93 protein-coding genes, 1 tRNA gene and 2 pseudogenes (1 of these 96 only partly in view) are annotated in these 93,706 nt (G+C 67.1%); 49 read left to right on the forward strand and 47 right to left on the reverse strand.

Annotation, left to right across the window (positions count from 1 at the left end; all coding sequences use genetic code 11):
- Positions 1-117 carry the start of a c-type cytochrome gene (locus tag V6M37_RS06195; RefSeq protein WP_332671651.1) on the reverse strand. 336 nt of this gene lie to the left of the window's left edge, so the window shows 117 of its 453 coding nt (coding positions 1-117); the start codon lies at positions 115-117; its stop codon lies beyond the left edge, outside the window.
- Positions 118-303: 186 nt separating this feature from the next.
- Between V6M37_RS06195 and lysM the strand changes: the two genes are divergently transcribed.
- Together lysM and V6M37_RS06205 are read left to right on the forward strand one after the other, a co-directional pair.
- Entirely contained in the window at positions 304-807 is a 504-nt protein-coding gene (gene lysM, locus V6M37_RS06200) for a peptidoglycan-binding protein LysM (RefSeq protein WP_332671652.1), read from the forward strand.
- Between the two features lie 134 nt (positions 808-941).
- Positions 942-1,018 (forward strand) — tRNA-Arg (locus V6M37_RS06205).
- 799 nt (positions 1,019-1,817) lie between these two features.
- Here V6M37_RS06205 and V6M37_RS06210 read toward each other — a convergent pair.
- The 3 genes from V6M37_RS06210 to V6M37_RS06220 form a co-directional block, all read right to left on the reverse strand.
- Complete coding sequence (locus V6M37_RS06210; RefSeq protein WP_332671653.1) at positions 1,818-1,952, reverse strand: hypothetical protein; 135 nt, start codon at positions 1,950-1,952, stop codon at positions 1,818-1,820.
- 44 nt (positions 1,953-1,996) lie between these two features.
- The gene (locus V6M37_RS06215; protein WP_332671654.1) at positions 1,997-2,473 is read right to left on the reverse strand and encodes a hypothetical protein; all 477 of its coding nucleotides are present in this window, start codon (positions 2,471-2,473) and stop codon (positions 1,997-1,999) included.
- Between the two features lie 185 nt (positions 2,474-2,658).
- Positions 2,659-3,135 (reverse strand): hypothetical protein, encoded by a 477-nt coding sequence (locus V6M37_RS06220; protein WP_332671655.1) that lies wholly within the window; start codon positions 3,133-3,135, stop codon positions 2,659-2,661.
- 150 nt (positions 3,136-3,285) lie between these two features.
- On the opposite strand from V6M37_RS06220, the gene V6M37_RS06225 reads away from it, so the two are divergent.
- The 5 genes from V6M37_RS06225 to V6M37_RS06245 all read left to right on the forward strand — a co-directional run bounded on the left by V6M37_RS06225 (position 3,286) and on the right by V6M37_RS06245 (position 11,511).
- The gene (locus V6M37_RS06225) at positions 3,286-5,121 is read left to right on the forward strand and encodes a type I restriction-modification system subunit M (protein WP_332671656.1); all 1,836 of its coding nucleotides are present in this window, start codon (positions 3,286-3,288) and stop codon (positions 5,119-5,121) included.
- Between the two features lie 160 nt (positions 5,122-5,281).
- A complete protein-coding gene (locus tag V6M37_RS06230; protein WP_332671657.1) occupies positions 5,282-6,184 on the forward strand; it encodes an Abi family protein in 903 nt (300 codons plus the stop codon).
- Entirely contained in the window at positions 6,181-7,494 is a 1,314-nt protein-coding gene (locus V6M37_RS06235) for a restriction endonuclease subunit S (protein ID WP_332671658.1), read from the forward strand. Before V6M37_RS06230 ends, V6M37_RS06235 begins: the two co-directional genes overlap by 4 nt.
- A complete protein-coding gene (locus tag V6M37_RS06240; protein ID WP_332671659.1) occupies positions 7,491-8,381 on the forward strand; it encodes a GIY-YIG nuclease family protein in 891 nt (296 codons plus the stop codon). Before V6M37_RS06235 ends, V6M37_RS06240 begins: the two co-directional genes overlap by 4 nt.
- Before the next feature lie 25 nt (positions 8,382-8,406).
- Entirely contained in the window at positions 8,407-11,511 is a 3,105-nt protein-coding gene (locus tag V6M37_RS06245) for a type I restriction endonuclease subunit R (protein WP_332671660.1), read from the forward strand.
- 237 nt (positions 11,512-11,748) lie between these two features.
- Here V6M37_RS06245 and V6M37_RS06250 read toward each other — a convergent pair whose 3' ends face one another.
- The 6 genes from V6M37_RS06250 to V6M37_RS06275 all read right to left on the reverse strand — a co-directional run bounded on the left by V6M37_RS06250 (position 11,749) and on the right by V6M37_RS06275 (position 17,564).
- Entirely contained in the window at positions 11,749-12,696 is a 948-nt protein-coding gene (locus V6M37_RS06250) for a DUF7146 domain-containing protein (protein WP_332671661.1), read from the reverse strand.
- The gene (locus V6M37_RS06255) at positions 12,689-14,317 is read right to left on the reverse strand and encodes a DEAD/DEAH box helicase (protein ID WP_332671662.1); all 1,629 of its coding nucleotides are present in this window, start codon (positions 14,315-14,317) and stop codon (positions 12,689-12,691) included. The genes V6M37_RS06250 and V6M37_RS06255 overlap by 8 nt, the downstream gene beginning before the upstream one ends.
- Positions 14,314-14,883, reverse strand: coding sequence for a YdaU family protein (locus tag V6M37_RS06260; protein WP_332671663.1), 570 nt, complete (start codon positions 14,881-14,883; stop codon positions 14,314-14,316). The genes V6M37_RS06255 and V6M37_RS06260 overlap by 4 nt, the downstream gene beginning before the upstream one ends.
- On the reverse strand, positions 14,880-15,272 hold the full coding sequence (locus V6M37_RS06265; RefSeq protein ID WP_332671664.1) for a hypothetical protein: 393 nt from the start codon (positions 15,270-15,272) through the stop codon (positions 14,880-14,882). Before V6M37_RS06265 ends, V6M37_RS06260 begins: the two co-directional genes overlap by 4 nt.
- Positions 15,273-15,381: 109 nt before the next feature.
- Positions 15,382-16,437 (reverse strand): hypothetical protein, encoded by a 1,056-nt coding sequence (locus tag V6M37_RS06270; RefSeq protein ID WP_332671665.1) that lies wholly within the window; start codon positions 16,435-16,437, stop codon positions 15,382-15,384.
- Positions 16,437-17,564 carry a tyrosine-type recombinase/integrase gene (locus V6M37_RS06275; RefSeq protein WP_332671666.1) on the reverse strand — a complete coding sequence of 376 codons (1,128 nt, stop codon included), beginning with the start codon at positions 17,562-17,564 and terminating at the stop codon, positions 16,437-16,439. The genes V6M37_RS06270 and V6M37_RS06275 overlap by 1 nt, the downstream gene beginning before the upstream one ends.
- Positions 17,565-17,988: 424 nt before the next feature.
- Between V6M37_RS06275 and V6M37_RS06280 the strand changes: the two genes are divergently transcribed.
- Positions 17,989-19,218: a Fic family protein gene (locus V6M37_RS06280; RefSeq protein WP_332671667.1), complete on the forward strand. Its 1,230-nt coding sequence runs from the start codon at positions 17,989-17,991 to the stop codon at positions 19,216-19,218.
- Between the two features lie 274 nt (positions 19,219-19,492).
- Here V6M37_RS06280 and V6M37_RS06285 read toward each other — a convergent pair whose 3' ends face one another.
- The 3 genes from V6M37_RS06285 to V6M37_RS06295 form a co-directional block, all read right to left on the reverse strand.
- Positions 19,493-20,338, reverse strand: coding sequence for a DMT family transporter (locus V6M37_RS06285; RefSeq protein ID WP_332671668.1), 846 nt, complete (start codon positions 20,336-20,338; stop codon positions 19,493-19,495).
- Positions 20,335-21,411, reverse strand: coding sequence for a LysR family transcriptional regulator (locus tag V6M37_RS06290; protein WP_332671669.1), 1,077 nt, complete (start codon positions 21,409-21,411; stop codon positions 20,335-20,337). Before V6M37_RS06290 ends, V6M37_RS06285 begins: the two co-directional genes overlap by 4 nt.
- 79 nt (positions 21,412-21,490) lie before the next feature.
- Positions 21,491-21,952, reverse strand: coding sequence for an OsmC family protein (locus V6M37_RS06295; RefSeq protein ID WP_332671670.1), 462 nt, complete (start codon positions 21,950-21,952; stop codon positions 21,491-21,493).
- 350 nt (positions 21,953-22,302) lie between these two features.
- On the opposite strand from V6M37_RS06295, the gene V6M37_RS06300 reads away from it, so the two are divergent.
- The gene (locus V6M37_RS06300; RefSeq protein ID WP_332671671.1) at positions 22,303-23,004 is read left to right on the forward strand and encodes a hypothetical protein; all 702 of its coding nucleotides are present in this window, start codon (positions 22,303-22,305) and stop codon (positions 23,002-23,004) included.
- 24 nt (positions 23,005-23,028) lie between these two features.
- On the opposite strand, the gene V6M37_RS06305 is transcribed toward V6M37_RS06300, so the two are convergent.
- The 7 genes from V6M37_RS06305 to V6M37_RS06335 form a co-directional block, all read right to left on the reverse strand.
- Positions 23,029-24,000: a hypothetical protein gene (locus tag V6M37_RS06305; RefSeq protein WP_332671672.1), complete on the reverse strand. Its 972-nt coding sequence runs from the start codon at positions 23,998-24,000 to the stop codon at positions 23,029-23,031.
- 435 nt (positions 24,001-24,435) lie between these two features.
- Complete coding sequence (gene mnhG / locus V6M37_RS06310) at positions 24,436-24,804, reverse strand: monovalent cation/H(+) antiporter subunit G (RefSeq protein ID WP_332671673.1); 369 nt, start codon at positions 24,802-24,804, stop codon at positions 24,436-24,438.
- On the reverse strand, positions 24,801-25,085 hold the full coding sequence (locus tag V6M37_RS06315; RefSeq protein WP_332671674.1) for a K+/H+ antiporter subunit F: 285 nt from the start codon (positions 25,083-25,085) through the stop codon (positions 24,801-24,803). The genes mnhG and V6M37_RS06315 overlap by 4 nt, the downstream gene beginning before the upstream one ends.
- Complete coding sequence (locus V6M37_RS06320; RefSeq protein WP_332671675.1) at positions 25,082-25,606, reverse strand: Na+/H+ antiporter subunit E; 525 nt, start codon at positions 25,604-25,606, stop codon at positions 25,082-25,084. Before V6M37_RS06320 ends, V6M37_RS06315 begins: the two co-directional genes overlap by 4 nt.
- Positions 25,603-27,237, reverse strand: a complete 1,635-nt coding sequence (locus V6M37_RS06325; protein ID WP_332671676.1) for a monovalent cation/H+ antiporter subunit D — start codon at positions 27,235-27,237, stop codon at positions 25,603-25,605. Before V6M37_RS06325 ends, V6M37_RS06320 begins: the two co-directional genes overlap by 4 nt.
- Positions 27,234-27,575, reverse strand: a complete 342-nt coding sequence (locus V6M37_RS06330) for a Na+/H+ antiporter subunit C (RefSeq protein WP_332671677.1) — start codon at positions 27,573-27,575, stop codon at positions 27,234-27,236. Before V6M37_RS06330 ends, V6M37_RS06325 begins: the two co-directional genes overlap by 4 nt.
- The gene (locus tag V6M37_RS06335) at positions 27,575-30,484 is read right to left on the reverse strand and encodes a monovalent cation/H+ antiporter subunit A (RefSeq protein WP_332671679.1); all 2,910 of its coding nucleotides are present in this window, start codon (positions 30,482-30,484) and stop codon (positions 27,575-27,577) included. The genes V6M37_RS06330 and V6M37_RS06335 overlap by 1 nt, the downstream gene beginning before the upstream one ends.
- Before the next feature lie 491 nt (positions 30,485-30,975).
- On the opposite strand from V6M37_RS06335, the gene V6M37_RS06340 reads away from it, so the two are divergent.
- Positions 30,976-31,854, forward strand: coding sequence for a universal stress protein (locus V6M37_RS06340; RefSeq protein ID WP_332671680.1), 879 nt, complete (start codon positions 30,976-30,978; stop codon positions 31,852-31,854).
- A 71-nt stretch (positions 31,855-31,925) separates the two neighbouring features.
- On the opposite strand, the gene V6M37_RS06345 is transcribed toward V6M37_RS06340, so the two are convergent.
- The gene (locus tag V6M37_RS06345) at positions 31,926-32,879 is read right to left on the reverse strand and encodes a LysR family transcriptional regulator (RefSeq protein WP_332671681.1); all 954 of its coding nucleotides are present in this window, start codon (positions 32,877-32,879) and stop codon (positions 31,926-31,928) included.
- 102 nt (positions 32,880-32,981) lie between these two features.
- Between V6M37_RS06345 and V6M37_RS06350 the strand changes: the two genes are divergently transcribed.
- From V6M37_RS06350 to V6M37_RS06370, 5 genes are all read left to right on the forward strand, one after another.
- A complete protein-coding gene (locus tag V6M37_RS06350; RefSeq protein WP_332671682.1) occupies positions 32,982-33,287 on the forward strand; it encodes an HPF/RaiA family ribosome-associated protein in 306 nt (101 codons plus the stop codon).
- 140 nt (positions 33,288-33,427) lie between these two features.
- Positions 33,428-34,282 (forward strand): Tim44 domain-containing protein, encoded by an 855-nt coding sequence (locus tag V6M37_RS06355; RefSeq protein WP_332671683.1) that lies wholly within the window; start codon positions 33,428-33,430, stop codon positions 34,280-34,282.
- A gap of 285 nt (positions 34,283-34,567) precedes the next feature.
- A complete protein-coding gene (locus V6M37_RS06360) occupies positions 34,568-35,011 on the forward strand; it encodes a YybH family protein (RefSeq protein ID WP_332671684.1) in 444 nt (147 codons plus the stop codon).
- A gap of 40 nt (positions 35,012-35,051) precedes the next feature.
- The gene (locus V6M37_RS06365; protein WP_332671685.1) at positions 35,052-35,465 is read left to right on the forward strand and encodes a VOC family protein; all 414 of its coding nucleotides are present in this window, start codon (positions 35,052-35,054) and stop codon (positions 35,463-35,465) included.
- Between the two features lie 10 nt (positions 35,466-35,475).
- Entirely contained in the window at positions 35,476-35,940 is a 465-nt protein-coding gene (locus V6M37_RS06370; RefSeq protein ID WP_332671686.1) for a YciI family protein, read from the forward strand.
- A gap of 148 nt (positions 35,941-36,088) precedes the next feature.
- Here V6M37_RS06370 and V6M37_RS06375 read toward each other — a convergent pair whose 3' ends face one another.
- Positions 36,089-36,550, reverse strand: coding sequence for a PAS domain S-box protein (locus V6M37_RS06375; RefSeq protein ID WP_332671687.1), 462 nt, complete (start codon positions 36,548-36,550; stop codon positions 36,089-36,091).
- Positions 36,551-36,799: 249 nt separating this feature from the next.
- Between V6M37_RS06375 and V6M37_RS06380 the strand changes: the two genes are divergently transcribed.
- The 6 genes from V6M37_RS06380 (at position 36,800) to V6M37_RS06405 (ending at position 41,976) form a co-directional block, all read left to right on the forward strand.
- Positions 36,800-38,428, forward strand: coding sequence for a cbb3-type cytochrome c oxidase subunit I (locus V6M37_RS06380; protein ID WP_332671688.1), 1,629 nt, complete (start codon positions 36,800-36,802; stop codon positions 38,426-38,428).
- Between the two features lie 3 nt (positions 38,429-38,431).
- Complete coding sequence (locus V6M37_RS06385; protein WP_332671689.1) at positions 38,432-39,037, forward strand: cbb3-type cytochrome c oxidase subunit II; 606 nt, start codon at positions 38,432-38,434, stop codon at positions 39,035-39,037.
- Between the two features lie 10 nt (positions 39,038-39,047).
- A complete protein-coding gene (locus V6M37_RS06390; RefSeq protein ID WP_332671690.1) occupies positions 39,048-39,638 on the forward strand; it encodes a c-type cytochrome in 591 nt (196 codons plus the stop codon).
- 11 nt (positions 39,639-39,649) lie between these two features.
- Positions 39,650-40,276 carry an SCO family protein gene (locus V6M37_RS06395; RefSeq protein WP_332671691.1) on the forward strand — a complete coding sequence of 209 codons (627 nt, stop codon included), beginning with the start codon at positions 39,650-39,652 and terminating at the stop codon, positions 40,274-40,276.
- Positions 40,273-40,902 carry a hypothetical protein gene (locus V6M37_RS06400; protein ID WP_332671692.1) on the forward strand — a complete coding sequence of 210 codons (630 nt, stop codon included), beginning with the start codon at positions 40,273-40,275 and terminating at the stop codon, positions 40,900-40,902. The genes V6M37_RS06395 and V6M37_RS06400 overlap by 4 nt, the downstream gene beginning before the upstream one ends.
- 270 nt (positions 40,903-41,172) lie before the next feature.
- Positions 41,173-41,976, forward strand: a complete 804-nt coding sequence (locus V6M37_RS06405; protein ID WP_332671693.1) for a proteasome-type protease — start codon at positions 41,173-41,175, stop codon at positions 41,974-41,976.
- A 181-nt stretch (positions 41,977-42,157) separates the two neighbouring features.
- Here the strand turns inward: V6M37_RS06405 and V6M37_RS06410 are convergent, their stop codons facing one another.
- The 3 genes from V6M37_RS06410 to V6M37_RS06420 form a co-directional block, all read right to left on the reverse strand.
- Positions 42,158-43,228 (reverse strand): BON domain-containing protein, encoded by a 1,071-nt coding sequence (locus tag V6M37_RS06410; protein WP_332671694.1) that lies wholly within the window; start codon positions 43,226-43,228, stop codon positions 42,158-42,160.
- A gap of 335 nt (positions 43,229-43,563) precedes the next feature.
- The gene (gene hmpA / locus V6M37_RS06415; RefSeq protein WP_332671695.1) at positions 43,564-44,769 is read right to left on the reverse strand and encodes an NO-inducible flavohemoprotein; all 1,206 of its coding nucleotides are present in this window, start codon (positions 44,767-44,769) and stop codon (positions 43,564-43,566) included.
- A 117-nt stretch (positions 44,770-44,886) separates the two neighbouring features.
- Positions 44,887-45,636 (reverse strand): SOS response-associated peptidase, encoded by a 750-nt coding sequence (locus V6M37_RS06420; RefSeq protein ID WP_332671697.1) that lies wholly within the window; start codon positions 45,634-45,636, stop codon positions 44,887-44,889.
- Positions 45,637-45,767: 131 nt separating this feature from the next.
- On the opposite strand from V6M37_RS06420, the gene V6M37_RS06425 reads away from it, so the two are divergent.
- Positions 45,768-46,304: a metallophosphoesterase family protein gene (locus V6M37_RS06425; RefSeq protein ID WP_332671698.1), complete on the forward strand. Its 537-nt coding sequence runs from the start codon at positions 45,768-45,770 to the stop codon at positions 46,302-46,304.
- On the opposite strand, the gene V6M37_RS06430 is transcribed toward V6M37_RS06425, so the two are convergent.
- A complete protein-coding gene (locus tag V6M37_RS06430) occupies positions 46,283-47,011 on the reverse strand; it encodes a glutathione S-transferase (RefSeq protein WP_332671699.1) in 729 nt (242 codons plus the stop codon). The genes V6M37_RS06425 and V6M37_RS06430 overlap by 22 nt on opposite strands.
- A gap of 236 nt (positions 47,012-47,247) precedes the next feature.
- Here V6M37_RS06430 and V6M37_RS06435 point away from each other — a divergent pair, with 236 nt between their 5' ends.
- A complete protein-coding gene (locus V6M37_RS06435) occupies positions 47,248-49,353 on the forward strand; it encodes a TonB-dependent receptor (protein WP_332671700.1) in 2,106 nt (701 codons plus the stop codon).
- Between the two features lie 142 nt (positions 49,354-49,495).
- Here the strand turns inward: V6M37_RS06435 and V6M37_RS06440 are convergent, their stop codons facing one another.
- A complete protein-coding gene (locus V6M37_RS06440; RefSeq protein WP_332671701.1) occupies positions 49,496-50,212 on the reverse strand; it encodes a methyltransferase family protein in 717 nt (238 codons plus the stop codon).
- Positions 50,213-50,338: 126 nt separating this feature from the next.
- Here V6M37_RS06440 and V6M37_RS06445 point away from each other — a divergent pair, with 126 nt between their 5' ends.
- The 4 genes from V6M37_RS06445 to V6M37_RS06460 all read left to right on the forward strand — a co-directional run bounded on the left by V6M37_RS06445 (position 50,339) and on the right by V6M37_RS06460 (position 54,320).
- Entirely contained in the window at positions 50,339-51,430 is a 1,092-nt protein-coding gene (locus V6M37_RS06445; RefSeq protein ID WP_332671702.1) for an SDR family oxidoreductase, read from the forward strand.
- Between the two features lie 183 nt (positions 51,431-51,613).
- A complete protein-coding gene (locus V6M37_RS06450) occupies positions 51,614-52,057 on the forward strand; it encodes an NfeD family protein (RefSeq protein WP_332671703.1) in 444 nt (147 codons plus the stop codon).
- A 10-nt stretch (positions 52,058-52,067) separates the two neighbouring features.
- Positions 52,068-52,931 carry an SPFH domain-containing protein gene (locus V6M37_RS06455; protein WP_332671704.1) on the forward strand — a complete coding sequence of 288 codons (864 nt, stop codon included), beginning with the start codon at positions 52,068-52,070 and terminating at the stop codon, positions 52,929-52,931.
- A 66-nt stretch (positions 52,932-52,997) separates the two neighbouring features.
- Positions 52,998-54,320 (forward strand): MFS transporter, encoded by a 1,323-nt coding sequence (locus tag V6M37_RS06460; RefSeq protein WP_332671705.1) that lies wholly within the window; start codon positions 52,998-53,000, stop codon positions 54,318-54,320.
- On the opposite strand, the gene V6M37_RS06465 is transcribed toward V6M37_RS06460, so the two are convergent.
- Positions 54,307-55,413 carry a transglutaminase-like domain-containing protein gene (locus tag V6M37_RS06465; protein ID WP_332671706.1) on the reverse strand — a complete coding sequence of 369 codons (1,107 nt, stop codon included), beginning with the start codon at positions 55,411-55,413 and terminating at the stop codon, positions 54,307-54,309. The two genes, V6M37_RS06460 and V6M37_RS06465, sit on opposite strands and share 14 nt — an antisense overlap.
- 13 nt (positions 55,414-55,426) lie before the next feature.
- Positions 55,427-55,999 carry a TlpA family protein disulfide reductase gene (locus V6M37_RS06470; protein ID WP_332671707.1) on the reverse strand — a complete coding sequence of 191 codons (573 nt, stop codon included), beginning with the start codon at positions 55,997-55,999 and terminating at the stop codon, positions 55,427-55,429.
- Between the two features lie 334 nt (positions 56,000-56,333).
- Between V6M37_RS06470 and V6M37_RS06475 the strand changes: the two are divergent.
- The 3 genes and pseudogenes from V6M37_RS06475 to V6M37_RS06485 all read left to right on the forward strand — a co-directional run.
- Positions 56,334-56,855, forward strand: a pseudogene (locus tag V6M37_RS06475) (alcohol dehydrogenase catalytic domain-containing protein); the annotation flags it as partial.
- 54 nt (positions 56,856-56,909) lie between these two features.
- Positions 56,910-57,047 (forward strand): annotated as a pseudogene (locus tag V6M37_RS06480) (S-formylglutathione hydrolase); the annotation flags it as partial.
- A gap of 133 nt (positions 57,048-57,180) precedes the next feature.
- Positions 57,181-57,888: a GW dipeptide domain-containing protein gene (locus tag V6M37_RS06485; protein WP_332671708.1), complete on the forward strand. Its 708-nt coding sequence runs from the start codon at positions 57,181-57,183 to the stop codon at positions 57,886-57,888.
- Between the two features lie 87 nt (positions 57,889-57,975).
- Here the strand turns inward: V6M37_RS06485 and V6M37_RS06490 are convergent, their stop codons facing one another.
- The 3 genes from V6M37_RS06490 to V6M37_RS06500 form a co-directional block, all read right to left on the reverse strand.
- Positions 57,976-58,485, reverse strand: coding sequence for a CreA family protein (locus tag V6M37_RS06490; protein WP_332671709.1), 510 nt, complete (start codon positions 58,483-58,485; stop codon positions 57,976-57,978).
- Positions 58,486-58,527: 42 nt separating this feature from the next.
- The gene (arfB, locus tag V6M37_RS06495) at positions 58,528-58,959 is read right to left on the reverse strand and encodes an alternative ribosome rescue aminoacyl-tRNA hydrolase ArfB (RefSeq protein ID WP_332671710.1); all 432 of its coding nucleotides are present in this window, start codon (positions 58,957-58,959) and stop codon (positions 58,528-58,530) included.
- Between the two features lie 74 nt (positions 58,960-59,033).
- Complete coding sequence (locus V6M37_RS06500; protein WP_332671711.1) at positions 59,034-61,610, reverse strand: putative bifunctional diguanylate cyclase/phosphodiesterase; 2,577 nt, start codon at positions 61,608-61,610, stop codon at positions 59,034-59,036.
- Positions 61,611-61,765: 155 nt separating this feature from the next.
- Between V6M37_RS06500 and V6M37_RS06505 the strand changes: the two genes are divergently transcribed.
- Positions 61,766-62,359 (forward strand): c(7)-type cytochrome triheme domain-containing protein, encoded by a 594-nt coding sequence (locus V6M37_RS06505; protein ID WP_332671713.1) that lies wholly within the window; start codon positions 61,766-61,768, stop codon positions 62,357-62,359.
- Between the two features lie 155 nt (positions 62,360-62,514).
- Here the strand turns inward: V6M37_RS06505 and V6M37_RS06510 are convergent, their stop codons facing one another.
- The 3 genes from V6M37_RS06510 to V6M37_RS06520 all read right to left on the reverse strand — a co-directional run bounded on the left by V6M37_RS06510 (position 62,515) and on the right by V6M37_RS06520 (position 65,550).
- Positions 62,515-63,168: a DsbA family oxidoreductase gene (locus tag V6M37_RS06510; RefSeq protein WP_332671714.1), complete on the reverse strand. Its 654-nt coding sequence runs from the start codon at positions 63,166-63,168 to the stop codon at positions 62,515-62,517.
- Between the two features lie 224 nt (positions 63,169-63,392).
- Positions 63,393-64,472, reverse strand: coding sequence for a DnaJ C-terminal domain-containing protein (locus V6M37_RS06515; RefSeq protein WP_332671715.1), 1,080 nt, complete (start codon positions 64,470-64,472; stop codon positions 63,393-63,395).
- A 4-nt stretch (positions 64,473-64,476) separates the two neighbouring features.
- A complete protein-coding gene (locus V6M37_RS06520; RefSeq protein WP_332671716.1) occupies positions 64,477-65,550 on the reverse strand; it encodes an extracellular catalytic domain type 2 short-chain-length polyhydroxyalkanoate depolymerase in 1,074 nt (357 codons plus the stop codon).
- A 302-nt stretch (positions 65,551-65,852) separates the two neighbouring features.
- On the opposite strand from V6M37_RS06520, the gene gmk reads away from it, so the two are divergent.
- From gmk to V6M37_RS06550, 6 genes are all read left to right on the forward strand, one after another.
- Positions 65,853-66,467: a guanylate kinase gene (gene gmk / locus V6M37_RS06525; RefSeq protein WP_332671717.1), complete on the forward strand. Its 615-nt coding sequence runs from the start codon at positions 65,853-65,855 to the stop codon at positions 66,465-66,467.
- Between the two features lie 3 nt (positions 66,468-66,470).
- The gene (gene rpoZ / locus V6M37_RS06530) at positions 66,471-66,686 is read left to right on the forward strand and encodes a DNA-directed RNA polymerase subunit omega (RefSeq protein ID WP_332671718.1); all 216 of its coding nucleotides are present in this window, start codon (positions 66,471-66,473) and stop codon (positions 66,684-66,686) included.
- A 77-nt stretch (positions 66,687-66,763) separates the two neighbouring features.
- On the forward strand, positions 66,764-68,914 hold the full coding sequence (locus tag V6M37_RS06535) for a RelA/SpoT family protein (RefSeq protein ID WP_442880996.1): 2,151 nt from the start codon (positions 66,764-66,766) through the stop codon (positions 68,912-68,914).
- Positions 68,914-70,071 carry a CobW family GTP-binding protein gene (locus tag V6M37_RS06540; RefSeq protein WP_332671720.1) on the forward strand — a complete coding sequence of 386 codons (1,158 nt, stop codon included), beginning with the start codon at positions 68,914-68,916 and terminating at the stop codon, positions 70,069-70,071. The genes V6M37_RS06535 and V6M37_RS06540 overlap by 1 nt, the downstream gene beginning before the upstream one ends.
- 96 nt (positions 70,072-70,167) lie before the next feature.
- On the forward strand, positions 70,168-70,356 hold the full coding sequence (locus V6M37_RS06545) for a DUF3460 family protein (RefSeq protein WP_332671721.1): 189 nt from the start codon (positions 70,168-70,170) through the stop codon (positions 70,354-70,356).
- A gap of 83 nt (positions 70,357-70,439) precedes the next feature.
- A complete protein-coding gene (locus tag V6M37_RS06550) occupies positions 70,440-71,849 on the forward strand; it encodes an exonuclease domain-containing protein (RefSeq protein ID WP_332671723.1) in 1,410 nt (469 codons plus the stop codon).
- Positions 71,850-71,912: 63 nt separating this feature from the next.
- On the opposite strand, the gene V6M37_RS06555 is transcribed toward V6M37_RS06550, so the two are convergent.
- On the reverse strand, positions 71,913-72,602 hold the full coding sequence (locus V6M37_RS06555; RefSeq protein WP_332671724.1) for a Crp/Fnr family transcriptional regulator: 690 nt from the start codon (positions 72,600-72,602) through the stop codon (positions 71,913-71,915).
- 178 nt (positions 72,603-72,780) lie between these two features.
- On the opposite strand from V6M37_RS06555, the gene V6M37_RS06560 reads away from it, so the two are divergent.
- The 11 genes from V6M37_RS06560 to ccmI all read left to right on the forward strand — a co-directional run bounded on the left by V6M37_RS06560 (position 72,781) and on the right by ccmI (position 82,552).
- Complete coding sequence (locus V6M37_RS06560) at positions 72,781-74,754, forward strand: histidine kinase (RefSeq protein ID WP_332671726.1); 1,974 nt, start codon at positions 72,781-72,783, stop codon at positions 74,752-74,754.
- Positions 74,751-75,404: a two-component system response regulator NarL gene (gene narL / locus V6M37_RS06565; protein WP_332671727.1), complete on the forward strand. Its 654-nt coding sequence runs from the start codon at positions 74,751-74,753 to the stop codon at positions 75,402-75,404. Before V6M37_RS06560 ends, narL begins: the two co-directional genes overlap by 4 nt.
- A gap of 159 nt (positions 75,405-75,563) precedes the next feature.
- The gene (gene ccmA / locus V6M37_RS06570; RefSeq protein ID WP_332671728.1) at positions 75,564-76,190 is read left to right on the forward strand and encodes a cytochrome c biogenesis heme-transporting ATPase CcmA; all 627 of its coding nucleotides are present in this window, start codon (positions 75,564-75,566) and stop codon (positions 76,188-76,190) included.
- Entirely contained in the window at positions 76,187-76,864 is a 678-nt protein-coding gene (gene ccmB / locus V6M37_RS06575; protein WP_332671729.1) for a heme exporter protein CcmB, read from the forward strand. Before ccmA ends, ccmB begins: the two co-directional genes overlap by 4 nt.
- 8 nt (positions 76,865-76,872) lie before the next feature.
- Positions 76,873-77,637, forward strand: a complete 765-nt coding sequence (ccmC, locus tag V6M37_RS06580) for a heme ABC transporter permease CcmC (protein WP_332671730.1) — start codon at positions 76,873-76,875, stop codon at positions 77,635-77,637.
- On the forward strand, positions 77,637-77,849 hold the full coding sequence (ccmD, locus tag V6M37_RS06585; RefSeq protein WP_332671731.1) for a heme exporter protein CcmD: 213 nt from the start codon (positions 77,637-77,639) through the stop codon (positions 77,847-77,849). The genes ccmC and ccmD (V6M37_RS06585) overlap by 1 nt, the downstream gene beginning before the upstream one ends.
- Positions 77,846-78,298 (forward strand): cytochrome c maturation protein CcmE, encoded by a 453-nt coding sequence (gene ccmE / locus V6M37_RS06590; RefSeq protein ID WP_332671732.1) that lies wholly within the window; start codon positions 77,846-77,848, stop codon positions 78,296-78,298. Before ccmD (V6M37_RS06585) ends, ccmE begins: the two co-directional genes overlap by 4 nt.
- Positions 78,295-80,268 carry a heme lyase CcmF/NrfE family subunit gene (locus V6M37_RS06595; RefSeq protein WP_332671733.1) on the forward strand — a complete coding sequence of 658 codons (1,974 nt, stop codon included), beginning with the start codon at positions 78,295-78,297 and terminating at the stop codon, positions 80,266-80,268. The genes ccmE and V6M37_RS06595 overlap by 4 nt, the downstream gene beginning before the upstream one ends.
- Before the next feature lie 10 nt (positions 80,269-80,278).
- On the forward strand, positions 80,279-80,812 hold the full coding sequence (locus tag V6M37_RS06600) for a DsbE family thiol:disulfide interchange protein (RefSeq protein ID WP_332671734.1): 534 nt from the start codon (positions 80,279-80,281) through the stop codon (positions 80,810-80,812).
- Positions 80,802-81,317, forward strand: coding sequence for a cytochrome c-type biogenesis protein (locus V6M37_RS06605; RefSeq protein WP_332671735.1), 516 nt, complete (start codon positions 80,802-80,804; stop codon positions 81,315-81,317). The genes V6M37_RS06600 and V6M37_RS06605 overlap by 11 nt, the downstream gene beginning before the upstream one ends.
- Positions 81,314-82,552: a c-type cytochrome biogenesis protein CcmI gene (gene ccmI / locus V6M37_RS06610; RefSeq protein ID WP_332671737.1), complete on the forward strand. Its 1,239-nt coding sequence runs from the start codon at positions 81,314-81,316 to the stop codon at positions 82,550-82,552. The genes V6M37_RS06605 and ccmI overlap by 4 nt, the downstream gene beginning before the upstream one ends.
- Positions 82,553-82,794: 242 nt before the next feature.
- On the opposite strand, the gene V6M37_RS06615 is transcribed toward ccmI, so the two are convergent.
- From V6M37_RS06615 to V6M37_RS06640, 6 genes are all read right to left on the reverse strand, one after another.
- The gene (locus V6M37_RS06615) at positions 82,795-84,009 is read right to left on the reverse strand and encodes a ligand-binding sensor domain-containing protein (RefSeq protein ID WP_332671738.1); all 1,215 of its coding nucleotides are present in this window, start codon (positions 84,007-84,009) and stop codon (positions 82,795-82,797) included.
- A 104-nt stretch (positions 84,010-84,113) separates the two neighbouring features.
- The gene (locus V6M37_RS06620) at positions 84,114-85,193 is read right to left on the reverse strand and encodes a ligand-binding sensor domain-containing protein (protein WP_332671740.1); all 1,080 of its coding nucleotides are present in this window, start codon (positions 85,191-85,193) and stop codon (positions 84,114-84,116) included.
- Positions 85,190-85,498 carry a c-type cytochrome gene (locus V6M37_RS06625; protein ID WP_332671741.1) on the reverse strand — a complete coding sequence of 103 codons (309 nt, stop codon included), beginning with the start codon at positions 85,496-85,498 and terminating at the stop codon, positions 85,190-85,192. The genes V6M37_RS06620 and V6M37_RS06625 overlap by 4 nt, the downstream gene beginning before the upstream one ends.
- Positions 85,495-86,145: a tetratricopeptide repeat protein gene (locus V6M37_RS06630; RefSeq protein WP_332671742.1), complete on the reverse strand. Its 651-nt coding sequence runs from the start codon at positions 86,143-86,145 to the stop codon at positions 85,495-85,497. The genes V6M37_RS06625 and V6M37_RS06630 overlap by 4 nt, the downstream gene beginning before the upstream one ends.
- A gap of 3 nt (positions 86,146-86,148) precedes the next feature.
- Positions 86,149-87,570 carry a sigma-54-dependent transcriptional regulator gene (locus V6M37_RS06635; RefSeq protein ID WP_332671744.1) on the reverse strand — a complete coding sequence of 474 codons (1,422 nt, stop codon included), beginning with the start codon at positions 87,568-87,570 and terminating at the stop codon, positions 86,149-86,151.
- Between the two features lie 43 nt (positions 87,571-87,613).
- The gene (locus V6M37_RS06640; protein ID WP_332671745.1) at positions 87,614-89,155 is read right to left on the reverse strand and encodes a sensor histidine kinase; all 1,542 of its coding nucleotides are present in this window, start codon (positions 89,153-89,155) and stop codon (positions 87,614-87,616) included.
- 284 nt (positions 89,156-89,439) lie between these two features.
- On the opposite strand from V6M37_RS06640, the gene V6M37_RS06645 reads away from it, so the two are divergent.
- Positions 89,440-89,943 carry a tetratricopeptide repeat protein gene (locus V6M37_RS06645; protein WP_332671746.1) on the forward strand — a complete coding sequence of 168 codons (504 nt, stop codon included), beginning with the start codon at positions 89,440-89,442 and terminating at the stop codon, positions 89,941-89,943.
- A 109-nt stretch (positions 89,944-90,052) separates the two neighbouring features.
- Here the strand turns inward: V6M37_RS06645 and V6M37_RS06650 are convergent, their stop codons facing one another.
- The 5 genes from V6M37_RS06650 to V6M37_RS06670 form a co-directional block, all read right to left on the reverse strand.
- The gene (locus V6M37_RS06650; RefSeq protein WP_332671748.1) at positions 90,053-90,595 is read right to left on the reverse strand and encodes a TlpA family protein disulfide reductase; all 543 of its coding nucleotides are present in this window, start codon (positions 90,593-90,595) and stop codon (positions 90,053-90,055) included.
- A 145-nt stretch (positions 90,596-90,740) separates the two neighbouring features.
- Entirely contained in the window at positions 90,741-91,016 is a 276-nt protein-coding gene (gene ccmD / locus V6M37_RS06655) for a heme exporter protein CcmD (RefSeq protein WP_332671749.1), read from the reverse strand.
- A complete protein-coding gene (gene ccsA / locus V6M37_RS06660) occupies positions 91,013-91,657 on the reverse strand; it encodes a cytochrome c biogenesis protein CcsA (RefSeq protein ID WP_332671750.1) in 645 nt (214 codons plus the stop codon). Before ccsA ends, ccmD (V6M37_RS06655) begins: the two co-directional genes overlap by 4 nt.
- Positions 91,658-91,987: 330 nt before the next feature.
- Positions 91,988-92,917 (reverse strand): hypothetical protein, encoded by a 930-nt coding sequence (locus tag V6M37_RS06665; RefSeq protein ID WP_332671751.1) that lies wholly within the window; start codon positions 92,915-92,917, stop codon positions 91,988-91,990.
- A gap of 25 nt (positions 92,918-92,942) precedes the next feature.
- On the reverse strand, positions 92,943-93,611 hold the full coding sequence (locus V6M37_RS06670) for a c(7)-type cytochrome triheme domain-containing protein (RefSeq protein ID WP_332671757.1): 669 nt from the start codon (positions 93,609-93,611) through the stop codon (positions 92,943-92,945).
- Positions 93,612-93,706: the final 95 nt, after the last annotated feature.

Consider the following 93,706-nt stretch of genomic DNA (forward strand, 5'->3'; position numbering starts at 1 on the left):
CGTCTCCGGATCGACAGCCTCCTTCTTGCCGCAGCCCGCGATCGACGCGACCGCGAGGACCGCGACGAGGGGCAGGATTCGCGGCCGCCGGCCCGCGCTGACGAGGTGTTTCGACATTGCCATGTCCTTTGTTGTTAAGGGGTTGAGCCGCGAGTATACCCTCGGCGGACGCTCTCCCATTTGCCGTCGCCCGTCGCCGGTGGGCGGCCGGCGTTGTAACAGTTATCCGTGTGCGACGGCACCGCGAAGCGGCTGAACTATGCTCAATGGGACTCAAATCCATTCAGGCGACAGGAGGAAGGCATGGGTATCTTTTCGTTCGTGAAGGATGCGGGGGAAAAGCTGTTCGGCGGCGGCGACGCGAAGGCGGCCGAACCGTCCTCGGCGACGGCCGGCGCCGCAGGCGGCACTGGCGATGCGAACGCGAAAGCGTCCGATGCGATCAAGAAATACATCACGAGCCTCGGCTTGGCCCCGACGGACCTCGCTGTGAGCTTCGACGGCGCATCGTCGGTCGTCACCGTCTCGGGAACCGCCCCCGACCAGGCAACGAAGGAAAAAATCCTGCTCGCCGCCGGTAACGTGCGCGGCGTCGAGCGGGTTGATGACCGGATGACCGTGACGAGCTCCGAACCCGAAGGCCGGTTTCATACCGTCGCGAGCGGCGACACGCTGTCGGCGATCGCTAAGAAGTACTACGGCGACGCGAACAAGTACAACGCGATCTTCGAAGCGAACAAGCCGATGCTCACGCACCCGGACAAGATCTACCCCGGCCAGGTACTGCGCATCCCGCCGCAAGGCTGATCGCGTTTCATCCAATCGCGGCTGATCGACACGCTGTTTCCGCTTTAGCAGCGGCCCCGACGCATGGACTTCGCACACGAACCGGTATAGACTTGCGCGCTCGATTGCGGGCTGGTCCCGGTCAATCTCGCCATGCGCCCGTAGCTCAGCTGGATAGAGTACTGCCCTCCGAAGGCAGGGGTCGGACGTTCGAATCGTCTCGGGCGCGCCAGATATTCAAGGACTTACGTTAGGTCTGGAACCGTTATACGGAAATCGTACGGAAACACGGTTCCGGTTTCGACCTAACGGAATCCTGCAAAAAACCGGCCTCGGCCGGTTTTTTTTTTGTCGCTCGATTCCGTTCCGGACGTTGACGACTTCCTTGATCCTTTCAAGCTGCGGCAGGATGTCAGGCGCCGATCGACCACTTTGCGCGGTGCGGCTCCTGACGTGGCGGAACTCGTGCGCCTTGTCGTAGACGCGCCCGAAGTCCCGATCGGCGCGCGCCTTGCCGTAGCCCGAGCCGACCGTGCGCTGCCACCAGTTGAAGGTCTTTGCCGTGTCGAAGCGGTCGGCGCTGGGCGCTCTGGCTGCTGAAGTAATCGGAAAGGGCGAACGGGCGCGAGAACATCGTCGAGTTGCCGTCGCCGTCCTCGTCGAGTATCTTGGAATCGAACCCCGCACCCAATCCGTCGCGGGTGAGCGAAGCGGCGGATTGTGTAGGCGACGCGGTAGCTCTCCCTGCCGCCCGACCATCGGGGTTTCTTTCATTTCCGGTAACGACCTATGCGTTATTGCCGGCCTGCTGCGCGAGCCATACAACAGCATCGCCGCGCTCAATGCCGACGCGAGTCGAGCGATCCACCTCGCGCGGGCTTAATTCAGGGCCTTCCGCGACCCTCGCCACGATGTCATAGAGGAATCGCGACGCACTCGCTTCGGACATCCCGTCCTTGCGCTGCCGCGCCTCGAGGATGTGCGTTAGACCCATCGCCCCCGCAGTACGGCCCGGTGACTTCAGTCGCCCCTTAGAGATCCGCTAGTTTCGCAACGAGCTCGCGCAGCACGCGACGCGCGACCGACACCAGATCGTTCTCGCGGTACCCGCTCGGCTCGATCTGCAATATCTCGGCGAGCTCGGCCAGCGCCTCATCGACAAGCACGAATGTAGCCCGGAGCCTGGCCGGCATCGCGCAACGCCCGCCCTTCAACGCCCCGCGACCCACGCTTGCGCGTGCTGGCGGATCCAAGCATCCTTGAGGAACAACTGATTCATCTGTCGCACGTACTGTTCGCGCGTCAGAAACCGCCGCAACCCCAAATGGAGCAGTGCATGCCATATGGTACGGACGACCGTAGCGTCATTCGGCCATCCCTCGCGGACGAGAGGCATACGCCCGTCCTTGCTGAAGACAGAGGAAACCCTGTCATTGGCCGGTACAGTTACCCCCGGAGCGTCGCCCTCGCGATCGAGAACCACGAGCGGAATCGTCGTCGCACATGGTTCCAGAAGTTGATCGGCCTGTTCACTGATCCGGCTGACTGACATCCAATTCGCTTCGGGCGCGCGGCCGACGGCCTGCGAGAACGCAGCGCCCTCACCGCCTGCCGCCTGCGCGCGGTTGCTGCCATTCGGGTCGGTGAGCTCGACGACCGGACCGCCCGCCGTGATGCGCTCGAACACCTGAACCGCCCGCGCGCCCGTCGGGATGAAGTAGCGTTCGCGGAACTGGATGACTCGGCACAGGAAACGAAAAACGCCGAGCTAATCGCCCTGTAAATCGGCCGGCGGCAGCGACCGTCGATGAAGGAGGCCGAATTCCGTTATTCCTTCGCCGCTGGCCAGCCGTTGCCGCTAGCCATGTCTTGCTATTCCAGGGCTTGACGGCTCCGGCTATTCTTTTGGACCCGCGCATAAAGATTCTTGCGCCACCCTTCGATGAATCGCTCAGCATGCTCCTGGACTAGCGATACAAAAACCGGGTCATCGAGGTCGTGATCGTAATCGACGTCGAGGGCGCCGCACTCGTCGATGAAGAACTCCGCCAGTTGCCCCGCGCAGTCCTGAAGCGACGAAGGCGCCCCGAAAATGGCATCGAAATACCAGTCGTCACCGAGGTACTCCTCGTTTTCGAAGTGAATATTCCAATCCCAGAGATCGGTAATCATCGTGGAAAGGGGCATGCACTCGTTGATCGAGTACTTGAACTCCTCAAGGGCCTCATCGCTCAGCGACGACGCGGGAACGGGCACTTCGAGGGACTCAACGTTCCCCGCGCCCTTTGATAACAGGTAGTAGCCTACGAGCGCGCCCCGATTACTATCAATAAATTCGTCGAATGTCATTTTCGTCCACTGATAAAGGGAGGTTCCCGTCCCCGCTACGCCCTCGGCCGACACGACAGGCGCTGAAGCACGCTCCGCACGACGTATGACCGCCCTTCGTCGCCGTCCCTGGGCGATAATCGCGAGTTCGAAGGAGTTTGAACACTATTTATGAATCAACAAGCCCTCTCCGCACTCGTCTGGTCGGTCGCTGATCTGCTTCGCGGCGACTTCAGGCAGTCCGAGTACGGACGGGTAATCTTGCCGTTCACCATCCTGCGTCGCGTCGACTGCGTGCTTGCGCCGACCAAGAAGGCGGCGCTCGCCGAGCAACGGGCTAAGGTCGACGCGGGCCTGCCGTTCGAGCCCTTCGTTCTGAAGGTCACCGGCGTGCCCTTCTACAACGTCAGCCCGCTCGACCTGCCGAAACTGATCGGCGATCAGGACAACCTGCGCGCGAACCTACACAGCTACATCCAGGGCTTCGCGGCGGACGTGCGCGACATTTTCGAGCACTTCGACTTCGCGAACACGGTCGAGCGGTTGCACAAGGTCGGGTTGCTGTATCTCGTCACGGAGAAGTTCGCCGGCATCGACCTGCATCCCGACCGCGTCGACAACGTGCAGATGGGGTTGGTCTTCGAGGAGCTGATCCGCCGCTTCGCCGAGATATCGAACGAGACCGCGGGGGAGCACTTCACGCCTCGCGAGGTGATCCGGCTGATGGTGAGCCTGCTGTTCATCGAGGACGACGAGGCGCTGACGAAGTCGCGCGCCGTGCGCACGATTTACGACCCGACGGCGGGCACGGGCGGCATGCTGTCGGTCGCCGGCGAGCACCTGACGGAAATCAACCCGGGCGCGCGTATGACGATGTTCGGCCAGGAGCTCAACCCCGAGTCCTACGCGATCTGCAAGGCCGACATGCTGATCAAGGGCCAGGACGTTCGCAACATCGTCCTCGGCAACACGCTCTCGGACGACGGCCTGCCCGGTCGCCATTTCGACTACATGCTGTCGAACCCCCCGTTCGGCGTGGAATGGAAGAAGGTCGAGAAGGAAGTCCGCCGCGAGGCCGAGGACAAGGGCTTCGCCGGCCGCTTCGGCCCGGGTCTGCCGCGCGTGTCCGACGGCTCGCTGCTGTTCCTGCTGCACCTGATCTCGAAGATGCGTCCGGCCGAGCACGGTGGCAGTCGCATTGGCATCGTGCTCAACGGCTCGCCGCTCTTTACCGGCGGCGCGGGTTCGGGCGAATCGGAGATCCGGCGCTACGTGCTGGAAAACGACCTCGTCGAAGCCATCGTCGCGCTGACGACCGACATATTCTACAACACCGGGATCTCGACCTACGTCTGGATCCTGTGCAATCACAAGGTCGACGACCGGCGCGGCTGGGTACAGCTCATCGACGCGTCGAGCTTCTGGCAGAAGATGCGCAAAAGCCTCGGTTCGAAGCGCAAGGAAGTGTCCGATGCGCACATCGCCGACATCACCCGAATCTTCGGCGACTTCCTCGAGCTCGAGCAGGCGGTCGTGACCGACGCGCAGGGCAAGGAACTCGCCCGCGTGCCGCTATTCCCCGATATGCCGGTGCCGCAGGCCCCGGAGGGCGGCAAGGTCAAGATCGTGCCGATCGCGAAGGTGCTCCGCAACGAGGAGTTCGGCTACCGAACGATCACCGTCGAGCGGCCGCTGCGCGACGAGGCCGGCAACATCGTGCTCGGCGAGCGCGGCAAACAGAAGGGCAAGCCGCAGCCCGACGCGCGCCTGCGCGACACGGAAAACGTCCCGCTCGCCGAGGACGTGGTGACCTATTTCCGGCGCGAGGTGCTGCCGCACGCGCCGGACGCATGGATCGACCATGACAAGACCCGCGTCGGCTACGAGATCCCGTTCAATCGCCATTTCTACGTTTTCGAGCCGCCCCGCTCGCTCGCCGAGATCGACGCCGACCTCAAACGCTCGACGGACCGCATCAAGGCGATGATCGAGGGCTTGGCCGGATGAACGAGCCGCGCGCGCACCGTGCCGCGTCTTTCCGACCGACCCCCAACACCTTGTATAGCGCGCTGGACACGTCCATAATTCGTCTCAACAAAACCCGCCAAGGCTATGCGCGCGAGCGTATCCTCAAACCGGCGGGTTACTTTTTTGTGCGGGGCGACGCATGAAGCGCGCCTTCACGAAGCCCGCGACGACGTACACTGAGCAGGTCGCGCTGCTGCAGGCGCGCGGCATGGTGATCGACGACCCCGAGCGCGCGGCCTTCTATCTGCAGCACCTCAACTACTACCGTCTCGGCGCCTATTGGCTGCCCTTCGAGGCTGAGCACGCCTCGCATTGCTTTCGGCCCGGCACGCGCTTCGAGACAGTCCTCGACCTCTACGTCTTCGACCGCGAGCTGCGCCTCCTCGTGCTCGACGCCGTCGAGCGCATCGAGGTCTCGATACGCAGCCAGTGGGCGTATCAGCTCGCGCACCAGCACGGGCCGCATGCGCATCTCGACGCCGGCCTCGCGTACAAGCGGCGGCACTGGGAGTCGAACCTCGCCAAGCTCAAGGCCGAGCTCGACCGCTCCGACGAGACCTTCGTGAAGCACCTCGCGCAGACCTACAGCGAGGACATGCCGCCGGTCTGGGCGGTATGCGAGATCATGTCGCTCGGGCTGTTGTCACGCTGGTACGGCAACCTCAAGCCGATGCCGACGCGCCGGGCAATCGCAGACGTGTACGGCCTCGACCAGCGCGTGCTCGAATCGTGGCTGCATCACCTGACCTTCATCCGCAACACCTGCGCGCACCACAGCCGATTGTGGAACCGCGAGCTCACGATCACGCCGGAGCTGCCGCGCAGCAAGCCCCACACCCTCGTCGCCGAGTTCGTGCCCGGCTCGCGCAAGCTCTACAACACTCTCGTCATCCTGCTGCACTTCATGGACATCATCGCCCCGCATCACCAGTGGCGCGCGCGCCTTGTCGAACTGATCGAGCGGCACGGCGTTTTCGTCGCTGCGATGGGCTTCCCGATCGGCTGGCAGGTGCGGAGGATTTGGATGGAGGGGCCGGCATGAGTTTTCCGCGGTATGAGCAGTACAAGGATTCCGGCGTCGAATGGCTCGGCGATATTCCAGCGCATTGGGATGCTGATCGGTTAAGGGGGCAAGTCCTCTTGCTCACTGAAAAGACCCAGCGCCGTACCGGTGCGATCGCACTCGAGAACATCGAGAGTTGGTCTGGAAGGTTTCTTGACACCGATTCGGAGTTTCAGGGCGACGGTGTTGCCGTGGAGGCAGGCGACATCCTTTTCGGTAAATTGCGTCCGTACCTTGCAAAGGTTTTTGTGGTCGAGCGTCCGGGCGAAGCGGTAGGCGACTTCCATGTAATGAGGACGAGATCGGGGGTGCATCCTCGATTTCTCTTCTACTCGATATTGAATCGAGACTTCATATCGATTATCGACGGCTTTACGTATGGCGCGAAGATGCCGCGGGCGAGTTGGGATTTCATGGGCTCCATGCCGGTCGTCGTGCCGACTCCTTTCGAACAGGCTGCGATTGTGGCTTTTCTCGACCGCGAGACCCCCAGGATGGACGCCCTCGTTGCCGAGCAGCAGAACCTGATCGCGCTGCTGAAGGAAAAGCGGCAGGCGCTGATCTCGCACGCCGTCACGAAGGGTCTGGACTCGACGGCGCCGATGAAGGACTCGGGCGTCGCGTGGCTGGGAGAGGTGCCGGCGCATTGGGAAAGAGTCCAACTCGGTCGTGTCTGCAACCAAATCGCCGATGGGCCGCACTTTTCACCGTCATATGTCAGTGAAGGGGTAATGTTTCTATCGGCACGAAACATCGGCGTCGAGTCCTGGTATCTAGATGACGTGAAATTCGTTTCAGAGTCCGATTATCTCGAATTCTGCAAGCGCGTAATCCCGGAGAAAGGTGACGTCCTCTACACGAAGGGGGGAACCACTGGCGTTGCGCGTGTCGTCGACCTCGACGACCGGTTTCAAGTCTGGGTTCACGTTGCAGTTCTGAAATTGAACCAGGAGCTTGTGAATCCTTCGTTTCTCGCCTACGCGCTCAATAGCGTGCCATGTTATGAGCAGTCGCAGCTTCACACGCGAGGGGCGACTAACCACGATCTTGGACTTACGCGAATGGCAAAAATATGGTTTGCTCGCCCTGATTTGGCTGAACAGGGACGCATCGTCGCCTTCCTCGACGACCAGACCATCAAGATCGACAATTTAGTGGCTGAGGCCGAAAACTCCATCGCCCTCCTGCAGGAACGCCGCACGGCGCTGATCTCCGCCGCCATCACCGGCAAGATCGACGTCCGCGGTCTGGTCCGCATCCCTGCCGAGATGGAAGCGGAAGCGGCATGACATCGAGCAGCACGCTGCGTCCGCAAACCATCCAGATCTTCCTGCCGCTCGGCGACCCGCGCAGCATCCGTGTCGCCGAGATCACGACGCGGATCGTGCAGGTCATCGAAGTGCCGCGTCCGCAACTCGACGCGTTCCTGCAGATGCCCGAAAGCGATCAGGTCGCGGTCTATTTCCTTTTCGGGCAGAGCGAAGACGGCGCCGACGCGAAGGTCTACATCGGCCAGACCGGCGACTTGCGCAAGCGGCTCGCGATCCACAACAAGGAAAAGGACTTTTGGCAGCGCGCGCTCGTCCTGATCTCGCGCACGAACACACTGACGCAGACGCACGGGCTTTTTTTGGAATGGCAGTGCATCCAGACGGCGAGACAGGCCGGCCGCTACCGGACCGAGAACGGCAACGCCGGCACGAAGCCGCATACGCCCGCGCCGCTTGAGGCCGACTGCATGGAAATCTTCGATACCGGCCGCACGCTGCTGGCGACGCTTGGCTACCCGCTCTTCGAACCCGTCGCGAATCTGCCGGGCCCGCTCGCCGAGGCGGAAGTCTTCTATTGCCGCCGCGCAGGCGCCGACGCCCGCGGCGAATACACGCCGGAGGGCTTCGTGGTGCTGAAGGGCTCGAAAGGTCGCGTGCAGATCGCGAAGGGCTTCGAGAACCATTCCTTCGCGAAGCGTCGCGACGAGCTGATCGCGCAGGGCAAGATCGTGATCGAGAACGGCGCGACCGTGTTTGCCGATGACGTGCTCTTTCTGTCGCCGAGCGGCGCATCGGCGGTTGTCTGCGCGGCCGCGTCGAACGGCTGGCTCGATTGGAAGAACGCCAGGGGCGAAACCCTGGACGACGTGAAACGCGGCAACAGCACCGCGTCCTCGAGCTGCTAGCCGCAATCGACCTATGGCCTCGACAATGTCACTTCATTCCGAAAAGGCGCTCGAAGACGAGATCTGCGCCGACCTCGCAACGCGTGGCTGGCGCTACGATCCGACCGACGCTGCCCGTTACGATCGCGCGCTGGCGCTGTTCCCCGACGATGTCGCGGGCTGGATCCAGGCGACGCAGCCTGACGTCTGGATCTCGATCGAGAAGACGCACGGCGCGAACACGCGTAAGACGGTCATGGAGCGCCTGCGCAGGACGCTCGCGGACCACGGCACGCTGCATGTGCTGCGCCATGGCTTCGAGATGCTCGGGCTGCGGAAACCGATCGCCGTCGCTCAGTTCAGGCCGGCGCTGGCGATGAACCCGGAGTTGCAGGCGAAGTACGCCGCGAACCGGCTGCGCGTGGTCCGACAGGTGCGTTACTCGCAGCACAACGAGAACTGCATCGACCTCGTGCTGTTCCTGAACGGCGTGCCGGTGGCGACCGCCGAGCTCAAGACCGACTATACGCAGGCGGTCGACAACGCGGTCTATCAGTACAAGAAGGACCGCCCGCCGAAGGTGCCGGGCCGAAACGCGGTCGAGCCGTTGCTGGCGTTCCCGCAGGGCGCGTTGGTGCATTTCGCGGTCAGCAACTCCGAAGTCCGCATGACGACGAAGCTCGCCGGCTTCGACACGGTCTTCCTGCCCTTCAACAAGGGCAACGAGGGCGGCGCGGGAAATCCGCCGAATCCTGCCGGCTTCGCGACCGACTATTTGTGGAAGGAGGTCTGGGCGCGGGATTCGTGGCTCGATATCCTCGGCCGCTACGTCGTGCCGACGAAGAACGACGCGCGGCAGCTCGTCAACGCGATCTTCCCGCGCTATCACCAGCTCGATGCGACCCGCGCGATCGTCGCCGCAGTGCGCCGCGACGGCCCCGGCGACAAGTATCTGATCCAGCACTCGGCGGGCTCCGGCAAGACGAACTCAATTGCCTGGACGGCGCACTTTCTCGCCGACCTGCACGACGACAAGAACGAGAAGGTCTTTAACGCCGTAATCGTCGTGTCCGACCGCACCGTGCTCGACGACCAGCTGCAGGAGGCGATCACGAGCTTCGAGCGCACGCAGGGCGTCGTCGCGGTCGTGCGCGGCGACGGCGGCAGCAAGAGCCAGGAGCTCGCGCAGGCGCTGGCGGCGGGCAAGAAGATCGTCGTATGCACGCTGCAAACATTCCCGTTCGCGCTCGATAAGGTGCGCGAACTCGCCGCGACCGAGGGCAAGCGGTTCGCGGTGATTGCCGACGAGGCGCATTCGTCGCAGACCAACGAGACCGCGGCACGGCTCAAGCAGGTGCTATCGCCGGCCGAGCTCGCCGACGGCGGCGAGATCAGCACCGAGGACATTCTCGCCGCGCAGATGGAGGCGAAGGCGGCCGGCAAGGAACTCGGCATCACGTTCGTCGCCTTCACCGCGACACCGAAGGATAAGACGCTGCAGCTCTTCGGGACGCGCCCCGACCCGACGCGCCCGCCGGCCGACGACAACATCCCGCGACCCTTCCACGTCTATTCGATGCGGCAGGCGATCGAGGAGGGCTTCATCCTCGACGTGCTGCAAAACTACACGAGCTACAAGGTCGCGTTCAAGCTTGCGCACGAGGGCAAGGCGCTCGCGGAGGTCGATCGTGATGCCGGGATGAAGGGCATCATGGGCTGGGTGCGGTTGCACGAGTTCAACATCGCGCAGCGCGTACAGATCGTCGTCGAGCACTTCCGCGCACACGTCGCGCCGCTGCTCGACGGCAAGGCGAAAGCGATGGTCGTGACCGCGAGCCGCAAGGAGGCGGTGCGCTGGCAGCTCGCGATGCGCAAGTACATCGTCGAGCACGGCTACCGGATCAACACGCTGGTCGCATTCTCGGGCGAAGTCATCGATCCCGAGTCCGACGCCGATCCGATCACGGAAACCGGCGCGTTGATGAACCCGACCTTGAGGGGGCGCGGCATCCGGGAGGCATTCAAGACGGGCGACTACGCGATCCTGCTCGTTGCGAACAAGTTCCAGACCGGCTTCGACGAGCCCCTGTTATGCGGCATGTACGTCGACAAGCGCCTCGCCGGCATCCAGGCGGTGCAGACGCTGTCGCGCCTCAACCGGGCCTTCCCAGGCAAAGATACGACCTATGCCGTCGACTTTGTGAACGACCCGGACGAGATTCTCGCCGCGTTCAAGCAGTACCACACGACGGCGGAGCTCGCGGGCGTCAGCGATCCCGAGCTGGTCTACACGCTGCGCGCGAAGCTCGACGGCCTGGGCTTCTACGACAACTTCGAGGTCGAACGGGTGGCCGAGGTCGCCACGCGCGGGCGCAATCAGTCCGAGCTCGACCGCGCGCTCGTGCCCGTCGCCGATCGCCTGCTGAAGCGTTTTGCAGCCGCACAGACGCGGCTGCGGGCCTCCGAGGACGGCAGCGAGGCCGCGAGGACCGCTAAGCAGGAGATCGACGCGCTGGTGCTGTTCAAGCGCGACATCGGCACTTACTTCCGTTTGTACGGTTTCCTGTCGCAGATCTTCAACTACGGCAACACGGACATCGAGAAGCGCGCGATCTTCTTCCGCCTGCTGCACAAGCTGCTCGACTTCGGGCGCGAGACCGAGACCGTCGATCTGTCGTCGCTCGCGCTGACGCACTACACGGTCAAGAACCTCGGGGTGCGCCGTCTGAACCTCAACGACTCCGGCGAGGGGGACTACAAGCTCAAGCCGACCGGCCCAGGCGGCGGCGAGGTGCGCGACAAGGAGAAGGCCGCGCTCGACGAGATCATCGCGCGGGTCAACGAGCTCTTCATCGGCGACCTCACCGAGGGCGACAAGCTGCTGTACGTCAACAACGCGATCAAGGGCAAGCTGCTCGAGTGCGAGGAGCTCATCGAGCAGGCAGTGAACAATACGAAGGAGCAGTTCGGCAGCTCGCCCGACCTCGACGCCCGCATCCTCGACGCCGTGATGGACGCGTTGTCGGCCTTCACTTCGATGAGCAAGCAGGCGCTCGAATCCGAGAAGATCCGTGCGGACATCAAGTCCATCCTGCTCGGGCCGTGCAGGCTCTACGAACTGCTTCGACGACAAGCCGAGGTTGATGGCTGAGGCCGACCCGGCTGCGCGCCCGAACCGGCTGGAGGCGATCGGCATTGTCGAGCGATTTGCAGAGCCAGCCATCGCCTAGCGGACAACGGCGGCAATGTTCTGAATGCCCGACTCGAACAATTCCAGTGCGACTCGCGTCGTCTTGTTGATGGCGCTCTTGGGTTTTTCTTTGGGGTTACCCGACTGACCGGGCTTGAAGGTCGATGCCGGGCCTTGCGATTTGATGTCGTCATGCGGTCAGTTCCTTTCCTGCATTTTCTGATTGCGGCGGTTCAATTCGTCCAGCCAGTCACCCACGTTCGGCGGGATGTGCACCTCCACGTCAAACCCACGAATCCCCAATCTGTGCGCCGCCCGATACGCAGCAGACTGCCCGGCAAAGTTTGCGTCGTTGTCCGCGAAGATGATTACCCCGTTCACGCCTCCCGGCGGCTCGAAGGACTCGATGCCGGAAGTGCTGATGCAAGACCATGTGGGCACGTCGAACAGTTCGGACGCGGCGACCGCGGTCTCTATCCCTTCGGCAATACCCAAACAATCCGACAGAGGCGCGAGGCGGATTGCAGCTCCCGCGAGAGGCAATCCTTGCATCAGCTTCTTTGGGGCCGATACGGGCGCTTTCTTGCCGCCATAGAGGTAAGTCCGATGAATCGAGATGGCCCTCCCGGTTGCACTGGTCACCGTGGCGAGCATCGCGGGGAAGTTTCCAACCAGCGCGCCGCCATCTCGGTACTGAAGTCCAGGGTGCAGTCGGATCGATTCGGGCAGATCGTGAAGGCGAAGCCCTCGGCCAAGAAAATACTGCTCTGCTTCGTCGCCTCGCTTGATCGGAGCCGATTCGCGGAACACCCGGCGCAGCACGTCGAGCTTTGCCTCGTCGCTGCGCTCGGGCTTGCTGGCAGTCGGCCGCACCGTCCCAGCGATCTGCTCGATTTTCTGCGCTACGTCCTTGAACGCCAGGCCGGTAATGCCCATCGCCAACTGCACGCCGTCCCCTGCGCCGCACCGACTGCAGTAATACGTGCCGCGGCCTTCGAGGTCGTCGAATTTGAATCGGTCCTTGCCGCCACAAATCGGACAAGGTCCGTGCTTCCCGGACAGAGCCCGCTCGTCGAGTCCGAGCACGGAGAGAATGGACCGCCACTTCCCCGCGGCTACAGTGCGCACGTCGTGACGCTTACCCATGCGCCACCTCGCGCTCGAACTCAGCGACCAAGGCGGCGATGCGGACTGCGCTCTCTTCGCGGCTGAGGGGTTTGGACGCGATGTCCGCCTGCCGCCCTTGCCGCTGCGCCTTAGCCTTCTCCCGGCCCTTAGCGTGCCGTATCCATTGCGATTGGAGCCAAGACCGCAGCTCGGGCGTCGGCTCCGCAGGAACATCCTTCATTCCCCGCGGCCACACGTCGAAGATGGCGTGGAACTTGTGCGACACCCATCCTGGCTTGTACTGCTTCGAGCGCGCGATGTTCAGGAGTTGCGAGTACACGGACTGCTTGGTACCGATGCGCGCAGCGGTCGTCCTGCGCTCAAGCTTCACGAGCTCGCCGTCCTCGGCCACGATCTCGGATTGCCGCTCTGGCGCAAAATCGCACTGAGGGCACCGGTGGGTGCCCGCTGGACGAACATACTTGCATCTAGGACACGGGCTCGGCTCCGACTTCCGCCCCTCACGATTGCCGGCAGATTTTTTAGGCGTTCCGTCGTCGAGTTCGAGCGGCAGGTCGTCGGTCGCGAACCCTAGTTCGAGGACAGAGCCCGAATGGTCGAGTAGCAGCGCGCGTTTTTTCCCGGGCGCCGGGCGCAGGACGCGGCCGACCATTTGAATGTAGCGGATGAGCGATTTCGTCGGCCGGGCGAGAATCATCACCTCGCACGCGGGGCAGTTCCATCCCTCGGCGAGCAGCGCGGAGTTCGACAACACGGTGAATTCGCCGCGGCCGAACCGGCCGAGGATATCCTTCCGCGCGTCGTCGTCGTGGTGGTAATCAAGGTGCTCGGCGCTCACGCCGGCCGCCCTGAAGGCTTCCACGATGTGCTTACTGTGCGCTATGTTCGTCGCGAACACGACGGTCGGGCGCCCTCGCGCGAGGCGTTGCCAGTGCGACACGATATCGCCTACCAGCACCGGCTTGTCCATCGCTTCGGCGAGGTCGGTTTCGACGTAGTCCGTTTCGCCGCCGATGCCACGCCTCGTTTTTACGCCGGACAGGTCGGGCTCGGCTGGAGCGTAGCAGTCGACATCGACAAGGTTGTCGAGGTCAATCAACTCGCGGATCGTCGCGCCCACCACCAGTTTCTCGAAAAGCCGACCGCGCAGCTCGTCGTAATGCTGCCCGAGCCCTTTGGAGAATGGGGTCGCGGTTAGGCCGACGACCGGCACGCGGTTGTACTTGAACAGCAGCGCCTTGTACTTCGAGTTGCCGGCGACGGCGTGGCATTCGTCGATAATGATGAACCCCACGTCGTCCGGGATGCCGCGCACGTAGATGGTGTCGATAGAGCACACCAGCACCCGCTCGCCGAGCCTCCGCGTGTTCTCTCCCTGCAGAATCCCGTGTTCGATGCCGGCGGCCGCCAAGTGCTCCGATGCTTGTTGAACGAGGTGTTTGCGGTTCGCGACGAGCAGCACGCGGCGGTCGGGGTTCTTGGCGACGAAGGCGCGAATCATCTCCTCGGCGACGACCGTCTTGCCGCCACCGGTCGGGCAGTAGTACGCGACCCGCCTGTTGCCCGAGCCAAAGGATTGGCGGATCAAGTCGATGCCGCGGTGCTGGTACGGCCGAAGTTGCAGCGGGGCGCCCGTCATTGCACACCCCCGACGCGCAGTTCGTGCTCAAGGACGTCGATACAGCCCGCAAACGCATGACAGTCGGCCGTTTCGAGCGCGGAATCACGGTCTTCACGGCTTTGGCTCGGGCGGGGGTTATCGGGGGCCGCCCCCCTATCTTTCTGTTGGAGCTGCGAATCGCATGCGTGGCGTAATGCGTCCGCATCGGTGTTCGCAGTGCGATCGCCGTCGCGGTCTCGCGCCTGGTCCCAGCGGACGCGAGCGGCAGCCTTGCCAGCCCTGCTAGCCTTGTTGATAGCGTCGTACGCCGCTTCCAGTTCGATATCGGTCTGAGGGTGCACCCACCGGCCGTCGGCAACCTCGAAGAACGGTTCCACAGTCCGCCGGATTTCCCGCCACTCGGCAGCCGTCACTCCAGCGATGCGGGCAAGCACGCGGTTGTCGTCCTGCGGCGGCCCGCTCCGCCAGTAGGCGAAGAGCAGGCGGAGGTACGCGCCGTGCTCAGCGGCGCTGAGGTGCATCGTGTCGGCGACATGGTCGCTAACGTGCACCACGAATTTGAACGGGGTCTTGCGGCGACTCATTCGGCACCGCCGATGTCGCCAGCGGCCACAGCTTGTTTGCGGGTGGTGGGCAGTCGTTCGCCGGTATCGGGAGCCCCATCGACACATCGACTTGACCGCACCCCGCTACGGCGGGGTTCGATGACTTCGGCGCCGTCCTCCATCGTGCGCCGCCAATCGGCCGCCGCTTCGACGCTGATCAGCGTCCGCGTGCCGACTTTCATGATGCGGGGGCCCCGGCCCTGCTTCATGAGTTTGTAGAACATCACGTTCGTGAAACCATGTGCCGCGCAGAACTGCGCGACGGAGTAGGCGGCTTGATAAGTACCGCTCGGCATATCGTTCAACTTCTGATCCTCAGGTTCGTTAATGAGAATCAGCAGTTGAAAATCGGCACATGTGCCGATCAATCGGAGTTTGTGAAGCTACGGCGCGCGACGGTTGCCTTAGCGGTCGCCGGTTTTACCCTGGGCCGCAACTCGGCGTAGAAATTCGGCGGCGCAATAATTCTGCGCAGAATTATTTTTTCGACTGGCTGCCGGGAGGTCGGCCGCGTCGTCCGGCGGAACCTCGCGGCAGCATCCTCATGATGTTCGCCACGGTCAGCGTCCCGCGCTCGGATTCGATCTGAAGTTTCTCAGCACGCAGGAAAATTTTTTCGGCCAGCTGCGCTTGGTTGACGTCACGTTCCGCGAGATGCTCAGCGGCCCAGCGGACCCAGTCTTCGACTCGCTTTCGCGGGTTCTTCCCCTGTTTCGTGACGGGCTCGCCCTCTTCGAGTTGACGCTCCTCGGCGGTCAGTTTCGACGTAATCCGCGCAAGGTGTGCTCGCCAAGATGCGATCTGCCCCGAGGTTCGCACGCGCAGCTCGGCGTTCTGTTGCTTGGCGAGATCTCCCTCGAGGTAGCGGATATAGCTCGTGAGAGCGTCGTGATATTCCGGGTTGGCTTCGAGTTCTTGCCGACGTGCCTCCAATGTCGCTGCGTGGGGGTACAGTGCTTCCTGCTCGGTCGGCGGCAGACTCCCAAGCCCCGCGCGCAGTTCGTACACTTGCGCGGCGAGATCCTGCCATTGCTGTAAGAGCGGCGCCCCGGGGTCGGGCTCGATGAAGCGCACGTCGAACCGATCGCCCGTCGCTCCGCCCTCATTGGCGCGGACCGGGATGGGGTCAGCCTCGAGCAGCGCGACGATTCGCGGAAGCTCTGATTCGAGGATGCGGAGATCGTCGACAACGATAGAAGGCGACGTAGGGCCTGCGGTGATAGCTGGTCCGGCGCCCTCCCCCGTATCGAGGTGCCAGGACACGCCTCCAAGCGCAACCTTCCCGTGGAGTGTGAGCAGTTCGAGCTTGATCCGATCCATCCAGCGCGCGACGCCGTCGGTCGAGACCGACGCCTTCGAGCCGTCAGGGTAGAACCACTCGAGTTCGCCGACGCCCGGAGATTGCCATGTCGGGATGCGCGCCCCCAAGCGCACCTTCCCATCGATCGCCATCTCGATCATTTCGTCGATGTCTACTTCTCGTCCGGAGCGCAGGCGCTTACACGCCTTTTCGAGCGTGAGCCAACGCGCCATCAAATCACCTGTACCTTCGCGAGTTGTGCAACGACCTTCTCGCGGATCAGATGTCCATAGTGGCGCGAGATCATCTCGATGCTCGTGCCGGCGATCTTCGCGACGGTCATGGGATCCATGCCCGCGACGAGCATCTCCGAGATCGCGACGTGCCGCAGGCTGTACATCACGACCCCCTCCGGCAGTCCTGCGGATTTGCGGGCTTCCTGAAACGCATCGCGCCATTCGAATCGCGTCCACCGTACTCCGGAGCGCGTGAGCAAGGGTTCGTCCGATTCGCGCTCGTCGGCGCACGTCTTCAGCAGCGCAAGAGCTTGCGGTGAAAGCGGGATCGTCCTTCGTCCGGTCTTGCCGACCACTGTCAGTAGTCCGGCGGGATCGAGGTCCCCGACGTCGCAGGTCGCGAGTTCGCCCGGCCGACAGCCGGTGAGCAGCATCGCGCGAAGAAAGACCGTGAGATCGGGGCTAGCGGCGGCGATGAGCTTCTTGCGATCAAGCATTGTCAGCGAGACGTCGCGCCGCTTCGCCACGCCCTTAAATGCCTCGACGCGGTCCCATTGCGCGGTCGACGATACAAGGCCCATCCGATACGCGAGATTCAGCGCCGCCTTCAACGTCGCAAGATTGCGATTCGCGCTGTCCTTTGCCCGGCGCTCGGCGTCGGGGTCGTCCTCCTCGTCGTCGACATCGACCTGCGCGTTGCGCCAGTCGGTGACATGCGCCGTCCGCAATGCCGGGAGCTTGATCCGGCCGAACTTGTTTTCGTACACGAGGCGCTTGAATCGTCCGTCGGCATCCTTCGCCGTGGCATCGCCCTTCTCACGGCGCCGGTCCTCGACATACCGCTTGCACGCTTCCGCAACGTCGACAACCTCGAGGCTGCCGCCCTTGCATTGCTCGAACCACTCGCGGGCGGCACGCGCTGCGTCGTCGTAATTTGGGTAGCTGCCGAGCGCATGGTACTTCTGCGTCCCGTCGTCCGTGCGCCATCGCGCGATCCACGTCCCGGTACCGTCGTCGAGCTTTCGAAACCCGACGAAGCAGCCCGCCTCGACGCGGTCCCAGTACGGCTCTCGCCGCGAGGGCAGCTTCTTGCGATCGGCAACGGTCTTGATCATTGTCATCATGGTTGTCCGTGTACGGAATCCGTACGGAAAAATACCATGAACTCGGGTGAACGGCAAAGCACTGAAAACACAGCAAAACAAAGACTTAAAAACGTGTGAATACGCCAATTTATTGTGTTCCCCGGCCCTCCGAAGGCAGGGGTCGGACGTTCGAATCGTCTCGGGCGCGCCAGATATCGAAAGGCGCTGATTTCATTAAGAAATCAGCGCTTTTTTCATTTTGACCTGCGCGACGAGTCTGGGCACTCGAAGACGCTCTTGCCCGAGGGTATGCCTTGGACTGGTAAAGCAGAGCCCGGCAGCGGAGAGAAGTGAGAGGAGCAGATCTCCTCAATTTCTTTTCCCTTCCTGGGAGCAGCTTGGTGTGACAGACACTTGTGGCCTAGTTCGCACCGGCAAACCATTGGGCAACTCAGCGACCGACTTGGCCGTCGGCAATGACGACGCGGTCTTGCGGGGAAAGCCTGCTCTAATCGCCGCAAATGCTGCGGCGAAAGTTGTCTATGCGGCAAAAAGCGCCGATAATGACCGCATGAAAAGCGGTGATTGTCAGTACATCTGGCAGGCGCGTGACTGGCCCGAGTGGCGTTACGACCTAGCGGCGCTGGCCGGTCCCTTGGTTGAGGTCGGTCGCGCTCAAGGCATGCTGTTGGGGCGCCTTACCGACGTAGGTTTTTCCCTGCGCGACCAGGCTAGCCTGGCAGCACTCACCGAGGACGTAGTAAAGACCAGCGAGATCGAGGGCGAGCAGCTGAATGTCGAGTCCGTGCGCTCATCGATTGCCCGTCGCCTTGGCGTCGATATCGGCGCGTTAGCTCCGGTAGATCGGCACGTCGAAGGCGTGGTCGAGATGATCCTCGACGCGACGGCCAACTACCAGGCTGTCGTGACGTCGGAGCGGCTCCTTTCCTGGCACGCCGCCTTGTTTCCGACCGGTTACTCTGGCCTTGCCCGAATCAGGATCGGCGCCTGGCGCGATGATGCCAATGGTGCGATGCAGGTCGTGTCAGGCACGGTCGGGCGCCAGCGCGTTCATTTTGAAGCGCCGCCAGCGGAAACCCTGGAGATCGAAATGCGGCGCCTCCTCGCGTGGATTAACGCCGCGCCGAACGAGCCACCGCTCATCAGGGCTGGGCTGGGCCATCTGTGGTTCGTCACCCTTCATCCTTTGGATGACGGCAATGGCCGCATGGCCCGTGCGCTGGGGGATCTGCTTCTTGCCCGGGCCGATGGTGCGCCGCAGCGCTTCTATAGCCTGTCCGCGCAGATCCAGCGCGAACGCAAAAGCTATTACGACATTCTCGAACGAACCCAGAAAGGAAGCCTGGACGTCACTGAATGGCTCGCGTGGTTTCTCGCGACCTTGCATCGGGCGATCGATCAGGCGCAGGTCACCCTCGACTCCGTCCTCGCCAAGGCGCGCTTCTGGCAGCGCTTCGCCGGTGTCCCGGTGAACGAGCGCCAGATCAAGCTGATCAACCGCTTGCTCGACGGCTTCGAGGGTAAGCTCACGACCAGCAAGTGGGCGGCGATTGCCAAGTGTTCTTCGGATACTGCGCTGCGCGACCTTAGCGAGTTGCAGTCGCACGGGATCCTGCAAAAATCGACGGCTGGCGGTCGCAGCACAAGCTACGAGCTCGCCGAACCTGAGTAAGGAGCCGGGATTACGTAGGCAGTACGGTATAGGGTCGGAACAAGACGATGCGTAGCGCCTTCCGGGCCATCTATGCTCGCTGGTGATCACGAAGGTCAGTTTTAGTAGCTTGTCCGGTGAGCGATACAACCTCGATCCAGTGCCCATGCCCGTCGTCTCGGGCGCGCCAGATATCGAAAGGCGCTGATTTCTCCGTGAAATCAGCGCCTTTTCGTTTTGTTCAACTGGCGGCAAAGCGCTGTGGCGAGCGCGCCCGCTCCGTCAAGCTCCAGGGTCATTTCCCGACCCCGCGTCGCGCGATCACGAGCGCGATGCCGCCGAGCACGGCCGCCGACGCGAGCGCAAGGCGCAGCGTGATCGCTTCGTCGAGGAAGACCGCGGCGCCGAGCGCTGCGATCACCGGCACGCTCAGCTGCACGGTCGCCGCGCTCGTCGCCCGCAAGCCGGGTAGCGCGCTGTACCAGATGGCATAGCCGAGGCCGGATGCGAGCGCGCCTGACGCGATGGCGTAGGCGACACCGGCCGCGTCGAGGTCGGCGCGCGGCAGCATCGCGAGACCGAGGACCGCGGCGAACGGCAGCGCGCGGATGAAATTGCCAGCCGTGACCGAGGTCGCGTTGCCGGCGCCGCGGCCGCGCAGCGAATAGACGCCCCACGCGATGCCCGAGGCGATCATCAGGGCGGCACCGCCCGCGGGCGGTGCCGCCAGTCCGGGCAGCAGCAGCCCGACCAAGCCGCCGCCCGCGAGCGTGAGCCCCGCCCATTGGACGACGTCGAGCCGCTCGCCGCGCCACAGCCCGTAGCCGATCATCGTCGCCTGCACCGCGCCGAACAGCAGCAGCGCGCCGGCCGCGGCCGGCAGCGTGAGGTAGGCGTACGAGAATGCCGCCGCATATGCGAACAGTGCCAACGCGGACGGCCAGTTGCCGTGCGGGCCGACCAGACCGCCGCGTACGCGGACGACCAGCCACAGCATCAGCGCGCCGGACGCGAGCCGGATCGCGGTGAAGCTCGCGGCGTCGATATGCGTGTCGCGCAGCGCGATGCGGCAAAGCAGCGAGTTCGCGGCGAACGCGAGCATCGCGGCGACGGTCAGCGCGGCGGTCCTCGCCGGGCTCATTGCGGCGACGCCTCGACGGCCGCACGCGACCGCGCGGCATACCCGTCGGCGTCGGCCTGCCCGACCTCGTCGAGCAGCCAGTCGCGGAACGCGGCGACGACCGGGCGTTCGAGCGACGCCGGCGGACAGACGACGTGGTAGGCGAGGCGCGAGCGCAACGGCAGGTCGAACGCGACGACGAGCTTGCCCGCTTCGAGCTCGGCGCGCGTCAGGGCAGGGCTCGCGAGCAGCACGCCCTGTCCGGTGATCGCCGCTTCAAGCGCGAGGAGTCCGTTGCCGAAGCGCTGTTCCCGCAGCGGCCCGCTCGGCGTCACGCCGGCCGCGCGCAGCCATTCGTTCCAGCCTGAGCGCTCCGCGCCACGCAGCAGCGTCGCATCGACGAGCAGCGGCAGCGTGAGCAGCGCGTCCGGTGTCGGCAGGCGCTCGACGAGGGCCGGCGCGCACATCGGCACCCGCACGAGCTCGAGCAGTGCGGCCGCGTCGAGGCCGGCGTAACGCCCGTAACCGAGCCGCACCGAGAGATCGATGCCGGAGCGCTGAAACGCGGCCGCCGTGACCGGCCCGCCGGGCTCGGCATCCACCGAACTCAAGCTTGCCTGCAGCCGCACTTCAGCGTCGGGGCAGCGCGCGTAATACCGGTGCAACCGCGGCACCAGCCACTTCGTCGCCAACAGCGGCTCGGCGCACACGGTGACGACCCAACGCCCTTCGCCGTGCGCACGCATCCGGTCGACCGCGTCGGCGAGCGCGGCGAAGCCTTCCTGTAGTCGCGGCAGCGCAGCCTCCGCGGCACGGCTCGGTATGACCTTCCGATGGTGGCGTTCGAAGAGTTCGACGCCGAGGTGGTCCTCGAGCGCTTTGATCTGGTGGCTAATCGCGGCCGGCGACACATGAAGCGCCTTCGCTGCCGCGGCGAAACTCCCGAGCCGGGCCGCGACCTCGAAATAGCTCAGCGCCGTCAGCGGCGGCATGCGTTTGAGCGGCGCCGCCAGGACACCGCCGTACGTTTGCGGCGGGGCTTCTTCGACCGCGGGCGCCGGAACGTCGAACGATGATGGGAATGTTCTTTTCATCGCGCCATCCTAACGCGGCGCGCCGGGCGGTGACGAAGCCCGGGCGGCGACCGGGGCTCGCCTTGCGGCGCGTTGGATCTCAGGCCGGCTCGGTGACGGGATTGACCGTCACTGTCGCAGTAATGGAATGTGCAATGAAGCAGTTCCGGTGCGCGCCTGCGTGCAGTCGCGTGAGCGCCGCGTCGTCGGGCTGCTTGTCGCCGCCGAAACGCACCTGCGGCGACAGCTCGATCCTCGTGACCGCCATACGCCCGTCGGCATTCTTCTCGAGATGCGCGACCGGCGCGTCGCGGTAATGCTCGACGCGGAAGCCCTGGAGCTCCGCGATCGCGAGGAAAGTAAGCATGTGGCAGCTCGCCAGCGCGGTCAGCAGCAGTTGCTCGGGGTCGGCGCACGCCGGGTCGCCCTTGTAGTCGACCGCCGCCGACACCGCGACCGTCTGATCGCCGTTGAGTGTCGCGACGTGATTGCGCGAATAGGTGTTGGCGTCGGCCGCGTGCGGCGCGCGCTGCCAGTCGATGAGCGTGTGATGCTGGGACATGGTGCCTCCGTTCGGATCTTCGAATGAGCGGGGCTATCGTAGGCCGGAGCGGCGTTCCGCGTAAAACGATCGTTTCTAACGGCGAGGCTTAGGAAAGCTCATGTGAAATGGCGTCGAGCGCGCTGAAGGCGGGAGCGCGCCGATCAGCCGGGCGGAACGTCCGACGACTTCGCGAGGGCTTCCCTTGTTGCCGGCGGAGTCCGTGCCGTGGCATATGCATACGTCAGGAATGACGCACGCGGATACAATTCTTCCGGTTCTTCCATCAAACGGTTTTCATGTCCGCTCCGCCCGCTGGGCCCCGGGCGCGCTGCCTGTGCCTCGATATTGAAACGGCTCGCGGGGACCGCATGAGTCTGCGCGAGCTCGGCGCGTTCCGCCCCGACCTCGACACGCGGCTGAAGCTCGCCGGCAAGGCGCCCGATCTCGTCCGCAAGCTCGATGCGATAACTAAAGGCGCGGCCTTCGTCCTCGGCCACAACGTCGTGGCTTTCGACCAGCCCGCGCTCGCGGCGCTGCACCCCGAACTCGCACTGCATCGCCTGCCGCTGATCGACACGCTGGAGCTTTCGCCCGTCGCCTTCCCGCAGAATCCGTATCACCGGCTGGTGAAGGACTACAAGCTCTGCACGACGACGCGCAATGACCCGGTGCGCGACGCGGAGCTCGCCTACGAGCTCTTCGTGGACCAGAACGAGGCCCTGCAGCAGCGCGTCGCCGAGCACCCGGATGAGGCGCTGTGCCTGCATTACTTGCTCGCACCGGAGAACGGCAAGGGTGTGGCGAACTTCTTCGCAACCCTGCGGCGCGCGCTGCGGCCATCGTTGGCTGAGGCCGCTGCGGCGTGGCAGCGCGCCACCGCCGGCAAGGTCTGCATCACGGGCCAGCGCTGGGTAATGGAACACTGCCTGCGGATTGCCTGCGCTGCGGGCCGGCGTCGGCGACGCGGGCTTGCCGCCGCTAACCCACTCGACACCGAGCGGGTTCGGAGCCTGTGCCGATGCCGGGAGGGCGATTGTGATCGCGAGGGGCAGCAGGAAGATCCGTCGTGAGGCTAGCCTCATGTCACCCCTCCTTCAGCGCCCCTTCGGGCAGCTCATCGACGCCCGCGCGTCGCCGTTGAACACGAGATCGATCTGCGGCTTGCCGCCGTTTTTCATGGAGAACTTGCCGGTCGCGTTGGCCATCGTGCCGGTGAAGCGCATCGCGCCGCCGTCGGAGAGCGTGTAGCTGCCGCTGTCGTTGCCCACCGCGTAACCGCCGCCGGGCTGGATGACGACGTCCGTGTAAGTGTAGTTGAGCTGACCGTTGTCGAAGGTGTAGCAGCTGTACTTCCCGGTCGGGATCGCGCTTGACCCGCTGGTTGCGGGTGGCGGGGTCGTGGAGGCGGGGGCGGCTTGGGCAGTCCTGCCCGGTGACGACTGCGTGCCCGCGGCCGGCCGCATGCGCGTAGCGTTGACCCAATCGTCCCAGTTTGAACCGTAGCCGTCGTAGGAGACCAGGCAGGTTCCCATGTGGTCGGGGCCGTCGAGCACCTTGGCGGGATACCATTGCCCGCCGTATAGCACGCTGACCGCGGCGCCTTTCGTGCATAGCCCCGAGGTCGGTGTGGACCTCGGGGTGGTCGCGGTCGCGACCGGGACCGGCGCGGCCGACCGGAGGTCGACCCCGGTGTCGTTGCGCACGACGCGGTACCAGGCGTTTTCCATCTCCTGCAGCGATTGCTGCATCTTGTCGCGCGTCTGCGCGGGGCAGGGGCGATTGGCGAAAGTCGCGGCGCTTTGTTCGCGCGCTTGCCGGCGGCGCTCTTCCACGACGACGAGCACGGCAATGATGTCGGTGGGGCTCAGATCGAAGTGCGGGAGACCGCGCGCGTACGCGTCGAGCAGCGTCTGACCGCCCCTGCTGCCGCAGTAGTCCGCGGCGCCGATCAGCGGTGCGATATTCATGCCCATCTCGGTGAACTTCGCGCGCCCGCCGCCATCGGCGAGTGCGGTGAGGGACAGGGGCAGGCCGACGGCGAGCAGCAGGGCCGTGCGTTTCGGCATGTTCTTTTTCTCCTGGCAATCGGGGGAACACTGGGCGCTGCGAATCGGCGCGTTTGTCCCGAATTATGCGAGGGCGATGACGAAGGCCGCGCGGGCGAAAGTCTCGGATCGGCGCACGACGTCGCGCTGGCGGGGAGGTATTAGCGATGGCCGCGGGTGTTGTTGCGACCGCCGGGCACGGCGTGCGGCGCCCAAGTCGGCGACTCGATCGCCCGCGCGGCCGCTTCGGTACCCGCCGGACGAACAGGACGTCGGAGCGTGCCGGTGCACCACACGCCGGCGCGCTCGCGCAGGCTCAGGATGCCGCGGTCACGATCGTGCGGCGGCGGGCTCCTGCGGGCCGGGTATTTGCGGCTGTAGCCGGATGACGCCCAGCAAGACCGGAACAAGCCGGTGCCGTGTCGGTGCGGGTGAGGACCTCGGGTCGCCGCGCGCCTACCTCAGCCCTCTGTCTCCCGCACCCGGATCGTCCGAGCCTGCGGAGCGCTTGTGCTGCGGGTCCCGATAGACCGCCGCGCGCATGATCATCATCGCGACGACCGGCGCGGTCATCAGCACGAACACGCCGATGAGCAGTTCGTGAATCACCAGCCTCGACTGGGCGACGGTGAAATGGATCATCGACGCGACGAGAATGCAGCCCGCCCCGAGCGTGATGGTGATCGCCGGGCCGTGGATGCGCTGGTAGAAGGTTTTCAGGCGCAGCAGCCCGATCGTGCCGATCAGCGCGATCACGCCGCCCAGTACGAGCAGGAACGCGACCGGCAGCGCGGCCCACCACGGGAGCGATTCGGCGACGCTCATTCGATCACCTCCCCCCGCATCAGAAACTTCGCCAGCGCGATCGTCGACACGAAGCCGATCAGCGCGATCAGCAGCGCCGCTTCGAAGTAGATCTCGCTGCCGTGGCGGATGCCGAGCATCAGCGCGAGCAGCATCGTGCACATCCACAGCGTGTCGAGGGCCAGCACACGGTCCTGCGCCGACGGGCCGATCAGCAGGCGCACGGTACAAAGAACCATCGCGAGCACCACGCACGCGAGCGCGAAGGTGATTGCGGCGGACAGCAGCGTCGCGGTCGTCATGCCTTCTCTCCTCGATCCGCCAACGCGGAAGGTTCGAACAACTCGATGATCGGCTGCTCGTAATGGGCCTTGATCGTATCCACCCACCATTGTTCGTCGTGCAGGTCGAACACGTGCAGGAGCAGTTCGTGGGTGTCGGGCAGGATCTCGACCCAGACCGTCCCCGGCGTCGAGTTGATCAGGCAGGACAGCAGCGCGAGGCCGTGCGGATTGCGCAGATCGAGCGGCACGCGGACGAACTGCGAATTCACCTGCGCCGACCGGCGGAACAGGATGATGCCGCCGACGTTGAAGCACGAGCGCACGATCTCGATCGCGGACAGCCACAACAGCCGGCCGAACGCGAACGGTCTGGCGACGTGCGGGTGCCCGTGAGGCTGCAGCGGCCGCGCGAGCAGCGGCGCGACGATCCCGAGCAGGCCGCCGAGCAGCCAGTGCGCGGGGGCGACGCTCTGGCTGAGGAGCAGCCACATCAGCAGCAGGCAGACCGACAGCAGCGGCGAAGGCAGCCAGCGCCTCATCGCGGGCCTCCGTCGGCCGGCGCACGGATCACCGGCAACTCGCCCAGCACGCGCTCGCTGTATTCGGCACTGCGCGACAGTCCATCGACGGTGCGGCCCAGGTAGTCGAACACCGGCCCGGCCTGAACCGTCAGCAGCACGCACAACACGACGAGCGCCGTCACCGGCGCCGCCTCCGAGAATTGCAGCGCCGGCGGCGTCACCGCTCCCGAAGCCCAGAAGGTCCGCACGCCGAGCCGCATCAGCGCGATGATCGCCGCAAGGCCGGCCATTACCACCAGCGTGATTAGCACCCAGGTCGTCGCCGGCACGCCTTCCGGCCGGCCGGCCGACGCTTCGAGCAGCGCGTGAAACAGGCTGAACTTCGCGACGAAGCCCGACAGCGGCGGCAGGCCGCTGATCACGAGGGCGCACGCGGCGAAGCTCAGGCCGAGGAAGGCCAGCGTACCGGGGATGCCGACGCCGACTGGGTCTTCCGGCTTGTCCTCGATCGCGAACGCCTCCATCGTGATCGCCAGCAGCGACGCGCCGGGCGGCCGGATCCGCTCGGTGAGTTCGATCAGCAACATGAAGGCCGCCATCGCCAGCGTCGACCCGAGCAGGTAGTACAGGCCCGCCGCGAGCACGCCCGGGCCGGACTGACCGATCACCGCGAGCACCGTGCCCGACGAGACGACCGCGCCATAGCCCGCCATGCGCCCGCCGTCCTGGCTCGCGAGCATGCCGATCGCACCGAACAGCAGCGTCGCCATGCCGCCGAGCGTCAGCGCCGCGAAGCCGAAACCCGCGAGCGCCTCCGCCTCGTTCCCGAACACCGCGAGCCACACCCGCAACACGGCATACACGCCGACCTTGGTCATCAGCACGAACATCGCGGCCACCGGCGGCGACGCGGACGCGTAGGTGCCGGGCAGCCAGAAGCCAAGCGGCCACATCGCGCCTTTCGTCAGGAACGCGAGCGCCAGCACGCTCGCACCGATGCGCAGCAGGTAGGCGTCCTGCGCGCCGAGCAGGCCGACGCGGCCGGTGAGGTCGGCGATGTTGAGCGTGCCGGTCGCCGCGTAGATCAGCGCGACGCCGATCAGGAACATGAAGGATGCGACCAGGTTGATCGCGATGTACTGCATGCCGGCGCGGATACGGCGCAGGTTGTAGCCGTGGAGCACCAGCCCGTAGGACGCGGCGAGCATCACTTCGAAGAACACGAACAGGTTGAACAGGTCGTTCGTCAGGAACGCCCCGTTGAGCCCCATCAGCAGGAACTGGAACAGCGAATGGAAATGCACGCCGACGCGGTCCCAGCGCTGCGCCGAGAACACCAGCACCGCGAGTGCGATCGTCGCCGTCAGCACGAGCATCAGGGCCGTGAGCCGATCGACCATCAGCGCGATGCCGAACGGCGCGGCCCAGTTCGACGCGAGATACACGCCGATGCCGTTCGGCCAATGCCCGCCATCGACCTTCAGCAGCAGCACGACGCCCACCACCCACAGCAGCACGGTGCTCGACAGGCTCAGCGCAAATTTCAGCCCATGCCGGCTCTGGGTTACCGGGATGATGAAGGCCCCGATCAGCAGCGGCAGCAGGACCGGAACGACGATGAGATGTTGCAGCCAGGGCATCGCGGTCATTCGCGGGGCTCCTCGCCGTCGACATGGTCGCTGCCGGTCAGGCCGCGCGCGCCGATCATGATCACCAGGTAGAGCGCGGTCGTCGCGAAGCCGATCACGATCGCGGTCAGCACCAGCCCCTGCGGCAGCGGGTCGGCGAACTGCGCTGGATCGACGAGCGCATCAGGGGTGATCGGCGCCCGGTCGACCCACAGGCGCCCCATCGCGAAGATGAACAGGTTGACCGCATAGGACATCAGCAGCAGCCCGGTGATGAGCTGGAAGGTCCGCGGGCGCAGGATCAGCCAGATCCCCGAACCGAACATCACTCCCACCGCAATCGCGACCACCATTTCCATCAGGCCGCCCTCCCGCCGGGCGCCGGCCGCTCGGCGTCGGGCGCTCCGGCCACCGGCACGCGGTGGCCCCGCAAGGACTGGTGCGCCAGCGCGACCAGCATCAGCATCGTCGTCCCGACGACCACCGTGAACACGCCGAGATCGAACACGAAAGCGCTCGGCAGATGCAGTTCGCCGAGCAGCGGCCAGTCGACGTGGGCGGTATGCGTCGTCAGGAAGGGATGGCCGAACAGCCACGCGCCGATGCCGGTCGCACCCGCGAGGATCAGTCCGAATCCCAGCCAGCGGTGGGGTCGCAGGCTGAGGTGGCTCTCGACCCAGACGGCGCCGGCGAGCATGTACTGGACCAGGATCGCGACCGCGAAGATCAGGCCCGCGACGAAGCCTCCGCCGGGGAGGTTGTGTCCGCGCATGAAGAAGTAAACGGCGATCACCCCCATGAACGGCAGCAGCAGGCGCAGGTAGATGCCGGGCACCAGCAGGTAGCCGCGATTGGCCTGCTCGGCCGGGGTCTGCCGGGATGCGGGATCGAGGTCATTTGTCTGCTGCGGCGGGATCTCGGCACTGTCGGGTGCGGGCCGGAAGCGGCGCAGCAACGCATACACGGTGAGCGCGACGACCGCCAGCACCGTGACCTCGCCGAGCGTGTCGAAGCTGCGGAAATCCACGAGCAGGACGTTCACGACGTTGCTGCCGCCGCCTCCGCTCAGCGCGTTGACCAGGAAGAAGTCGGAGATCGTGTTCGACGCCGGATGCACCAGCACCGCATAGGTCAGCGCCGCCATCGCGAGGCCGCCGACCACCGCGATCGTCATGTCGCGCGAGCGGCGCAGCCAGACGCGGCGCGGGATGCTCAGCTGAAGCACCTTCGGCTCGATGCGCGGCGGCAGCCAGCGCAGGCCGAGCACGATCAGCACTGTCGTGACGGTTTCCACCATCAACTGGGTCAACGCGAGGTCGGGCGCCGACAGCCACAGGAAAGTCGCCGCGGTTACGATGCCGGTGCCGCCGATCAGCATCAGCGCCGCGAGGCGATGGAATTTCGCCATCCACGCGCCCGCGACCGCGCAGGTCCCGCCGATGATCCAGATGCCGGCGAAGAGCGGATCGAAGCCGTGCACCGGCAGTACGGTCCAGTCCGGCGGCGTGCCGGCCAACAGCAGCGGAACGACCAGCAGCGCCAGCATCATCATCAGCAGTTGCGCCTGCAGACGCGTCGTGCCGAGGTGCTGCAACAGCCATGCAGCCGAACGCGTCAGGTACGCCATCGAGGTCTCATAGGCCTGGGCGCCGTTGAAGCGATCGATCAACGGCACGTTCGTCCGCTGCCGCAGGTTGAAGTGCCGCCGCAGCACCGCATAGAACGTCACGCCGCCGAGCAGCGCCACGACGCTCATCATCAGCGGCAAATTGACGCCGTGCCAGACGGCGAGGTCGTAGCGCGGGGTACTCACGCCCAAGGTCGCGGTGGCCGCGATATCGAGGAACGGCCCGATACTGCGCGCCGGGATGATCCCGACGACGAGGCAGGCGAGCACCAGCAATTCCACCGGGAAACGCATCCAGCGCGGCGGCTCGTGCGGCTCGCGCGGGAGCTCCCCCGAAGGCCGGCCGAAGAAGATCGAAATGAAGCGCAGCGAATACGCGACGCCGAACATCCCCATCGCGACCGCGGCCACCGACATCCACCAGTTTGTGTCGCCGCCGACGAGGAGCGTTTCCGCGAAGAACATCTCCTTCGACAGGAAGCCGTTCAGCAGCGGCACGCCTGCCATCGCCCCGCTGGCGACGATCGCGAGCATTCCCGTGAACGGCAGCTTCGGGAGCAGCCCCCCGAGGATGCGCAGGTCGCGCGTGCCGGTTTCGTGGTCGATGATCCCGGCCGCCATGAACAGCGAGGCCTTGAACGTTGCGTGGTTGAGGATATGGAAGAGGGCCGCGACCATCGCCAGCGGCGTGCCGATCCCGATCAGCACGGTGATCAGGCCGAGGTGGCTGATCGTCGAATACGCCAGCAAACCCTTCAGGTCGTGCTGGAAGATCGCGATGAACGCGCCGAGCAGCAGCGTGCAGACCCCCGCGCCGCCGATGATCCAGGTCCATTCCGGCGTCCCGGACAGCGTCGGCCACAGCCGCACGAGCAGGAACACCCCCGCCTTGACCATCGTCGCCGAGTGCAGGTAGGACGACACCGGCGTCGGCGCCGCCATCGCGTGCGGCAGCCAGAAATGGAACGGAAACTGCGCGCTCTTCGTGAGCGCCCCGAGCGCAATCAGGGCCAGCGCGACGCGATACAGGTCGTGGCTGCGGACCGTGTCGCCCGCCGCCAGCACCACGTCGAGATCGTAACTGCCGACGATGTGTCCGAGCACGAGCACGCCGGCGAAAAGGCACAGGCCCCCGGCCCCCGTCACGGTGAAGGCCATCCGCGCGCCGCGGCGGGCATCGGCGCGGTGATGCCAGTACCCGATCAGCAGGAAAGACGTGAGGCTGGTGAGCTCCCAGAACACCACCAGCTGAACCAGGTTGCCCGACAGCACCACGCCCAGCATCGACCCCATGAAGGCCAGCAGGAACGAGAAGAAGCGCGGCACCGGATCTTCCGGCGACATGTAGTAGCGCGCGTACACGATCACCAGCAGCCCGATCGCGAGCACCAGCAGCGTGAAGACCCAGGCGAGTCCGTCGACCCGCAGCACGAAATGGAGACCTTGCGCCGGAAGCCACGCGAACTCCGTGCGCAGGATCGCCCCGGCCGAGATGTCCGGGTACAGCGACGCGGCGACCAGCAGGCCCCAGCCCGCCACGCCGGCCGCGAGCCACGCCTCGCCGTTGCGCGCGTTTTGCGGCAGCAGCGCCGCGATCAGGCTGCCGATGAAGGGAACGAAAACGAGGGAAGCAAGCAGCATCGGGCCGTGAGCGGGAAGCGGACTATTCAGCGGGACTATTCGATCAGCACGGAATGACGCGACGGCAGGCCCCGGGACCTCACCCGCGCGGTGCCAAGAAAGTGACCGCGAACCATACCACGGCAAATTCGACGCGACGCAGGGTAGCGAAGAACAGGCGGGTGCGACAAGCGTCCGTCGTCCGCAGCGCACCGCGAACGGGTAGCGCACCAGCATTCGTCGTGCGGCCGGACGGCTCAGCGCGATCGCTTTCAGTCGTTCCGGGTTCGAGAACGACAGGTCGGGGCGTACGCGACGCGAAGCCGCCGAACGAACGCTTCGTCCATCGTCCGGCCCCTCGGGGGATGGCGGGGGGAAGGCTAAACTGTGGACCGGCTCGGTGCGGCGGAGATCGGCAGCAGGCGTTCAGCGCGAATTCTCACCGGATCGCAGCTACGATCAACCCGGCGGACCCTGGCCGTCCCTCCCAACGTCGAACGGAGAAATTCGCAGTGACTCCCTTCAAGCGGCTGCTCGCCGCGACCGATCTTTCCGCTCCCGCGCGGCACGCCGCGGAACGGGCGGCGCTCCTCGCCCGCGAACTCGGCGCGAGCCTCGACCTGCTTCATGTCGTGAATCCCGCGCCGATCGAAAAGCTGCGGCAGCTCGTCGCCGACATGCCCGCTGAGGTCGCGCAACGTGTGGTCGACGCGACGCGGGACGAATTGCGCGAGCTGGGTGCAACCGTGCAGAAGCATCGAGGCATCACCGCAGGCGTGCGGGTCGCGATCGGGCCGCTGATTCAGGAACTGTCCGCCCATGCGCAAGCCGTCGATCTGCTCGTTCTCGGCGCCCGCGGCAGCAGTTTCATGCGCCACCTGTTGCTCGGCTCCACCGCCGAACGGATGCTGCGCAAGACGCCGCGGCCGATGCTGGTCGTCAAGCAGCCGCCGCACGAGCCGTACCGCTGCCTGCTCGTGCCGGTCGATTTCTCGGCGTACTCGATGCGCGCCGTGCGCGCCGCGCGGGCGGCCGCTCCGGACGCGAACATCGTGCTGCTGCACGCGTTCGAAGTCCCCGTCGAGGGCAAGTTACGCTTGGCCGGCGTCGAGGCCGACCTGATCCACCGCTACCGCGTCGCCGCGAAGCAGGACGCGCTCGCGAATTTGCGGCAATTGCGCGACGAGGCGGGGCTGGCGCCCGACACGACGCGGCTCGTCGTCGTCCACGGCGACGCGTCGCGGAACATCGTCGAACAGGAGCAGGAACAGGACTGCGACCTGATCGTCGTCGGCAAGCACGGCGAAAGCGCGGTCGAGGACCTGCTGCTCGGCAGCGTGACGAAGCACGTCCTCGCCGAGTCGCAGTGCGACGTGCTCGTGACGGTTTGAGGGCGGGACGGCCTCGCCGCTGCGTGCCGGAACGGCGCCCCGGCGTCGGGCTTCGCTTCGCTCACCCCGACCTACGACGGCTCCGTCGGGCGCCGAGCCGGGCCCCGGGTCGGATCGGCCGTGTCGGCTGACCGCGCCGCTTCGCCGCCGGCCTGGGCCAGCAGTTTGCGGATCGCCGGGTGTTCGACTTTGCGGTCGGCGAGGATCGCGTAGAAATTCTCGACGACGTCGGGGCAGCGGCCGAGGAGCGTCAAGCCGCGGCCGCGGGTGAGTTCGTCGGACGACCATTCGGGCGCCGGGAAGACGCCGAGGCCGCTTTCGCCGAACGTCGCGAGCAGCGCGTGGTCCTCGAACTCGCCGACGATTCTCGGCCGGATGCCATGGCGCGCGAGCCAGTCGTCGAGCCGCGCGCGCACCGCGGAATGCGTCGTCGGCATCAGCACCGGGAGCCGGCCGAGGCACGCGGGAAATTCGATGTTCGCGCCATCCAGCAGCGCGGCGGGCGCGTACCACGCGAGCGATGTTTTTTCGAGCCGGTGGCTGAAGACGCGCAGGTTCCGGTTCGTCGGCGCCGGACGGTCGGCGAGCACGACGTCGAGGCGGTGCAGCGCGAGTTCGGCGAGCAGGTCGTCGAAGTTGTCTTCGTGGCACAGCAGACGCAGGTCCGGCGCCTGCACCGCGGGCTGCAGCAGGTGCCGGACCGCGAGCTTCGGCAGGCTGTCGGCGATGCCGACCGCGAGGCGGACGCCCTTCGCCGCCGCGGCCTCCTGCACCGCCGCCGGCAGCGCTTCGCCGAGCTGGAAGATCTGCTCGGCGTAGTGCGCGGCGGTCGCCCCGGCGTCGGTCAGCTCGATGCCGCGCCCCGCCGAACGGAAGAGCGCGTGACCGAGCGAGCGCTCGAGTTCGCGGACCTGCGTGCTCACCGTCTGCACCGCCATGTCGAGCCGCTCGGCTGCCCGCGCGATGCCCCCTTCCTTGGCTGCGACCCAGAAGTAATAGAGATGGCGAAAGTTTACGGGGTGCATGGCGGTTCCGTTTTTCAGAACTAAAAGTACGACAAATTCACCTTCATTGGAAGTAAAAGGCTGCGTATCGTTCCCGGCTCGTCCTGCAACAGGAGGATTCCGATGGAGGTACTCGTCGAAGCCCCGCGGCGCACCGCGGACCGGCTGTCGAACGCAATCCGCGCGCGCCTGCGCTTCGTGCTGCGCCGCCTCGCGTGGCTCGTTCCGCGTGCGGTCGTCCGTCTGTCCGAAGTCGAGCGCGACGCCGGGGGTGCCGGCAAGCGCTGCGAAGTGCGCCTGAACGTCGTCGGCACCGGCGACGTCGTGGTAGCGGCGACGTCGCGTGACTGGCTGCAATCGATCGACGATGCGCTGAAAGGCGCGGCGCGGCGGCTGGAGCGCAAGTACCGGCGCGTGTACGCCGACTGAAAGCATTCCGTTCGTGACCTGCGAAATCCTGTCCCGCCCCGTTCGACCCTCGCGACCGCGCCCGTGCGGCGCTCGTGCCGCACGGGCGGCTTTGTGAAACCTTGTTCCGTGCTGTTCAACCCACTGGAGTTCCTACCTCGATGAAACGCATCCTTCTGACCGTCTTCGCGCTCGTGCTGAGCGTGGGGCTGACCATGCCCGACGCGGAGGCGAAACGCCTCGGCGGCGGCAAATCCTTCGGTACGCAGCGCGACGCGACGCCCCAGGCGCCCACCGCGCCGGCTGCCCGTACCGCCGATGCCCCTGCCGCCGGCGCGATGGCCGGACAGGCGGCGAAGAAGAACAGCTGGCTCGGACCTGTCGCCGGCCTCGCCGCCGGTCTCGGCCTCGCGGCGCTCGCGTCGAGCCTCGGCCTCGGCGAAGGATTCGCGAACATCCTGATGATCGCGCTGCTCGCGATGGCCGCGTTCGTCGTCTTCCGCCTGCTGACGCGCAAACGCGCGGCGCCACAGGGAATGCAGTATGCCGGCATGGGCGCCGGCGGCGGCAGCATCCCGATGTCGGCCCCGCCCGCGGTCGCGACGCCGCTGGCCGGCGCCTCGGCACAGCCCGCTTCGGCGCTTCCCGCGGGCTTCGACGCGGACGCCTTCGTGCGCCAGGCGAAAGTCAATTTCGTCCGGCTGCAGGCGGCCAACGATGAAGGCAACCTCGACGACCTGCGCGAGTTCGTCACGCCGGAGATGTTCGCCGAGCTGCAACTGCAACTGCAGGAGCGCGGCGACGTCGCGCAGCGCACCGAAGTCGTCGACCTGCACGCCGACATCGTCGAATGCGTCGAGGAAGCGCAGCGCTACCTCGTCAGCGTCCGCTTCCATGGCCTGATCCGCGAGGAAAGGGACGCCGCGCCGGTCGCGTTCGACGAGCGCTGGCACCTGACGAAGCCGGTCGCGGGTCCTCGCGGCTGGGCGGTCGCAGGCATTCAGCAGTCCGCGTGACGCGGGCGATGTGACGCTCGCCGCGACGGCGGCGAACACGGGCGCGGCCGGTCTTCCGGTTCGCGCCCGTTTTTTTTGTACGCGTGCGGAGCGTCGCACCGACCGGGGCGATCCGAAAAACCGGGCTGCGGTACCGCGAACCTTGTTCTAGTCTTCAGGATCGCTTTCGACGAGCCCTCGCTCGGGGCGACCCCGCCCGGGCGTCGGGAAATTGCGAGCGCTGCCCGGAGAGCCGGCCGCGGCGCGACCCGCCTCCGCAGCCGTCCCATCGAAGGAGGACAGATCATGAATGCCGAAGCCACCCCGGTCGGCGCCGAAGCCGAAATCCGCGCGATTCTCGAAGACTGGCGGCAGGCCGTCTGCGCCCAGGACATCGGCCGTATCGTCTCGCGCTACGCGCCCGACATCGTCGCGTACGACGCGATCCTGAAGCTGCAGTTTCGCGGCGTCGAGGCGTATCGCCGGCACTGGGAGCAGTGCATGACGATGTGCACGGGGCCGACGGTGTTCGAGCTGCACGAGCTGCAGATCTTTGCGGGCGAGGACGTCGCGTTCGCGCATGCGCTGAACCGCTGCGGCGGCACGGGGCCGGACGGCAAGGAGACGATCGGTTGGATGCGGATGACCGTCGGCTACCGGCGCAGCGACGGACGGTGGCAGGTCGTGCATGAGCACTTCTCGGCGCCGTTCGACATGGAAAGCAGCAAAGTGCTGTGGCTCGAGCCGTAACCGGCTCGCCGACATCGCTGTTCAGGCAAAGGAGCGAATCATGCGACTGAATCCGTACCTGATGTTCGACGGCCAGTGCGAGGCGGCCTTCAAGTTCTACGAGCAGTGCTTCGGCGGCAAGCTCGAGGCGATGCTGCCGTACAGCGACTCGCCGGAATGCGGCGACATCCCGCCCGAGTCCCGCGATCGCATCATGCACGCGTGCCTCGTCATCGACGGCCAGAAGCTGATGGGCTCCGACACGACGCCGCAGTACCCGCACGAGGGCATCAAGGGCTGCTCGGTGACGCTCAACGTCGACTCGATCGCCGAGGCCGAGCGTCTCTTCAACGCGTTGTCCGAAAACGGCTCGGTCATGATGACGCTCGAAAAGACGTTCTGGGCGGTGCGCTTCGGCATGTGCACAGACCGCTTCGGCGTGCCGTGGATGATCAACTGCGAGAAGGACCAGTGAGGGGGCCGCAATGCGCTTCATGATGCTGGTGATCCCGAAGGGCTACGAGAGCGCGCCGCCCGGCACAGCGCCCGACGCGAAGGCCGTCGAGGCGATGATGAAATACAACGAGGCACTGCAGAAAGCCGGCGTGCTGCTCGCGCTCGACGGCCTGCACCCGCCGTCGATGGGCGCGCGCGTGTCGTTTTCGGGCGGCAAGCCGACCGTGACCGAGGGGCCGTTCCCGGAGGCGAAGGAGGTCCTCGGCGGCTACTGGATGATCCGCGTGAATTCGAAGCAGGAGGCGATCGACTGGGCGTCGCGCTCCCCGATGGCGGACAACGAGATCATCGAGATCCGCCAGGTGCAGGAGATGGAGGATTTTCCGCCCGACGTGCAGAAGGCGGCGCAGGGATTGCCGGAGATGCAGAAGGGTTCGCCCGGGCGGTCGGAGCGCGACGCGGACTGTGCCGAGCGGGGCGACCCCGAACCGTAGGTCGGCCCCCGGCGGAGCGATGTCCGGCATTCCACGGCTTTCCGAAACCTTGGCGTCGGCCTTCGCCTGCGGCTCACGCCGACCTGCACAGACCAACGACGTTCGGCGGAGGACGATTCCGGGCGGCCGGGTTTCCGCGGTTCATTTTTCAATCGTTCGGCTGCGCCGGTTCCTGCGGCGTGCGGCTGACGCTTAGCGCGGCTTCGCATTCGCGCAGCCGGCGCTCGTCGTCGCGGCGGCGGGCGCCGTCGCGCGCGATCGCGACCGAGCCGAGGACGCGCCCGCCGTCGGCGACGACCGCGAATGTCATTTCGACGTAGATCGTTTCTCCCGCGCGATTCATCGAGCGGGTGAGGAGCGCGCGCCGCCCGAACTTGGTCGCGCCGCTCTGTATCGCCCGATCGAAGCCCGCCCAGTGCGCGGCGCGCAGGCGCTCGGGAATGATCAGCTCGACGCTCTGCCCGACGGCCTCGGCCTTCGCGAAGCCGAACAGCGCTTCGGCGCCGGCGTTCCATTCGCGGATGACGCCGTCGCGGTCGGCGTAGATCAGCGCGTCGCCCATCTGTTCGGCGATCAGGTGGTACAGGTCGGAAGAGGTGTCTGCGTTCATCGCGGGGTCTCCGGGTTGGCGTTTCGAGGACGGAAAGGCGGCGCCGCTGTCGTTCGGTGCGCCTTCGAAGCATCGTCCCGCGGCGTGCTGCGCTGCGCGCGGCGACCGGTCGGGCCTTCGGGCGCAGCCAGGGGCCGCGAAACGTCGTGGTTCTCTGGAAAGTATATTTGGCGAATTGCTTTTTTTCCTGCACCGCAATAACATTCGCGTCAAATACATCTTTAAAACAGGCCCCCGACCCCGACAGCCATGGACATCCCGACCTTACTGCTTTCGTCTTTCGTTATAGCCGTCTCGGCGCTGCTTTTTTTCATCTGGTCCCTGCGCAAGGGCGTGCTCGATCCCGATCCGGCCGCCGCGAAGGTGATCTTCCCGAAAGGCGAGATCGGCCGGGTCGAGGAACCGGCCGTCACGGCCGCCACCGAACGCCAGCTGCAGCACAGCGTCGCCGCCCACCCGCCGGTCGAAGCGGACGCCGGCGAAATTCAGGCGCGGCTCGAAGCGGACCGCTCAGCGTCGCGGCCGGCGTTCGTGCTGCTCGGCTTCGCGGTGCTGTGGCTGCTGGTGGCGTCGTTCGCCGGGCTGACGAGCTCGATCAAGCTGCACGAGCCGGACTGGCTGACGCAGTACGCGTGGCTCACGTTCGGCCGCATCCGCACGCTCCACCTCAACGCGGTCGCGTACGGCTGGGCACCAATGGCGGCGCTCGGCATCGCGCTGTGGATGATGCCGCGACTGCTGAAGACGAAGCTCGTCGGCGCGCGCTTCGCGATCGCGGGCGCGGTGCTGTGGAACATCGGCCTCGTCATCGGGCTCGTGTGCATCGCGCTGGGCATCAACGATGGCATGGAGTGGCTCGAGATTCCGTGGCAGGTCGGCACGTTGTTCGCGGTCGGCGGCGCGCTGATCGGGCTGCCACTGGTGTTCACGCTGCGCCGCCGCAAGGTCGAGCACCTCTACGTGTCGGTGTGGTACATGGGCGCGGCGCTGTTCTGGTTCCCGGTGCTGTACCTCGTGGCGAAGCTGCCGGGCGTGCACTTCGGCGTCGAGCAGGCGACGATGAACTGGTGGTTCGGCCACAACGTGCTCGGCCTCTTCTACACGCCGCTGTCGCTCGCCGCGGTCTACTATTTCCTGCCGAAAGTGATCGGCCGGCCGATCCAGTCGTACAACCTGTCGCTGATCGGCTTCTGGTGCCTCGCCTTCTTCTACGGCCAGGTCGGCGGCCACCATCTCGTCGGCGGGCCGGTGCCCGAGTGGCTGGTCACGCTGTCGATCGTGCAGAGCATGATGATGATCGTGCCGGTCGTCGCGTTCTCGGTGAACCAGCACCTGACGATGCGCGGCCGCTTCGCGGCGCTGCGCCATTCGCCGACGCTACGCTTCATCGTGCTCGGCGGAATGATGTACACGCTGAGCTCGATCCAGGGCTCGTTCGAGGCGCTGCGCAGCATCAGCACGGTCACGCATTTCACGCACTTCACCGTCGCCCACGCGCATCTCGGCCTGTACGGCTTCGTGACGCTCGTGATGTTCGGCGCGATCTACTTCGCGATGCCGCGCATCGCGTCGCGCGAATGGCCGTACCCGAAGCTGATCGCGGCGCACTTCTGGCTCGTGACGGTGGGCTTCGCGATCTATTTCGTGACGCTGACGGCCGGCGGCGTGCTGCAGGGCCTCGCGATGCTCGACGCGAGCCAGCCGTTCATCGAGTCGGTGCGCGTGACGCTGCCGTACCTGCAGGGTCGCTCGATCGGCGGCGCGCTGATGACGTTCGGTCATCTCGTGTTCGCCGCGCACTTCACGGTAATGGCGCTGCGCCGGGGGCCGCAACGCAACGAAGCCGCCTTGCTCCGTCCCCTCGTTCCGGCGGTCTGAATCATGGAAAACGGCGTCAAACTCATCTCCGGCGCGCTGGTCACGCTGGCCGTCGCGACCGCCTCGCTCGTGGTCATGCCGTACGTGCAACTGAAGGACGTGCCGCCCACGCCCGGGCTGAAGCCCTACACCGAAGTCGAACTGCGCGGGCGGCAGGAATACATCAAGCAGGGCTGCATGTACTGCCATTCGCAGCAGCCGCGCGACCCGAGCCAGGCGCCCGACGGCGAGCGCGGCTGGGGGCGGCCGTCGGTCGCGAGCGACTACTACTACGACCGGCCGCACCTGCTCGGCACGATGCGCACCGGCCCCGACCTGATGAACATCGGCGCGCGCCAGCCGAGCGCCGACTGGCAGCTCGGCCACCTGTACCAGCCGCGGGCCTACGCGCCGGGCAGCATCATGCCGGCATACCCGTTCCTCTTCGCGATCAAGGACGCGGCGGAACCGGGCGACAAGGTCGTCGCGCTGCCGCCGGAGTTCGCGCCGGCGCAGGGTGTCGTCGTCGCGACGCGCGAGGCGCAGGACCTCGTCGCGTACCTGCTCGCCCTCGACCGCACTTTCCCGGCGCTCGCGCCGCTCGCCGCCGCGCCTGCGTCCCCGCAATGACACGGAACCGATGATGACCGACCGAAACCACAACGACATCCCGCAGCGGCGCGAGAACCCCGACCCGCACGAAGCGCTGCACCCGGTGCCGAAGATCCTGCTGGCGATGATCGGGGCGCTCCTCGTCTGGGCGGTGTCCTACATCTACACCGCGCAGCCCGACACCGAGCCGGCGCTCGGCGACCGGCGCGGCCTCGACGTCCTCGCCGCGGTGCCGGCGAAGGCCGTCGACGGCGGTCAGCTCTTCGCGGCCAACTGCGCTGCGTGCCACCAGGCCAACGGCGTCGGCATCCCGCAGGTCTTTCCGCCGCTCGCCGGCTCCGAGTGGGTGACGGGCGACGAGCGCAAGCTGATCCAGGTGCTGCTGCACGGTGTGACCGGTCCGATCGAGGTGGCCGGCGCGAGCTACAACGGCGCGATGCCGGCGTTCGGCGACAAGCTCGACGACGAGGCGCTCGCCGCGCTGCTCACCTACCTGCGCGGCGCGTGGGGCAACGCGGCCGGGCCGGTCACCGCGGACGCCGTCGAGGCACAGCGCAAGGCGAGCGCTGGGCGCAGCGCGCCGTGGAACGGCGGCGCCGAACTCGCGGCGCTGAAGTAGGGCGCCCCGCCGTGCGCACCGCCGTCGCCGTCGTGGTGTTCGCGGTCCTCGCGCTCGCTGCCTTCGCCGGCATGACCGATGGTTTCCGCGTCGTCACCAGCGATTCGGCGCGCCGACTCGCGGCGGTCGAGCGTCCGGTCGCCGTCGCGGACGCCGCGCTCGTCGATGCGAGCGGCGGCGTCCGCGCGCTGCACGCCAACCTCGCGGACGATGGGCGCATCGCCATCGTCGATTTCATCTACACGCGCTGCGACTCGATCTGCACCGTCCTCGGCAACGAGTTCCAGCAACTGCAGCGGGAGATCGTCGCGCAGGGCCTGCAGGACCGCGTGCGGCTGCTGACGATCAGTTTCGATCCGGCGCACGACGACCCGGCGACGCTTGCCGGCTACGCGAAGCGGATGACGGCGGATCCCGCGCTGTGGCGTTTCGCGACCGCGGCCGACCCCGACGAACTCGCGCCGCTCCTCGCGAGCTTCGGCATCGTCGTCATTCCGGACGGGATTGGCGGCTACGTGCATAACGCCGCGCTTCATGTCGTCACCGCCGGCGGCCGGCTCGTGCGCATCCACGATCTCGGCAATTTCCGCCAGGCGCTGTACGACGCTGCCGGGCTCGCGGGCGGAGCGCGCGGATGAACCGCCGACTCTCCGCCCGACTCTGCGCGATCGTCGCGCTGTCGGCGATCTCCGCCTGCGCGGTGCCGCCGCTGCGCGGCTGGCTCGAAGCCGACATGGCGCGTCATATGCTCATGCAGTTTCCGTTGCTCGTCGCGGCCGGCGCGCTGCTCGGCGCGTCGCTGCCGGGTCCCGGGCGCGACGCGATCGCCGCGTTCAACGCGCACGGCCTCGCCGGCTTCGCGATGTTCCTGCTTGTGACGGCGTTCTGGATGATTCCCCGCGCACTCGACGAGGCGCTGCTGTCGCCCGCGGTCGAGGCCGCGAAGTTCGCGTCGCTCGTCACCGCCGGCGCCGCGATGGCGCTGTCGTGGCGCGCCGCCCCGCCCGTCGTGCAGGCGTTCTTCGTCGGCAACTGGGCGTGGATGAGCGCGGCCGTCGGCCTGCTCTACGAGGACGCGCCGGCGCGGCTGTGCAACTTCTATCTGCTCGACCAGCAGACGGTCGCGGGCCGCGGACTCGTCGCGCTCGCGGTGATCGTGCCGCTCGCGTGGATCGTGTCGCTCGCGCGCAGCGGCTACCTCGCGGATCTACTGTCCGACGCGCCGCGCCGCGCCTCTCCGGACGCCTGCTCGCAGCGGAACTGAGGCGGAATCGACGCGGAATCGACGCGGCTTTGGCGACGAGTCGACAGGGAATCGAGGCGGGCGCCGCGATTGCAGCGCCCGTTTCCGCCTCCGATGCGTAGATCCATCGCACAAAACCCGTGCGGCCCGGTCTAAACGCGCAGCCTGTCTGCCTGTAGCGCAGAATATCGTCCGCTGTACCCGACTGTCCGTTCAATCGGGAGATCCCGCCGCGCCACGGCCTTCCCGCGCGTCGCGCACGGCGTCTTCCTCGCTCGAACCGGGGGACTCATGACTTACTGTGTCGCCATGCGTCTCGACGCAGGTCTGGTTTTCCTGTCCGATTCCCGCACCTACGCGGGCGTCGACCACATCAACACCTTCCGCAAGATGCATTTCTTCGAGCGCCGCGGCGAGCGCGTGCTGGTGCTGATGACCGCCGGCAATCTCTCGATCAGCCAGTCCGTCGTCAATACGCTGCGCGAGCGGATCGAAGGCGGCGGCGCGCGCAACCTGTGCAACGTGCCGACGATGTTCGAAGCGGCGAAGCACGTCGGCGACTGCCTGCGCGAGGTTCACGCCCGCGACGGCGAAGCGCTGAAGGAATTCGGCGTCGATTTCTCGGCCGGCCTGCTGCTCGGTGGCCAGGTCAATGGCGAGGAGCCGCGGCTGTTCCAGATCTACGCGGCGGGCAACTTCACCGAAGCCACGCAGGAGACGCCGTATTTCCAGATCGGCGAGTCGAAGTACGGCAAACCGATCATCGTGCGTGTGGTCACGCACCAGACTTCGCTCGACGACGCGGTCAAATGCGCGCTGGTGTCGATGGATTCGAGCATCCGCTCGAACCTGTCGGTCGGCTTGCCGCTCGATCTGCTCGTCTATAAGCGCGACGCGCTCGAGATCGGCCACCACGTGACGATCCGCGAGGACAACGCGTACTTCGAGCGGGTGCGGAAGCTGTGGAGCGCGCGGCTGCGCCACGCCTTCGACGAATTGCCCGACCCCGACTGGGAGAAGATCCAGCTCACCGCCGAGGCGCTGCGCGAACAAGCGTGCTCGACGAAGACGCGCGAGGAGACGCGCGAAAGATAGGCGCGAAAGATAGGCGCGAACGGCGTCGCGAACGAAGGCCGCGCAAGGGCCCGGCGAAAGCGCGCCGCGCGAGACGCTACGCGCGACGCTGCGAAAGATGCCACAAAAAAAGCCGCAGCGACCGCTGCGGCTGTCATCACGGCCGGCCCGCTCGTCGCGGCGCCGGCCGATTCCGTTACGGCTACTCTTCCTTGCCCTTGCCGCGGGATTCCGAGCCCGACTTCGTCGAGGACGACCCTGAAAGGCCCGAGAAACCGCCGGACGACGAGCCGGTGCGGCCCTGTTCGCTGCCGCTGCGCAATTCCTGGCCCGACTGCTGCGTCTCGACGCGGAGGCGGTTTTCGATGTCCTGCACGCCCCAGCAGTCGTCGACGATGTCTTCGATGCGATGGCGCATCTGGCGGCTCGGTACCGTGCCTTCCAGTTCCACGCGTCCGTTCTTCACTTCGATGCTGACTTCGCTCACGTCGATGCCCTGCTCGTCGACGAGGCGCTCGCAGACCATTTCGCGGATACGCTCATCCGAGCGCGCGTAGTTCTTCGGCCCCTTGCGAGTGCGCGACGTTTCGGTCTGGCCCCAGCCGGCCTGCATCCCGCCGCGGAATCCGCCGTAGCCGCTGCTCGTCTGGGTCTGGCCACCCATCATGCCCTGCTGCGACTGCTGTCCCCAATCCTGCTGGCCGGACATGCCGTAGCCCTGCTGGTTGCCATACCCCTGCTGCTGGCCGAAACCGCGCTCGTGCTGCTGGCCGTAGCTTTGTCCCATCCCCTGCTGCGGCTGGTACTGCCCGTAGCCTTGCTGCCCGTAAGTCTGCTGCGGTTGCTGCTGGCCGAAGCCCTGCTGCCCGTAGCTCTGGCCGAGGCCTTGCTGCGGCTGATGCTGGCCGTAGCCTTGCCCGTATCCCTGCTGGGACTGCTGGCCCCATCCCTGCTGCCCGATGCCCTGTTCGTGCTGCTGCCCGTAGCCGTGCTCGCCGTAGCCCTGCTGTCCGTAACTTTGGCCGAACCCCTGCTGCGGCTGCTGCTGTCCGTAGCCTTGCTGTCCGAACCCTTGTTCGTGCTGCTGGCCGTAGCCCTGCTGGCCGTAGCCTTGGCCGATGCCCTGCTGCGACTGATGTTGTCCGTAACCTTGCTGGCCGTAGCTCTGCTGTGGCTGCTGGCCCCAGCCCTGTTGGCCCTGTTGCGAATGCTGACCGGACCGTTCCTGGTCGTAACCCTGCTGACCATGTCCATGCTCGCGCTGCGATCTCATTTCGACGTCTCCTCAGCTGGCAATTAAAACGGGGGTGTAACGTGTCTGGAAACAGGCGGCGTTCGGTACGCCGGCCATCAGACCGTTCGCTCTCAGCAATGGGTGTGCCCCATAACGGGCAGATGTCGGCCGCGGAGCGCGTTAGGCCGGGCGGCACGCTTGCTGGTTTTCGCCCCGCTTCAACGTAGTTCGCAGTGGGAGAAGTTACAAGGGCTTGTAAGTGGGACGAGTGGCGGGACGAGTGGCGGCGCCGGCACGTCGTCCCGCTTCGCCGCGCAGCGACGCTCGTCCCGCAAGGGCTGCCGCCCCCGACACGGGCGGCCGGGGGGCTTCGCCTACGCGGCGATCTGCTGGTCGGGCCCGAACACTTCGTAATGGATCCGGTCGCGCCCGATCCCCCAGCCGAGCAGCGTGTCGCGCTGCTTCAGCATGAACGGCAGCGGGCCGCACAGGTAGTAGTCGGCATCGGTGAGTTCGACGCGCGCGCGGATCCGTTCGAGGTCGACGATGCCTTCGAAGTGGTAGTCGCGTCCGGCGACGTCGTCCGCGGCCGGCGCGTCGTAGAACACGACATGTTCGACGTGCGCCCGGTCGGCCGCGAGCTGCTCGACGTGGCCTTTCAGCGCATGCACGCGCCCGTTGCGCGCGCCGTGCACGAACACCGCGCGCCGGGTCGTCGGCGCCAGCGCGTTCAGCATGCTGACCATCGGCGTCAGCCCGACGCCGCCGCTGACGAGCACGACCGGCGTGTCGCGCTCCTCGTGCAGGTAGAAGTCCCCGTAGGGTGGCGACAACCGCAGCGTTTCGCCGATCGCGACCGCGTCGTGCAGCCGGTTCGACACCGCGCCGGCCGGGTCCTGGCCTTCGCGCTTCACCGAGATGCGGAAATAGCCGGTGTTCGGCGCTTCGGACAGGCTGTACTGCCGGATCTGCTCGACGCCGAGCTCCGGGATGTACAGCACGATGCTGATGAACTGGCCGGGGACGAACGGCGGCAGCGCGCCGCTGTCGGCCGGGCGCAGGTAGAACGACGTGATCAGCTCGCTCTCGCGCACCTTGCGGTCGACGACGAACTCGCGCCATCCGCTCCAGCCGCCCGGGGCCGTCGCCGACGCGCGGTACAGCTCGGTCTCGGCGGCGATCAGCACGTCGGCAAGCTCGCCGTAGGCTTCGGCCCACGCGGCGATGATCTCGTCGGTCGCGGCCTCGCCGAGCACCTCGCGGATCGACGCGAGCAGATGCCGCCCGACGATCGGGTAGTGGTCCGGCCGGATGCCGATGCTCGCGTGCTTGTGCGCGATGCGCGATGCGACCGGCGCGAGCGCCGACGGGTTCTCGATGTTCTGCGCGTACGCGAGCACGGCCAGCGCCAGCGCCTGCTGCTGCTGGCCGCCGGCCTGGTTGCCGAGGTTGAAGATGTTCTTCAGCTCGGGTTCGTTCGAGAACAGGCGGTCGTAGAAATGGGTCGTCAACGCCAGCCCGTGCGCCTGCAGCGCCGGGACGGTGGCCTTGACGAGTTCGATTGTGCGGGGAGAGGGCATTGGGGAAACTTCCTTTAAAGATCTATTTTGGACTCTACTTTGAGCGGCGAGGGTATACGGCTACGCCGCGCGAGGCAAGCCGGAACCGGAGCGCCGGACGCGGGGCAGGACAAGCGATCATCTTTTCGCGTCCCCGAGCGAGCGACGGGGCCGATCCGTCTGCGCCGAAACGTCCGCTGCCCAAGGTCCGCCCGTCGCGGGCGCCAGCGGTGCCACGAGTTGCGGTCCCTGGGCGCGGACGTTGCCGACCGCGCCGTCGACCGGAAATGCCTCGATCCGCTCGGGGTCGCAGTGCTGCGCGATTTCGACGAGCAGGGCGACGTCGGTGACCTCCGGGTCGAGCCAGTCAGCGTAATTCTCCGGCGCGATGATGACCGGCATTCGCTCGTGGATTGGCGCGATGGACTCGTTCGCGGCCGTCGTCAGGATCGCGAACGATCGAACCGGCCCGTCCGAGCCATCGCGGCACTCGAGGAGGCCACCGAAGCCGAGCAGCGACTCGCCGCCCGCGGAGCGAATGAAATACGGCTGCTTGGAGTCCGGCCCCGGCCGCCATTCATAGAAACCGCACGCGGGCACGAGGACGCGCGAGTGCCGAAATGCGGCGCGGAACATCGGCTTGCCCGCCGCCGTTTCGAGCTTCGCGTTCACCGGCCGGCGCGCCTGGCCGACTGCAGCGACCCACGACGCCAGCAGTCCCCATTGTGCCAGCACGATCTCGCGGCGGCCGCACTCCGCCGCGCGGATCACCGGGACCCTCTGGCTTGGCGCCACATTGTAGGTGTCGGCCCACTCGAATTCCGTCTGGGTGCCGAACTGCTCGCGCAGCCGCGACGAGGGTCCGAACAGTGCGTAGCGTCCGCACATCAGCAGTCCGCCGCTCGACGGGCGCGCGCTTGATGAACGTGCCCCTCGCATCTGCTGTCCGACCCCCGTCCTCCCGACTCGTCCTCCGGAGCCGCCGGTTTCCGGCGCCCTGTCACCCTGCTCATCCAGCCATGAAAATCGCCGTCGTCTCCGACACGCACATGCCGCGCTTCGCGAAGGCGCTGCCGCTTGCGCTGCGCGAGGGGTTCGCCCGCGAGGAGGTCGCGCTGATCTTGCATCTCGGCGATTTCACGGCGCCCGAAGTCGCAGAACGCTTCGCCGCGGTCGCGCCGTTCGACGCGGTCGCCGGCAACAACGACGGGCCCGAGCTGCAGCAACGCTTCGGCCGGCGCAAAGTGCTCGACGTCGGAGGCGTGAGGATCGGGATGACGCACGGCGACGGTGACGGCAGGACCACGCTCGCGCGGGCGCTCGGCGCATTCGCGCCCGCCGAGGTGGACGTGATCCTGTTCGGCCACAGTCACGCGCCGTACTGCGCCCGTCACGGCGACGTCTGGGTGATGAATCCCGGCTCGCCGACTGACAAGCGGACGAATCCGCGCTATTCGTGGGGCGTGCTCGAATTGCGCGAGGACGGCGTTTTTCCCGCGCTGCACTACTACGACGATAAGAGCGCCGGCGGTGATCACGGGTCGAGTTCGGGGTAGTGGCGGAAAATGCCGGACTCGTTGAACGGCTGGCGGCGGGGTGACGCGAGATAGGCGGCGATGTTCGGCCGCGCGGCGACGCGGACGTGGAGGTCGGCGAGGCGCGGAAGCGCCGGTTCGAGCCGCGCCATCGAGTTCGGGAACGCGTAGCGCAGGCCGGCGACGAGCTGGAACAGCGACAGGTCGACGTAGCCCAGCGCATCGCCGATCGTCCACCCGGTTCGGCAATGGTTGCGCGCGACGACCTGTTCGAAATAGCCGAGAAATTTCGACATGCGCACTTGCGTCAAGTCCGCCGCGCGCCGCGCTGCCTCGGGTTTCTGATCTTCGTAGTAGAGGCTCCCCGCGATCGGGTGGTGGACGTCGTGCGCCTCGGCGACGACGTCGGCGATCGTCAGCTGCAGCTGGTGCGCCCATAGCTTGCCGGCGTCGTCGGGCGGCGCGAGGCCGAGCCGCGGGCCGAGAAACAGCAGAATTGCCGCGGTCTGGCCGATCACGAGCTCGCCCGCCTTCAGGAACGGCGGCGCAAAGGGCGGACGCTCGCAACCCGGATCGTCGACCAGCGCAGTGAGCGCGCCGATCCCCTCGCCCTCGGCTTCCGGCCGACGCGCCACGTCCAAGTAATCGGCCCCCGCTTCCTCGAGCGCGAGCCGGACGAATTCGCCGCGCCCCTGGATTCCGGGCCAGTAATAGAGTTCGTAGGTCATGTAGTGGTCCTTCGGACGACGATCGTCGGGAACGTTATTAGGCCGATCGACCGGTGGCGGGGTTCCGGCCGGAATGCAATTGCGAACTACTTGCGTATGAGAATGTTTCACATTTATGATGCGAATCGTTCTCACTTATGCCCGGGTTCTCCCGGCATCCCGAACAGGTTTCGATTCCCGGCAAGCCAGGCGACATCTCTCCAAGCCAGCCGAACATTCAGCGAGGAGCAACACAGATGTCGTTTCAGATCCGCATGAGGCCGGCGGCCGTCGCCGTATGCGCCGCGCTCGGCGCCGCCAACGTCTCGTATGCCGCCGATGCGGTGCTCGCGCCGGTGCTCGTCAATGGCGAAGCCGAGCGCGCCGACGGTCCGGTGCAGGGCTACCGTGCGACGCGCTCGGCGACCTTCACGAAGACCGATACGCCGCTGAAGGAAGTGCCGGCGTCGATCACCGTCGTGCCGGAAGAGGTCATCGAGGACCAGGGGATGCGCGGCATGGCGGACGTGTTGCGCTACGTGCCGGGGACGACCGCCGCGCAGGGCGAAGGCAACCGCGACCAGATGGTGATCCGCGGCAACAACACGACGGCCGACTTCTTCGTGAACGGCATCCGCGACGACGCGCAGATCTTCCGCGACCTCTACAACGCCGAGCGCGTCGAAGTGCTGAAAGGGCCGGGCGGCATGGTGTTCGGACGCGGCGGCGCCGGCGGCGTCGTCAATCGCGTGACGAAGCGGCCGACGTTCGCACCCATCGGCGAAGCGAGCCTCACCGTCGGCAGCTGGGACCAGCTGCGCGGCACCGTCGACGTCGGCAACAGGATCAACGACGTAGCCGCCTGGCGCCTGAATGCGGTGGCCGAGAAGGCGAACAGCTTCCGCGACGGCGTCGATCTCGAGCGCTACGGCGTCAATCCGACGATCACCTTCACGCCGGGCGGCAACACCGCGCTGACCTTCGGCTTCGAACATTTCCGCGACGAACGCACCGCGGACCGCGGCGTGCCGTCGCAGAACGGCGAGCCGTTCGACGACAGCCGCAGCCGCTTCTTCGGCAACGCCGACCAGAGCGAGTCGCGCACCGGCGTGGACGCGCTCACCGCGGTGCTTGAGCACGACTTCGGCGGCGTGCAGCTGAAGAACAGCTTCCGCGCGGCGCAGTACGACAAGTTCTATCAGAACGTCTTCGCCGGCAGTGCGATCAACGGCGCGGGGAACCTCTCGATTTCGGCCTACAGCAATTCGAACGACCGCCTGAACGTCTTCAACCAGACCGATCTGACGACGAAGTTCGCGACCGGCGGCCTCCAGCACACGCTGCTCGCCGGCATCGAACTCGGCTATCAGGACAGCGACAGCCGCCGCAAGACCGGTCAGTTCGCACCGGGCACGAACATCGTGCCGGCAAGCAATCCGTTCGCGACGGCGATCCGCTTCATTCCTGTTGTCACCCCAACCGGGGGCGACGCGAACAACAACGTCGAGTCGGAAACGTTCGCAGCGTACCTGCAGGACCAGATCGCGCTGAACGAGCAGTGGAAGGTGCTCGCCGGCCTGCGCTACGACAAGTTCGAAGTGGACTTGGACGACAAGCGTCCGGTGAACGCCGACGCGTCGAGCACCGACGAGGAAGTGAGCCCGCGTTTCGGCCTGATCTGGACGCCGACCCCGGCGCAGACCTACTACGCGAGCTACAGCTATGCGTTCCTGCCATCCGGCGAACAGCTCAGCATCAATCCGGATACGGAAGACCTCAAACCCGAGGAGGCGATCAACTATGAAGTTGGCGCTCGCTGGGATCTCGCTCCGTCACTGACCCTGTCCGCAGCGGTATTCCGCTTGGATCGAGAGAATGTCCGAGCCCCCGATCCGGTCAACCTCGGGTCCTTCATACAGACTGGCGAGCAGCGGACGGAGGGCTTTGAAATCGGGCTGCAGGGTGAGATTACGCCGTGGTGGCAGATCTTTGCTGGCTACGCGAACCTCGACTCTGAAATCACGAAGTCGACCACGGTACCGAAGGGGACGCAGATTGCACTGGTCCCCGAGCATATGGCGTCGATCTGGAACCGCTTCGATCTCGGCTACGGGTGGGGTGCCGGCCTCGGCCTGATTAACCAGTCGTCGAGCTATACGTCGACCACCAATTCGGTAAAGCTGCCGTCCTTCACCCGCGTCGACGGCGCGGTCTACTACACCTTCAACGATCGCAAGACGCGCCTCGCGCTCAACGTCGAGAACCTCACCGACAAGGAATACTTCCCGACCGCGCACAGCGACAACAACATCAGCCCGGGCGCGCCGCTCAACGCGCGGCTGACGCTCAGCACGCAGTTCTGACGTAGACGCGTCACGATTCGAAGGCCCGCGCCGGCAACGGTGCCGGCCTTCGTTCGGATGCGGCGACTCCACCGTCTTTCATTCATCGCCGCGTGCGGGAGCGCGCGACGACGACCCGCCGACGCGGTTCCCCCGCGCAACACTACGGCGACGACCGCGGTGCTCGTCGCGGGTCGCCGTGCCGCCCGCCCTGGGGCTTCCCGTGCGCCTCTTGCGCGTCGCGGGTCAGCGCCTCCGCCTCGGCTGCGCCGAGAATCCTCCCGGGCCACGGCACCAGGCCATTCACCCGCTGCCGGTAGCGCGCGTACGCGTCGCCGTGGAATTCGAGCAGCTTGCGCTCCTCGAGCAGCGAGCCGAGCCAGAAATACAGCGTCACGCAGATCGTGCTCGTCAGCCGCGCGGCGTCCATGTCGCGCGTCCACAGGATCACCAGCGCGAACGCGTACCACGGGTGCCGCACGTAGCGATGCAGCGGCGACAGCCGCAGCGCACCGTCGTCGCCCGCCGTGGCATCGCGGCTGCGCCACTGCGCCGTGCCCGCGAACACTTTCATGTCGTAGTAGCGCGTCGACCAGACGAAGCCGGCGATCGCCGCGAGCGCGAGGCCGTCGGCGAGCCACGCCCAGCCGCCGCTCCAGCGCCACAGCAGCGGCCCGTGCCACGCGACCGTCAGCCACAGCGGCGGCACGAGGAGTACGACCGCGACGGCATTGAACATCAGCCGGTAGCTTCGCATCGCGCCCGGAAAGCGCGCCTCGACCCGGTGCTTGACCGTCAGCGAGGCGAGCACGGAATGCACGACGGCGTAGGCGAGCCACGCGGCGGCGAGGGTGGCGATCTGACTGGTCGATAGGGTCATGGGCGTCGGGGCGTTCTTCGGGTGGCCGGCGGAACGGACTGGATCGGTGACCGCCCGCGTGTGCTGCGCGGCGGATTGACGGACTGCCGTCCCGCCGTCGTGGAAGCGCCGGAACGAACGCCGGCAATGCCCGGTCCGAACGTGATCGACAAGGCGGCGGGCAACGCGATGGTAAAGGTTCTGCTCGCGATGCAGTCGAGTCCCGGCGCCAGTGTCGCCTTCGCGCCAGCCGGAGCGGCACGCCGATTGCGTCCGAAGCGGGAGATCGATGGAGAGGACATCATGGCAATACGAATCGAGGATGCCGTCGTCGCGATCACCGGCGCGTCGAGCGGCATCGGGCGGGCGGCGGCGCTGCGGTTCGCCGCAGAGGGCGCGAAGCTGATCCTCGTCGCGCGGCGGGAACGGGTGCTGCGGGCGCTGTGCGACGAATGCCGGCGGCGCGGCGGACAGGCGATCGCGATCGCGGCCGACGTCGCCGACGAGGCGGCGCTCCGTGGGCTCGTCGACCGCGCGGTCGGCACTTACGGGCGCATCGACGCGTGGATCAACAACGCCGGCGTCCTGATGGTCGGCAAGTTCGACGACTGTCCGTCGGAGGCGTACCGCCGCGTCATCGAGACGAACCTCTTCGGCTACATCCACGGCGCGCGCGCGGTGCTGCCGCTGTTCCACCGCCAGGGGCGCGGTACGCTGATCAACGTCGCCTCGCTCGGCGGGCGCGTCGGCGTGCCGTACCGCAGCGCATACAGCGCGAGCGAGTTCGCGATCCTCGGATGGTCGGACAGCCTGCGGCGGGAGCTCGCGCTCGACGGGACCGCGCGCATCGACGTCTGCACCGTCGTGCCGGCGCACGTCGACACGCCGCTGCTGCGCCAGGCCGCGAATTTCAGCGGACGCGGCATCCGGCCGGTCGGGCCGGTCGATAGTCCCGAGAAAGTCGCCCGCGCGCTGGTGCGCGCGGTCCGGCATCCGCGCGGTGAAATCGTCGTCGGCGCCGCGACGCGGCTCGCGCTCCTCGGTCTCGCGCTCGCGCCGCGCCTCGTCGGCCGGCTCCTCGCGTTCGCTTTCGCGCGCGAGCAGTTCGCGCCCACCCCGGCTGCGATCGGTTGCGGCAACGTCCTGCACCCCGCCCCGGGCAGCGCGAGCGTGCACGGGGGGTGGCGAAAGGAAGTGCGGGCCCGCGACGCATTCGGGAGGCTGCAGCCCGGCCACTGAGCCGCGTTCGTCGCGCTGAAAAAAACGCTTCGCCGCCGGCCCCGACGATTTCCTCGACGAGGAGTCGGCCGCTGCCGTACGGGCGCCGGCCGAAGCGGCGCGCCGACCACTACGTCACATCCCGACCGTCATCCGCCCCCCTCCGTCGCGCCCCCCGCATACAATCGCGGCAAGGAGGGCGTTATGAATCCCGAATGGTGGCACTGGGCGATCGCTGGTCTGTTGCTGATCCTGGCGGAATTGGCGATCCCGGCATTTTTCATCATCTGGTTCGGCTTCGGCGGGCTCGTCGTCGCCGGCGTGCTGCTCGCGGCACCCGGCCTGTCGCTGACCGCGCAGCTCGCGCTGTGGACCGTCGCGTCGCTCGTGATGGTGTCGCTGTGGTTCCGCGTGTTCAAGCCCGGTCTGCACAAGACGCGCATCGGCACCGCGGACGGCGAGGTGATCGGCGAAATCGGCCTGCTCGTCGGCGCGGTCGCACCGTTTTCGCGCGGCAAGGTGCGCTTCCAGCGACCGGTGCTCGGCGCCGAAGAATGGGTATGCCTGTCGGAAGCCGCGATTCCGGCCGGGGAGCGGGTGCGGGTCGTCGCGGTCCAAGGCAGTTTCTTGAAAGTCACGAAGGCATAAAGGGGGAAACGTGAGCGAAGGGTTGCTGGTCGTCATCGCAGTACTGATTTTCGTCGTCGTCACGCTCGCGAAAGGTGTGCGCATCCTGCCGCAGGGCGAGGAATGGATCGTCGAGCGGCTCGGCAAATACCACGGCACGCTGAAGCCGGGGCTGAACCTGATCATTCCGTACCTCGACAACGTCGCGTACAAGCTCGTGACGAAGGACATCATCCTCGACGTGCAGGAGCAGGAAGTCATCACGCGCGACAATGCGGTGATCCTGACGAACGCGATCGCGTTCGTGAAAGTCACCGACCCGGTGAAGGCGGTGTACGGTGTCACCGATTTCTCGGAGGCGATCCGCAACCTGATCATGACGACGCTGCGCTCGATCGTCGGCGAGATGGAACTCGACGAGGCGCTGTCGTCGCGCGACAAGATCAAGGCGCGGCTGCGCGAGAGCATCGCCGACGAGGCGGTCGACTGGGGGCTCACGGTGAAGTCGGTCGAGATCCAGGACATCAAGCCGTCCGAATCGATGCAGCGCGCGATGGAGATGCAGGCGGCGGCCGAGCGCGAACGCAAGGCGGTCGTCACGCGCGCCGAAGGCGCGAAGCAGTCGGCGATCCTCGAAGCGGAGGCGCGGCTCGAATCGGCGAAACGCGACGCGAACGCGCAGGTCATGCTCGCCGAGGCGTCGGCCGAGGCGATCCGGCGCGTCGCCGCCGCAGTCGGCAACGAGGCCGGGCCGATGATGTATCTGCTCGGCGAGAAGTACATCGCGTCGATCGAGCGCATGGGTGCCGCCGACAATGCGAAGCTCGTCGTGCTGCCGGCGGACCTGCACGAGACGGTGCGCGGGCTCATGGGGCGGATCGGCAAGGCGGTCTGACGGTTCCTGCCGCCGGTGGCCGGCGCGGTGGCACAATCCGCGCTGCTCGAAACCGATGGCAGGATCATGACCACCCAATTCCGATTGATGAACGAACGGCGCTTCCTGCCGTTTTTCGTCACGCAGTTCCTCGGCGCGTTCAACGACAACGTGTACAAGAACGCACTCGTCGTGCTGATCACGTTCGAAGCGGCGCGCTACACGACGGTGTCGCCCGGCGTGCTCGTCAATCTCGCGGCGGGGCTCTTCATCCTGCCGTTCTTCCTGTTCTCGGCGACGTCGGGCCAGCTCGCGGACAAGTACGAGAAGAGCCGGCTGATCCGGCTGACGAAGCTGTTCGAGATCGCGGTCATGGGCCTCGCGGTCGTCGCGTTCGCGATCGATTCGCTCGCGCTGATGCTCGCGACGCTGTTCTTGATGGGCGCGCAGTCGTCGATCTTCGGCCCGGTGAAGTACGCGCTGCTGCCGGTGCATCTGAAAGAGGACGAGCTCGTCGGCGGCAACGCGCTCGTCGGCTCGGGCACCTTCGTCGCGATCCTGCTCGGCACCATCGGCGGCGGCGTGCTGATCGCGCTGCCCGACGGCGCGCGCTGGGTGTCGGCCGCGGTCGTCGCGATCGCGGTGCTCGGCTACCTCGCGAGCCGCGGCATCCCGCACGCCCAGGCCGCCGACCCGCAGCTCGCGATCAACTGGAATCCGCTGACCGAGACGGTGCGCAACCTGCGCTTCGTGCGGGAGAACCGCGACGTCTTCGTCGGCGTGCTCGGCATCTCGTGGTTCTGGTTCTACGGCGCGCTGTTCCTCGCGCAGTTTCCGGGCTACGCGAAGGACGTGCTCGGCGGCGACGAGCACGCGGTGACGCTGCTGCTCGCGGTGTTCTCGGTGGGCATCGGCGTCGGCTCGCTCGCGTGCGAGCGGCTGTCGGGCAAGCACCTCGAAGTCGGCCTCGTGCCGTTCGGCTCGATCGGCCTGACGCTGTTCGCGCTCGATCTGTGGTGGGCGAGTCCGGTCCCCGCGGCGTCCGGCGTGCCGCTGGAACTCGGCGCGCTGCTCGCGGTGGCCGGCACCTGGCGCGTGCTGTTCGACCTGCTGATGATCGGCGCCTTCGGCGGCTTCTTCATCGTGCCGCTCTACACGCTCGTGCAGTCGCGCTCGGAGCCGGGGCACCGCTCGCGCGTGATCGCCGGCAACAACATCCTCAACGCACTGTTCATGGTCGTCGCGGCCGGCATGGGCGCGGCCCTGCTCGCCGCCGGCCTGACGGTCGCCGAACTCCTGATGGTCGGCGCGCTGCTGAACGCCGGCGTCGCGGTCGCGCTGTGCGCCGCGATGCCGGAATTCGCGCGGCGCTTCCGCGCGTGGCTCAGGCCGTCGCTCAGGCCGCGCTGATCTCGGTCGCGGTGAGCGTGTAGCGGAAGGCCGACGGGTCGAGACTGTCGAAGCGGCGGCCGGCGCTTTCGCCCTGCGGATACATCAGGAAGGGCACGGCCGGGCCGCGGCTCCCGGGCAGGCGCACGTCGTGCGCGAAGTTGTAGCCGAGCCAGTTCATTTCCCACGCGCCGAAGAGCGTCTTGCGCGCCGCGACGACTTTCGCGTCGTCGATCGCGAGCTGGCCGGGCGGCTCCTCGAGCGCGACCTTGCGCACGTCCGCCGGGTCGACCGGCACCCAGCCGAAGCGATCGAGCCAGACTTCGGCGCGGCAGTGCTGCGCCTTCGACACGTCGCCGCTCTTGCCGAGGCTCTTGTAACCGAAGCGCGAGTTGGCGACGCGCAGGCCATAGACATCACGCGCCGGCAGGCCGGCGGCGCGCGCGAGCCCGACATACAGCGCGTTCAGGTCGGCGCACTTGCCGGACAGGTCGCCGGCTTCGAGCATCGCGCGCACGTCGCCGAGGCCGCAGCCGCGCGTCTGCGGATTGCGGAAGGTGTTGTCGACGACCCACTCGTAGATCGCGCGCGCCTTGTCCTCGTCGCTGCGGGCGCGCCCGACGATCTCGGTCGCGGTGTCGAGCACGATGCCGTCGGTCGGGATCAGCGCCGTCGCGCGCGTGTAGAGCGCCCGGTCGGCGTCCGGCAGCGGGCGCACGGCGCCCGGGCGGGAAAGATCGACGGCACGGTCGCGCGTCGCGAAGCGGCTGACGATCTCGAGGACCGCCTGGTCGGCGTCCGGCCACTCGGCGTGCAGCATCGACGCGCCGTACTCGGCGTCGCTGACGACATTCATCGTCGGCGCATTGCCCCGCCACAGGTTGCCCATCGGGCGGATCCAGTCGGCATCGGAGACGGACGGCAGCGGCACCCAGACGCTCGTCGGGCCGCTTGCGGCGGGTTCGACGCGAGTCGTCAGTTCGAAGATCCGCCAGCCGTTTTCGGGGTGGGGCGCGAAGGCGGCCGATGTCGCCGGCGCGGCAGCGCGGCTCCAGGCGGGCAGTGCGAAGCTCGTGGCGATGGCGGTCGTGCGGAGGAAGTTTCGGCGGTTCATGGCAAGGGTCCTGTCAGTCTCGGGGTGAGTCGCCGCGCGCGGCAGCGAGCGTTCGGAGGTGGCGGCGCACGGCGGCGTCGCGCCAGTCGAGTTCGCCACGCACGCGGTGGCGCGGGCGGTGCGCGCGGTCGAGGAGGAGCGTCGTCGGCAGGTAGCGCACGTCCCACGCGCGGGCGATGACCTGTTCCGGGTCGAGGACGACCGCAGGCGCGAGGCGGTGATCGTCGAAGAAGCGGCGCACGTCGTCGAGGCGGTCGGCGACCGCGACGGTGACGAGCGCGAGGCCGGGCTCGGTCTCGTCGAGCATGACGAGCGCGGGCATCTCGGCGCGGCACGGCTCGCACCAGCTCGCCCAGAAATTCACGAGCACCGGGCGGGCGCGCAACGGTTCGAGCGCGGCGCGCAACGCGGCGGGCGCGGGGCTTTGCAGATCGATCGCTTCGAAGCGGCCGGCGAGGCCGGCATCGGCGGCATCGGCGGCGACGCGCGAGGTGGCGGGGAACGCCGGTGGCGCGGCGGCGAGGGCCGCGAGGCCGCCCAGAGCGGCGAGCGCACGCCTTCGCGACGCGCGACTGAGGTCGGACATGTCGTCTCCCGATTGATGTCAGCCACCCCGGCGCGGAAGCCGCCGAGATTTAAACGAGGCGACGCGTTCGCGCGCCCCACGCCCTGTGCGGTACTCGGACCGCTTGCGGGGCAGCCGATACACCGATCGGCCTGAAATGCCCCGGCCGCACGGGCGTCGCCGCCCGCGCTGCAAGCTACCGTCGATGCCTGATACTCTTCGACGGCGCCGCACATTATGCCGCCTCCCCGCGCTTTCGCCGACAGCGCGGGCGACGCCCATTGCGGACGACGCGCGCTGCCAACCCTGCAGGCGCCCGCGCCGAAAACCTTGCTCGACCGACGGAGAAAACAAAATGATCAAATCCCGCGCTGCAATCGCCTGGGCCGCGAAACAGCCTCTCGACGTCACCGAAGTCGACGTCGCACCGCCGCGAGCCGGCGAAGTGCTCGTGCGCATCGTCGCCACCGGCGTCTGCCACACCGACGCCTACACGCTGTCCGGCGCCGATCCGGAAGGCGTCTCCCGGCGATCCTCGGCCACGAGGGCGGCGGCATCGTCGAGGCGGTCGGCGCCGGCGTGAAGTCGGTCGCGGTCGGCGACCACGTGATTCCGCTCTACACGCCCGAGTGCGGCGAGTGCAAGTTCTGCCGCTCGGGCAAGACGAACCTGTGCCAGGCGATCCGCGCGACGCAGGGCAAAGCGCTGATGCCCGACGGCACGAGCCGCTTCTCGAAGGACGGCAAGCCGACCCTGCATTACATGGGGGACGTCGACGTTCTCGGAATACACGGTGCTGCCCGAGATCGCCGTCGCGAAGATCCCGAAGGAGGCGCCGCTCGACAAGGTCTGCCTGCTCGGCTGCGGCGTCACGTCGCAGCCGAACTCGGCGTCGCGCTCGTCGCGCCCGACACGAGCCCGCGTGGCACCGGCGCTGCGCGCCGCCTGGGCGGCGGCCGGCCATCCTCTCGTCCTGCGGATGCAGCCCGGATACGACCACAGCTACTACTTCATCGCGAGCTTCATCGAGGAGCACCTGCGCCACCACGCGGCGGCGCTGCATGCCTGAACGCAGTTCGCGCTTCAGCGGGAACGCGTCTTGCTTTTCGACGGGCGCCGTACGCTTCGGCCAGTGCGGCGCCAAATGTCGAAATTCGTTTCCACGGCAGGCCATCCGGTGCTGCCCCAATCGGAGAATTCTTGTGAATCGTTGGTTGTTGCTCGCTGTCGCCGCATCGGTCGGACTCGCCGCGTGTTCGAAAAAGGAAGAGCCTGCCGCGCCGGCGGCGGAGGCTCCGCAGTCCGCTGCGCCCGCTTCCGGTCCCGTCGCAAGCCAGGCCGCGACGCCGAACTCGGGCAAAGTCGTGCAGCTCGAGCAGGGCGGCGGCTACACGTACGCGCAAGTCGAAACCACCCCGGGGCAGCAGGTGTGGATTGCCGGCGGGCATATCGACGTGCGGCCGGGCGACACGGTGCAGTGGGGCGACTACGCGGTGATGACCAACTTCAACGCGAAATCGCTCGGCCGCGTGTTCGACGAGATCCTGTTCGTCAACGCGTGGGGCCCGGCGGGCGGGGCGACGACCGGCGTCGCGCCGCACGGCGTCCAACCCGGCCAGCAGGCCGCCGCGCCGCACGCTGCGGCCACCGCGAGCGCTTCGGACACCGCAGCGGCTTCGGCGCAAAGCGTCGGCATCGTGAAGAGCGCCGCAAAAGCCGGCGGTTACAGCTACCTCGAAGTCGAGCAGAACGGCTCGACGCTGTGGGTCGCGGCGCCGGAGACGCAGGTCAAGGCCGGTGACAAGGTGAGCTGGGACAGCGGAATGGTGATGCGCGACTTCAAGAGCAGCTCGCTCAATCGCACGTTCGGCGAAATCGTCTTCGCCGGCGCGGTGCGCGTCATTCAATAAAGACGGGAAACCGGGGCGTGGAGCACGTTCCCCGGTTTTCTTCTTCGGCGAAATCCCGGGGCGCCGACCGAAGCCGCATCGGCCGCGTCAGCGGCGCAACGCGATCGGCGTCGAGGGATCGACGGCCACTGCGGTCACGCTGTTCTTCGGGCTCCCCTCGATGAGCTTGTCCGAATAGGTCAGATAGACGAGCACGTTCCGCTTCGGGTCGACGATCCGCACGACCTGCAATCGCTTGAACAGCACCGACAAGCGTTCGGAGAACACTTCCTCCTGCCGCGGCAGCGCTTCGCGCACGCGGATCGCCCCGACCTGGCGGCAGGCGATCGACGCGTCGGAACGGTCCTCCGCGAGACCGACCGCGCCCGACACCCCCCCGGTCTTTGCCCGCGACACGTAACAGGTCACGCCGTCGACCCGCGGGTCGTCGTACGCCTCGACGACGACCTTGTGATCGGGGCCGATCAGCTTCCAGACGGTCGAGACTTCGCCGACCTGTTCGGCGCGCGCCTCCCGGCCCGAGCCGGGCGCGAGCCCGAAGACGATGGCGGCGAGGGCGCACGCGGCGGCGAGCCGACGCAGAGGGTGTTCGTTCATCGGTCTGTCCTTTTTCGTTGAGGGTTCGGATCCTTCCGCCGGTCAGTCGGAAGAATCCAGGGAACCGCGTCCGGCGCGTTGCCGCTTGCGCTCTCCCTGCGCGCGCTTGCTTTCGAGGCGGCGCTTCATCGACGCCTTCGTCGGCTTCGTCGCGACGCGCGGCGTCGGCGCCTCGCGCGCACGGCCGATCAGTTCGGCGAGGCGCGCGCGGGCGTCGGCGCGGTTGCGCTCCTGCGTGCGGAACCGCTGCGCGGTGAGCACGATCACGCCGTCGGACGTCGCGCGTCGTCCGGCCAGTGCGATCAGGCGCCGGCGGATCTCGTCGCTCAGCGACGGCGAGTGCGCCGCGTCGAAGCGGAGTTCGACGGCGGTCGAGACCTTGTTCACGTTCTGCCCGCCGGGCCCGGACGAGCGGATGAAGCGTTCTTCCAGCTCTTCCTCGGGCAACGCGGGCAGTTCGGGTTCGCCGGGCATGGCACGGAGTATAGACGCGCGCACGCCTTTCAGCGGACGCGGACAAGCGGCTGCCGGCGAGGGCCGCCGCCGCGTCAGGCGGCGAGGGCCGGCAGCGCGCCGTTCGCCGCCTCGGGGCCCGCGGGTCGCGGCCGGCCGATGTGATAGCCCTGCGCGAGGTCGATCCCCATGCTCGCGACCTGCTCGAAGATCGGCCCGGTTTCGACGTGTTCGGCGATGCAGCGGATCCCCAGTTCGCGCGCGAGCGACACCATGCTGCAGACGAGCGAATGGTCGGTCGGGCTCGTCATCATGTTGGCGATGAACTCGCCTTCGATCTTCAGGAAATCGACCGGGATGCGCTTCAGGTACTGAAACGACGAGAAGCCGGAGCCGAAGTCGTCGAGCGCGAGCTTGAAGCCGGGGGCGCGCAGTTCGGCGATGAAAGCGTCGAAGCGGTCCGCGTCGTGCAGCGCCTCGCGCTCGGTGATCTCGAAAACGACGCGCGCGGGATCGGTGCCGGTGCGCGCGACGATCGCGGTCATCTGCTCGACGACCTTGTCCATCACCAGCGAGCGCGGCGACGTGTTGACGAAAATCAGCCCGTCGAAGCCTTCGGCGGTCAGCGCTTCGATCGCCTTGCGCAGCACGACGAGATCGATGCGGTGCATGATGCCGAGCCGTTCGGCCGTCGGCACGAAATCGTGCGCCCCGATCAGCTGCCCGGACTCGCTGCGCAGACGGCACAGCACTTCGACGGCGACGACGCGGTTCGTGCGGGTGTCCAGGATCGGCTGGATGAACGGCTCGATGCGCTGCTGTTCGACTGCGCGGAGAATCCGCAGCGTGTGCTCGCCGGCGCTTCGGAACTGCTCGGCGAGATCGTCGGGGCTCGGCACCGCGATCTGGTTGCGGCCGCCGGATTTCGCGCGGTACATCATGCTGTCCGCGAGCAGGAAGAGGTCGTGCGCATCGTCGGCGTGGTCGGGGAACATCGCGATGCCGATCGAGACCGTGCTCGCGAGTGTCGAGCCGTCTTCCGTCGTGATCCGCGTGCCGCCGATGCCGTCGAGAATGCGTCGCGCGACCTGAACCGTCTCTTGCGCGGGGGTGTCCGGCAGCAGCGCGACGAACTCGTCGCCGCCGTATCGCGCGAGGACGTCTTCGGCACGCAGCGCCTGCTTGAGTGCCGCCGCGATCGTCTTCAGGAAGGTGTCGCCGATCGCGTGGCCGTACCCGTCGTTGATCGACTTGAAGTTGTCGAGATCGATCAGCAGCAGGCCGGCCGGATGACCACGGCGCCGGCTGCGCGCGACCTGAGCGCCGAGCAAATCCCAGAACACGCGCTGGTTGTAGAGCCCGGTCAGCGGGTCGCGGGTCGCGTGGTATTCGAGCTCGCCCGCGTAGCGGTTGATGGCCTTGATCGAGCCGACGACATTCAGCAGCGTCGACAGCACCGCCTCGACGGCTTGCAGCCGCCACGGTTCGTCGGTCGGACAGGCGTGGATGCCGATCGCGACGATGCCGCCGACGCGCGGGGCCGTCAGCGTCAGCAGCCGCAGGTGACGAAAATCGGCTCCGTCGCCGCTTTCGCACAGCGGATGGGCCGGGTCCGCGATCGTGTGGCGGACGGGGAGCCACGGCGCGTTCTGTGCGTGCATCGGTCCGAACGCCGCGCGCAGCTGCGACGCCATCGCCTCGCGCGCGCCGGCATCCGCGTCGCGGCGCCAGAACACTTCGGTTTCGTATCCGCCGTCGTCGGCGATGAACCCCGCCACGAGCGCGCGGCTCGGCAGCACCGCGTCGATCTCGACGAGCAGATGGCCGACCTGTTCGCGCCAGTCACGCACGATCTCCGCGGTGATGACGAAGCGTTCGAGCAGCCGGATCTCGAATTCGAGAAGCTCGCGATCGACCGCGACTTCGCGCAGGCGCTCCGTCATCCGGCGGATGCCGTGCCCGATGCGGTTGAACTCCGCGAAGCTGAGAGGATTGTCGGCGGTGGCGAGCCGGCGCAGGTCCGACACGCGATTGACGGCGTTGATTTCCTGCCGCAGCGCGCTGATCGCGCCGTCGAGCCGCCGCGTGATGTGGCCGACGACGAGCAGGATCGCGAGGAAGCTCACGGGGATCGTCGGCAGGTAGGCGAGAAGCATCCGTTCCCGATTCTCGGAAATGACAGCTTCGACCGACTGCGAAACGTCGATCGCGCCGAGGATCGTCCCGACCGCGGCGTTGCGGTGGCAGACGAGGCAGCGTTCCTCCGCGGCGAGCGGGAATACGAAGCGCGCGCTATTGCCTTGAAAGCTTTCGACCGGCGTGCCGCTCGCGAGCGCCTGTCGGACCGTCGGATCCGCCGGGTCTTGTTCGATCGCCCCGAACAGCGCGCTCACCCGTTCGCCGCGGAAGATCGTGATCCGCGCGGGGCTGCCAGCGACCGCGGTGTCGAGGCCGGCGATGTAGCCTTCGAGCTGCGCGCGGGTCCAGCCGGTGCTCATCAGCTGGAACATGCTGTTGAACGTCACCCGCGCGAGGACTTCCGCATCCGCGAACGCGTCCTTGCGGATCGAGCGCTCCTGCACGAAATGCGTCGTCGCGAAGACGAACATGAAGAGCGCGGCCGCCAGCAGCGTCGCCGTACCCCAGAGGAGGCCGCGGATCGTTCGGGTCATGGAAAGACGCGCCAAAATCGGATTGCCCACGAACCCGCCGATTGTAAGAATTCGAAAAATAAAGCGAGATGCGTGCCAAACGATGGCGCCGAACTTGCATGTCGGCGGCGGATGACTGTTGGAACACGGGTTTCATGACTGGAAGCAGCAAGCGAATGCGGTTCGTGATGAGCGCCGCCGTGGTTGGGATCCTCGCGATGCAGGGTGCGGAGGCGGGGTTGAAGGCCGTCGACATTCCGCCCGACACGCCGATCGCTGCCGCCGCACCGGCTCGCGCGGCGACCCGGGCCGAGGTCCCCGCGGACGACCGCGACGAGTTCTACGACCGCGACAATCCGGGTTTCACGCGGCTGCAACGTGCCGGGGAAGCGCTCGGCGGCTTGCCGGTGGATCAGGACGGCAAGCCCGACTGGATGACCTCACTGCGCACGCAGTCGATCACGCCGCGCCAGCGGCTCGACGACGCGCCGCGCCCGGCGCCGCTCGATCTCGACGTCGTCATGCGCAACACGAAGCAGATGCCGAACGTCCGCTTCCCGCATCGCGCACACACCGAGTGGCTCGACTGCAGCAACTGCCATCCGGCGCCGTTCGCCGAGAAGGCGGGCAGCACGGCGATCCGCATGGAGGACATCTTCCGCGGCCGCTTCTGCGGCATGTGTCACGACCGCGTCGCATTCGTCACGCATCGCAACTGCTATCGCTGCCACTCCGTTCCGCAGCAAGGGACGGCGTCCGCCGCGCGTTAGCGGGCACGAGTCGGGCGTCGTGATGTCTCGCGGAGCCGGCGCACCGCCCCGGACGCGGTCTCGCCGCCCGGCTCCGACAGCGACCGGGTAAGCGTGGCCTTCGGTCGAGGCGGTCTAGTTGCCCCCGAAGCGCGCTTCCTCGGCGACGGGTTGCGTTATCCGAGCGCCTGGAGGATCGCCGCGCCGAGTGCCGTCGCGGATTGCGCGCCGGACACCGCGAGCTTGCGGTTCATGATGAAGAAGGGCACGCCGCTGATCCCCTGTTTCCGGACCTGCGATGCCATCCGTTTGACGGTCGCCGTGTCTGCGTCGCTCTCGAGATAGGCGCGGACCGCGTCCTTGTTGTCGCCGTTTGCCGCGGCGAGGTCGACGAGCGTGTCGATGTCGCCGATATCCCGGCCCTGCTGGAAATGCGCCGCGAACAGGGCTTCACCGAGCGCGGCGACGCGCTGCTGCGTCTGGCCGAGCGACTGCGCGCGGTAGCTCAGCCGATGGGCGTTCAGCGTGTTGGGCCGGGTCGCCATCCGGTCGAACGCGAAATGCACGCCGTCCGGCGCCGCGGCGTCGGCCACGCGCGCGAGCACTTCGTCCGCCTGCCTGGCTCCGCCGAACTTCGCTTCGAGGAACGGGCGATACGGCTCGCCCGAGGCGGGCGTGTCCGGGTACAGGAGGAACGGCAGCCAGTTGACCCGCACTTCGAGGTCCGGGCGCGTCGCGCGCAGCTCGTCGATCGCGCGGTTGAGGCGCACCTTGCCGAGGAAGCACCACGGGCAGACGAAGTCGGAAACAAGATCGATATCGAGAATCATCGGGAACCTGGGGGAAAGGGACGGAAGCCGGGAGGCGGCGGAAAGAGTGTGGGCGTCGGCCGGCGTTGAAGTCCGTTCCGACAAGCCGGCAATCGAACACAACCGTTCGCGCTGAATCCTCGGCCACGGTCCCGACAGGTTCGTCGAAGGGCGGTTGCAGGACTTCGACGAACCTGTCGTGCGTTGGCCGACGGGTTCAGACGGAACGGGATGCCGCTGCCAAGTCAGTCGTCGCGATCTGCGAGCCAGCGCGCCTCCCAGTTTGCCAGATCGGGCATCGCCGCGCCGTGGCCGGCAGCGAGTTCGTTCTCGATCTCTTCGAGCAGGGCGCGCAGGCGGGGCGACGCGGCGTCGGGCAACACCGGGACGAGCCTGACGATCAGTGCTCCGGCGGGCACCCCTTTGCGGCCGGGGAATCCCGCGCCGCGCACCCTCAGTTCGCGCGGCAGGGCGCGGCCCGGCGCGAGTTTCAGGTGGCGGATTCCGTCCGGCAGCGGCACCGGCAGTTCGCCGCCGAGCAGCATCCGGAATGCGCTGACGGGCCGGCTCAATACGAGGTCGCGCCCGTCGAGCCGGTACAGCGGATGCGGCGCGAGGACGACGGTCAGGACGAGGTGGCCGGGCGAGCCGCCGTCGGCAGGCGCCGCGTCGCCGGCCCCGGCGACGCGCAGTTCGTCGCCGTCGACGACGCCCGGGGGAACCGTCACCGATACCCGTCGCCGCCCCCGGCGCCGGCCGGTGCCGTCGCACGCGGTGCAGGCCTGCTTGCTGAGATAGCCGCGGCCGCCGCACTCGCCGCAGCCGGCGAGCCCGTTCGTGCTGCGCAGCCGGCCCGAGCCGTGACACGCCGTGCACAGCCGCGTGTGCGTCAGCTGTTCCACGCCGCTGCCGTCGCAGCGTTCGCACGTCACGGCGTCCTCGACCTCGACGGTCCGTTCTCCGCCGAAGAAGGCTTCCTCGATCGTCAGCGTCAGCTCTTGATAGCGGTCCGGCCCGCGCTCGCAAGTGCCTTCGCCGCGTCGCCCGGCGTCCGCCGGTTCCCCGGTCGCGCCGGTGGCCGGGTCGCGGGTCGCATCCGCAGCAACTCCGGCGCCGCTCACGTCGTCGCCCGAGCGATCGTCGTTGGCCGCCGCAAGCCGCGCGAGGATCGCTTCGTAGGCGGCGCGCAGCCGCTTGAAGTGTTCAAGCGCGGCGGGGTCCGGATTGCGGTCCGGGTGCCAGCGCATCGCGAGGCGCCGGAACGCGCGCTTGACCTCGCGCTCGCCCGCGTCGGGCGGCAGGCCGAGAAGACCGTGCGCGTCCATCCGGTCAGTGATCCAGCGGCGACGCGGCCGGCGGCTGCGCGAGGCGGTCGATCATCGCGCGCACGGTGCCGATCTGCTTGCCGTCGCGCGTCGCGTACGCGGGGCCGGTGTAACCCCACCAGTCCCAGCAGCCACGCGGGTTGTAGACCCAGCGCCACGAGCCCCACGTGAAACCGCTGCGCGGGCGCACCTGCGGATAAAGCACGATGACCCGGTTCGTGTCGGCCCACGCGTTGTAACCCGCGCCCTCGACGAAGCGCCGTCCGATCTGCGCTTCCGTCTGCCGGCACCCGTGGAATGCGACGTGGATCGCGCACCCTCCGTTGCGGCAGGCCCGCGGCACATACGCGTAGCCGCGGTCGGCGAGGCTCAGCTCGAGCGGCGCAACCGGTGCGAACGGGCGCTGGTCGAAGCTCAGCAGCTCGCCGTCCGGCGCGGGGGACGGCGGGGTGAGCGGTCCGATCAGGTGCGCAAGCAGCAGGCCGGCGGCATCGACGTCACCGCAGCGGTTGATGAACGGCGGTTCGGATGTGTCGCAGCCGTTCGCCTGGGGATCGGCGATCGAGACGAAGCCGTGCGCCGCGTTCGGCACTTCGACGAAACGCACCGCTGCCGGCGGGAGCACGCGGCGGTAGAAGCCGAGCAGCGCGTCGACGACCGGGCGTTCGACCGTCGCGTCGGCGCCGAGCGCGAGAATCCACGCACGATCGCCGCGCAGACCCGCGGGCGGATCGATACGCCCTGCCCGCGCTTCGGAGTCGACGCGCGCGATCGTCTGCGCCGGGTCGGGCGGCAGCGCGCCGGCGTCGGGCGACATGCAGTTGTTCAAGGCCCGGGTCACGCTGCCACGCGCGCAATCGTAGGGGCCGGCCGCGATGACGCCGACGCCGTCGACGAGCGTCGAGTGTGCGACGTGGAACTGCACCGCCATGTAGCCGCCCGACGAGATGCCCGACACCGTCAGTCGGTCGGCGCCCGCGGCGAGCGCGGGCAGCGGCGGGGCATCGGCCGCAGCGGCCGCAGCGGGCATGCCGAGCGTGATCAGTACACGGAACAGCAGGAACAGAGGTCGGGACATCGGGCGTATCCGAAGCGCAAAGCGGAAGCTTAGCCGAGCGGGTCCCGGGGCCGATAGCGGATGCTGTAACGGCCGATGGTTCCCGCCCCCAGCAGCGCCGGGCCGAAGTGTCGCCGGTCGAAGTGCCGCGGGTTCGCGCCGATCCCCTGCCGCGTCCGGCCATGCATCTTCCCTTGGTAATAGCCGCTGCCCGCTGGCACAATCGGAAACCCGCCGGCGATCGGGGGGATTCGAACCACCCGCCGGCCGTCATGCCCTTCGGACGGGACAACCCGTCGCCCGCCCAGACAGCACGAATACTTATGCCCGGAACCCTCATCATCATCACCGCCCCGTCGGGGGCGGGCAAGACGACCTTGGTGCGCGGTCTGCTCGAACGCGATTCGCAGATCCAGCTGTCGGTTTCCTACACGACGCGCGAACCGCGCGCCGGTGAGGCACACGGCTGCGATTACCACTTCGTCGACATCGCGGAATTCCGCGAGCTGCGCGACCGCGGCGAATTCCTCGAATGGGCGGAAGTGCATGGAAACTACTACGCGACGTCGAAGGTCTGGCTGAAGGAACAGATCGCCGCAGGCCGCGACATCCTGCTCGAAATCGACTGGCAGGGCGCGCAGCAGGTGCGCAAGGCGTTTCCCGACGCGGTCGGCGTGTTCGTGCTGCCGCCGTCGCTCGAAGAACTCGAAGCGCGCCTGCGCGGCCGCGGCACCGACAGCGACGACGTGATCGCGCGGCGGCTCCTCGGCGCGCGCGGCGAGATGCGGCATATCGGCGAATTCGACTACGTTATACTGAACAACGAGTTGCGGTGCGCGGTGGATGACCTTGTCGCGGTCGTGCGGGCCTCGCGGCTGCGCTACCCGAACCAGCATCTGCGGCACCTGCACTATTTCGATTTTCTTGAACAGGACTGAACTATGGCGCGTATCACGATCGAAGATTGCCTCAAAAGGATTCCGAACCGCTTTCAGCTGACGCTCGCCGCGACCTACCGCGCGCGCCAGATCACGATCGGTTCCGCGCCGCAGGTCGAACTCGAAAAGGGCGACAAGGACAAGCCGACCGTCATCGCGCTGCGCGAAATCGCCGCCGGCAAGGTCGGACTCGAAGTCCTGAACCGCGGGCAGGCCTGATCCCCTGTCGGGGGAGGGGAACACACGCCATGGATGCCGCCGCGGTCCCCGCCCCCGATCCGCTCCGTTCGCTCCCCATGCCCGAAATCTCGTGCGGACTCGCCGAGCTCAGGGAGAAGATTTCCGCCTACCTCCGCCCGGAAGACGTCGAGCGCGTCGAGAACGCCTACCATTTCTCGGCGCGGGCGCACGAAGGGCAGTTCCGCATCAGCGGCGATCCGTACATCTCGCACCCGGTCGCGGTCGCCGACATCGTCGCCGACTGGCACCTCGACGCCCAGGCGCTGATCGCCGCGCTCCTTCACGACGTGATGGAGGACACCCACATCTCCAAGCAGGAGATCGCCGACCGCTACGGGCGCACCGCGGCCGAGCTCGTCGACGGCCTGTCGAAGCTCGACAAGATCGAGTTCCGCTCGCAGGAGGAGGCGCAGGCCGAGAACTTCCGCAAGATGCTGTTCGCAATGGCGAGCGATCTGCGCGTGATCCTGATCAAGCTCGCCGACCGCCTGCACAACATGCGTACGCTGCACTGCGTGCGCCCCGCGAAGCGGCGGCGGATCGCGAACGAAACGCTCGAGATCTACGCGCCGATCGCGAACCGCCTCGGGCTGAACAACCTGTACCGCGAGCTGCAGGAACTGTCGTTCGAGCACAAGTTCCCGCTGCGCTACCGCGTGCTGTCGCGCGCGATCAAGGCTGCGCGCGGCAACCGGCGCGAAGTCGTCGGCAAGGTCCTCCAGGCGATCGAGGAGCGGCTGCCGCAGTGGGGCATCTCGGCCGAAGTGAAGGGCCGCGAGAAGCATCTCTTCTCGATCTACCGCAAGATGGCCGAGAAGCGGCTGACCTTCTCGCAAGTGCTCGACATTTACGGTTTCCGCGTCATCGTGCGCGACGTGCCGAGCTGCTATCTCGCGCTCGGCGCGCTGCATTCGATGTACAAGCCGGTGCCGGGCAAGTTCAAGGATTACCTCGCGATCCCGAAGGCCAACGGCTACCAGTCGCTGCACACGACGCTGATCGGGCCGTTCGGCACCCCCGTCGAAGTGCAGATCCGCACCGCCGAGATGCACCACATCGCCGAGAGCGGCGTCGCGTCGCACTGGCTGTACAAGGAAGACGAGAAGACGCTCTCGGAACTGCAGCAGAAGACGCATTCGTGGCTGCAGTCGCTGCTCGAGCTGCAGTCGGCGTCGGGCGAGGCAACCGAGTTCCTCGAGCACGTGAAGATCGACCTCTTTCCCGGCGAAGTTTACGTCTTTACCCCGCAGGGCAAGATCCTGTCGCTGCCGAAGGGCTCGACGCCGGTCGATTTCGCGTACGCGGTGCATACCGACATCGGTAACCGCTGCGTCGCGTGCCGCGTCAATGGCGACCTGATGCCGCTGCGCACCGAACTGCGCAACGGCGACCAGGTCGAGATCATCACCGCCGCGCACGCGAACCCGAATCCGGCGTGGCTCACGTACGTGCGCACCGGCAAGGCGCGCGCGCAGATCCGCCATTTCCTGAAAGGCGCGCAGCAGGAAGAATCGGTCGCGCTCGGTGAGCGGCTGCTGAACCAGGCGCTGCGCCCGCATGGGCTGACGCTCGGCCAGATTAGCACCTTCGCGTGGGAGCGTTTCCTCGGCGAGCGCGGCGTGCGCGGCAAGAAGGAAGTGTTCGCGGATATCGGCCTCGGCCGCCGCCTGCCGGCGATCGTCGCGCGCCGCGTCGCGCAGGCTCAGGACCTCGAGTCCGGGCGGCCGAACGTGATCAAGCCGAAACCGGCGGGTGCGATCCTGATCCGCGGCAGCGAGGGCATTGCGGTGCAGCTCGCGCGCTGCTGCCAACCGATCCCCGGCGACCCGATCATCGGCACGATCCGCAAGGGGCAGGGCCTCGAAGTCCACTTGCACGACTGCCCGGTGGTCGCGAAGCTGCGCGGGGATCGCGGCCGCTGGGTTGACGTCGAGTGGGAATCGGGCGAAGAACGCCTCTTCGACGTGACGATCCGTGTGCTGACGAAGAACGCGCGCGGCGTCCTCGCCCGCATCGCCAGCGCGATTTCCGAAGAAGACTGCAACATCCGCAACATCAACATGGACAGCGAACAGGGCATCTACAGCGCGATCAATCTCGTGCTGCAGGTGCATGACCGCGTGCATCTCGCCCGCGTGATGCGGGGCGTGCGCCGCGTTCCCGAAGTCGTGCGCATCGGCCGGCTGAAGGCCGACACGCGCAGTTGATGGCGGCCGTGCCGGCGAACGCGCCGTCGTCCGCGATTGTGGCCGCGCCGACCGACGCGCGGTCGTCCGCGCTTGCGGCTGGCGACCGCCGCATCCCGGTCACGATCCTCACCGGCTTTCTCGGCGCCGGCAAGACGACGCTCCTCAATCACTTGCTGCGCGAGCCGACGATGGCGCGGGCGGCGGTGCTGATCAACGAATTCGGCGACGCGTCGATCGACCATCACCTCATCGAAAAGGTCGACGAAACGCTGGTCGTGCTCGATTCCGGCTGCATTTGCTGCAGCGTGCAGGGCGATCTCGTGAAGGCGTTGAAGGGCCTGTTCATGCGCGCCTTGCGCCGCGAGATCCCGGCGATCGATCGCGTGCTGATCGAGACGACCGGCCTCGCCGATCCGGCCCCGGTGATCCATACGCTGATGCGCGAGCCGTTCATCGCCGAGCGCTACCGCTGCGCCGGCGTCATCACCGCCGTCGACGCGACGCTCGCCGACGGGCAGCTCGACGCGCACCGCGAAGCCGTGCGGCAGGTCGCGATGGCCGACCGGCTGCTGCTGACGAAATGCGACCTCGCCCCGGCCGGGCAGCGCGCGGCGCTGTCGCGGCGGCTGTCGGCGCTGAATCCCGGCGCGCCGCAGATCGAGGTCGCGCGCGGCCGGGTCGACGTCGGTGCGGTGTCTGGCTGCGGCCTCTACGATCCGGCCGGCAAGCTCACGGACGTCGCCGCCTGGCTCGGTGACGAAGCGCTGCGCGCCGGGGCGGCGCAGGACAAGCGTGCGCCGCCGGCGTGGCGAAGGCCGGGGGGCGCGGCGGCGCCCGCGCCCGCGACCCGCCATGACGACGACGTCGCGAGCTTCGTCCTGCGCTTCGACGCCCCGCTCGACTGGCTCGGTTTTTCCGACGGACTCGGCCTGATCCTGCAGGTGCACGGCGCGCGCATCCTGCGCGTGAAGGGCGTGCTGAACGTCGCCGGCGACCCGTTGCCGCGCGTCGTGCAATGCGTGCAGCATGTCGCCTACCCGCCGGCGAGCCTGCCGGCGTGGCCCGACGGCGACCATGGCAGCCGGCTCGTGTTCATCGTCCGCGGCTTGCCGCGGGCCGAAGTCGAAAGCATTCTCGCGAGCTTCTGCGGACAGCCTGCGCGTAGCCCGGACTGAAGCGCCCTTTTCCTGGGTTGGCCTCATGACCGGGCGGCACGATTGGCGCAGTCCCCGGCGGCGCCCTACAATTGCGCCTTTCCCAGGGAGCAAGCGATGGCGATCTACGAATCCGAGCACACGAAATTCATCCGCGAGTGGCTGGAGAAGCATCCGCAGGAACTCGAAGAGCAGCGCAAGGGCCGCGCGCTGTGGTGGGACAAGCCGCAGGACGTCGAGGCGCAGGCCCGGCTCGACGAGTCGGAGGTGCCGTCGAAGGCGTATTACTACGATACGAATCACTGAGTTCGCGCCGCGTGCCGCGTGGCCGGATTTCCCCGTTTCCCTGCTGACGGCTCGGCGCGAACGCGCGTCGGACCGTTTGTCGCGTGTCGCTTCCTGATTCCCTCGTCCTGATCGACGTCGAGACGACCGGCGCAAACCCGGTGTCCGATCGCATCACCGAGATCGCAGTGCTGCGCATCGAGCGCGGCGAACTGGTCGAGCGCTGGGAGAGCCTCGTGAACCCGGGCCGCGGGATTCCGCCGCTGATCCAGCGGCTGATCGGGATCACCGACGAAATGGTCGCGACTGCGCCGACGTTCGCCGAGCTCGCCGATGCGGTGCGCGCGCGGCTCGAAGGCGCGGTGTTCGTCGCACACAACGCGCGCTTCGACTACGGCTTCGTCCGCAACGAGTTTTCGCGGCTCGGGCAGCAGTTCGACGCCGAAGTGCTGTGCACCGTGAAGCTGTCGCGCGCGCTGTACCCCGAGCACCACAAGCATGGCCTCGATGCGTTGATCGCGCGCCACGGTTTCCTTTGCGAAGCGCGCCACCGGGCGATGGGCGATACCGAAGTGCTGTGGCAATTCGCGCGCAAGGTCCGTGACGAATTCCCGGCCGAGGTGCTCGATCGCGCCTGCGAGCGCGCGATGAAGGCGGCGCCGCGCCCGCCCGGCTTGCCCGAAGGCATACTCGAAGGGCTGCCGGACGCTCCCGGCGTCTATTCGTTCTTCGCCGACAACGGGCAACTGCTGTTCATCGGCCGGGGCGGCAGCCTGCGGGCCCGCGTCACCGAGCATTTCTCGGCAGGCGGCAACAGCAAGGACGCCGCGCTCGCGCGCAAGGTGCGCCGCGTCGAGTGGGAGGAAACGGCCGGCGACCTCGCCGCGTCGCTGCGCGAGGCGGCGCTCGTACGGGCGAAACGCCCGCCGCACAATCGCGTGGCGCCGGGGCGCGAGGACGTTTTCGGCTTGCGCGTCGTCCCCAACCGCCGGCGCCCGCCGATATTCGAGCGCATCCCGCTGACGGGCACCGACCCGGCGTCGTGGCAGGACATTCACGGCGCGTTCCGCCACCGCAAAGAGTCCGACAGCGTGCTGCGCGAACTCGCGCAGCACTACCGCCTGTGTCCGCAGCGGCTGGGACTGGAGAGCGGCAGCAACGGCGCATGCAGCGCGCACCTCTTGAAGCAGTGCGCCGGCGTGTGCGTCGGCCGCGAGAGCTTCGCGGCGCACGACGAGCGGCTGATCGGGGCGCTCGGCTCGGTCAGGCTGCGGACGTGGCCGTGGGCGGGAGCGGTCGTCATCGAGGAGTGCTGCGCGCATTCGGGTCGCGAAGCCTTCCATCTCGTCGACCAATGGTGCGTGCTCGGCAGCGGCGACGACCCCGCCGCGCGCGACCGCCTGGTCGCCGATCCGCCGGCGCGGCGGTTCGATCTCGACGTCTACCGCATCCTCGTGCGCTGGCTTGCGGCCGACGCGAATATCGAAGCCGTCAGGCCGGTCGCACCGGCTTGACCGCGGCCCCGCGTTGCGTCGGGCGCGCGCGATGCATTCGATCCGTCCCCCGGCATCGGCGCGCTAGGCCGCGATCGACTGCAGGCGCTGGACGTCGGTCAGCGTGATCGAGCGGCGTCCGTGCGGCAGGATGAAACCCTCGCGCCGCAGCCGGTTGAGCACGCGCGAGAAGGTCTCCGGCGTCAGGTTCAGTTGCGACGCGATCGTCTGCTTGTCGCTCGAAAGTCGCACTTCGGCCGACTGCGCCCCGGGCGCCGCGTGCCGGACGAGGTAGTGCGCGACGCGCTGGGTGCTGCTGCGCTGCATGCACTGCTCCATGCCTTCGACGAGTTCGGCCATCCGCTCCGACAGCCTCGCCATCAGCGCCTCGGTCAGCGCCGGCTGCGCCGCCATCGCCTTGCGCAGCGCCGCGCGCTGAAGTGTCAGCACGTTGCTGTTGCGCGTCGCCTGCGCCGCGAAGATCTGCGGCTTGTCGCTCAGAATGCTCTCTTCGCAGAACGAATCGCCGGCACCCGCGAGCCGGATGATCTTCTCGGTGCCCGAGCTGGAGATCAGGAACAGTTTGATTTCGCCTTCGACGACGAGGCACATGCCGGACGGGCGGTCGCCGCGGTGCATCAGCATTTCGCCGCGCGACACACGCGAAGTCCGCGCGCCCTGCACGAGCAGTCCGAGGACGTCCGCGTCCAGCCGGCGGAACGGTTCGACGCGAGAAAGGGTCTGGATTGCTTGCGCCTGAATTACGATCGCCATGTCGTTGCGCTCCTTTGGGACGTTGGCCCGGTCCAAGCATCTTCACTGTAGCGTGGTGCGCCTGCGGCTCCGCAGGCAGGCCGAATTGCGGGAGTATGCCAAATACCACTTCTGAGGTATGGGTGGTATCTCCTAAATAATTGATTATTGGTATTTTTAGTTCAGGTGGAAGGCGTCTGTGGAGCGTTCGGGAAAATGGAGGTATCTCCATGAAGCGTACGGCGGCGAGGCGCGGGTGAGCTTCGGCGGCGTGATCCGCGGGCTTTTTCGCAGGGTCGCCGCGCGCAGCGTTCTCCTGATGCTCGTGCTCCCGTTCGTGTTAGTCGCGCTCGTCAGCCTGGTCGGCATCGGCGCATCGGTCGCCGTCGTGGAGACGGTCCAGGGCAGCGGCAGCGCGATCAACGTCGCGGGAAGCCTGCGCCGGCTCGTACAGCGCGCCGGCACCATCGCGGCGGTGAATGCGCTGGACGGACGGAGCGGGAAAGCCGAACTCGCCGCCGCGGTCGATGCGTTCGAGCAGCGGCTCGACGACGCGGCGTTGCGCGGCCAGCTCGAACGCGCGCCGGGGAGCCTCTTTTCGTCGATTTACCGCGGCATCGAGGCCGGTTGGCGCACGAGGATGAAACCGCGGCTGCTCGACACGGGCGCAGCGAGCGGCGACGCCCGGGACGCCGAACATTACGGCGAGCTCCTGGCCGAGGTCGACGCGTTCGCGGCGCAGATCGACACCCTCGTCTCGGTGCTCGAGCAGGACGCCGAGGCGGGGATCGAGCAGCTGCGCGCGACGCTCGGCGTCGCGATGGCGCTCGTGACCGCGTGCATGCTCGGCGCGTTGTACGCGCTGCGGCGCCGCGTGTTCCTGCCGCTGCGCGATCTGCGCGCGAGCGCCGTGCGCGTCGCGCACGGCGACGACGCGGCGCGCAGCACGAACGTCAGCGCCGACGAGCTCGGCCAGGTCGCGGCCGCGTTCAACGCGATGGCCGACCGGCTATCGAACGCGAACCGCGAGCTGGAACGCCGCGTCGACGAAAAGACCGCGGACCTGACGCGCAGCAACCGCTCGCTCGAACTGCTCTACCACGTGATCTCGCGGCTCTACCACGCGCCGGCGAGTTCCGAGACGTATGCGTCGACGCTGAAGGATCTCGAACAGCTGCTCGGGCTCGACGGCAGCTTCGTCTGCATGCTGCCGAAACACGGCGGCCCGGGCGAAACCTTGTTCTCCAGCATCGGCGAATGCGGCAGCCGTCAGACGAGCGGCGAGGCGTGCCTGAATTGTCCGGGCCGGGAGTCGCCGTGGAGCTACCGCCGCGAGCCGGGTCGCGACGTGCTGCTGGTCCCGCTGCGCGACGCCGAGCATCTGTACGGCATGATGCGGCTGGCGTTGCCGGCGGGGGCGCGGCTGCAAGAGTGGCAGCACACGCTGCTCGAAGCGGTGTCCCGCCACATGGGCGTCGCGCTCGGAATTTCGCACCAGAGCGAGCGCAAGCGCCTGCTCGCGCTGCAGGAAGAGCGATCGATCATCGCGCGCGAACTGCACGACTCGCTCGCGCAATCGCTGACGTACATGAAGATCCAGGCGAGCCTGCTGTCGCCCGCGCTGACCGCACCGGACCAGCGGGAAGATGCGCTGGCGATCCTCGGGGACCTGCGCGAGGGGATCAACGCCGCGTACCGCCAGCTGCGCGAGCTGCTGTCGACGTTCCGCCTGCGGATCGAGGGCGATTTTGCGCGTCTGCTCGGCAGCACCGTCGAAGAATATGCCGGGCGCAGCGGCATCCCGATCGACCTGGAGATCCGCCTCTCCGGCTGCCACCTGAGCCCGAACCAGGAGATCCACGTGCTGCATATCGTCCGCGAGGCGCTTTCGAACGCGACGCGCCACGCACAGGCCCGCCACATTCGTGTCGAGCTGTTGTCCGAGCCCGGCGGCGAGATCCGCGCCGTCGTCGAGGACGATGGCCAGGGCATTCCGCCGCAGCCGGTCGTGGAGCCGCACCATTACGGCCTCACGATCATGGGCGAACGGGCGCGCGGCCTCGGCGGGACGCTCGAGGTCGGGCAGCGCCACGGCGGCGGCGCGCGCATCGTCGTGCGCTTCGCGACCCGTTCGGCATCGGACGCGCAAACAATCGGCCCGGAGGCGAGATGACCGATTCCCCGCAAAGCGTCGTCATCGTCGACGACCATCCGCTGTTCCGCAAGGGACTGATCCAGCTGCTACGCACCGTGCCCGGCTTCCGCCTCGTCGCCGAGGCGGCCGACGGCAAGGACGGCATGGCGCAGATCCTGCACCTGCGGCCGGACCTGCTGCTGCTCGACCTGAACATGAGGGACATGTCCGGCCTCGACGTGCTGAAGCTCGTCCGCCAGGCCGACCTCGACACGCGCGTCGTCGTGATCACGGTGTCCGACGCCGCCGACGATCTCGTCGCGGTGCTGCGCGCCGGCGCCGACGGCTACCTGCTGAAGGACATGGAGCCGGAGGAAATGGTCGAGGCGCTGCGCGCGGCCGCGGCGGGCAAGATCGTCGTGTCGGAGGCGTTGACGCATCTGATGGCCGCCGCGTTGCGCCACGAGCGACGGCCGGAAACGCCCGCCGAGGCCGGGCTGACGGAGCAGGAGCAGCGCATTCTCGACAAGATCGCCGCCGGCCTGTCGAACAAGCTGATCGCGCGCGAACTCAACATCGCCGAAGGCACCGTCAAAGTCCACGTCAAGCATCTGCTGCGCAAGCTCAATTTCCGCTCACGCGTCGAGGCCGCGGTGTGGGCCGTGTCGAATCCGCGCGGCGAGCGCTGAGGGTCACGACGGCGCTCGCTGCGGAAGTGTTCCGAAAGAGGGCTGAAGCAGGGCATCTCGCATCCGCTGACCGCGATCCCGCCAGCGCCGTCGGGATCGCGGTTTTCCACAGTCACGCCGCGCCCCCGAGCCCTTTCGTCTGTGGTTAAATCCACGCCCATGCTTTATGCCGAAGATCTCGCCTGTCTGAAAGGTGACCGCCTTTTGTTTCGTGGCCTCTCCCTCAAGATGGCGCCCGGTGAGCTGTTGAGGATCGCCGGACCGAACGGCTTCGGCAAGACCAGCCTGCTGCGCATCCTGTGCGGGCTCGCCCACGCCGAAGCCGGCGAAATCCGCTGGAACGACCGGCCGATCCGCAGCGACCGCGAAGCCTTCCACCGCGCGCTGCTCTACCTCGGCCATGCTCCGGCGCTGAACGACCTGCTGACGCCGCTCGAAAACCTCGGCTTCGCGTGCGCCTCCGCCGGCGACGACGTCGACGAGGAGCGCTGCGTGGACGCGCTGGTCCGCATCGGCCTCGCGCAGCAGCTCGACCTGCCGGCCCGCGTGCTGTCGCAGGGGCAGCGGCGACGGGTCGGCCTCGCGCGCCTCTTTCTTGGCATCCGCCGGACCTTGTGGGTGCTCGATGAACCCTTCACCGCGCTCGACGTCGCCGCGGTCGCCGATCTCGCAATGACGCTTTCAGACCACTGTGCCGCGGGCGGGATGGTCATCCTGACCACGCACCAAGACGCCCCGTTCGCCAAGCCGCCCCGCGTGCTCGACCTCACCGAGGTGGCCGTTTGAGTCGCGCGCTCGGTCCCTTCGGCGCGGTGCTGCGACGCGACCTGCTGCTCGCGTGGCGAGGCCGGGCCGACGTCCTCGTCACCCTCGCGTTCTTCGTCGTCGTCGTGTGCCTCTTCCCGTTCGGGGTCGGCGCCGAAACGAACCAGCTGCGCTCGATCGCTCCCGGCGTCCTGTGGGTCGCCGCGCTGCTCGCGACCCTGCTGTCGCTGCACCGGCTGTTCGCGCAGGACCACGCCGACGGCACGCTCGAACAGCTCCTGCTGTCGCCGGAGCCGACCGTGCTGTGGGTCATCGCGAAGATCCTCGCACACTGGGTCGCGACCGGGCTGCCGCTCGTCCTCGTCGCCCCCGCGCTCGCGATGCTGTTCGACGTCGAGCAAGGCGCGCTCGGCGTCCTGATCCTGTCGCTCGCACTCGGGACCCCTATCCTCGCGCTGCTCGGCGCGGTCGGCGCGGCCCTGACGCTGGGTTTGCGCGGCGGAGGCATGTTACTTGCTTTATTGGTTTTGCCGTTGTTCGTGCCGGTGCTCATTTTCGGAGCCGGGGCGGTCGATGCCTATCTCTCGGGAACCGGCGCCGACGCCCACCTCCTGTTGCTCGGCGGCGGACTGCTCGGTGCACTAGTGCTGGCGCCGATCGCGTGCGCCGCGGCCCTCAGAATCGCAGTCGATTGATCGAAGACATGACCAGACCAGAACGAGGCAAGAGCCTGTTTCGTTTCGCCGCTCCCCAGATGTTCTACCCGCTCGCCGGAAGGCTCGCGCCGTGGTTCGCGGCGGTCGCGGCGATTTTCACGGTGGCCGGGCTGTGGCTCGGCTTCTTCGTCGCGCCGACCGACGCGCAGCAGGGCGAGGTGTATCGCGTGATCTTCATCCACGTACCTGCCGCGTGGATGTCGATGTTCGTCTACCTGATCATGGCCTTCTGGTCCGCGGTCGGACTCGTGATGAACACGCGCCTGTCCTTCCTGATGGCGCGCGCCCTCGCGCCCACCGGCGCGATGTTCTGCGTCCTCGCGCTCGTCACCGGTTCGTTGTGGGGCAAGCCGACGTGGGGCGCCTACTGGGTGTGGGACGCGCGGCTGACGTCGCAGCTGCTGCTGCTCTTCCTGTACTTCGGATTCATCGCGCTGACGCAGGCGATCGAGGATCCGCGCCGTGCCGACCGGGCGGGCGCGATCATCGCCCTGGTCGGCGCCGTCAATGTCCCGATCATCTATTTCTCGGTCAAATGGTGGAACACGCTGCATCAGGGCGCGTCGGTGAGCCTGACGAAAGCCCCGTCGATGGCGGCGACGATGCTCCTCGGCATGCTCGTGATGGCGCTCGCGTCGTGGGCCTACACGATCGCGGTCACGCTGTGGCGCGTGCGTCCGCTGATTCTCGAACGTGAGCGGCACACCGACTGGGTGGGCGCGGAACTGAATGCGCTGGAGGGCAAGGTCTGATGCAGTGGGAGTCGTGGAGCGCCTTCTGGCAGATGGGCGGAGCGGCCCCCTTCGTTTGGGGTAGCTACGGACTTACCGTATTTCTTGTAGTCGTGGAACTGATCATGGTCGCGCGCCGTCGTAGGGAAACCGTGCGGCGATTGCTGCGGCTTCGTCGCGCCAATGCGAACGGCCGAGGCGGACGGAAGGTTTTTGAGGAGATCGTTGAATGAAACCCCGTAGTAAACGTCTGGTGCTGCTCGGCGGTGCTGTCGCACTGCTCATCGGCGCCGTGGCGCTCGTGCTGTCCGCCTTCCAGCAGAACCTGGTGTTCTTCCACACGCCGACCGAAGTCGCCGCCGGCAAGGCGCCGGTCGGCAAGACGTTCCGCATCGGCGGAATGGTCGAGACCGGCTCGGTCCGCCGCGAGGCGGACGGGGTCACCGTCCGGTTCGCGATTACCGATACTGCGAAAGCCATTCCCGTTTCCTACAAAGGCTCGCTGCCCGACCTCTTCAGTGAAGGCAAGGGCGCGGTCGTGCAGGGAACGCTCGACGCGGACGGCCAGTTCCGCGCATCCGAAGTCCTCGCGAAGCACGACGAGAACTACATGCCGCCCGAAGCGCAGCACGCCGTCGATCAGGCCCAGGCCCAGAAAGCGGCTGAGACGGTGCAGCAATGATTCCCGAACTCGGCCACTTTTCCCTGATTCTTGCACTGGTGCTGTCGCTGGTACAGGCGGTCGTTCCGATGATCGGCGCGAACCGCAACCGACTCGCGCTGATGGCCGTCGGGCGCCCCGCGGCGCAAGGCCAGTTCCTGTTCATCGCGTTCGCGTTCGGGTGCCTCACCTGGGCCTTCATCACGAGCGATTTTTCGCTGCAGCTCGCGGCCGTCAATTCGCACACCGACACGCCGTTGATCTACAAGATCACCGGCGTCTGGGGCAACCATGAAGGCTCGCTGCTGCTGTGGGCACTCTCGCTGTCGCTGTGGACCGTCGCCGTCACGGTGTTCAGCCGCAACCTGCCCGAGCCGTTCATGGCGCGCGTGCTCGGGGTGCTCGGCTGGATCAGCGCGGGCTTCCTGTCATTCACGCTGGTCACGTCCAACCCGTTCGACCGGCTGATTCCGGCCGTCGCCGAAGGGCGCGACCTGAACCCGCTGCTGCAGGATCCCGGCATGATCATCCACCCGCCGCTGCTCTACATGGGCTACGTCGGGTTTTCGGTCGCGTTCGCGTTCGCGATCGCCGCGCTGCTGAGCGGCAGGATGGATGCCGCGTGGGCGCGCTGGTCGCGTCCCTGGACGACGGTCGCGTGGGTGTTCCTCACCGCCGGCATCACCGTCGGCTCGGGCTGGGCGTACTACGAGCTCGGCTGGGGCGGATGGTGGTTCTGGGATCCGGTCGAAAACGCCAGCTTCATGCCGTGGCTGCTCGGTACCGCGCTCGTCCATTCGCTCGCGGTGACGGAGAAGCGCGGCGCGTTCCGCAGCTGGACGATCCTGCTCGCGATCAGCGCGTTCTCGCTGTCGCTGCTCGGCACCTTCCTCGTCCGCTCGGGCGTCATCACGTCGGTGCATGCGTTCGCGACCGACCCGAGGCGCGGCCTGTTCATCCTTGCGCTGCTGGTCCTCGTGATCGGCATTTCGCTCGCGCTCTTCGCGTGGCGGGCGCCGAAGCTTGCGGGGGGCGGCAGCTTCGGCCTGGTTTCGCGCGACTCGACGCTGCTCGGCAACAACGTACTGCTCGCGGTCGCAACCGGTTCGGTGCTGCTCGGCACCCTCTATCCGATGTTTCTCGATGCGCTCGGGCTCGGCAAGATCTCGGTCGGCCCGCCGTATTTCGAGGCGGTGTTCGTGCCGCTGATGGCGCCGGTCGTCGTGCTGATGGTCATCGGCCCGTTCGTCCGCTGGAAAGGGGACGACGTGAAGCGCGTGGCGCGGCTGCTCGCGCCGGCGATCATCGCGAGCCTCGTCCTCGGCGTCGGCATCGCGTTCGCGGTCGGCCATGTCAGCGTCCGTACCGTTCTCGGCCTCACGCTTGCCGCGTGGGTGCTGCTTGGCAGCGCGAAGTTGCTCGCGACGCGGTTCGCGGAGCGCCGCGGGGCTGCTGTCGGCACGACCCTCCGCGGCATTCCGGCGGCGTGGTGGGGCATGTGGCTCGCGCATCTGGGCATCGGCGTGTTCATTATCGGCGTCACGATGGTCAACAGCCTCAACGAGCGCCTCGACGTCAAGATGCACGCGGGTGACAGCGCGCACCTCGCGGGGTACACCTTCAAGTTCGTCGGCGTGGTCGACGCGCCCGGCGCGAACTACGACGCGGCGCGCGCGACGATCGAGGTGACGCGCGGCGACGTCGCGGTCGCGACGCTCAACCCCGAGAAGCGCGTGTACGTCGCACAGCAGATGCCGATGACTGAGGCATCGCTCGACATCGGGCCGTTCCGCGACATCTACGTGAACCTCGGCGACCAGCTCGAGGACGGCGCGTGGGTGGTCGGTCTTTTCTACAAACCCTTCATCAGCTGGGTGTGGCTGGGCTGTCTCCTGATGGCGATCGGCGGTGTTTTCGCCGCGTCCGACCGCCGCTATCGTCGGCTGGCCCAGCGCGAGGCCGCCGCCGTTGCTGCCCGTCAGACGACATGAGTGATCGACCATGAAAGCGAAGTTTCTCGTTCCCCTTGCGCTGTTCCTCGTGCTCGCGGGCTTCCTCGGCTACGGCCTGACCCTGAACCCGCGCGAGGTGCCGTCGCCGCTCGTCGACAAGCCCGCGCCGGAGTTCCGGCTCGCGACCCTCGCGGCGCCGGAGACCGAGGTCGGCCTAGCCGACATGCGCGGCCAAGTCTGGTTGCTGAACGTCTGGGCCTCCTGGTGCGTGTCGTGCCGGCAGGAGCATCCGGTGCTGATGCGGTTCGCGCGGGACAACGTCGTGCCGCTCGTCGGCCTCAACTACAAGGACACGCGGCCGGAAGCGCTCGGCTGGCTCAGGGAACACGGAGATCCCTACACGTTGTCCGTGGTCGATGCGGATGGTCGCGTCGGCATCGACTTCGGCGTCTATGGCGTGCCGGAGACTTTCCTGATCGATCGCGCGGGTGTGGTCCGTTACAAGCACATCGGGCCGGTCACGCCGGAGGCGGTTCGCGACGTGCTGTTGCCGAAGATTGCGGAGTTGTCGCGTGCGAGCTGAAGACCTGAAGCATTCCGTGCGTTCCGCACTCGCCGCGGTCCTGTTCCTGTTCGCGTTGTCGGGTCCCGCATCGGCGGCGGAAGCCGAACCGCTCGCGAATGATCCCGCGCTCGAAGAGCGGGTCATGGATCTGTCGCACAAGCTGCGCTGCCTGGTCTGCCAGAACCAGACGATCGCGGAATCGAACGCGCCGCTCGCGGTCGACCTGCGCAATCAGGTTCGCGAGCAGTTCGCCGCGGGCAAGAGCGAAGAGGCGGTCGTCGACTACCTCGTCGCACGCTACGGCGACTTCGTGCTTTATCTTCCGCCGTTCAAGGGGATCACCCTCTTGCTGTGGCTCGGGCCGGCGTTGCTGCTGGTCGCAGGCACAGGCTGGCTGGCGTGGAGATTGCGTTCCCGCGCCAAGGAAGCCCAGTCCGCGCCGCATCTGACCCAGGACGAGCGCGCACGCGCCAGCGCGCTGCTTGGCGGCACGCCGAATTCCTCCGAGGAGCCCCGTTCGTGATTCCCTTCTTGATTCTGGCCACCGCGCTGGTGGCCGGCGCGCTGCTGCTTGTCGTTCCACCGATGATCGGGGCCGGCGGCCGTGCGCGCGAAGACGCGAAGCGTCAGCGCCAGGCTGAAACCGTTCTGGTCGTCCTGCGCGAGCAGCTCGGCGAACTCGACGCCGAACGCGCGGCCGGGAACATCGGCGAAGCCGAATACCAGCGTTCGCGCGAGGAACTCGAGCTGCGCGCGCTCGAGGAAGGACGCGCGGCCGAGGGCGGCGCCGACCTCCGTCCGGCACGCAAGTGGGCGGTCGCCTTGATCGCCGTGGTCCCGCTGATGGCCGCGGCGGTCTACCTGATGCTCGGCGAGCCGCGCGGCCTCGATCCGGTCGCGGTCGCGAAGGAGGAGAGCCACCAGATCACGCCCGAACAGATGACGAGGCTGGTCGCGCAGCTTGCCGAACGGCTCGAGCGGCAACCCGAGGACGTCCAGGGCTGGCTGATGCTCGGCCGCTCCTATTCGATGATGAAGGACTTCGAAGGGGCTGCCGCAACCTGGCGCAGAATCGGTGCGAACGTTCCCGACGACGCGGACGTGCTCGCGGACTGGGCGGATCTCCTCGCGGTGGCCGCGGGGCGCAGCTTCGACGGCGCTCCGGAACGGCTGATCCAGCGGGCGGTCGAGATCGATCCGAACCATGTGAAGGCGCTCGCGCTTGCGGGCACCGCGGCCTTCCACCGCGAAGACTACGCCGGCGCGTCGGCATACTGGGAACGGATCCTCGCGAAGCTGAGCCCGGAGGAACCGGCCTATCAGGGGATTCTCGGGAGCATCAACGAGGCACGCAGCAAGGGCGGGATCGCGCTGCTCGAAGCGCCACACGCGGCCGCTGGCGATGCCGGTACTGCTGCGCCGTCTGCGCTCACGGTCAGCGGCACCGTGAGCATTTCGCCGCAACTCGCGGCGCAGGCGGGGCCGGACGACGTCGTCTTCGTCTTCGCCCGGCCCGCGCAAGGCGGCATTCCGCTGGCTGCGCTGCGGCTGCGCGCGGTCGATCTTCCCGCGGCGTTCAGTTTCGAGAACGCACAGCGCATGTCTCAAGGGCCGCTCCCGGCGCAGATCAGCGTCGGCGCCCGCTTGTCGAAGCAGGGCAGCGCGACCGCCCAGGCCGGTGATCTGGAAGGTGTGCCGGTCACGGCCGCGCCCCACGAGTCCTCGGTTGAAATCGTGATCGACCGGGTCCGCAACTAAGGCGGCAAACCGCGGCGCCGAGGCTCCGTCGCGAAACGCGCGGAGGCTCGGCGATTTAACATAGGTCCCTTCACCGATTGCGGGCGGGGGCCGGCCACGTTCGCGACGAGGGCCGCGAGCGGGATGTGCGCGACGTCGTCGAGCGCCGCCGCGGCGCGGCAGGAATCGTGGGAGGTACAAAAAAAACGGGAGGGGCCGTTCGCCCCTCCCGTTCGTTTCGAACCGGCCGCCGAGCGTCTTCTTCAGTTCTTCGCGGTCGGCCGGATATGGGCCACGCCGCCGTAGCTTCCGACCCACATGCCGCCGTCCGGCGTCGTCGCCATCGAGAACACGGTGTTGCTGAAGAGGCCGTCCTCGGCACGCATGACGCGGTAGCCGTTGCCTTCCTTGACCGCGAGGCCGTTGTTCGTGCCGACCCACAGGCGGTTCTGGTGGTCACGGTGCAGCATGAACACGTGGTTCCCGGGGAGCCCTTCCACCGTCGTCACGTTTTCCCATTGCTTGCCGTCGAAATGGGCGAGACCGCCGCCCCAGGTTCCGGCCCACACCGTTCCGTCCTGATCGACCGCGAGCGAGATGATGTAGTTCGGGTTGTACGCCTGGTCGACGTCCTGCAGGCCCATTTCCTTCTTCTGCTGCGCGTGATGCAACGATTCCTTCGCCGGGTCGTTCTTGAACGCGATCTCCTGCTTGACCTTCTCGTACGGCGCGCCGACGCCGCGCGAATGGTTCCAGTTCTCCCACTGCCCGTCGGCGTAGCGCGCCATGCCGCCTTCGGTCGCGAGCCATACTTCGCCGTTCTTGCCTTCGGCCAAGCCGTACACCCAGTCGTTCGGCAAGCCGCCCTTCGTGCTCTCGACGGTGTGCAGTTCCCACGCCGACGCGTCCTTCAGATTGCCGCCGCGCACGCGGTTGACACCCGACCACGTCGCGATCCACAGATCGCCCGTTTTCGTTTCGATGACGTCGTAGACGAAGGCGTCGCCGAGCCCCTCGGGGATGTTGTAGGTTTCCCACGTGTTGGTCTTTTCGTCGAGCACCGACAGCCCGCCGCCATAGGTCCCGACGGTGATCTTGCCCTGGATGCGGCCGACGTAGAACATGCCGTTCGAGAGCAACCCACTCTGGTTGTCGTAGAGCTTGAACTGGTCGCTGCGCGTGTCGTAGCGGATGACCCCGCCGGACGTCGCGACCCAGACGACGCCGTCTTCGACGAAGATCTTCTTGACGTTCTTGTTGCCGACCCGGAAATGCGTGAATTTTTCGGTCGGATCGACGCCGACCTTGCCTTCGCGCACCTGCCCGGCGCCGCCTGACGGCGCTGACGGCGCTGACGTCGCATGCGGTGCGGCGGGGACGGGGACCGGCTTCGCCGCTTGCTGCGTGCCGAGCGTATACGCGCCGGCGATGGCCGCGGCGCCGACGATTACGGCGACGGCGGCGAGTTTATGAGTCATGCCGAAAAGCTCCAGTAGGGAAATGATCGAAAGAAGCGGCGACCGGCGTCGCGGCGCGGGCGGGGCGAGGTGCAGGTGAAAGCCCCGTCGCCGCGCCGGGAACGCTATTTCTTGCTGATGATGGCGACCCCCCGGCGGGTGCCGACCCAGATGTCGCCGCCCGGTGCGCTCGCAACCGTGTAGACGTGCGAGTCGAGGAGTCCGTCCTGCACCGTGAAGGATTTCCAGTTCTTGCCGTCGAAGCGCGACACGCCCTTGTCGGTGCCGAACCAGAACGCGCCCTTGTCGTCGCGCGCGATCGAATAAACGATGTTGCCGACGAGTCCGTCCGCGGTGCTGTAATTGCGCCAGGACTTGCCGTTGAAGCGCGCGACGCCGCCGCCCCAAGTGCCGACCCAGGCATCGCCGTCGGGGCCGATATGCATCGCGAACGAGTAGTTCGGGTTGTAGGTCGGGTCACCGCGCTCCATCGTCGACAGGTCGTGGCGGGACCGGGTGCCCAGACCGGTGTTGCTGCTCGCCGGCAGTTGGTTGACGTTCGGCGCGCCGAGGCCGTCCTTGTGCGTCCACGACTTCCACTGCTTGCCGTCGAACATCGATACGCCGCCTTCGGTCGCAAACCAGACGCGGCCCTTCGCATCGACGTCGAGCCCGTACACCCATTCGTTGATGAGTTCCTTTACGTACGTCTTGAATTCGCCCGTCTTCACGTCGAAATGGTTGACCCCGGCCCACGTGCCGATCCACAGATCGCCCTTCTTGTCGTTCGCGAAAGAGTAGATCCAGTAGTCGGCGAGGCCGTGCATCGGGAAATAGGTCTTCCAGTTGCCGTCCTTGTAGCGGGAGGCGCCGCCGGCGTTGGTGCCGAACCACTTGTAGCCCTGCGAGTCGATGCCGACGGCGAACACGTATTCGTTCGCGAGGCCGTCGTTGCGGGTGAAGGTCGTTTTCGGTTTGCGCGTGTCCAGCGCGATTTCGTGTACGCCGACGGAGGTGCCGACCCAGACGCTGTTCGCCTTCGGCTCCATCGTCAGCGAACGGACGTAGACCGCGTCGCCGACGTTGAAGGTTTCGCTGATCTTGTAGTCCGGGGAAGTCTGCCCGAACGCGGCGAAGCTGGCACAGGAGAGGAGAAGGCCGACTGCGGCCAGGGACTGCCGCGCATGCAGGAGGTTCAGGGTCATCGTTGGAGGGTCCGCAGGTAAGCGATCACGTCGAGAATCTGTTGGTCGCGAAGGATACCGTTGAAAGATGGCATAGTCATTTTTCCGGCCTTGATCGACATCATCAGTGTCGTGTCCGGCTGCATCAGACGCTCGCTGCGGGCGAAGTTCGGTGCGGTCGGGATCGCGCTCTGGCCGCCGACGCCGTGGCAGCCGAGGCAATGCATCTGGTAGATGCGCTGCCCTTCGCCGATGTTTGCCGCGAGTGCCGACGCGGAAGCCGAGAACATCGCGAGCGCGAAGGCAACAGTGCCGCGCCTCCTCATTTCTTCCGGGCTCCGGGCTTGACGCCCCGAATCTCGGCGAGCCGGGTGCTCCATTGATCCGCCTTCGCGGCGTCCACCGGCAGGCCGTAGTCCCCGATGCGATATGCGGTCGACACGGACTCGATCGCATTGACGTCGCCGAGTTCGGCCGCCTTCAGCAGCAACGGTCCGGTTTCGGGCGTGAGCGCGTCCGCTCCGAAGCGCGCGTCCTTCCTCGTGTAGGCGAGCGCAAGGGAGATCGTCGCCGCGGGGTGCTCCTGCGCGACGGCGGCGCGGATCAGGCGTGCGACCTCCCGCTCGTCGGGGGCCTTGGCCTCTCCGGTGAGGTACATCTTCGCGAGGCCGTACTGGCCGTCGGCATTGCCCTGTCCGGCGGCCTTGAGCAGATAGCCCTGGGCCTCGTCGTCCAGTTCCGCGCTATCGAGAAGCGTCCCATACAGCGCTTGGGCTTCGGCGATGCCGCCATCCGCGGCGCGCTTGAGCGGTGACATCGCACCGGTCACGTCGCCCTTGCGGTAGGCGGCAAGGCCCTCGTTGTAATCGGCGGCCGCGTCGGCCTGCACCGCAAAGGGCGCGCCGAGCAGTGCGACCGCGAGAAGCGCGTGTTTGAAAGCGGGAAGGGTTTTCTCGGTTGCGGGAAAATACATGCTTCATTCCTTGTTCGGGCCCGGAGCCGCGGTCGGCGGCGTTCCGCCGGTCGGATTGCGGGCGATGCCGAAGGCCTCGAATTCCTCCATCTTGCGGTACAGGCTGGACAGTCCGATGCCCAGGCGCTGCGCGGCAAGGCGCCGGTCGCCCGCGGTTTCGTCGAGCATCCGGAAAATCACGCCGGCTTCGAATTCGCGCAACTGATCGCGAAGACAAAGCTGGGTAGCAATGGGTGTGCCATGAGACTGGGGGCGCGGCGCGGCGCGTGCGATCTCGGGCGGCAGGTCGTTGACCGTGATGTAGTCGTCCTCGGCGAGGATGCACGCGCGGTTGATGACGTTTTCCATCTGCCGAACGTTGCCGGGCCACGGATAGCCCTGCAGCAGACGCTCGACTTCGTCGGCGACGGTCATCGCTGTGGCCGCGCCGTTCTGCTCGCGCGCGCGCTCGAGGATGAAGCGGATCAGTCCGCGGATGTCGTCCTGGCGCTCGCGCAGCGGCGGGATGTGAATGTGGAACATGCTCAGGCGGAAGAAAAGATCCTCGCGGAACGTGCCTTCCTTGACCATGTCGTGGAGGTTGCGATTCGTCGCGGCGATGATGCGGCAATCGACGCGGCGCGACTGTTCGCTGCCGACCGCGCGAATTTCCTTTTCCTCGATCGCATGCAGCAGCTTCGTCTGCATCAGCATCGGCAGTTCGCCGACCTCGTCGAGAAAGAGCGTGCCGAGGTCGGCCTGCAGGAAGAGACCCTTGCGCGCCTTGTCGGCGCCGGTGAACGCGCCCTTCGTGTGGCCGAAGAACTCCGACTCCATCAGCGTTTCGGGAATCGCGCTGCAGTTGACGGGCAGGAATAGATGTTCGCCGCGACGACTTTGCTCGTGGATCGAACGCGCGAGCACGCCTTTGCCGGTGCCGGATTCCCCGGTGATCAGCACCGTGCTGTCGGTCGGCGCGACCTTGCTCGCGAGACGTTCGACCGCCTGCATCGGCGCGGACGTGAAGCGGAATTTCGCCGCGTCGCCTTTCGCGAACTTGCGCAGCACGCGGTTTTCTTCGCGCAGCCCGCGCAGCGCCGCGATCTGCTGCACGCGGTGCAGCAGCTCCTCGATGTTGAACGGTTTGATGATGTAGTCGGAGGCGCCCGCGCGCAGCGCTTCGACCGCCGTTTCCATCGAGGCGAACGCGGTCACCATGATGAAGTTCGTTTCGATCGGCGATTCCTTCATCGACCGCACGAGGTCGACGCCGTTGCCGTCGGGCATCTTGATGTCGCACAGCGCCAGATCGACATCCCCGCGCACGAGCTTGGACGCGGCCTCGGTGCAGTTGCGCGCTTCGTCGACCGAATAGCCGGCCTGTCGGCACGCCTCGGCGAGGATTTCGCGCACCGCGCGCTCGTCATCGATGACTAGAATATGCATCAGCTTCCCTTGTTTCGTGGCGTACCCGCATTCCTGGTTGCGCTCAGGCCGCCTGTTCGGCGGCCAGGAGCGGGAGAGTGACACGGACGGTGGTTCCCTGTCCCGGCGTCGATTCCAGCGCGATCGAACCGCCGGCGTCCTGGATCAGTTCGCGGCTCAGCGCGAGGCCGAGGCCGGTCCCTTTGCCCGCTGGCTTGGTCGTGAAATATTCCTCGAAAACGCGCTCGATCATCTCCGGCGCGATGCCTCCGGCATTATCCGAGATCTCGATCGTCGCCTCCCGCTCGCCGACGCGCGTCAGCACCCGGATTTCGCCCTGGTGTTCGCTCGGCATCTCGTCGAGCGCGTCGGCGGCGTTGATCAGCAGATTCATCAGCACCTGCGTCAGGTGGTCGGCGATCGCGCGGATCGCGGGCATCTCGTCGTCGAGTTCGGTCGTCAGCGAAATGCGCCTGAAGCGACGGTCGTAGCTGACGAACGCGCAGGTGTTGCGGACGAGTTCGTTGAGGTTCAGTAGTTCGGGCTGCTGCGTCTGGGGCCGAGTGAAATCGGCGATCTGGCGCGTGATCAGCGAGATCCGCCGCGCCTGTTCGAGGATCAGCCCGGGCTTGCAGGTGCAACCCCGGTTCGGACAGCGGCCCGCTTCCTGGACCTGGCTCATCGCGCTCGCGACCCCGGTGATCGCCGCGATCGGGTTGTTGATCTCGTGCGCGAGTTGCGCCGCGAGCGAGCCGACCGCGACCATTTTCTCGCGATGGAACAGTTCGAGGCGGGCGCGCTCGATGTTCCGCTCGTGCTGGCGCAAGTCTTCCTGCATCTGGTTGACCGCCCGCATCAGCGATCCGAGTTCGTCGTTGCGCGTGACGTGCATCGGACTGTCGCGGCGGCCCATGACGATGCCGCGCGCATGGGCTTCGAGCTTGCGGATATCCCAGGTCAGGCGACTGAAGAAGATCGCGATCACCGCCCCGAGAAGGATTAGGCCGACCACAAGCATCGCCAGTCCGCTGAGCGTGATCCGGTCATAGTTCTGGCGGTAATCGTCGAGCAGGCTCAGGCGCGCGGCGTGCGCTTCCTGCGTGATCCGGTCGAGTTCGATGATCAGCCCGTTGAGCGTCGCGCGCATCCGGCCGAGCACGTCGATGTTCGGCGCCTGCGCGATATTGCGCACATCGGCGTGCAGGCTGCCCGCGAAGCCCGCGATCTCGGGATGCGCGTCCTGGATCGACTCCAGCAGCGAAAGCGTCGCTTCGACTTCGATCATCGCGCGGATCGATGCGGCGGCGAGATCGTCCGCCGAGAACGTCAGATTGACGGCGAGCAGCGTTCGCGCCATCGAAGTGTTGATTTCGAGAAGCTGCGCCTCGACGCGGTGCGCCTGCTCCAGCTTGCCGACGCCGCGCAGCAGGTTCTGGCGCTGCACTTCGGTCGCGGTGCCGATCAGCATGACGTAGATCACCATCGCGACGAACGCAAGAATGCCTTTCGTCTTGAGGAAGAGCGGCCGCGGGGAGTGTGCTCCGGCGGACGCTTGTGGCTCTGCCGCGGCGTCGCCGTCGTGCCCGGCCAAGGTTCTGCTCTTCATCCTGAATCTCGCTGCGGTTAATGCGACGCGTGTGCTCCCGCGCTACCTGAAGGGGGTTACATCGAATGCGGGCATTTTGTCAGACCTGACGGGACTGCGGGACTCCTACTTTCGATATAGAGCCCGGAACCGTCGCTGCGTTTCGACTGCCGCTGCGGTGCCGGTTCGGTACGGATATTGCGTGATCAGCGCGACGTGCGGGCCGAACCGGCTCAACCGAACCGAAAACGTGTCGATCGTATTCAAGGAGTGAGCATTCTATGTTGCGTCGGATCGCCCTGTGCATGACGTTGCTGACCGGGTTCACACACGCGGCCCCGATCGACGATGCGCTGCGTCAGTATGACAGCGGAAAGTACGAGGAGGCTGCGAAGGCGTTTCTCCCGCTCGCGGAAAGCGGCGCCGCGGTCGCGCAGGAGAAACTCAGCGTGATGTACTTCTACGGGCGCGGTGTTGCGGAGGACGAAGGCCGCGCGATGGAATGGGCGCGCCGCAGTGCCGACCAGGGAAACATCGACGCGATGTACTTCATCGGCACAATGTACGTGTTCGGCGACACGATTTCCAAGACCGTCGCCGACCCCGACCAGGAGGCCGCACGGTGGTTCTTCGAAGCGGCGAGCCGCAATCACGCGGAAGCCGAGTATGGGCTCGGGCTGCTGTTCCTCGCCGGCAAGGGCGTCGTGCAGGACCAGGAAGAAGCGCTCAAGTGGATACGGCGCGCCGCCGACCACGGTCACGCGACGGCGCGCTCCTTCCTCGCCGGCGAACGGTCCGCGGTTCGCTGACGACGCCGTCGTCGCTGCCGCCCTGTCGGCGCGAAGTGGCGGCGCGGGTGGGCGAGGATTTCGTCGAGGAAGCACGCAGCAACGACGGAATCGCGAGGGCGTCCGCCTCCTATCGCGCGAGCAGACGCTGCTTCACGTCCCGCACCGCCGATTCTTCGGCCCAGTTCCGTTGTCCGAAATGGCGCCCGACGATGCGCCCGTCGGGGGCGACGTACAGCGTGAGAGGCAGCGCGGTCGCGCCGAGCGCGTCGGTCGCGCTGCCGGGGGTCGTCGCGACGCCGATCGGCAGCGCGATCCCGTACTTGAGAACGAATTCCCGAACCAGGTTAAGGTCGGTGTCGAGCGAAAGCGCGACGACGCGCGCGCCGCTTGGTTCGATGAGGGCCGAAAGCCGTTGAAGCGACGGCATTTCGGTGCGGCACGGGGGGCACCAGGTGGCCCAGATGTTGACGACGAGCGGCCGGCCGAGCCAGTCGGTGGCGCGCATCGCCGTGCCGTCGAGCCGCGTCAGGGGCACCGCGGGCATCGACGCCGGTTCCCGGCTCCGCGCCGGCAGCGGAGCGATCAGCGCGAGTGCCAGTCCCAGGGCGACGAGGCCTTTGGGCAGCCATGGCCGCTTGCGCGGGGGCGTTCCGGAGATTCCGAGGCGCATGTCCTATTTCGATGAAGCCGGATTTTCAAGGTCGGCTCTTGGGGCCGCAGCTGCGGATATTAACGCGAACCCGGGCGCCGTCGAGCCGTCCGGCCGTAACCCCGTACCGGTCCGGCCCGGAGACGCCATCGAGTCCTGGATGATCTCATCGTCTGTGCCGAACTGCAGCGCCGTTCGCCGACGCCCCGCCGACTCTTTCGGTGCGCGGAAAAATTAACGGCGACCTGCGGCCCGCCTCCGTGTCCGATGTCGCGGGCCGGATTCGCGCGAAGCGGCCGAGGTGGGCGAGGATCGCGCGCCGGCTCAATGCCAGGATGCCGATCTCGGTTGCGGCGACGACCAGCGCGACGAGATAGGCACCCCAGACGTAGATACCGTCGCCGCCCATCGCCCAGAGCGCGCCCCAGCTATCCCAGTTCATGACCCGCGCTCGCAGGAGACCCAGGCGGCGCTCCGCTCCCGCTCGAGGATGACGACCCGAAGCCGGGTCATCGCGGCGGCGAGGGCGTAGCACGCGAGTGAGCCGCTCATCGTCAGCACCGCGACGAACGACGAGATTCCGCTCCCCGGCGCGATGCGGACGTCCGGAAACGCATGGCCGTGACGGCTGTTCCACCAGTGCACCGCGAAGTGCAGCACCGGCAGGGCGACCAGCCCGGCCAGCCCGAGCACGCCGCTCGCGCGGTCGGCGCGGCCGTTGTCGTCGATCGCCTCCCGGAGCGCGATGAATCCGAGAAAAAGGAACAGCAGGAGCAGCTCCGAGCTGAGATGGGCGTCCCACACCCACCACACCCCCCACACCGGCTTGCCCCACAGGGCACCGGTCCACAGCGAAACGAACGCGAGCATCGCGCCGGTCGGCGCGAGCGCCGAGGCCAGCATCGAAGGAAGCTGCTGCTTCGTCATGAGCCCGAAGGCCGCCGCAGCGCCCGTGAGCACGTAGATCAGCACCGAGACCCACGTCGCGGGGCCGTGGATGAACGCGATGCGGTGGTGCTCGCCCCGCACGGCTTCGGTCGGGGCGGCGGCAAAGACGAGGTAGATAGCCGCGCCGAACGACACTGCCGCGGCCCATCCGAACCAGGGCGCGAACTTCCCCGCGCGGCGGTACCAATCTTCGACTCCGGGCCGCTCCAGGCGGTCCGGTGGCCCGATTCCATCCGCGGGAATAGCGCTGCTGCAGCTTGGCATACGTGGCGATTTCGATGGGTATGTCAACAGAGAGCAAGCGCCATGCCAAACTTACCCGGAAATGGGTACGCGCTGATTTCCCCGGAGCGCATGCAGGCCGCTGGCAGGGCGCGGTGCCCGTTCGGGCGGTCCTCGGAAAAAAATGCCCTTCCGCGGGGAAGGGCATCGGGGCCGGCAGCGGCGCACTACCGCCGTCCGGAATCAGCCGGGAATGTAGATCCCCGCGCTGCGTATCGCCTTAACGAGCTCGCCGGTCGCGCGCTCCAGCGTTTCGATGCCGACCGCGAACTGGCCGCGAGCGGCGGCGGCTTCGGCGTCGCGACGCAGGGACGCGGCGCTGTCGAGGAATTCCTGCATTCGCGGGTTGGCGGACGTTCCGCCCTTGTCTTCGAGCAGCACCTTGATCAGCATCTGGTGCGTGTCGTTGCGGTCGACCTCGTAGTGGTACTCCTCTTCCTTCGAGGCGAAGTTCAACGATCGCACCAAGGTGTCGCCGGAACGCATCGAACTCACCGACGCTTTCGCCAGCAGATACGCCTGCTCGAGCGTCGCGCGGCCTGCATCGAATTGCCCCGCGGCCGCCTTCTGCTCGGCGTCGGCGAGCAGGGATTCGATCTGGCGCGTGCTTTCCGACGTTCCCTTGACTTCCGATTTCTCGGTGGCGATGCGTTTTTGCGCGGACAGCAGCGCCTTCACGCTCTCGAGCTTGTTGCGGAAGTCCTTTTCATGCTTCTCGGCAGTGACCGTCTCGGGTGCGGCGAGGCGGGCCGCCTGGAACACGGTCATGCTTGCCGTCGAAAGCAGCGTCGAGGCCTTCGCGAGGTCCCCGGCCGCGAACGCGGTTTTCGCGTCGCGGTAGGCCTGCTTCGCCTGTTCGTGGCGTTGCAGCGCTTCGGGTACGCCGCTCGCCTCGATCTGGCGCGCCGCGCTGGACTTTTCGATCAGCGTGCCGACCGACTCCAGCCGCCGCTCGACCTGTGCGCGGTCCGGCTCCCGCGCCTGGATGCGCTGCGCCGCGGTCGCGGCGGAAGCCGGTTCGGGTTGCTGGGCGAAAACCGGCATCGCGGCGGAAAGCGCGACGACAATCGCGGCCCGCCCAAGGAGCCCGACGCAAGCAAAAGATTCCTTCATGTCCGACTCCTCGGGCCGACGCCGCTTACTTCGCGGCCTGCTCGCTCGTGCGGGCGATCGGCGTGTCCTTCTTCTTCGAATGACACAGCCGGCACTCGGACACCGGGAACGCCACCTTGCCGTGGCACACGCCGCACTTCTGGCCGAGCAGGATCGACGCCATGCTGATCTGGTTCGCGCCCTTCTGCGGAACGAAGATCGCCGGATGGCAGTTCGAGCAGTCGAGCCATTCGGTGTGCTGCTTGTGCGGATAGACCACGTCGGGCATCGAACCCTTCACTTCACGGACGATGTTCAGGTCCATGACGACCGGGACCGCGCTGCCGTCGATCTTGTCCCAGCGCGGTGAGATCGAATTCGCGCCGAGCGACTTCACCCAGTCGACGCGATTGCCCGCGTTGCTGCGCGTCATGCCGTTGAACGCGCTCAGCGGCGGCTGCAGCGCGTGCGTGCCTTCGTTGGTCGGGTCGTGGATACCATCTTCGGGCGGCGGCAGATTGCGCTGGCCGGCCGGCTTGAGCAGACGGTTGAAGCGGTTGACGTCGGCGGCCGACGGCGCGGCGGGCGCCGCCGACGGTGCAGCGGTCGCGACTTTCGCGGGGGCGGGATTCTGCTGGGCAACCGACAGCGACGGGACCAGCAATGCAGCGGCAGCGATCAGCGGCAGGAGCAGGGTCGGGATACGGCGAATCATCACTTGCTACCTCCTTGCCCGGCGGTGGCAACGGCCTTCTGTCCCGCGGGAATAGCGAGTTTCTGGATGGTGCTCTCATGCACCTGCGTCGGCGT

This window comes from Aromatoleum sp., from assembly GCF_036675785.1.
Taxonomy (GTDB): Bacteria; Pseudomonadota; Gammaproteobacteria; order Burkholderiales; family Rhodocyclaceae; genus Aromatoleum.

Coding starts and splice junctions, on each gene's coding strand:
- lysM (WP_332671652.1), top strand. CDS start 304: ATGGGTATCTTTTCGTTCGTGAAGGATGCGGGGGAAAAGCTGTTCGGC.
- V6M37_RS06220 (WP_332671655.1), bottom strand. CDS start 3,135: ATGACATTCGACGAATTTATTGATAGTAATCGGGGCGCGCTCGTAGGC.
- V6M37_RS06225 (WP_332671656.1), top strand. CDS start 3,286: ATGAATCAACAAGCCCTCTCCGCACTCGTCTGGTCGGTCGCTGATCTG.
- V6M37_RS06230 (WP_332671657.1), top strand. CDS start 5,282: ATGAAGCGCGCCTTCACGAAGCCCGCGACGACGTACACTGAGCAGGTC.
- V6M37_RS06235 (WP_332671658.1), top strand. CDS start 6,181: ATGAGTTTTCCGCGGTATGAGCAGTACAAGGATTCCGGCGTCGAATGG.
- V6M37_RS06240 (WP_332671659.1), top strand. CDS start 7,491: ATGACATCGAGCAGCACGCTGCGTCCGCAAACCATCCAGATCTTCCTG.
- V6M37_RS06245 (WP_332671660.1), top strand. CDS start 8,407: ATGTCACTTCATTCCGAAAAGGCGCTCGAAGACGAGATCTGCGCCGAC.
- V6M37_RS06250 (WP_332671661.1), bottom strand. CDS start 12,696: ATGGGTAAGCGTCACGACGTGCGCACTGTAGCCGCGGGGAAGTGGCGG.
- V6M37_RS06255 (WP_332671662.1), bottom strand. CDS start 14,317: ATGACGGGCGCCCCGCTGCAACTTCGGCCGTACCAGCACCGCGGCATC.
- V6M37_RS06260 (WP_332671663.1), bottom strand. CDS start 14,883: ATGAGTCGCCGCAAGACCCCGTTCAAATTCGTGGTGCACGTTAGCGAC.
- V6M37_RS06270 (WP_332671665.1), bottom strand. CDS start 16,437: ATGGCGCGTTGGCTCACGCTCGAAAAGGCGTGTAAGCGCCTGCGCTCC.
- V6M37_RS06275 (WP_332671666.1), bottom strand. CDS start 17,564: ATGATGACAATGATCAAGACCGTTGCCGATCGCAAGAAGCTGCCCTCG.
- V6M37_RS06285 (WP_332671668.1), bottom strand. CDS start 20,338: ATGAGCCCGGCGAGGACCGCCGCGCTGACCGTCGCCGCGATGCTCGCG.
- V6M37_RS06290 (WP_332671669.1), bottom strand. CDS start 21,411: ATGAAAAGAACATTCCCATCATCGTTCGACGTTCCGGCGCCCGCGGTC.
- V6M37_RS06295 (WP_332671670.1), bottom strand. CDS start 21,952: ATGTCCCAGCATCACACGCTCATCGACTGGCAGCGCGCGCCGCACGCG.
- V6M37_RS06300 (WP_332671671.1), top strand. CDS start 22,303: ATGAGTCTGCGCGAGCTCGGCGCGTTCCGCCCCGACCTCGACACGCGG.
- V6M37_RS06305 (WP_332671672.1), bottom strand. CDS start 24,000: ATGCCGAAACGCACGGCCCTGCTGCTCGCCGTCGGCCTGCCCCTGTCC.
- mnhG (WP_332671673.1), bottom strand. CDS start 24,804: ATGAGCGTCGCCGAATCGCTCCCGTGGTGGGCCGCGCTGCCGGTCGCG.
- V6M37_RS06315 (WP_332671674.1), bottom strand. CDS start 25,085: ATGACGACCGCGACGCTGCTGTCCGCCGCAATCACCTTCGCGCTCGCG.
- V6M37_RS06320 (WP_332671675.1), bottom strand. CDS start 25,606: ATGAGGCGCTGGCTGCCTTCGCCGCTGCTGTCGGTCTGCCTGCTGCTG.
- V6M37_RS06325 (WP_332671676.1), bottom strand. CDS start 27,237: ATGACCGCGATGCCCTGGCTGCAACATCTCATCGTCGTTCCGGTCCTG.
- V6M37_RS06330 (WP_332671677.1), bottom strand. CDS start 27,575: ATGGAAATGGTGGTCGCGATTGCGGTGGGAGTGATGTTCGGTTCGGGG.
- V6M37_RS06335 (WP_332671679.1), bottom strand. CDS start 30,484: ATGCTGCTTGCTTCCCTCGTTTTCGTTCCCTTCATCGGCAGCCTGATC.
- V6M37_RS06345 (WP_332671681.1), bottom strand. CDS start 32,879: ATGCACCCCGTAAACTTTCGCCATCTCTATTACTTCTGGGTCGCAGCC.
- V6M37_RS06350 (WP_332671682.1), top strand. CDS start 32,982: ATGGAGGTACTCGTCGAAGCCCCGCGGCGCACCGCGGACCGGCTGTCG.
- V6M37_RS06355 (WP_332671683.1), top strand. CDS start 33,428: ATGAAACGCATCCTTCTGACCGTCTTCGCGCTCGTGCTGAGCGTGGGG.
- V6M37_RS06360 (WP_332671684.1), top strand. CDS start 34,568: ATGAATGCCGAAGCCACCCCGGTCGGCGCCGAAGCCGAAATCCGCGCG.
- V6M37_RS06365 (WP_332671685.1), top strand. CDS start 35,052: ATGCGACTGAATCCGTACCTGATGTTCGACGGCCAGTGCGAGGCGGCC.
- V6M37_RS06370 (WP_332671686.1), top strand. CDS start 35,476: ATGCGCTTCATGATGCTGGTGATCCCGAAGGGCTACGAGAGCGCGCCG.
- V6M37_RS06375 (WP_332671687.1), bottom strand. CDS start 36,550: ATGAACGCAGACACCTCTTCCGACCTGTACCACCTGATCGCCGAACAG.
- V6M37_RS06380 (WP_332671688.1), top strand. CDS start 36,800: ATGGACATCCCGACCTTACTGCTTTCGTCTTTCGTTATAGCCGTCTCG.
- V6M37_RS06385 (WP_332671689.1), top strand. CDS start 38,432: ATGGAAAACGGCGTCAAACTCATCTCCGGCGCGCTGGTCACGCTGGCC.
- V6M37_RS06390 (WP_332671690.1), top strand. CDS start 39,048: ATGATGACCGACCGAAACCACAACGACATCCCGCAGCGGCGCGAGAAC.
- V6M37_RS06400 (WP_332671692.1), top strand. CDS start 40,273: ATGAACCGCCGACTCTCCGCCCGACTCTGCGCGATCGTCGCGCTGTCG.
- V6M37_RS06405 (WP_332671693.1), top strand. CDS start 41,173: ATGACTTACTGTGTCGCCATGCGTCTCGACGCAGGTCTGGTTTTCCTG.
- V6M37_RS06410 (WP_332671694.1), bottom strand. CDS start 43,228: ATGAGATCGCAGCGCGAGCATGGACATGGTCAGCAGGGTTACGACCAG.
- hmpA (WP_332671695.1), bottom strand. CDS start 44,769: ATGCCCTCTCCCCGCACAATCGAACTCGTCAAGGCCACCGTCCCGGCG.
- V6M37_RS06420 (WP_332671697.1), bottom strand. CDS start 45,636: ATGTGCGGACGCTACGCACTGTTCGGACCCTCGTCGCGGCTGCGCGAG.
- V6M37_RS06425 (WP_332671698.1), top strand. CDS start 45,768: ATGAAAATCGCCGTCGTCTCCGACACGCACATGCCGCGCTTCGCGAAG.
- V6M37_RS06430 (WP_332671699.1), bottom strand. CDS start 47,011: ATGACCTACGAACTCTATTACTGGCCCGGAATCCAGGGGCGCGGCGAA.
- V6M37_RS06435 (WP_332671700.1), top strand. CDS start 47,248: ATGTCGTTTCAGATCCGCATGAGGCCGGCGGCCGTCGCCGTATGCGCC.
- V6M37_RS06440 (WP_332671701.1), bottom strand. CDS start 50,212: ATGACCCTATCGACCAGTCAGATCGCCACCCTCGCCGCCGCGTGGCTC.
- V6M37_RS06445 (WP_332671702.1), top strand. CDS start 50,339: ATGCCCGGTCCGAACGTGATCGACAAGGCGGCGGGCAACGCGATGGTA.
- V6M37_RS06450 (WP_332671703.1), top strand. CDS start 51,614: ATGAATCCCGAATGGTGGCACTGGGCGATCGCTGGTCTGTTGCTGATC.
- V6M37_RS06460 (WP_332671705.1), top strand. CDS start 52,998: ATGACCACCCAATTCCGATTGATGAACGAACGGCGCTTCCTGCCGTTT.
- V6M37_RS06465 (WP_332671706.1), bottom strand. CDS start 55,413: ATGAACCGCCGAAACTTCCTCCGCACGACCGCCATCGCCACGAGCTTC.
- V6M37_RS06470 (WP_332671707.1), bottom strand. CDS start 55,999: ATGTCCGACCTCAGTCGCGCGTCGCGAAGGCGTGCGCTCGCCGCTCTG.
- V6M37_RS06490 (WP_332671709.1), bottom strand. CDS start 58,485: ATGAACGAACACCCTCTGCGTCGGCTCGCCGCCGCGTGCGCCCTCGCC.
- arfB (WP_332671710.1), bottom strand. CDS start 58,959: ATGCCCGGCGAACCCGAACTGCCCGCGTTGCCCGAGGAAGAGCTGGAA.
- V6M37_RS06500 (WP_332671711.1), bottom strand. CDS start 61,610: ATGACCCGAACGATCCGCGGCCTCCTCTGGGGTACGGCGACGCTGCTG.
- V6M37_RS06505 (WP_332671713.1), top strand. CDS start 61,766: ATGCGGTTCGTGATGAGCGCCGCCGTGGTTGGGATCCTCGCGATGCAG.
- V6M37_RS06510 (WP_332671714.1), bottom strand. CDS start 63,168: ATGATTCTCGATATCGATCTTGTTTCCGACTTCGTCTGCCCGTGGTGC.
- V6M37_RS06515 (WP_332671715.1), bottom strand. CDS start 64,472: ATGGACGCGCACGGTCTTCTCGGCCTGCCGCCCGACGCGGGCGAGCGC.
- V6M37_RS06520 (WP_332671716.1), bottom strand. CDS start 65,550: ATGTCCCGACCTCTGTTCCTGCTGTTCCGTGTACTGATCACGCTCGGC.
- gmk (WP_332671717.1), top strand. CDS start 65,853: ATGCCCGGAACCCTCATCATCATCACCGCCCCGTCGGGGGCGGGCAAG.
- rpoZ (WP_332671718.1), top strand. CDS start 66,471: ATGGCGCGTATCACGATCGAAGATTGCCTCAAAAGGATTCCGAACCGC.
- V6M37_RS06535 (WP_442880996.1), top strand. CDS start 66,764: ATGCCCGAAATCTCGTGCGGACTCGCCGAGCTCAGGGAGAAGATTTCC.
- V6M37_RS06540 (WP_332671720.1), top strand. CDS start 68,914: ATGGCGGCCGTGCCGGCGAACGCGCCGTCGTCCGCGATTGTGGCCGCG.
- V6M37_RS06545 (WP_332671721.1), top strand. CDS start 70,168: ATGGCGATCTACGAATCCGAGCACACGAAATTCATCCGCGAGTGGCTG.
- V6M37_RS06555 (WP_332671724.1), bottom strand. CDS start 72,602: ATGGCGATCGTAATTCAGGCGCAAGCAATCCAGACCCTTTCTCGCGTC.
- narL (WP_332671727.1), top strand. CDS start 74,751: ATGACCGATTCCCCGCAAAGCGTCGTCATCGTCGACGACCATCCGCTG.
- ccmA (WP_332671728.1), top strand. CDS start 75,564: ATGCTTTATGCCGAAGATCTCGCCTGTCTGAAAGGTGACCGCCTTTTG.
- ccmC (WP_332671730.1), top strand. CDS start 76,873: ATGACCAGACCAGAACGAGGCAAGAGCCTGTTTCGTTTCGCCGCTCCC.
- ccmD (WP_332671731.1), top strand. CDS start 77,637: ATGCAGTGGGAGTCGTGGAGCGCCTTCTGGCAGATGGGCGGAGCGGCC.
- ccmE (WP_332671732.1), top strand. CDS start 77,846: ATGAAACCCCGTAGTAAACGTCTGGTGCTGCTCGGCGGTGCTGTCGCA.
- V6M37_RS06595 (WP_332671733.1), top strand. CDS start 78,295: ATGATTCCCGAACTCGGCCACTTTTCCCTGATTCTTGCACTGGTGCTG.
- V6M37_RS06600 (WP_332671734.1), top strand. CDS start 80,279: ATGAAAGCGAAGTTTCTCGTTCCCCTTGCGCTGTTCCTCGTGCTCGCG.
- V6M37_RS06615 (WP_332671738.1), bottom strand. CDS start 84,009: ATGACTCATAAACTCGCCGCCGTCGCCGTAATCGTCGGCGCCGCGGCC.
- V6M37_RS06620 (WP_332671740.1), bottom strand. CDS start 85,193: ATGACCCTGAACCTCCTGCATGCGCGGCAGTCCCTGGCCGCAGTCGGC.
- V6M37_RS06625 (WP_332671741.1), bottom strand. CDS start 85,498: ATGAGGAGGCGCGGCACTGTTGCCTTCGCGCTCGCGATGTTCTCGGCT.
- V6M37_RS06630 (WP_332671742.1), bottom strand. CDS start 86,145: ATGTATTTTCCCGCAACCGAGAAAACCCTTCCCGCTTTCAAACACGCG.
- V6M37_RS06635 (WP_332671744.1), bottom strand. CDS start 87,570: ATGCATATTCTAGTCATCGATGACGAGCGCGCGGTGCGCGAAATCCTC.
- V6M37_RS06640 (WP_332671745.1), bottom strand. CDS start 89,155: ATGAAGAGCAGAACCTTGGCCGGGCACGACGGCGACGCCGCGGCAGAG.
- V6M37_RS06645 (WP_332671746.1), top strand. CDS start 89,440: ATGACGTTGCTGACCGGGTTCACACACGCGGCCCCGATCGACGATGCG.
- V6M37_RS06650 (WP_332671748.1), bottom strand. CDS start 90,595: ATGCGCCTCGGAATCTCCGGAACGCCCCCGCGCAAGCGGCCATGGCTG.
- ccmD (WP_332671749.1), bottom strand. CDS start 91,016: ATGAACTGGGATAGCTGGGGCGCGCTCTGGGCGATGGGCGGCGACGGT.
- V6M37_RS06665 (WP_332671751.1), bottom strand. CDS start 92,917: ATGAAGGAATCTTTTGCTTGCGTCGGGCTCCTTGGGCGGGCCGCGATT.
- V6M37_RS06670 (WP_332671757.1), bottom strand. CDS start 93,611: ATGATTCGCCGTATCCCGACCCTGCTCCTGCCGCTGATCGCTGCCGCT.